The following is a 115,343-nucleotide window of genomic DNA, read 5'->3' as shown; positions in this document are numbered from 1 at the left end:
GCTGCGCTATCAGACCGATCCATGAGCCATTATGGGTTGCACTCTTTGCCTCTGCTGCGCATGCCGCGCCAGAGTTGGATTGGGGTACACCGTAGTGGGCGCAAAGAAATAACGACGCCGCATCATAGCAATTTTTTTCCTCCGCGACTCTCAAAGATTTTTGTCACGCTCTGTGCTAAAACGGACGGTGCGGACCCGTAAAAACCCAATTCCGTGAGCTTAGACATAAATAATGGTGATCGCCGAGCCCATTTTCGCGGCAAGGTTATATCGGAGTTAAGTAAATGAAAAAAAGCTGGATATTTTTATTCGGTTTGGTTTGCGCAACCGTGGGAAGCGCACAGGCGGAGCAAGTGGGTTCCGTTGATACGGTGTTTAAATTGTTGGGGCCGGACCACAAAATCGTGGTCGAAGCGTTCGACGATCCGGATGTTAAAAATGTAACTTGTTATATCAGCCGCGCCAAAACCGGCGGCATCAAAGGCGGGCTGGGCCTGGCGGAAGATACCGCCGACGCGGCCATTTCCTGCCAGCAGGTCGGGCCTATCGAGCTGAGTGACAAGATCAAAAACGGCAAGGCGGAAGGCGATGTGGTGTTCCAGAAACGCACGTCGCTGGTGTTCAAGAAGCTGCAGGTGGTGCGCTTCTACGACGCCAAACGCAATTCGCTGATCTACCTGAGCTACTCCGACAAGGTGATCGACGGCTCGCCGAAGAATGCGCTGAGCGCGGTGCCGATCATGCCGTGGGCTGAGGCAAAATAAAAAAACGGGGTTCAGCATGCTGAACCCCGTTTTCATGACGGCAGGCTGGAATTACTCTTCCAGATCGCCGCAGAAGCGGTAGCCTTCGCCGTGGATGGTGGCGATGATTTCCGGCGTGTCCGGCGTCGATTCGAAGTGCTTGCGAATGCGACGGATGGTGACGTCCACGGTGCGGTCATGCGGTTTCAGCTCGCGGCCGGTCATCTTCTTCAGCAGTTCGCCGCGGGACTGGATCTTGCCCGGGTTTTCGCAGAAGTGCAGCATGGCGCGGAATTCGCTGCGCGGCAGCTTGTACTGTTCGCCGGCCGGGCTGATCAAAGAGCGGCTGTTGATGTCCAGCTCCCACCCGTTGAACTTGTAGCTCTCGACCAGGCGGCGCTCTTCGCCGAGGCTGCCCAGATTCATGGTGCGCGACAGCAGGTTGCGCGCGCGGATGGTCAGCTCACGCGGGTTGAACGGTTTGGTGATGTAATCGTCGGCGCCGATTTCCAGGCCGAGGATTTTATCCACCTCGTTATCGCGGCCGGTCAGGAACATCAAGGCGACGCTGGCCTGTTCACGCAGTTCGCGCGCCAACAGCAGGCCGTTTTTGCCTGGCAGATTGATGTCCATGATGACCAGATTGATATCATTTTCAGACAGGATATTGTGCATCTCTGCACCATCATTGGCTTCATGAACAATGTAGCCTTCCGCCTCGAAAATGCTCTTCAGGGTGTTACGAGTGACTAACTCGTCTTCGACAATCAGAATGTGCGGGGTCTGCATATTTGCTACCTAAAATTGCCAACAAAATAGAAAATAGGAAGTACAGAAGTCTCTGTTTTCTTAGAGGAGGGCAGAGATAGCGCCACGTTCCCTCTCAGCAAATGACTAAAGTACGTAAACTCGTTCTTGATGCACTTTCCATCTCATGTCAACAAGATCGCTAGCCTGGTGGGGATGCCGTTCCCTACAACCCCTTGGGTGCCAAAACGGCGCATATCCTAACCCCATTAACAGCAATATAACAGCGCGTGCCGAATTCATCACCCAACAAAACTACGCTTTGTTGACATATATCAAATTCAATTGTAGCACGTTAACAGATTTGTGAAAAACACTTACAGAAATGCCAGTTTAAGTCACAGAACCTCAAATTCTGTGAACGATTCAGCATTATCCGGCCCGATAGGATACAATTATTCGCTTATTGATCATTGCGTTGTTTTAACTCATTGATAAATAAATGCAGTAAAACATAAGCATGAATAATGACTATTACGACAGGTTTATTAGCTCAACGAGCCGTTTAATCTTGTTTGTTGCTATTAACGCGTTTATTGTTACGCAATTGTAAATACATGCGGGCGCTGCGCTATCGTCAAAAACGCAGGCCCGCCTTCGGTGGAAGAGTGATGCAGCTTCATATTGTTCTAGTGGCTCCGGCGCGGCCGGAAAACGTCGGCGCGGCGGCGCGCGCGATGAAAACCATGGGTTTCGCTTCGTTGCGCATCGTCGACAGCGAGGCGCATCTGCAGCCGGCGGCGCGCTGGGTGGCACATGGGGCCGGCGAGATCCTCGACGGCGTGCAAACGTTCGCCACGCTGGAACAGGCGCTGGCGGATGTGGATTTTACCGTCGCCACCACCGCCCGCAGTCGCGCGCGTTTTCACTACTACTGCACGCCGCCTGAGCTGCTGGAACAGCTGAGTGAGCGTAAGCAGTGGGTCGGCCAGGCCGCGCTGGTATTCGGCCGCGAGGATTCCGGCCTGACCAACGAAGAGCTGGCGCTGGCGGATTTGCTGACCGGCGTGCCGATGCAGGCGGATTATCCGTCGCTCAATCTGGGCCAGGCGGTGATGGTGTACTGCTACCAGTTGGCGAGCCTGATGGGCGTCAACGCCGCGCCGCAGGAGGCTGCGGCGCCTGAAGGGCAGCTCAAGGCGCTGCGCCACCGCGCAGATGCCTTGTTGAACGCATTGGAGGTCGGCGATGACCAAAAATTGCGCGACTGGCTGCACCAGCGCCTCGGTGCGTTGCCGCAGCGAGATACGGCGATGCTGCATACGCTGCTGCACGACATCGAAAAAAAACTCGCCAAGTGATAGCGGCTCCAGCAGGCGGTTACTCAGTGTGATCCACTATTAAACCGGCTTTAGGTTGTTTTTTTGTTCTGTCATTTTGCTTTTCACCTGTTGCATCGCGCATTACCGCCGCTGAACGGAAAATAAGCAAAAATAAGAAATCGTTTGACTTGGGATAGCGATTGCTTTAACCAATAGAGGGGACAGAGTATTTCATGAGACAGACAGACAACATGCGCAATATCAGCCTGACTACCACAATTATTACCACCACCGATACCACAGGTAACGGGGCGGGCTGACGCGCACAGGAAACACAGAAAAAAGCCCGCACCTAATCAGTGCGGGCTTTTTTTTCGGCTTAAATTCGGAGAGATCACAAATGCGAGTGCTGAAATTTGGCGGAACCTCGGTAGCGAATGCGGAACGTTTTCTGCGCGTCGCCGACATCATGGAGAGTAACGCGCGTCAGGGACAGGTAGCCACGGTCTTGTCCGCCCCCGCAAAGATCACCAACCATCTGGTGGCGATGATCGACAAAACGGTGGCGGGCCAGGACATTCTGCCGAATATGAGCGACGCCGAGCGGATCTTTGCCGACCTGCTGAGCGGGCTGGCGCAGGCGCTGCCGGGCTTTGAATACGATCGTTTGAAAGGCGTGGTCGATCAGGAATTCGCGCAGCTCAAACAGGTGCTGCATGGCGTCTCGCTGCTGGGGCAGTGCCCGGACAGCGTGAACGCGGCGATCATCTGCCGTGGCGAAAAGCTCTCCATCGCCATCATGGAAGGGGTGTTCCGCGCCAAAGGCTATCCGGTCACGGTGATTAACCCGGTGGAGAAACTGCTGGCGCAGGGCCACTACCTGGAGTCCACCGTGGACATCGCCGAGTCTACGCTGCGCATCGCCGCCGCGGCGATCCCGGCCGATCACATCGTGCTGATGGCCGGTTTCACCGCCGGTAATGATAAGGGCGAGCTGGTGGTGCTGGGCCGCAACGGCTCCGACTATTCCGCCGCGGTGCTGGCCGCCTGCCTGCGCGCCGACTGTTGCGAGATCTGGACCGACGTCGACGGCGTTTATACCTGCGATCCGCGCACCGTGCCGGACGCCAGGTTACTGAAATCGATGTCGTACCAGGAAGCGATGGAGCTTTCCTATTTCGGCGCCAAAGTGTTACACCCCCGCACCATCACTCCGATTGCCCAGTTCCAAATCCCTTGCCTGATTAAAAACACCTCCAACCCGCAGGCCCCCGGCACGCTGATCGGCAAAGACAGCACCGATGCCGATATGCCGGTGAAGGGCATCACCAACCTGAACAACATGGCGATGATCAACGTCTCCGGCCCGGGCATGAAAGGCATGGTCGGCATGGCCGCACGGGTCTTCGCCGTGATGTCGCGCGCCGGCATTTCGGTGGTGCTGATCACCCAATCCTCTTCCGAATACAGCATCAGCTTCTGCGTGCCGCAGGGTGAACTGCAGCGCGCTCGTCGCGCGCTGGAAGAGGAGTTCTATCTGGAGCTGAAAGACGGCGTGCTGGATCCGCTGGACGTGATGGAACGCCTGGCGATCATCTCGGTGGTTGGCGACGGCATGCGCACCCTGCGCGGCATTTCCGCACGCTTCTTCTCCGCGCTGGCGCGCGCCAACATCAATATCGTTGCCATCGCCCAAGGGTCTTCCGAACGTTCCATTTCGGTGGTGGTCAGCAATGATTCCGCCACCACCGGCGTGCGCGTCAGCCACCAGATGCTGTTCAACACCGATCAGGTGATCGAAGTGTTCGTCATCGGCGTCGGCGGCGTCGGCGGGGCGCTGATCGAGCAGATCTATCGCCAGCAGCCGTGGCTGAAGCAAAAACATATCGATCTGCGGGTGTGCGGCATCGCCAACTCGCGCGTGATGCTGACCAATGTGCACGGCATCGCGCTGGACAGCTGGCGCGACGCGCTGGCCGGCGCGCAGGAGCCGTTCAATCTCGGCCGCCTGATCCGGCTGGTGAAGGAATATCACCTGCTGAACCCGGTGATCGTCGACTGTACCTCCAGCCAGGCGGTGGCCGATCAGTACGTGGACTTCCTGGCGGACGGCTTCCATGTGGTGACGCCGAACAAAAAGGCCAACACCTCGTCGATGAACTATTATCAGCAGCTGCGCGCGGCCGCCGCCGGTTCGCACCGCAAGTTCCTGTACGACACCAACGTCGGCGCCGGTCTGCCGGTGATTGAGAACCTGCAAAACCTGCTGAACGCCGGCGATGAGCTGGTACGTTTCTCCGGCATCCTGTCCGGCTCGCTGTCCTTTATCTTCGGCAAGCTGGACGAAGGGTTGTCGCTGTCGGCGGCGACCCTGCAGGCCCGGGCCAACGGCTACACCGAGCCGGATCCGCGCGACGATCTGTCCGGGATGGATGTGGCGCGTAAGCTGCTGATCCTGGCGCGCGAGGCCGGTTATAAACTGGAACTGAGCGATATCGAGGTCGAGCCGGTGCTGCCGCCGTCCTTCGACGCGTCGGGCGACGTGGACACCTTCCTGGCGCGGTTGCCGGAGCTGGATAAAGAGTTCGCGCGCAACGTGGCTAACGCCGCCGAGCAAGGCAAGGTGCTGCGCTATGTCGGCCTGATCGACGAAGGGCGCTGCAAGGTGCGCATTGAGGCGGTGGACGGCAACGATCCGTTGTATAAAGTGAAGAACGGCGAGAACGCGCTGGCCTTCTACAGCCGCTACTATCAGCCGTTGCCGCTGGTGCTGCGCGGCTACGGCGCCGGTAACGATGTGACTGCAGCGGGCGTATTCGCCGATCTGCTGCGCACACTGTCATGGAAGTTGGGAGTTTAATATGGTTAAGGTGTATGCACCGGCCTCGATCGGCAACGTCAGCGTCGGTTTCGACGTGCTGGGCGCGGCGGTTTCGCCGATCGACGGCACGCTGCTGGGCGACTGTGTCAGCGTCGAAGCCGCCGAGACGTTCAGTTTGCAGAATGCCGGGCGCTTCGTCAGCAAGCTGCCGGCCGAGCCGAAAGAGAACATCGTTTATCAATGCTGGGAGCGCTTCTGCCAGGAGATCGGCCGCGAAGTGCCGGTGGCGATGCGTTTGGAAAAGAACATGCCGATCGGATCGGGGCTGGGTTCCAGCGCCTGTTCGGTGGTCGCCGGGCTGATGGCGATGAACGAATTCTGCGATCGTCCGTTGGATAAGACGACGCTGCTCAGCCTGATGGGCGAGCTGGAAGGGCGCATTTCCGGCAGCGTGCATTATGACAACGTGGCGCCTTGCTATTTGGGCGGCCTGCAGCTGATGCTGGAAGAAGAAGGCATTATCAGCCAGGAGGTGCCGTGCTTTGACGATTGGCTGTGGGTTATGGCCTATCCGGGCATCAAAGTGTCCACCGCCGAAGCGCGCGCCATTTTACCCGCGCAATACCGTCGTCAGGATTGCATCAGCCATGGCCGCTATCTGGCCGGCTTTATTCACGCCTGCCATACCCGGCAGCCGCAGCTGGCCGCCAAATTGATGCAGGACGTGATCGCCGAACCGTACCGCACCCGGCTGCTGCCGGGCTTCGCCGAAGCGCGCAAGGCGGCGCAGGAGATCGGCGCGTTGGCCTGCGGCATCTCCGGCTCTGGCCCGACGCTGTTCGCCGTCTGCAACGACGGCGCCACCGCGCAACGCATGGCCGCCTGGCTGCAACAACACTATCTGCAAAACGACGAAGGTTTTGTTCATATTTGCCGTCTGGATACCGCAGGCGCTCGACTACTGGGATAACGCATGAAACTGTACAACCTTAAGGATCACAACGAGCAGGTCAGCTTCGCGCAGGCGATCAAACAAGGCCTGGGCAAGCAACAGGGGCTGTTCTTCCCGTTGGAGCTGCCGGAGTTCGAACTGACCGAAATCGACCACCTGCTGGAGCAGGATTTTGTCACCCGCAGCAGCCGCATTCTGTCGGCCTTTATCGGCGAAGAGGTGCCGGAAGCGGCGCTGAAGAAACGCGTGCAGGCCGCCTTTGAGTTCCCGGCGCCGGTGGCGAAAGTGACCGATGACGTCTCCTGCCTGGAGCTGTTCCACGGCCCGACGCTGGCGTTCAAAGACTTCGGCGGCCGCTTTATGGCGCAGATGCTGGCGGAAGTGGCCGGCGAGCAGCCGGTGACCATTCTGACCGCCACCTCAGGCGACACCGGCGCCGCCGTGGCGCACGCCTTCTACGGCCTGAAAAACGTGCGGGTGGTGATCCTGTATCCGCAGGGCAAAATCAGCCCGCTGCAGGAAAAGCTGTTCTGCACCCTGGGCGGCAACATTCACACCGTGGCGATCGACGGCGACTTCGATGCTTGTCAGGCGCTGGTGAAGCAGGCGTTCGACGATCAGGAATTGAAAGACGCGCTGCACCTGAACTCGGCCAACTCGATTAACATCAGCCGTTTACTGGCGCAGATTTGCTACTACTTCGAAGCGGTGGCGCAGCTGCCGCAGGAAGCGCGCAATCAACTGGTGATTTCGGTGCCGAGCGGCAACTTCGGCGATCTGACCGCCGGGCTGCTGGCCAAATCGCTGGGCCTGCCGGTAAAGCGCTTCATCGCCGCCACCAACGCCAACGACACCGTGCCGCGCTTCCTGACCAGCGGCCAGTGGCAGCCGCACGCTACGGTCGCGACGCTGTCCAACGCCATGGACGTCAGCCAGCCGAACAACTGGCCGCGCGTGGAAGAGCTGTTCCGTCGCAAGGTCTGGCAGTTGAAGGAGCTGGGTCACGCGGCGGTCAGCGACGAGACCACCAAAGACACGATGCGTGAGCTGGCCGAGCTGGGCTATATCTCCGAACCGCACGCGGCCATCGCCTACCGTGCGCTGCGTGACCAATTGCAGGAAGGGGAGTTCGGCCTGTTCCTCGGCACCGCGCATCCGGCCAAGTTTAAAGAGAGTGTGGAAGCGATACTCGGCCAGGAGCTGCCGTTGCCGAAAGCGCTGGCGCTGCGGGCTGAGCTGCCGCTGCTGTCGCACACGCTGCCGGCCAACTTCGGCGAGCTGCGCAAGTTCCTGATGGGGCTGCCGGCCTGAAGTTCGGCAGGGTAAAATGCGAAAAGCCGTCTTGCGACGGCTTTTTTTTATGCCTGCTCCGGGCGTTTGAACACCAGTTCATTGCCTTGCGAGGCGGCTTCGTCGAAGGCGTAGCCTTCCAGGTTGAAGTCCGCCAGCTGCTCGCTGCGCGTCAGGCGGTTTTTGATGATAAAGCGGCTCATCAACCCGCGCGCTTTCTTGGCGTAGAAGCTGATGACCTTGAACTTGCCGTTCTTCTCGTCGAGGAACACCGGTTTGATCAGCGAGCCGTGCAGCTTGGCCGGCTTCACCGCTTTGAAATACTCGTCTGACGCCAGGTTGACCACCACGTCGTCGCCCTGTTGCTCCAGCGCTTCGTTGAGCTTTTTGGTGATCTGATCGCCCCAGAAGCTGTACAGATCTTTGCCCTTCGGGTTTTCCAGCTTGATGCCCATCTCCAGCCGGTACGGCATCATCAGATCGAGCGGGCGCAGTACGCCATACAGGCCGGACAGCATGCGCAGATGCTGCTGGGCGAAGTCGAAATCGGCTTCGTTGAAGTCCTGCGCCTGCAGGCCGGTGTAGACGTCGCCCTTGAACGCCAGCAGCGCCTGACGGGCGTTGTCCGGGGTAAATGTCGGTTGCCATTCGCTAAAGCGCGCGGCATTCAGCCCGGCCAGCTTGTCGCTGATGCTCATCAGGCTGGCGATTTGCGCCGGCGTCAGCTCGCGGCAAATGTTGATAAGCTGCTTAGACTTACTCAGCAGTTCGGGCTGCGTGAAGCGTTTTGTCGCCAGCGGGCTGTCGTAATCGAGCGTTTTTGCAGGTGAAATAATAACGAGCATGGCCAGATCCTGTTTATCCAAGTGCGCATACTGTAGCAAAAAGCGCGGGAAAAAGGGGCTATCGGTCCAATAGGCGGGGCGCGCATCGCACGCGCCCCGGAATTCTCAGCGCGGTGGCTGCTTGCCGTCCCACACGCCCGGCTCCAGCTGCGATTTCAGCTCCGGATAACGGTTGGCGTCGAAGGTCGGCAGCTTGCCCAGGCGGCGCTGGCGATGGTAGTCGTCGGCCAGCTTCAGCGCGACCCGCGACAGCAGCAAGATAGCCGTCAGGTTGGTGATCGCCATCAGCGCCATGGAGGTATCCGCCATTTTCCACACCAGCGGCAGCTCCGCCAGCGCGCCGAACATCACCATGCCCAGCGCCACGCAGCGGAAAATCAACAGGCCGCCTGGGTGGTTGTGCTCGAGGAACACCAGGTTGCTCTCGGCATAGGCGTAGTTGGCGATGATCGACGTAAAGGCGAAGAAGAAGATGGCGATGGCGACGAACGGAGTCCCCCAGCTGCCGACGGCGGTCGACAGCGCGCGCTGGGTCAGATCGATGCCGCTGATGCTGTCGGTCGGCTGATCGAGAATGCCGGAAGAGAGGATGATCGCCGCGGTGGCGCTGCAGATGACGATGGTGTCGATAAATACCCCGAGCATCTGCACGTAGCCCTGTGAAGCGGGATGCGGCGGATAAGGCGAGGCGGACGCCGCCGCGTTGGGCGCCGATCCCATGCCGGCTTCATTGGAGAACAGGCCGCGCTGCACGCCCTGGGTCATCGCCTGGGAGATACCGTAACCGACGGCGCCGGCCGCGGCTTCCTGCAGACCAAAGGCGCTTTTGAAGATCAGCGTCAGGATCGCCGGCATGTGCTCGATGTTATGGCCAATCACCCAGAGAGCCAGCAGCAGGTAGGCGCCGGCCATCAGCGGCACCACCAGCTCGGCCACTTTGGCGATGGAGCGGATGCCGCCGAAGATCACCACGCCGCTCAGCAGCACCAGGCCAATACCGACGTGCAGCGGCTGTAAATGGAAGGCGACGGCGGAGGCCTGCGCGATGGAGTTGGCCTGTACGGCGTTGAACACCAGGCCGAAAGCGATGATCAGGAAAATGGAGAACAGCACGCCCATCCAGCGCATGCCGAGTCCCTTTTCCATGTAATAGGCCGGGCCGCCGCGGTAGTTGCCGTTGTCGTCTTTGGTTTTGTAGAGCTGAGCCAGCGAGCTTTCCACAAATGACGTGGCCATGCCGATAAACGCCACCACCCACATCCAGAAGATGGCGCCGGGGCCGCCGGCGGTGAGGGCAATGGCGACGCCGGTCAGGTTGCCGGTGCCGACGCGCGCCGCCAGCGTGGTACACAGCGCCTGGAAAGAGGAGATGCCGGCGCTGTCGCTTTTATTGCTGTTTTTCAACACCGAGAACATGTGGCTAAAGTGGCGGAGCTGGATAAAACGGGTGCGCAGCGTGAAGTAAATGCCGGTGCCGAGCAGCAGATAAATCAGCACCGACCCCCACAAAATGTTGTTTATAAAATTCATCAGGTCCGTCAAGGGATCCCTCCTCCTTATCGAAATGTCATGCGCACCTGGCAGCATCCACCGCAGGTGAGAAATATTGGCCTATTTTTTACAAGAGCTTAGCTGGAATCGGTCCGGTGTCAGGCGATTGAGATTTTTCGCAGATTGGCGGACGAATTGCATCAATTTTTTCGAATTTAACATAATTTATTCGGGCGATAGCACGTTATTGCCTTTCCATCCGCTCGGTAATGGCGAAAGATATCGGCGTAAACGGTTGCTCGCCCAAGGATAAAACAGATGCTTGCGCGCCGCGGTTTTCCAGCCTTGCACCGGGCTTGGCGCATGTTATTATCAGGGCAGGGCATGGTTGAACAATGCCAAAAGTTCATGCACAAACGATGAGATAATGCCAACATGACCGACAAATTAACTTCCCTGCGCCAGCTGACTACAGTGGTTGCAGATACGGGTGATATCGCGGCAATGAAGCTGTATCAACCGCAGGACGCCACAACCAACCCTTCGCTGATCCTCAATGCAGCCCAAATTCCTGAATACCGCAAACTGATTGACGAAGCCATCGCCTGGGCGCGCGGCCAGAGCAGCGATCGCGAGCAGCAGATCGCCGACGCCGCCGACAAGCTGGCGGTCAACATCGGTCTGGAGATCCTCAAACTGGTTCCGGGCCGCATCTCCACCGAGGTTGACGCGCGTCTGTCTTACGACACCGTCGCCAGCGTGGCCAAGGCCAAGCGCCTGATCAAGCTGTACAACGAAGCCGGCATCAGCAACGATCGCATTCTGATCAAACTGGCCTCGACCTGGCAGGGCATCCGCGCGGCGGAGCAGCTGGAGAAAGAAGGCATCAACTGTAACCTGACGCTGCTGTTCTCCTTCGCTCAGGCTCGCGCCTGCGCCGAAGCCGGCGTTTACCTGATTTCGCCGTTCGTCGGCCGTATCCTCGATTGGTACAAAGCCAACGGCGACAAGAAAGAGTTCGCGCCGCACGAAGATCCGGGCGTGATCTCCGTGACCGAGATTTACCAGTACTACAAACAACACGGTTACAACACCGTGGTGATGGGCGCCAGCTTCCGCAACGTCGGCGAAATCATCGAGCTGGCCGGCTGCGACCGCCTGACCATCGCCCCTGCGCTGCTGAAAGAGCTGGCGGAGAGCGAAGGCGCGCTGGAGCGCAAACTGTCTTATACCGGTGAAGTGAAGGCGCGTCCTGCCGCACTGACCGAACCTGAATTCTACTGGCAGCACAACCAGGATCCGATGGCGGTCGAGAAACTGACCGACGGCATCCGCAAGTTCGCCGTAGACCAGGGCAAACTGGAAAAAATGATCGCCGACCTGCTGTAATTCCCGCAGATCGCGCAGTAAAAAGGTGGCTCAGGCCACCTTTTTTTATGCCCGACGCTCCCGCCGGCGGGGGAAGCCCTTATACTCTCGGCAATGACAACAGAACGGGAGACGAACCCGTTCGGACCCCATCAGGCTGTAGAGGTTACGCATGGATATTTTACGTATTGGTTTGGTTTCCGTTTCTGACCGCGCTTCCGGCGGCGTATACCAGGATAAAGGCATTCCGGCGCTGGAGGAGTGGCTGGCCGGCGCGCTGGCGACGCCGTTCAAGCTGGAAACCCGGCTGATCCCCGATGAGCAGACGCAAATTGAGCAAACGCTGTGTGAGCTGGTGGACGAAATGGGCTGCCATCTGGTGCTGACCACCGGCGGCACCGGGCCGGCGCGTCGCGACGTCACCCCCGACGCCACGCTGGCGATAGCCGATCGCGTGATGCCCGGTTTCGGCGAGCAAATGCGTCAGATCAGCCTACACTATGTGCCAACGGCAATTCTTTCTCGCCAGGTGGGGGCGATCCGCAAGCAGGCGCTGATCATCAATCTGCCCGGCCAGCCAAAGTCGATCAAGGAAACGCTGGAAGGGGTGAAGGACGAGCAGGGCAATGCGGTGGTGCACGGCATCTTCGCCAGCGTGCCTTATTGCATTCAGCTGCTCGACGGGCCTTATGTCGAAACGCATGCCGCAGTGGTAGCAGCATTTCGGCCAAAGAGCGCGCGTCGCGAGATAAACCTCTAAATTTCAGCAATCTGCGAGATCGGCTTCAGCCCGTTTGGTGTGAAAATAATTTGCCGCTATAGTAAGGATTCTTTTACAGAAAGCCTGCGGCTTTTATTTTTACAGCCTTTACCGACGGTGCCCTATGCCTCACGACACTAATCGCCGGCTGAACCGGCAAGACTACAAAACGCTGACGTTGGCCGCGTTGGGCGGCGCGTTGGAGTTTTACGACTTCATTATCTTCGTATTCTTCGCCGCCGTGGTCGGCGACCTGTTCTTCCCGGCGGACATGCCGGAATGGCTGCGGCTGGTGCAAACCTTCGGCATTTTCGCCGCCGGCTATCTGGCCCGCCCGCTGGGCGGCATCGTGATGGCGCACTTCGGCGATCTGGTCGGCCGCAAAAAGATGTTTACCCTGAGCATTCTGCTGATGGCGTTGCCGACGCTGGCGATGGGCCTGCTGCCGACCTACGCCAGCATCGGCATCGCCGCGCCGCTGTTGCTGCTGCTGATGCGCGTGCTGCAGGGGGCGGCGATCGGCGGTGAGGTGCCGGGCGCCTGGGTCTTCGTCGCCGAACACGTGCCGCGCCGGCGCATCGGTTTCGCCTGCGGCACGCTGACCGCCGGGCTGACGGTGGGCATCCTGCTGGGATCGGTGGTGGCGACGGTGATCAACACCACGCTTAGCCCGCAGAGCATTGCCGGCGGCGGCTGGCGCATTCCATTCCTGCTGGGCGGCATGTTCGGCCTGGTGGCGATGTACCTGCGCCGCTGGCTGCAGGAAACGCCGATCTTCATCGAGATGCAGGCGCGCAAAGCGCTGGCCGAGGAGCTGCCGCTGAAATCGGTGGTGCTCAACCACAAACGGGAAGTGGCGGTGTCGATGCTGCTGACCTGGCTGCTCTCCGCCGGTATCGTGGTGGTGATCCTGATGACCCCGACCTATCTGCAAAAACAGTTCGGCATTGCGCCGGCCCTGACGCTGCAGGCCAACAGCATCGCCACCATCATGCTGATCGCCGGCTGCATCGTCGCCGGTTTGTCGGCCGATCGCTTCGGCGCCAGCAAAACGCTGGTGGTCGGCAGTTTGCTGCTGGCCGGCTGCAGCTGGCTGTTCTATCAGACGGTGGGCGTGCGCCCGGAAATGCTGTTCGCCTGCTATGCGCTGGTGGGTTTCAGCGTAGGCGTGGTGGGGGCCGTGCCGTACGTGATGGTGCGGGCTTTCCCGGCGGAAGTGCGGTTTACCGGCATCTCGTTCTCATATAACGTCTCGTACGCTATTTTTGGCGGTTTAACCCCTATTTTTGTGACGCTGATCATGAAATTAACCCCGTTAGCGCCCGCTTACTATGTGCTGGCGCTGTCGCTTATCGGGCTGCTGCTCGGTGTCTACCTGCATCGCGACCTGAACAGCGAAGCCGGCGAGCGGCGAGCCGGTTCCTATAGCTAAAAAAAAGCCCTGCATTGCAGGGCTTTTTCGTCAGGGGCGGGCGATTACGCCGTGACCGGCGATGCCGCGACGCGGGCCGAGGCCGGTTCGCCAATCGGCAGCACGGTGCGGCCGTATTGCTCGTTGAGCACTTCGGCCATCGCCAGGTAGATGGCGCTGGCGCCGCAGATGATGCCCTCATAACCGGCGAAGGTCAGCAGCGCGTGGTTGCCGGTGATGTTGCCGACGGCCAGCAGGGCGAACAGCAGCGTCAGGCTGGCGAACACGAACTGCAGCACGCGGTTGGCGCCGAGGGTGCCGAAGAACATGAACAGGGTGAAGACGCCCCACAGCGCCAGGTAGATGCCCAACACGTGCGCCTCGGTGGCTTCCGCCAGGCCCAAACGCGGCAGCAGCAGCAGGCCGACCAGGCTCAGCCAGAAGCTGCCGTAGGCGGTGAATGCGGTCATGCCGAAGGTGTTGCCCTTCTTGTACTCCAGCAGACCGGCCAGGATCTGGGCCAGGCCACCGAAGAAAATCCCCATGCTGATGATGGCGGAGTTCAGTGGGAAAAAGCCCGCGTTGTGCAGGTTCAGCAAGACGGTGGTCATCCCGAAGCCCATCAGGCCGAGAGGGCCGGGATTCGCCAACTTGTTGGTGTGCATAAGTCCTCTGCGATAACAGAAAATTAACGGAAACAGCGAAGTAAAATCATAAATGGTCTGAATGGCCAAAAAATCGAAGTTTTCCATCAGAGCGCGCGCATCATAATGATCCCCGCAGCCGGAAACAATGATCTGAATGACGATAAAAAAAGAAATTTTTTTTGCCTTGCCCCTTGATGCCGAGCTGGATGGCCCCATCTTATTTGCAACCGCAGCTGCTAACCGCGGGTCGCACTGAGATATCGGGCAGTTGAAAAGCAAAAAATCGCCCGCATATAGGTTAGCAACCTGACTGACTTATGAATTTTTTAGTGGAGACGTTTAGATGGGCAAAATTATTGGTATCGACCTGGGTACTACCAACTCTTGCGTAGCAATTATGGATGGTGCCAAGGCACGCGTGCTGGAAAACGCCGAGGGCGACCGCACCACTCCTTCTATTATCGCATATACCCAGGACGGTGAAACTCTGGTTGGCCAGCCGGCTAAGCGTCAGGCAGTGACCAACCCTGAAAACACCCTGTTCGCCATCAAGCGCCTGATCGGCCGCCGCTTCCAGGATGAAGAAGCGCAGCGCGACAAAGCGATCATGCCTTACAAAATCATCGAAGCCGACAACGGCGACGCCTGGCTGGAAGTGAAAGGCCAGAAAATGGCTCCGCCGCAGATCTCTGCGGAAGTGCTGAAGAAAATGAAGAAAACGGCGGAAGATTACCTGGGCGAACCGGTAACTGAAGCGGTTATCACCGTACCGGCTTACTTCAACGACGCCCAGCGTCAGGCGACTAAAGACGCCGGCCGCATCGCGGGTCTGGAAGTCAAGCGCATCATCAACGAACCGACCGCGGCGGCCCTGGCCTACGGCCTGGACAAAGAAGTCGGCAACCGCACCATCGCGGTTTATGATCTGGGCGGCGGTACTTTCGATATCTCCATCATCGAAATCGACGACGTTGACGGCGAAAAAACCTTCGAAGTGCTGGCGACCAACGGTGACACCCACCTGGGCGGCGAAGACTTCGACAGCCGTCTGATCAACTACCTGGTGGAAGAGTTCAAGAAAGATCAGGGCATCGATCTGCGCAACGATCCGCTGGCGATGCAGCGTCTGAAAGAAGCCGCCGAGAAAGCGAAGATCGAACTGTCTTCCGCTCAGCAGACCGACGTTAACCTGCCGTACATCACGGCAGATGCGACCGGTCCAAAACACATGAACATCAAGGTGACTCGCGCCAAACTCGAGTCGCTGGTTGAAGATTTGGTGGCGCGCTCCATCGAGCCGCTGAAAGTGGCGCTGAAAGACGCAGGCCTGTCGGTTTCCGACATCCAGGACGTGATCCTGGTGGGCGGCCAGACCCGTATGCCAATGGTGCAGAAGAAAGTCGCAGACTTCTTCGGCAAAGAGCCGCGTAAAGACGTGAACCCGGACGAAGCGGTTGCCGTGGGCGCTGCGGTACAGGGCGGCGTGTTGGCCGGTGATGTGAAAGACGTTCTGCTGCTGGACGTTACCCCGCTGTCGCTGGGTATCGAAACCATGGGCAGCGTGATGACGCCGCTGATCACCAAAAACACCACGATCCCGACCAAGCACAGCCAGGTGTTCTCTACTGCGGAAGACAACCAGTCTGCGGTCACCATCCACGTGCTGCAGGGTGAGCGTAAGCGCGCCAGCGATAACAAATCTCTGGGCCAGTTCAACCTGGACGGCATCCAGGCGGCACCGCGCGGCATGGCGCAGATCGAAGTCACCTTCGACATCGATGCCGACGGCATTCTGCACGTGTCTGCCAAAGACAAGAACACCGGTCGTGAGCAGAAGATCACCATCAAGGCGTCTTCTGGCCTGAACGAGGACGAAATCCAGAAAATGGTGCGCGACGCCGAGCTGAACGCTGAAGCTGACCGCAAGTTCGAAGAGCTGGTACAGACTCGCAACCAGGCGGATCACCTGATCCACGGCACGCGCAAACAGCTGGAAGAAGCGGGCGACAAACTGCCGGCGGAAGACAAAACGGCGATCGAAGCGGCGCTGAAAGATCTGGAAGCGGCGGTGAAAGGCGAAGACAAAGCCGAGATCGAAGCGAAGACCCAGGCGTTGGTGCAGGTTTCCGGCAAGCTGCTGGAAATGGCTCAGGCGCAGCAGGCTCAGCAGGGTGCTGACGCCGGCGCGGACAACGCGGCGCAGAAAGAAGACGACGTGGTTGACGCCGAGTTCGAAGAAGTTAAAGACAAAAAATAATCGCCCTTAAGCGGGCACGGGGCGGCCGAGATGCCGCTCCCGGAAACCAGCACGGGCGTCGAGGCAACTCTGCGCCCGTGCACGCATGTTAAGGGTAAGCGAAAGAATGGCGAAGAAAGACTATTACGAGATTCTCGGCGTCAGCAAGACGGCGGATGAACGTGAGATCAAAAAGGCGTACAAACGCCTGGCGATGAAATACCATCCTGACCGCAACCAGGAGCAAGACGCCGAAACCAAGTTTAAAGAAGTTAAAGAAGCTTACGAAGTCCTGACCGACGACCAGAAACGCGCGGCTTACGATCAGTACGGGCACGCGGCCTTTGAACAGGGCGGCATGGGCGGCGGCGGCTTTGGCGGCGGCGCCGACTTCAGCGATATCTTTGGCGACGTGTTTGGCGACATCTTTGGCGGAGGCCGCCGTCAGCGCGCCAGCCGCGGTTCCGATCTGCGCTATAACATGGAGCTGACCCTCGAGGAAGCGGTACGTGGCGTCACCAAAGAGATCCGCATCCCGACGCTGGAAGAGTGCGACGTCTGCCACGGCAGCGGCGCCAAGCCGGGCAGTTCGCCGGTCACCTGCCCAACCTGTCACGGTCAGGGCCAGGTGCAGATGCGTCAGGGCTTCTTCACCGTGCAGCAGGCGTGTCCGCATTGCCATGGCCGCGGTCAGATCATCAAAGATCCGTGCAACAAATGCCATGGCCACGGCCGGGTAGAAAAATCCAAAACGCTGTCGGTGAAAATTCCGGCCGGCGTGGATACCGGCGATCGCATCCGCCTGGCGGGTGAAGGCGAAGCCGGCGAGCACGGCGCACCGGCGGGCGATCTGTACGTTCAGGTGCAGGTGAAGGCGCACCCGATCTTCGAGCGTGAAGGCAACAACCTGTACTGCGAAGTGCCGATCAACTTTGCCATGGCGGCGCTGGGCGGCGAGATTGAAGTGCCGACGCTGGATGGCCGGGTGAAACTGAAGGTGCCTTCGGAGACCCAAACCGGCAAGCTGTTCCGCATGCGCGGCAAGGGCGTGAAATCGGTGCGCGGCGGCAGCCAGGGCGACCTGCTGTGTCGCGTGGTGGTGGAAACCCCGGTCAATCTGAACGACAAGCAGAAGCAGCTGTTGCGTGAGCTGGAAGAGAGCCTTGGCGGCCCGTCCGGCGACAAGAACAGCCCGCGTTCGAAGAGCTTCTTCGACGGGGTGAAAAAGTTCTTTGACGATCTGACTCGCTAACCTTCTGTTTCTGTTAGCTTATGCGCGAACCCCGGGCTTCTGTCCCGGGGTTTTTATTTGCGCGCCAAACCGCTAATCCCTTATATAAATGTGACTTATTCGTGCTTTTTATCGGTTTTTTCGAGCTGTTTAGCATTTATAAACTTATTTTTTCGAACTAAAACGCCCTCTATACTCACTTCATGACTGTGCTTCGCAGGGCGCTACGCCTTGCTCAGATTTGGAGAGACGTATTGTGACCAACATCATTCGTCAATTTTTACGTCAGGAAGCCGCGGGCGGCATCATCCTGATCGCGGCGGCGATCGTCGCTTTGATCATGGCCAACAGCCCGGCGCAGGGGATCTACCAGGCATTCCTTAACCTGCCGGTGATGGTGAAGGTAGCTTCGCTGGAGATCGCCAAGCCGCTGCTGCTGTGGATCAACGACGGGCTGATGGCCATCTTCTTCCTGGTGGTGGGGCTCGAGGTCAAGCGCGAGCTGATGCAAGGCTCACTGTCCGGGCGTGACAAGGCGGTGTTTCCGGCGATCGCCGCACTGGGCGGCATGCTGGCGCCGGCGCTGATTTACCTGTTGTTCAACGGCGCGGATGAAGTTACCCGCCAGGGTTGGGCGATCCCGGCCGCGACCGATATCGCCTTTGCGCTGGGCGTCATGGCCTTGCTGGGCAATCGCGTGCCGACCAGCCTGAAAGTGTTCCTGTTGGCGCTGGCGATCATCGACGACCTGGGCGTGATCATCATCATCGCGCTGTTCTACACCCACGAAGTGTCGATGATCGCGCTGGGGGTGGCGGCCGCGGCGACGGTGCTGCTGGCGGTGATGAACTGGCGCGGCGTGGGCAAAACCTCGTTGTACATGATGGTCGGCCTGGTGTTGTGGGTGGCGATCCTCAAGTCCGGGGTGCACGCGACGCTGGCCGGGGTGATCGTCGGCTTTATGATCCCGCTGAACGTGAAGAAGGGGCCATCGCCGTCGGAAACGCTGGAGCATGAGCTGCACCCGTGGGTGGCGTTCATGATCCTGCCGCTGTTCGCTTTCGCCAACGCCGGGGTCTCTCTGCAGGGCGTATCGCTGGAGGGATTGACCTCGCTGCTGCCGGTTGGGATTGCGGCCGGTCTGTTTATCGGCAAGCCGCTGGGGATTTTCCTCTTCAGCCTGCTGGCGGTGAAAATGGGCATTGCCCGCTTGCCTGAGGGGATCGGCTTCAAACAGGTGTTTGCCGTTTCGGTGCTCTGTGGTATTGGTTTCACCATGTCGATTTTCATCGCCTCGCTGGCGTTCGGCGAGGCCGATGCGGCGCTCAGCACCTATTCCCGTCTGGGGATCCTGTTGGGCTCCACCGCCGCGGCGGTGGCGGGGTACGGATTACTGCGTCTGGCGTTGCCGCGCGTGCGTTAATCCTGCCGGTGCCCGGCAGGGGCGCACAATAAAATGGCTGGTCGGAGCTGTGCGGTATAAAATATGTGCAGCTTCGGCCGTTCTTCGTTGGGACTAATGGGGCTATACGTTGTCTGAAGCAGGGAAAGGAAGTTTGTCGCTCGTCACGGCACACCGTTTGCCGCTGCGAAACGTTGTTAAGGAGAGCCGCTCGTGAGGATGTCGCATATCAACTTTAATCACCTTTACTATTTCTGGCAGGTCTGCAAGGCCGGTTCCGTGGTCGGTGCCGCTGAAGCGTTGTTTCTGACGCCGCAGACCATCACCGGCCAGATCAAAGCGCTGGAAGAGCGGTTGGACGGCAAGCTGTTCAAGCGCCAGGGGCGCGGGTTGGTGCCTTCGGAGCTGGGGCAGCTGGTGTTCCGCTATGCCGACAAGATGTTCATGCTCAGCCAGGAAATGCTGGATATCGTCAACTACCGCAAAGAGTCCAACCTGTTGTTCGACGTCGGCGTGGCGGATGCGCTGTCGAAGCGGCTGGTCAGCCAGGTATTGGAAACGGCGGTGGTGGTGGACAACGAGCAGATCCACCTGCGTTGTTTTGAATCGACGCACGAGATGCTGCTGGAGCAGCTCAGCCAGCACAAGCTGGATATGATCCTGTCGGATTGCCCGGTGGACTCCAGCCAGCAGGAAGGGCTGTTCTCGCTGAAGCTGGGCGAGTGCGGCATCAGCTTCTTCTGCCGCCAGCCGGCGCCGGAGTTGCCGTTCCCGGCCTGCCTGGAGCAGCGTAAGTTGCTGATCCCCGGCCGCCGCTCGATGCTGGGGCGCAAGCTGCTTAACTGGTTCAATACGCAGGGCATTCAGGTGGAGATCCTGGGCGAGTTCGACGATGCGGCGCTGATGAAGGCCTTCGGCATGTACCACAACGCGATTTTCGTGGCGCCGACGCTGTATGCGCAGGATACCTACAACGATGACAACGTGGTGGAGATTGGGCGCATCGACAGCGTGCAGGAGGAGTATTACATTATCTTCGCCGAGCGCATGATCCAGCATCCGGCGGTGCAACGCGTGTGCAACAAAGACTTCTCGGCGCTGTTTTCCTGTTAGCGTTTCACTGAACGCAGGGCGTAAAAAAACCGGCCTGAGCCGGTTTTTTTATCAAGCAGATAACGAAATGCTTATTGCATTGCGTTGATGCGTGCAGTCAGGTTTGACTTATGACGCGCTGCTTTGTTTTTGTGGATCAGGCCTTTAGCTGCCTGACGGTCCACCAGTGGCTGCATTACCAGGAATGCATTTTGTGCTGCTTCTTTGTCGCCAGCTGCGATAGCTGCGTCTACCTTCTTGATGAAGGTACGCACCATTGAGCGACGGCTTGCGTTATGCTTGCGGCGTTTCTCAGACTGTACGGCGCGTTTCTTAGCTGATTTGATATTAGCCAAGGTCCAACTCCCAAATATATTCTATTGAGGACAATTCAAAGGCCGAGGAATATGCCCTTTTAGCCTTCGTTTGTCAATGGATTTGTGCAAATAAGCGCCGTTTGTACAGGCGGCACTCGCTACGTTGTGATGGCGCAGGATTTTACCAGCTTCGCTCTTGGGAATACAGTGTTTCGCGAGAAAATTCGCCAATGATTTGCCGCGGCGGGCGCAAGCCGTTGGCCGCGGTCGAGAATCGGCCCGGCGGCGCGGGATAAACTGCGGTGAAGCCGTTTCACGCGCAGATTATCTCCGGTATGGTATGTCTATTACATAAAGGCACCAATCGCGGGTTAACCTTACCGGCTGTACAAGGTATAATCCGCCGATTTCCACTGTTTTGAGCCAGCTATGGAGCTAATTCGCGGCATTCACAATATCCGGGCGCGCCACCATGGTTGCGTGCTCACCATCGGCAACTTTGACGGCGTACACCGCGGTCATCAGGCGCTGCTGGAGCAGTTGAAGCAACAAGGGCAACGCCTCGGGCTGCCGGTGATGGTCATGATCTTTGAGCCGCAGCCGCTGGAGATGTTCGCCGCAGACAAGGCGCCGGCCCGTTTGACGCGCCTGCGCGACAAGGCCAACTATCTGGCGCAGGCGGGCGTTGATTACCTGCTGTGCGTCAAGTTCGATCCGCGTTTTGCCGCCAACACCGCGCAGGCGTTCGTCGCCGAGCTGCTGGTGGAGAAGCTCGGCGTCAAATTCCTGATGGTGGGGGATGATTTTCGCTTTGGCGCCGGGCGTCAGGGCGATTTTCCGCTATTGCAGCAGGCCGGAAAAGAGTACGGCTTCGACGTGGTCAGCACCCCGACCTTCCGCGAAGGCGACCGGCGCATCAGCAGTACGGCGATCCGCACTGCGCTGAGCGAGGACGATCTGCCGCTGGCGGAGACCCTGTTGGGCCACCCGTACAGCATCTCCGGGCGCGTGGTGCACGGCGATGAGCTGGGCCGCACCATCGGCTTCCCGACCGCCAACCTGCCGCTCAAGCGCCTGGTGGCGCCGGTGAAAGGGGTGTATGCGGTGGAGGTGTACGGCCTGGGGCCGCAGCCGCTGCCGGGCGTGGCCAACATCGGCACGCGCCCGACCGTCGCCGGCGTGCGCCAGCAGCTGGAAGTGCATCTGCTGGATGTCACAATGGATCTTTACGGGCGCCATATTGAGGTGGTGCTCCGCGCAAAATTGCGCAATGAACAACGGTTTGCTTCGCTCGATGCCCTGAAGCAGCAAATCGCCAATGATGTGGTGACGGCCCGGAAGTTCTTCGGGTTAAAAACACTGGTTTAATCGTTTACCCTAAACAATTCGAGTTGCATCGCGGCGGCAACCGCGCGAACCCCGATGAGCTTGCACAGGCAAGTGATTCGGGTGAGAAAGGGCGGCCGACAAAGATGCAGCTTGAAGTGTGACGGGTAAATAGCCGAAAACGGAAACGAGAATCTCATGAGTGACTACAAGAATACCCTGAACTTGCCGGAAACAGGGTTCCCGATGCGCGGCGATCTCGCCAAGCGCGAGCCTGGCATGCTGCAACGTTGGTATGAACAGGATCTGTACGGGATTATTCGTACTGCCAAAAAGGGCAAAAAAACCTTCATTTTGCATGACGGCCCTCCGTATGCGAACGGCAGCATTCACATTGGTCACTCGGTTAACAAGATTCTCAAAGACATTATCATCAAGTCGAAAGGGATGGCCGGCTTCGACTCGCCTTATGTGCCGGGTTGGGATTGCCACGGCCTGCCTATCGAACTGAAGGTTGAGCAGCTGTACGGCAAACCGGGCGAGAAGCTGACGGCGGCCGAGTTCCGCCAGAAGTGCCGCGAATACGCGGCCGAGCAGGTTGAAGGCCAGAAGAAGGACTTCATCCGCCTGGGCGTGCTGGGCGACTGGGAGCGTCCATACCTGACCATGGACTTCAAAACCGAAGCCAACATCATCCGCGCGCTGGGCAAGATCATCAGCAACGGCCACCTGCTGAAAGGCGCCAAGCCGGTTCACTGGTGCACCGACTGCGGCTCGTCGCTGGCGGAAGCGGAAGTGGAGTATTACGACAAGACTTCGCCGTCGATCGACGTGTCCTTCCATGCGGCCGACGCGGCTGCCGTGGCGGCCAAGTTCGGCGTGAGCCACTTCAACGGCGCCATTTCGCTGGTTATCTGGACCACCACGCCGTGGACCTTGCCGGCTAACCGCGCGATCTCTCTGCACCCGGACTTCACCTATCAACTGGTGCAGGTTGACGGCCAGTGCCTGATCCTGGCGGCCGAACTGGTGGAAAGCGTGATGAAACGCGCCGGCATCACCGAGTGGACGGTGCTGGGCAGCTGCAAAGGCGCCGATCTGGAGCTGCTGCGCTTCAAACACCCGTTCATGGACTTCGACGTGCCGGCAATCCTCGGCGAGCATGTGACCCTGGACGCCGGTACCGGTGCGGTGCACACAGCGCCGGGTCACGGCCCGGACGACTTCGTGATCGGCCAGAAATACGGCCTGGAAGTGGCCAACCCGGTAGGGCCGAACGGCTGCTACCTGACCGGCACCTACCCGCTGCTGGACGGCAAGTTCGTCTTCAAGGCCAACGATCTGATCGTCGATCTGCTGCGCGAGAAAGGCGCGCTGCTGCACGTCGAGAAGTTCCTGCACAGCTATCCGTGCTGCTGGCGCCACAAGACGCCAATCATCTTCCGCGCCACGCCGCAATGGTTCATCAGCATGGATCAGAAAGGCCTGCGTCAGCAGTCTCTGGAAGAGATCAAGGGCGTGCAGTGGATCCCGGATTGGGGCCAAGCGCGCATCGAAATGATGGTGGCCAACCGCCCGGACTGGTGCATCTCGCGTCAGCGTACCTGGGGCGTGCCGATGTCGCTGTTCGTGCACAAAGAGACCGAGCAGCTGCACCCGCGCACCGTTGAGCTGATGGAAGAAGTGGCCAAGCGCGTTGAGCAAGACGGCATTCAGGCCTGGTGGGATCTGGACGCGGCCGACATACTCGGCGCGGAAGCCGCTGACTACGTGAAAGTGCCGGATACGCTGGACGTGTGGTTCGATTCCGGTTCTACCCACGCCTCCGTTGTCGACGTGCGTCCTGAATTCAACGGCCACGGCGCCGACATGTATCTGGAAGGCTCCGACCAACACCGCGGCTGGTTCATGTCATCGCTGATGATTTCCACCGCGATGAAGGGCAAGGCGCCGTACAAGGAAGTGCTGACCCACGGCTTCACCGTCGACGGCCAGGGCCGCAAGATGTCCAAGTCGATCGGCAACACCGTCAGCCCGCAGGACGTGATGAACAAGCTGGGCGGCGACATTCTGCGTCTGTGGGTGGCGTCGACCGATTACACCGGCGAGATCGCGGTGTCCGACGAGATCCTCAAGCGTTCCGCCGACTCTTACCGCCGCATCCGCAACACCGCGCGCTTCCTGCTGGCCAACCTGAACGGGTTCGAGCCAAGCACCGATTGCGTGGCGCCGGAAGACATGGTGGTGCTGGATCGCTGGGCGGTCGGCCGCGCGCTGGCGGCGCAGCAGGATATCGAGCAGGCTTATGCCAACTATGATTTCCACGAAGTGGTGCAGCGCCTGATGCAGTTCTGTTCGGTCGAGATGGGCTCCTTCTACCTGGATATCATCAAGGATCGTCAGTACACCGCCAAGAGCGACAGCGTCGCCCGCCGCAGCTGCCAGACCGCGCTGTATCACATCGTCGAAGCGCTGGTGCGCTGGATGGCGCCGATCATGTCGTTCACCGCAGACGAGATCTGGGGCTTCATGCCGGGCAAACGCGCGCAGTACGTGTTCACCGAAGAGTGGTACGACGGCCTGTTCGGGCTGGCGGAAGGCGAGCCGATGAACGACGCTTTCTGGGCTGAGCTGCTGAAAGTGCGCGGCGAAGTGAACAAGGTGCTGGAGCAGGCGCGTGCGGACAAACGCCTCGGCGGTTCGCTGGAAGCGGCGGTGACGCTGTATGCCGACAGCGAGTTGGCGGCGCGTCTGAACAGCCTGCAGGATGAGCTGCGCTTTGTGCTGCTGACCTCTGCGGCAAGCGTTGCGCCATTGGCGGAGGCGCCGGCCGACGCGCAGGCCTCCGAGCTGCTGAAAGGGCTGAAGATCGCCTTCAGCACGGCGCCAGGTGAGAAGTGCCCGCGCTGCTGGCATTACACCACCGATATCGGCCTGGTGGCGGAGCATGCAGACATCTGCGGCCGCTGTGTGAGCAACGTCGCCGGTGACGGCGAGAAGCGTAACTTTGCCTGAGAACTTGCGCCTGATGAGTAAACCAATTTGTTCGACCGGCCTGCGTTGGCTGTGGGTTGTAGTGGCGGTGCTGGCGCTGGATTTCGGCAGCAAACAGTGGATCCTCGCTAACTTTACGCTGGGCCAGTCCCAGCCGTTGATCCCGTCGTTCAACCTGTTTTACGCGCGCAACTACGGCGCCGCGTTCAGCTTCCTGGCCGATCATGGCGGTTGGCAACGCTGGTTCTTCGCCGGCATCGCCATCGCCATCGTCGCGGTGCTGCTGGTGATGATGTACCGCAGCGCGGCGCAGCAGAAGCTGAACAACATCGCCTACGCCTTTATCATCGGCGGGGCGTTGGGCAACCTGTTCGATCGCCTGTGGCACGGTTTCGTGGTCGATTTCATCGACTTTTACGTCGGTGACTGGCACTACCCGACCTTCAATCTGGCGGACAGCTTTATCTGCGTGGGCGCGGCGATGATCGTGCTGGAAGGTTTCCTGTCGCCGGCGAACAAAGGCGCAAAGAGCAAAGGTGAGTAATATGACGGCTCAGGTTATCAGTGACAGCGCGGTGCTGGTTCACTTTACGCTGAAACTGGAAGACGGTTCGACCGCCGAATCCACCCGCAGCAGCGGCAAACCGGCGCTGTTCCGCCTGGGTGACGGCAGCCTGTCGGCGCCGCTGGAAGAGCAGCTGCTCGGCCTGCGCGCGGGCGACAAGCGCGCCTTTACCCTGCAGCCGGAAGCGGCGTTCGGCGCGGAGAACCCGGATCTGGTCCAGTTCTTCTCGCGCCGCGACTTCGCGGAAACCGGCGTGCCGGACGTGGGCACCATCATGCTGTTTACCGCGATTGACGGCAGCGAAATGCCGGGCGTGGTGCGCGCGGTGGCGGAAGATTCGATCACCGTCGATTTCAACCATCCGCTGGCGGGCCATCCGGTGACCTTCGACATCGAAGTGCTGGAGATCGATCCGCAGCAGGAGGAGACGCATGCAAATATTGCTGGCTAACCCGCGCGGCTTCTGCGCCGGGGTTGATCGTGCGATCAGCATCGTGGAACGCGCGCTGGAGCTGTATGGCGCGCCGATCTACGTACGGCATGAAGTGGTGCACAACCGCTACGTGGTCGACAGCCTGCGTGAGCGTGGCGCCGTGTTTATCGAAGAGATCGCCGAAGTGCCGGACGGCTCTATCCTGATCTTCTCGGCGCACGGCGTGTCTCAAGCCGTGCGCGCCGAAGCCAAGGCGCGCGATCTGACCATGCTGTTCGACGCCACCTGTCCGCTGGTGACCAAGGTGCATATGGAAGTGGCGCGCGCCAGCCGCCGCGGCACCGAAGCGATTCTGATCGGCCATGCCGGGCACCCGGAGGTGGAAGGCACCATGGGCCAGTACAGCAACCCGCAGGGCGGCATGTACCTGGTCGAATCGCCGGAAGACGTGTGGAAGCTGCAGGTGAAAGACGAAAACAACCTGTGCTTCATGACGCAGACCACGCTGTCGGTTGATGATACCTCGGACGTGATCGATGCGCTGCGTCAGCGCTTCCCGAGCATTATCGGTCCGCGCAAGGATGACATTTGCTACGCCACCACCAACCGTCAGGAAGCGGTGCGTAACCTGGCCGGCGATGCGGACGTGGTGCTGGTGGTGGGGTCGAAGAACTCTTCCAACTCTAACCGTCTGGCCGAACTGGCGCAGCGCGTGGGCAAACCGGCTTATCTGATCGATTCGGCGGCGGATATTCAGGAAAGTTGGCTGAGCGAAGCGCGCAACATCGGCGTCACCGCCGGCGCTTCGGCGCCGGACGTGCTGGTGCAGGAGGTGATCTCTCGCCTGAAAGCGCTGGGCGGTGTCGACGTGCATGAAATCAGCGGGCGTGAAGAGAACATCGTGTTCGAAGTGCCGAAAGAGCTGCGCGTGGACGTCCGGCAGATTGACTGAGGTGCGTGAGCGAATGACAACGGGGAGCTTAGGCTTCCCGTTTTTTTTGGAATGCCAACGGCATTAAAAATAAAATGCTGAGCATATTCAAATTTTCTGCTAACTAAAGCCAAATTTATTCTGAGTATTTGAAATAGCGGTGGCGTCATTAATTATATAGGCTGAATAAAGTCATTAAATAGAATATCATTAGGCTGCAATCTAAATAGGGCCTGGTGTCGTCAACGTGATTACAATAATTACAATAGTGGTCTTGCAGATGTTTCTTATTTTATTCTTGTCGAATCTGTTCTAGGTCGTTTAATCCTTTCTCCTTTAAATAGAGCTTCATATGCTCCAGCAATCGCCGGACTTTTAATGGCTGGATCTCCCGTCGCGGCATAATGGCATAGCAATTAATTTCCGGTAATCGCCAGTCGGGCAATATTTCAATCAGCTCGCCGCTGCGCAACTCTCGCTCGACGTTGGCGAAGAAATTGCGAATGATGCCTTTGCCGGTCAGCGCCAGCTCCTTCATCGCCATGCCGCTGTTGGTGAACAGTCGCCCGGTCATGCGCATGCGGTGCTCGCCGCCGTCGCGATGGATCAGGCGAACAAACTGCGGATTGCCGAGCGGCGTAAAGGTGACCCAGTGATGTTGCGTCAGCGCCTGTGGCGAATCCGGCACCCCGTAGTTCGCCAGGTAGGCCGGGGAGGCGCACAGCACTTCGCGGCAGCGCGCCAGCCGCGTGGAGACGTAGCTGGAGTCAGCCAGCGCGCCGCCGCGTATCGCCAGATCGATGCGTTGCGCGATGAGGTCTATTCTCTCATCGTGGATTTCCAACCGCAGCGTGATGCGCGGGTGTTCGTCGAGGAAGCTCTGCAGCGCCGGCACCAGATAATGGGTGGCGAATTCGGTCGAGGTGGCGACGCGCAGTTCACCGACCAGCTCGCCGCGCAGCGCGGCGATCCGCTGTTGCCCGCGCTCGGCGGCGTGGATCATCAGCAGACAATCTTCATAAAAGCACAATCCGGCTTCGGTCAGGCTCAATGAGCGCGTCGATCGCAACAGTAATTGAATACCCAGATGTTCCTCCAGCTGGCGAATATGCTGGCTGACGGCCGATGTCGTCATGCCCAATTCTTTTGCCGCCATGCTGAATGCGCCACAATCGACCACTTTTGAGAAAATGGCCATGCGTTTTAAAATATTGCTCATAGTTTGTTAAGCACAACTTAACCTAGATTGTGAGTTATACGGGCTAATAATATAGCACCATCTTTCCTATATTGCCTGAAGCATATAAACGCCGGGCTGATTATTATTTTGCATGCGCTTTATCTCTTTTTGATAAATCTTATTGCGCTTGCCAATAATACACCCGCGCCACATCGCAACAGGAGCTCATTGTGGATAGCGCACAGAAAAAAGAAGAGATAGCATTAAAAATCCTACGTGAATTATTGCAATATCGACGTCGCCTCATCGCCGACGATGCTTCTCTGGCTGAAGAGGAGCGGCAGGTCACTCAGGTGCAATTGCCGCGCATTCGGGCATTCATTGAAAACGACCAGCGCATCGAATTCGTGCTGCCGGCTTTTCCGACCAAGTCACCCAACGCCAATAAAGTGATAGGCGCGGTGCCGGACATGGCGGAGCGGCTGTCGCTGATCTTCCTCAACTCGCTGTGCCAGCGCATTCAACTCTATTACCCGCCGGGCGCGCATATCGTTATCTGTTCCGACGGCCACGTGTTCGGCGATCTGATCCGCGTCAGCGACGAAGCGATCAACCATTATCAACGAGAGATTGAAAACCTGCTGCATGAAGTGGGCGCAACTCACCTGAGCGTGTTCAACCTTGGCGATGTCAAAGGCCTGGCGGAGCATACCGATGACTACGATCTGCTGCGCCGGCTGTTGGTGGACGGTTATGCCGAATCGGAAGAGGCGATCAAGCGCCAGCTGATGCAGGACGAGCAGGGATTAATGCTGTATCGCGCCATCACGCGCTTCTTGTATGAAGACAGCCTCCTGCCGGGCTACAGCGGTTCCAACGCCGCGCTGCAAAAAGACGCCAAACGGCGCGCCTGCGGCGTTATCCAGCGCAGCTGGGCCTGGGGCAACCTGCTGGCCCAGCATTTCCCGGCGGCGATCCGCCTGTCGATTCACCCGCAGCCGGCCGACAGCCTGAAGATAGGCATCCACATGATGCCGACCAAAGACGACTGGCTGACGCCGTGGCATGGCGTGGCGGCCAACGTGAACGGCCAGTTCGTGCTGATGAAGCGTAAAGACGCGCAGAGCCTGGACGGCGAGTTGGTTGAGATCCGCGGCACGCCGAGCCATTACCTGATCGAACAACCGCAGATGGCCTGAGGCCGCTGCATGCTTTTGCGCCCGAAATCCTGACGGGCGCCTTTTTGACGGCACGTTGCCGTGTGAGCAGCACATTCGATGCAAGGAGAATCACCATGAACAACCAACCACTTAATTGCCACATTCAACCGAACACCCCGTTCGGCGCGATCCTGACGCCGCAGCATCCGGGGCAAAAGGTCAGCGAGCTGCCGGTGGCGGCGCTGCGAGCGCTGGCGCAGGAGCACCACTTGCTGGTGCTGCGCGGATTCGACTCCGGTTTCAGCGAGCCGGAAGTCCTGACTCGCTATGCCGAACAGTGGGGCGAGATCATGATGTGGCCGTTCGGTGCGGTGCTGGACGTGAAGGAACATCCGGACGCCAAGGATCATATCTTCGACAGCAGCTACGTCCCGCTGCATTGGGATGGCATGTATAAGCCGACCATCCCCGAGTTCCAGTTATTCCACTGCGTGGCGGCGCCGTCGCCGGACGAAGGCGGATGTACCACCTTCGTCGACACCACGCGCTTGCTGGCCAATGCGGACGAAGCGTTGCTGGAGCAGTGGCTGTCGGTGTCTATCACCTACCGCATCAAGCAGGTGGTGCATTACGGCGGCGAAGTCTGTTCGCCGCTGGTGGTGCAGCACCCGAACGGCAGAGGATTGATCATGCGCTACAATGAACCGCCGACGGAGGGAAAAAAATTCCTCAACCAGCATGCGCTGGAATATCACGGCGTGCCGGCGCAGCAGCAGGAACAGTTCCACCGTACTCTGCAGCAGCACCTGTACGATCCGCGTCACTATTATGCCCACCAGTGGCAACAGGGTGACGTGGTGGTCGCGGACAACTTCTCGCTGCTGCACGGTCGCGAGGGCTTTACCGCCCGTTCCGCGCGTCATTTGCAGCGCGTGCATATTCAAAGCAATCCGGTGTGCGCCAATCTGGCGCTGAAGCCGGCCAACGCAGAAGCTTAAAAGGAGCATTATGGCAAGGATACTGATGGCGGCGGTCGCCACTCCGGGGCACGTCTACCCGATGTTAGCCATCGCTCGCCACCTGATCGCCCAAGGGCATCAGGTGCGGGTGATGACCGGCGCGCTGTTCCGCGAACGCGCCGAAGCGGCTGGGGCGAGCTTCGTGCCGTTCGACGCGCAGGTGGACTTCGACTATCGCCACCTGGAGGCGCATTTCCCCGAGCGCGCCGCGCTGCCGCCGGGCAATGCGCAGATGGCGCTGGCGCTGAAAGATTTCTTCGCCGCGCCGATCCCACTGTTGGATCGTCAGCTGCGTGCGGCCATCGCCGCCGAAAAGACCGATCTGCTGATGGTGGAGAACTGCTTCTACGGCGTGCTGCCGCTGCTGCAGTCCGCCGAACGGCCGCCGGTCTTCGGGATCGGCGTCACGCCGCTGTCGTATTCTTCGCGCGACGCCATTTTCTATGGCCCGCGCATCCCGCCGGCGCTGCTGCCGCGGGCGCTGACCCGCGAGCAATTGGTGGATGAAGCGACGCGGGTGTTGCTTGATGAGGTGCAGCAAAGCTTTGATGCCGCGCTGGTGCAAGCGGGCGGGCGGCCGCTGAATCGCCCGTTTACCGATGCGTTGATCGGCGGCTGCGAGCGTTTCCTGCAGTTGGCCACCACGGCGCTGGAATATGAGCGCGACGACCTGCCGAGCGGCGTGCGCTTCGTCGGGCCGCTGCGCAGCGGTGGTCAACCGGCCGCGGAAGAGGCGCTGTGGGAGGAGGACGATCGTCGGCCGCTGGTGATCGTGTCTCAGGGCACGTTGGCCAATGTCGATCTGCATCAGCTGATCGTGCCGACGCTGCAGGCATTGGCGCATCTGCCGGTGCGGGTGTTGGCTACTACCGGCGGGCGGGCGACCGAAGGGCTGATGGACGCGTTGCCGGACAACGCCCGAGTGCGGGCGTTCATCTCCTTCGAACACTGGTTGCCGCAGGCGGCGCTGCTGATCACCAACGGCGGTTACGGCTCGATCAACTATGCGCTGGATAGCGGTGTGCCGCTGATTGTCGCCGGCACCGGTGAGGACAAGCTGGAGGCGGCCGCGCGCGTGGTGGCCGCCGGTTGCGGCATCAGCCTGCATACCAGCACGCCAAGCGCGGAACAAATACTGGCGGCAGCGACGCGCATTCTGCAACAGCCGAGCTATCGCCGGCGCGCGGCGCTGGTGCAGGAGGACTATGCTCGCCACGATGCGCTGACGGCGATAGCCAACGAAGTGGCCGCCATTACCGCTTGACCCCGCCGCACTCCGTTCCTCAGGCGCCGTTTTCGGCGCCTTTTTTCTGCATTTTTTTGCAATGAAAACTGCATGATTATGTACAATCGTCGCAGGCCGCCAAATCGGTTGAATGTTAATCTCACGACAGCGCCGCTGATGAAAGAAGCGCAATATCATAATTTTCTAATTATGAAATGAATCCTCTGGCGGCGCCGCAGCGGGGCAGTTACCCTGAATCGATAGGTTAATGGGATACGCGTTACATCAAGAAGAGAGCAAGCATGAAAGATTCACAAATCCGCATTGCGATTGCGGGCGCCGGCGGCCGGATGGGCCGTCAATTGATCCAGGCGGTGCAGCAGGCGGAAGGCGTGGTGTTGGGGGCGGCGCTGTCACGACCGGGATCGAGCCTGGTCGGCGTTGATGCCGGCGAGCTGGCGGGCATCGGCGCGCTGGGCGTCAAGGTGAGTGACAGTCTGGATAAAGTGGCGAGCGAGTTCGATATTTTGATCGACTTCACCCGCCCTGAAAGCACCCTGGGCTACCTGGAATTTTGCGTGGCGCACCACAAGGCGATGGTGATCGGCACCACCGGCTTCGATGACGCCGGCAAACAGGCGATCCGCGCTGCGGCGCAGCACATCGGCATCGTGTTCGCCGCCAACTTCAGCGTCGGCGTCAACCTGGTGCTGAAACTGCTGGAGAAGGCCGCGCAGGTGATGGGCGACTACACCGACATCGAAATCGTTGAGGCGCACCACCGCCACAAAGTGGATGCGCCGTCGGGCACGGCGTTGGCCATGGGCGAAGCGATCGCCGGCGCGCTGGGGCGCGATCTGAAAAACTGTGCGGTCTATGCGCGCGAAGGCCATACCGGCGAACGCGATCCGAAAAGCATCGGCTTTGCCACCATTCGCGCCGGCGACATCGTCGGCGAGCACACCGCGATGTTCGCCGACATCGGTGAACGGGTGGAAATCACCCACAAGGCCTCCAGCCGCATGACTTTCGCCAGCGGCGCGGTGCGCGCGGCTTCCTGGCTTCGGAGTCGGGATAAAGGTCTGTTTGATATGCGTGACGTGCTGAGTTTGGACCGGATATAACTAAACTGAATACCATCGTGATGTGGTTGTGTTGATCATAATACTATGATAATAGGGCAATAATTTTATTGTCCTTTTTTTTAACATGATAAATATCGTTTTGATGTTGTTTCCTTGTCAAGGCTGGTATTTGTTTATGTTTACCTTGCTAATTATCTGCTTTTTTTCCACCGTCGGCTTTTTTAGTGTCTTTTTTGGTCCATTCCGACGCCGTTTTCCGTCATTCCTCCCCGCAACCGTTTTCCAGCCCCGGTTTTCTGTGTTTTTATGGCAGCTCAAGCCGCTTGGGCGTCGAGAACTGCAAAAATAAAACAAAAAATGGCGGTTTGGGTAGACAAGCGGAACACTCATCATTAAAATGCGCCCAATTTGCCAAAAATTGGCCTCGCGGACGGTTTTTGCATTGATTTAGATCGCGATATCTGAATTAATATGCAAATATTGTGATTGATTATTCCTCGGAGGATGTTTTGATAAAGTCAGCGCTATTGGTTCTGGAAGACGGAACCCAATTCCACGGTCGGGCCATCGGGGCAGAGGGAACGGCAGTGGGGGAAGTGGTCTTCAATACGTCGATGACCGGTTATCAAGAAATCCTCACTGATCCTTCCTATTCCCGCCAGATCGTTACTCTTACTTATCCTCATATCGGCAATGTCGGCACCAATGCTTCCGACGAAGAATCCTCCGCAGTACACGCCCAAGGCCTCGTCATTCGTGACCTCCCGCTGATCGCCAGCAACTACCGCAGTGAAGAAAGCCTGTCCGACTACCTCAAGCGTCACAACATCGTGGCGATCGCCGATATCGATACCCGTAAGTTGACTCGCCTGCTGCGCGAAAAAGGCGCCCAGAACGGCTGCATCGTCGCCGCCGATTCGCCGGATGCCGCGCTGGCTCTGGCCAAGGCGCAAGGTTTCCCGGGGTTGAAGGGCATGGATTTGGCGAAAGAGGTCACCACTCAAGAGGCCTACAGCTGGCAGCAAGGCAGCTGGACGCTTGAAGGCGACCTGCCGGAAGCCAAAACCGCCGCGGAACTGCCGTTCCACGTGGTGGCTTACGACTACGGCGCCAAGCGCAACATCCTGCGCATGCTGGTGGATCGCGGTTGCCGCCTGACCGTGGTGCCGGCGCAGACCCCGGCCGACGAGGTGCTGAAAATGAATCCGGACGGCATCTTCCTGTCCAACGGCCCGGGCGACCCGGAGCCGTGCGCCTACGCCATCGCCGCCATCAAGCAGTTCCTGGAAACCGACATTCCGGTGTTCGGCATCTGTCTGGGTCACCAGCTGCTGGCGCTGGCCAGCGGGGCGAAAACCATGAAGATGAAGCTCGGCCACCACGGCGGCAACCACCCGGTGAAGGATCTGGACAACAACACGGTGATGATCACCGCGCAGAACCACGGCTTCGCCGTCGATGAAAACGACCTGCCGGCGAATCTGCGCGTGACGCACAAATCGCTGTTCGACCACACGGTGCAGGGCATTCACCGCACCGACAAGGCGGCGTTCAGCTTCCAGGGGCACCCGGAAGCCAGCCCAGGCCCGCACGACGCCGCGCCGCTGTTCGATCACTTTATCGAACTGATTGAGACTTACCGTTCTAACGCCAAATAATCAGGAGCAGTAAAAAATGCCAAAACGTACAGACATAAAAAGCATCCTGATCCTCGGCGCTGGCCCGATTGTTATCGGCCAGGCGTGTGAGTTCGACTACTCGGGCGCCCAGGCGTGTAAAGCGCTGCGCGAAGAGGGTTACCGCGTCATTCTGGTCAACTCCAACCCGGCGACCATCATGACCGACCCGGAAATGGCCGATGCGACCTACATTGAGCCGATCCACTGGGAAGTGGTGCGCAAGATCATCGAAAAAGAGCGTCCGGATGCGGTTCTGCCGACCATGGGCGGCCAGACGGCGCTGAACTGCGCGCTGGAGCTGGAGCGTCAGGGCGTGCTGGCCGAGTTCGGCGTCACCATGATCGGCGCAACTGCCGATGCCATCGACAAGGCCGAAGACCGCCGCCGTTTCGACGTGGCGATGAAGAAAATCGGTTTGGATACCGCGCGTTCCGGCATCGCGCACACCATGGAAGAAGCGCTGGCGGTAGCCGCTGACGTCGGCTTCCCGTGCATCATCCGTCCTTCCTTTACCATGGGCGGCACCGGCGGCGGCATCGCCTACAACCGCGAAGAGTTCGAAGAGATCTGCGAACGCGGTCTGGACCTGTCGCCGACCAACGAGCTGCTGATCGACGAATCGCTGATCGGTTGGAAAGAATACGAGATGGAAGTGGTGCGTGATAAGAACGACAACTGCATCATCGTTTGCTCCATCGAAAACTTCGACGCCATGGGCATCCACACCGGCGACTCGATCACCGTTGCGCCGGCCCAGACCCTGACCGATAAGGAATACCAAATCATGCGCAACGCCTCGATGGCGGTGCTGCGTGAGATCGGCGTTGAAACCGGCGGCTCCAACGTGCAGTTCTCGGTTAACCCGAAAACCGGCCGCCTGATCGTCATCGAGATGAACCCGCGCGTATCGCGCTCTTCGGCGCTGGCGTCGAAAGCCACCGGCTTCCCGATCGCCAAGATCGCCGCCAAACTGGCGGTGGGCTATACCCTTGATGAGCTGATGAACGACATCACCGGCGGCCGCACCCCGGCGTCGTTCGAGCCGTCCATCGACTACGTCGTGACCAAGATCCCGCGCTTCAACTTCGAGAAGTTCGCCGGCGCCAACGATCGCCTGACTACCCAGATGAAGTCGGTCGGCGAAGTGATGGCCATCGGCCGCACTCAGCAAGAGTCGCTGCAGAAAGCGCTGCGCGGTCTGGAAGTGGGCGCCACCGGTTTCGATCCGAAAGTGAGCCTGGACGATCCGGAAGCGCTGACCAAAATCCGCCGCGAGCTGAAAGACGCCGGTTCCGACCGCATCTGGTACATCGCCGACGCCTTCCGCGCCGGTCTGTCGGTCGACGGCGTCTTCAACCTGACCAACGTCGATCGCTGGTTCCTGGTGCAGATTGAAGAGCTGGTGCGCCTGGAAGAGCAGGTGGCAGAAGCGGGCATCAACGGCCTGGACAAAGACTTCCTGCGCACGTTGAAGCGCAAGGGCTTCGCCGATGCGCGTCTGGCCAAGCTGGCCGGCGTCGCCGAGAGCGAAATTCGCAAGCTGCGCCACAGCCACGGCCTGCATCCGGTGTACAAGCGCGTGGATACCTGCGCGGCGGAATTCGCTACCGACACCGCCTACATGTACTCCACCTATGAAGAAGAGTGCGAGTCCAACCCGACCAACGACCGGCCGAAAGTGATGGTGCTGGGCGGCGGGCCGAACCGTATCGGCCAGGGCATCGAGTTCGACTACTGCTGCGTGCACGCTTCGCTGGCGCTGCGTGAAGACGGTTACGAGACCATCATGGTCAACTGCAACCCGGAAACCGTCTCCACCGACTACGACACCTCGGACCGCCTGTACTTTGAGCCGGTGACCCTGGAAGACGTGCTGGAAATCGTGCGCATCGAGAAACCGAAAGGCGTTATCGTGCAGTACGGCGGCCAGACCCCGCTGAAGCTGGCGCGCGAGCTGGAAGCCGCAGGCGTGCCGATCATCGGCACCAGCCCGGACGCCATCGACCGTGCCGAAGACCGCGAACGCTTCCAGCAGGCGGTCAACCGCCTGGGCCTGAAGCAGCCGGCCAACGCCACCGTCACCGCCATCGAGCAGGCGGTCGAGAAGGCGGCGGGCATCGGTTATCCGCTGGTGGTGCGTCCTTCCTACGTGCTGGGCGGCCGGGCGATGGAAATCGTCTATGACGAAACCGACCTGCGCCGCTACTTCCAGACCGCGGTCAGCGTGTCCAACGATGCGCCGGTGTTGCTGGATCGCTTCCTGGACGATGCGGTGGAAGTGGACGTCGATGCTATCTGCGACGGCGAGCGCGTGCTGATTGGCGGCATCATGGAGCACATCGAGCAGGCGGGCGTGCACTCCGGCGACTCCGCGTGTTCGCTGCCGGCGTACACCCTGAGCCAGGAAATTCAGGACGTGATGCGTCGCCAGGTGGAAAAACTGGCGTTCGAGCTGCAGGTGCGCGGCCTGATGAACGTGCAGTTCGCGGTGAAGGACAACGAAGTTTACCTGATTGAAGTTAACCCGCGCGCCGCGCGTACCGTGCCGTTCGTCTCCAAAGCGACCGGCGTGCCGCTGGCCAAAGTGGCCGCGCGCGTGATGGCGGGCAAAACGCTGGTTGAACAGGGCGTGACCGAAGAGATCATCCCGCCGTACTACTCGGTGAAAGAAGTGGTGCTGCCGTTCAACAAATTCCCGGGCGTCGACCCGATTTTGGGGCCGGAAATGCGCTCTACCGGGGAAGTGATGGGCGTGGGCCGCACCTTCGCGGAAGCTTTCTCCAAAGCGATGCTGGGCAGCAACTCGGGCATGAAGAAACAGGGCCGCGCGCTGCTGTCGGTGCGCGAAGGCGACAAGGCTCGCGTGGTCGATTTGGCCGCCAGCCTGCTGAAGCAGGGCTTTGAGCTGGACGCGACCCACGGCACCGCGGTGGTGCTGGGCGAAGCGGGCATCAACCCGCGCCTGGTCAACAAGGTGCACGAAGGGCGTCCGCACATTCAGGACCGTATCAAGAACGGCGAGTACACCTACATCGTCAACACCACGGCAGGCCGTCAGGCGATTGAGGACTCCAAGCTGATTCGCCGCAGCGCCCTGCAGTACAAGGTGCACTACGACACCACGCTGAACGGCGGCTTCGCCACCGCGATGGCGCTGAAAGCGGATCCGACCGAGCAGGTGACATCGGTGCAGGAAATGCACGCGCGTATTGGTAAGTAACCGCGCGAGAACGCTACGCCAGGGCGCTGCAGATGCAGCGCCCTTTTTTATTCAGTGAATTTGTAGGCTGGCGTTAAAAATTTCCGCTATCAATCAGTGGGCAAACTGTCACTCTATGTGATTGGTATATGCTTGGTGTATTGGCAAGGAACGAAGGAACGACGATAACAATGATTCTGATAATTTATGCTCACCCGTATCCCCGGCATTCGCACGCCAATCACCGCCTGCTGCAGGCGGTGAGGGATCTTCCCGAGGTGGAGGTGCGCTCGCTGTATGAGCTGTACCCCGATTTCAATATCGATATCAACGCCGAGCAACAGGCGCTGGAGCGCGCCGACATGGTGGTGCTGCAGCATCCGATGCAGTGGTACAGCTTCCCGCCGCTGTTGAAGCTGTGGATCGACAAAGTGCTGGAGCACGGCTGGGCCTATGGCCACGACGGCAACGCGCTGGTGGGCAAAGACTGCCTGTGGGCGGTGACCAGCGGCGGTGACGAGCACCATTTCGAACTGGGCGATTTTCCCAACTTCGCCGCGCTGGCGCAGCCGCTGCAGGCCACGGCGATCTATTGCGGCATGAACTGGCAGCCGTACTTCGCCCTGCACAACACCTTTACCTGCAACGAACCGGCGCTGATCGCCGCCGGCGAAGCCTACCGGCAGCGGTTGGTCGACTACCTGATGGAACATGCCGAAGCGGAAACCCGGGAGGCCAGCCATGGATAACCACCACATGATGATCGAGGGGCTGATCTATCTCGGTTCCGCCGCGCTGTTCGTGCCGATTGCGGTGCGCCTGGGGCTGGGTTCGGTGCTCGGTTACCTGATCGCCGGCTGCATTATCGGCCCCTGGGGGCTGAAGCTGGTGTCGGATGCCGAGTCTATCCTGACCTTCGCCGAGATCGGCGTGGTGCTGATGCTGTTTATCATCGGCCTGGAGCTGGATCCCAAACGGCTGTGGACGCTGCGCGCCTCGGTGTTCGGCGGCGGCAGTATTCAGATGGTGGGCTGCGGCCTGGCGCTGAGCGCCTTCTGCTACTTCCTCGGCCTCAACTGGAAGGTGGCGCTGCTGATCGGTTTGACGCTGGCGCTCTCATCGACCGCCATCGCCATGCAGGCGATGAGCGAACGCAATTTGACGCCGTCGCCGATCGGCCGCAGCGCGTTTGCGGTGTTGCTGTTCCAGGATATCGCGGCGATCCCGCTGGTGGCGATGATCCCGCTGCTGGCCAGCAGCGGCGCCACCACGACGCTGGGCGCTTTCGTACTGTCGGCGGCCAAAGTGGTGGGCGCGTTGACGATGGTGGTGCTGCTTGGCCGCTACGTCACCCGCCCGCTGCTGCACTTCGTCGCCCGTTCGGGCATGCGCGAGGTGTTCAGCGCCGTGGCGCTATTCCTGGTGTTCGGCTTTGGCATCCTGCTGGAGATGGCCGGGTTGTCGATGGCGATGGGGGCGTTCCTCGCCGGGGTGCTGTTGGCGAGCTCGGAATACCGCCACGCGCTGGAGAGCGATATTCAGCCGTTCAAAGGGTTGCTGCTGGGGCTGTTTTTCATCGGCGTCGGCATGTCAATCGACTTCGGCACGCTGTTCCATCATCCGTTGCTGATCGCCTCGTTGCTGCTGGGCTTTATGCTGATCAAGGCGGCGTTGCTGTGGCTGGTCGGCCCGCTGCTCGGGGTGCCGAAGCGCCAGCGCGGCCTGTTCGCCATTCTGCTGGGGCAGGGCAGTGAGTTCGCCTTCGTGATCTTCAGCGCCGCGCAGCTGGCCGGCGTCTTGCCGGTTGAATGGGCCAAGTCGCTGACGCTGGCGGTGGCGCTGTCGATGGCGGCCACCCCGCTGCTGTTGGTGATCGCCGCGCAGCTGGAAAAAAATGCGCCGAAAGAGGATCGCCCGGCTGACGTCATTGATGACGAGAACGCCAGCGTGATCATCGCCGGCTTCGGCCGTTTCGGCCAGATCGCCGGTCGTTTACTGTTGGCCAACGGCGTGCACACCGTGGTATTGGATCACGATCCGGACCATATCGAAACGCTGCGTAAATTCGACACCAAGGTGTTCTACGGCGACGCCACGCGCGCCGATCTGCTGGAGGCGGCCGGCGCCGCTCACGCCAAGGTGCTGATCAACGCCATCGACGATGTGGAGGACAGCCTGGCGTTAACCGAGCTGGCCAGGCAGCACTTCCCGCATCTGAAAGTGGTGGCGCGGGCGCGCGACGTCGATCATTGGTATCAGTTGCGGCAGTTGGGGGTGGAAAAACCGGAGCGCGAAACCTTCGAAAGCTCGCTGCGCGTCGGCCGTGAAACGCTGGAGCTGCTGGGGCTGGACGCCTATGAGGCGCGCGAGAAAGCGGACACTTTCCGCCGCTATAACCTGAAGATGCTGGAAGATACGCTGGATAATTACCAGGATACTGAATTCCGTATCGCCAGCCTGCAGCGGGCCAAGGAGATGCTCAGCGCGGCCATCGAGCAGGATCAGAATCGGCTGGCGCGGGTGCAGCAGACCGGCTGGCGCGGCAGTATCGACGGCAAGGCGCCGGAAGACGAAGTGGTGGAAGCCAAAGGATAAGGGGAGGGGCGCCGTGATGGCGCCCCTTTTTTGCTTAGCTCAGCGCGACCTTGATGCCTAAGGCGATCAACATGCCGCCCAGCAATTTGTCGACGATCTTCTGCGTCTTTTCCAGCCCGCGGCGCACCGGCCCGCTCTGGATCAAAAACACCAGCAGCGGCCACCAGATGACCGACAGGCCGAGAATAATCCCCGCGTACCACAGCTTGTCACCCAGACCGGAATCGATCTGCAACACCTGGGTGAAGACCGCCAGGAAGAACAGGGTGGCTTTCGGGTTCAGCAGGTTGCACAGGTAGCCTTGCGCAAAGGCGCTCTTCAGGCTGACCTGTTGCTGCGGCAGATTGCTGACGTTCATTTTGCCGCCGCCGCGCGACAGCAGCGCCTGGATGCCGATCCACACCAGATAGACCGCCCCGGCGTATTTCAGCAGGTTGAACAGCCACGGCGTGGTGGTGATCACCACCGCCAGCCCGGCGACGCAGTAGGACATGTGGGTGGCGACGCCGCAGATCACGCCGAAGGCGGTCATCATGGCGGCCAGACGCGGGTACCGGGCGGCGTTTTTGATCACCAGGAAAAAATCCGGGCCGGGGGAAAGCATGCCGAGGGCGGCAATGCCGGCGACGAACAGGGAAGTTTCAAGCATGGGAGGCGTCTCGCGCAAAAGGCAGCATGTTGGCGATAATAACGCCGCTTCCTCTGATGCGCATCAACCCAATGAGGTATTGTTAGGCTCTATGATAATAATTCATCTATCGCCAGCGACGGAGCAACATGCAGCAGACTACCGCCACAGACAGGCCGGAACCGCACCGGCAACAGCGTGAAATCACCCGCTTGTGCATTCAATGCGCGCTGCTGCTGTTGCAGCACGGCGCCGAGAGCACGGTGGTGGAGCAGTTGTCCACCCGCCTGGGGTTGGCGCTGGGGATGGACAGCGTGGAAAGTTCAATCTCCGCCAATGCGGTGGTGTTGACCACCCTCAGCCACGGCGCCTGCCTGACCACGACCCGCAAGAATGTCGATCGCGGCATCAATATGCAGGTGGTGACGGAAGTGCAGCATATCGTGATCCTCGCCGAGCATCACCTGGCGGATACGCACGACGTGGCGCGGCGCTTCGAAAAGATCCGGCCGCTGCGCTATCCGCGCTGGCTGGTGGTGCTGATGGTGGGGTTGTCCTGCGGGTGTTTCAGCATGCTCAACGGCGGCGGCGGTGACGCCTTCCTGGTGACTTTTATCGCCAGCGGCGCGGCGATGCTGGTGCGCCAGATCCTCACCGCCCGCCATATGAATCCGCTGATCAATTTTTGCCTGACGGCGTTTGTCGCTACGTCGATATCCGGGCTGCTGCTGCGCCTGCCGGTGTTTAAAGAGACCTCGAGCGTGGCGATGGCCGCCAGCGTGCTGCTGCTGGTGCCGGGCTTCCCGCTGATCAACGCGGTGGCCGACATGTTCAAGGGGCACGTCAACACCGGGCTGGCGCGCTGGGCGATGGCCAGCCTGTTGACGCTGGCGACCTGTATCGGCGTGGTGATGGCGATGTCGCTGTGGGATCTGCGGGGGTGGTCATGAGTCTGCTGTGGGCATTGTTGCAGGAGATGCTGTTGGCGGCGGTGCCGGCGCTGGGCTTCGCCATGGTGTTCAACGTGCCGCTGCGCGCGCTGCGCTATTGCGCGTTGCTCGGGGCAATCGGGCGCGGCTCGCGCATGCTGATGATGCACGTGGGCATGAACATTGAGTGGGCGTCGCTGCTGGCGGCGATCCTGATCGGCATCATCGGTATCTATTGGTCGCGCTGGCTGTTGGCGCATCCGAAGGTGTTCACCGTGGCGGCGGTGATCCCGATGTTCCCCGGCATTTCCGCCTATACCGCGATGATAACTGTGGTGGAGATCTCGCATCTGGGCTACAGCGAGGCTTTGATGGAGACCATGATCACCAACTTCCTCAAGGCCAGTTTCATCGTCGGCGCGTTGTCGATCGGCCTGTCGTTACCGGGTCTGTGGTTGTACCGCAAACGCCCCGGCGTGTGAAATTCCCCGGCAAAAGAACGTTGGTTATTAGATATGCTGATAAGAGCTATCTTATATATTCATCTTGCTTGATTAGCCTATCGACGGCACTCAGGCCTTTACGTATAGTGTCACCAATTTTGCTGCCTACACAGGGTTAAACAATGATTATCAGCCTGATCGCTGCCTTGGCGGCGGATCGCGTTATTGGCATGGAAAACGCCATGCCGTGGCACCTGCCGGCGGACCTTGCGTGGTTTAAACGCAACACGTTGAATAAGCCGGTTATTATGGGCCGCAAGACCTTCGAGTCCATCGGCCGCCCGCTGCCGGGCCGTCACAATATCGTTTTGAGCAGCCGCCCGGGCAATGCCGCCGGGGTGACCTGGGTGACCTCGCTGGATGAGGCGCTGGCCGCCGCGGGTGAGGTGGAAGAAGTAATGGTGATCGGCGGTGGGCGCATCTATACCCAGTTGCTGCCGCGCGCCGATCGCCTGTACCTGACACACATCGACGCCGAAGTCGGCGGCGATACTCACTTCCCGGATTACGAGCCGGACGAGTGGGAAACCACGTTCAGCGAATTCCACGACGCCGACGATCTGAACTCGCACAGCTACTGCTTCGAAATCCTGCAGCGCCGCTGATCTCAGCGCGTTAGCCAGTCATCCCCGGGGGCGCAAGCAATTGCGCCCCCGGTCTTTTTGCGCCGGTCATTCGTAACCTTTCCGTCACATTACCTGATTAGTATGAAGCCCAACTCCGAGCGCCACGGCAACTCTGGTGAATCTTGACCGCGGCGCCATAACTAAAAAGGTAACCACGTTATGACCAAGCAAATTGAGCAATTAGACGCCGACCGCCTGATCGATCCCACTCGCCGCAAGCTGCTGCTTGGCAGCGCCGGCGCCGTCGGCCTGGCCGGTTTTCTCGGCGGCGGCATCTGGTCGGTCTCCACCGAGGCGTTAGCCGAGGATCTGCCGCCGAACACGCTGCTGGGCTTCCGGGGCATCGCCGCGTCTACCGCCGATGAAGTGACGATAGCGCCAGGCTACCGCGCCGAGGTGCTGATCTCCTGGGGCGAGCCGCTGGTGGACGGCGCGCCGGCCTTCGATCCGCAGGGCAACAACAGCGCCGCCGATCAGGAAAAACAGTTTGGCGACAACAACGATGGCATGAGCTTCTTCCCTATCGATGACAATCACGGCGTGATGGCCATCAATAACGAATACGTTAACGAGCAGTACCTGTTCGCCCACGGCGGCGCCAAGGCCACCAGCCTGGAAGAGGTGCGCAAATCGCAGGCGGCGCACGGCGTCTCCATTGTCGCGGTCAAGCGGGTCGGCGACGGCCAGCGCTGGGAGGTGGAGCGCCCGTCGCGCTATAACCGCCGCATCACCGCCAACAGCGAGATGCAATTCAGCGGCCCGGCCGCCGGACATCCGCTGTTGCAGACCGCCGCCGATCCGAGCGGCCGCAAGGTGCTGGGCACCTTCGGCAACTGCGCCAACGGCAAGACGCCGTGGGGCACCTACCTGACCTGCGAGGAAAACTTCGACACCTATTTCGGCACCCGTCAGGCCGATTATCGCACCACGCCGGAACAGAAGCGCTACACGCTGAAGGTCAGCGAACCGGAACGCAACTGGCCGGACTATGACGAGCGTTTTGATGTGGCGAAGAATCCCAACGAATTCAACCGCCACGGCTGGATTGTCGAGATCGATCCGTTGAATCCGACCTCGACGCCCATCAAGCACACCGCGCTCGGCCGTTTCAAACATGAAAACGCGGCGGTGACCGTGGCCAAAGACGGCCGTCTGGTAGTGTATATGGGCGACGACGAGCGCGGCGAACATATCTATAAGTACGTCTCCAAAGGCGTGGTCGACGCCGCCAATCCGGCCAACAATCGCACGCTGCTGGACGAGGGGACGCTGTACGTGGCGCAGTTCGACGGCGATGAAGCCGGCACGCCGCTGAAGGGCAAAGGGCGCTGGATTGCGCTTGAGTTCGGCAAGAACGGCCTGACGCCGGAGAACGGTTTCCGCGATGAGGCCGAAGTGCTGATCTTCGCCCGCAAGGCGGCGCAGCAGGTCGGCGCCACCAAAATGGATCGCCCGGAGTGGATCGCGGTGAACCCGCATGACGGGCGCGCGTACTGCACGCTGACTAACAACAGCAAGCGCGGCGAGGAAGGGATGCCGTTGAACGCCGCCAACCCGCGACCGAACAATATCTACGGCCAAATCATTCGCTGGGACGAGGGCGGCGACGCCACCGCCGACGTCTTCGCCTGGGACATCTATGCGCTGTGCGGCAACCCGATTGCCCACCCCGAAGGCGTCAACCGCGGCACGCCGAACATCACGGCGGAAAACACCTTCAACAGCCCGGACGGGCTGGGTTTCGATCGCGCCGGCCGTCTGTGGATCCTCACCGACGGCAAGTACAGCAACAAGGGCGATTACGTCGGGCAGGGAAACAACCAGATGCTGGTGGGCGATCCGGTCAGCGGCGAGATCCGCCGTTTCATGGTGGGGCCGAAGTCCTGCGAACTGACCGGCATCACCTTCACCCCGGACTACAAGACGATGTTCGTCAACGTACAGCATCCCGGAGAAGAAGGCGATTCGCACTTCCCGAACAACAGCCCGCGCCCGCGTTCATCGGTGTTGATGATCACGCGTGAAGATGGCGGAGTGATTGGGGCGTAAGGCGGCAATACAGAACAAAGGCGGCCACCGGGCCGCCTTTATCGTTTCAGGATGCGGCTAATCTGCCGGCGTGGTCAGGCGCTTCGCCGCGATTGGCGGGCTGCGTGAAGTAACGGCGGTCTTCCCAGCGCAGCATCGTCAGATCGCCGCCCCAGCAGCAGCCGGTATCCAGCCCGATCACGCCCTCCGGCGTGCCCTTGCCTTCCAGCGAGGCCCAGTGGCCGAAGATGATGGTGTATTCCGGGTCCACCAGGCGCGGCAGCTCGAACCACGGTTTCAGCGGCGCCGGCGCGCTGCCCGGCGCATCTTTGCAGATCATGTCGAGCTGGCCGTTGGGGAAGCAGTAGCGCATGCGCGTCAGCGCATTGGTGCTGAAACGCAGACGCGCCAGGCCGCTCAGCTCCGGCGCCCAGTTGTTCGGCATGTCGCCGTACATGGCGTCGAGGAACAGCGGATAGCTGTCGCTGCTCAATACCGCCTCCACTTCGCGCGCGCACATTTTCGCGGTGTCGATGTCCCACTGCGGGGTGATGCCGGCGTGGGCCATCACCAGTTTTTGCTCATCATCCACCTGCAGCACCGGTTGGCGGCGCAGCCAGTTGATCAGCTCGTCGGCGTCCGGCGCTTCCAGCAGCGGCGTGATGCGATCTTTGGGTTTGTTGCGGCTGATGCCGGCGTAAACCGCCAGCAGGTGCAGATCGTGGTTGCCCAGCACCATGCGCACCGCCGGGCCGAGCGAGCGCACATAGCGCAGCACGTCCAGCGAGGCGGGGCCGCGCGCCACCAGATCGCCGGTCAGCCACAGTTGATCGCGCTCGGGATCGAACGCAACCTGAGCCAGCAGCGACTTCAGTTCATCGAAACAGCCGTGAACGTCGCCGATAAGGTATGTCGACATAATTAATGGATCAGCGTTGGAATGGCTAAGCGGAACACGGGAATAGCGGTGCGGAACGGCTGACCCTGATGGTCAACCATTTCGTAATGGCCTTCCATGGTGCCCAGCGGTGTTTCCAGAATGGCGCCGCTGGTGTACTGAAACTCTCCACCGGGCGGAATGACGGGCTGTTCGCCGATCACGCCTTCGCCCTGGACTTCGGTTTGGCGGCCGTTGCTGTTGGTGATCAGCCAGTAACGGCCCAGCAGTTGCACGTTGGTCCGCCCCAGATTGCGGATGGTAATGGTATAGGCGAAGACGTAACGCTCTTCTTCAGGGATCGACTGTGATTCCACATAGATGCTCTGAACCTGAATACACACGCGGGGCGAATCAATCATGACAACAACTCCTTATTGCTGCGGCGCCGGATTGGCTGACAGCCAGTTCGCCAGCTTGCAGTACTGCGCCACAGAAATATTCTCTGCTCTGAGCGAAGGATCGACGCCCAGCTCCGTCAGCTGCTCCGGCGTGAACAGATCGCCCAGGCTATTGCGGATGGTTTTCCGCCGCTGGTTGAACGCCTGCGTGGTGATGCGGCTCAGCATGCGCACGTCGCCCACCGGGTTCGGCAGCTCGGTGTGCGGGACCAGGCGCACCACGGCGGAATCGACCTTCGGCGGCGGCGCGAACGCGGTCGGCGGCACTTCCAGCACCGGGATGACGTTGCAGTAGTACTGCGCCATCACGGTTAAACGCCCGTAGGCCTTGCTGTTAGGGCCGGCCACCAGACGGTTGACCACCTCTTTCTGCAACATAAAGTGCATGTCGCGGATTGCCTGAGTATAGCTGAAAAGGTGGAACATCAGCGGCGTCGAAATATTGTACGGCAGGTTACCAAATACGCGCAGCGGTTGGCCAGCCTCCTCGGCCAGTTCGGCGAAATTCACCGTCATGGCGTCCTGCTGGCGGATGGTCAGCTTGTCTTTGAGCTGCGGGTGATTCTCCAGCCGAGTGGCCAGATCGCGGTCCAGTTCGATCACCGTCATGCGGTCCATGCGTGCGCCGACCGGCTCGGTCAGGGCGCCGAGGCCGGGGCCGATCTCGACCACCGCTTCGCCCGGCTGCGGGTGAATGGCGGAGACAATGCTATCGATGACAAACTGATCGGTTAAAAAGTTTTGTCCAAAGCGTTTGCGGGCAAAGTGCCCTTGGTGGACTCTGTTATTCATTACAATTAATTATCATTTTAATGGCGAGATTCAGGGCCGTTTGGAAACTGCCGACATCGGCGGTGCCGGTGCCGGCCAGTTCCAGAGCGGTACCGTGGTCGACCGAGGTGCGTATGAAAGGCAAACCGAGGGTGATATTCACCGCGCGGCCGAACCCTTGGTATTTTAGCACCGGCAGCCCCTGATCGTGATACATCGCCAGCACCGCATCGGCATCTTGCAGATATTTGGGCTGGAACAGGGTGTCCGCCGGCAGCGGGCCGACAAGATGGATACCGTCAGCGCGCAGCGCGTCGAGCGCCGGGATGATGGTGTCTATCTCTTCGCGCCCCATATGGCCGCCTTCCCCGGCGTGGGGATTCAGACCGCAGACGTAAATGTGCGGCTGGGCGATGCCAAATTTGGTTTTCAGATCGTGGTCGAGGATGCGAATGACTTCGAACAGGCTCTGCTGCGTGATGGCGCCCGGTACCGCCAGCAGCGGCAGGTGGGTGGTCGCCAGCGCCACGCGCAGCTCTTCGGTCGCGAGCATCATCACCACGCGATCGCAGCGGCTGCGATCGGCAAAGAATTCGGTATGGCCGATAAACGGCACGCCGGCGTCGTTGATCACGCCCTTGTTCACCGGGCCGGTGATCAAGGCGGCAAACTCGCCGTTCAGGCAACCGTCGCAGGCGCGTGCCAGGGTTTCCACCACGTAGGCGCTGTTGCCGACGTTCAGTTCACCGGCGGTAACCGGCTGAGCGAGCGGCACCGGCAGCACGGTCAGCGTGCCGGCGCGTTGCGCCTCGGCCGGCTGCTGCGGCTGGTAGTCGCGCAGCGTCAGCGGCAGGTCCAAACGCTTGGCGCGTTCAAGCAACAGGGCCGGATCGGCGCACACCACCAGCTCAACAGGCCAATCCTGTTGCGCCAGGGCGGCTACCAAATCCGGCCCCACCCCGGCGGGTTCGCCGGGGGTAATGACGACGCGTTTATTGCTGTGCATCGCTGCCATCGAGGATCTTCACGTAAGCCTGGGCGCGCTGTTCCTGCATCCAGGTCTGCGCCTCTTCGGCGAACTTACGGTTGAACAGCATGCGGTAAGCGCGATCTTTCTGCGCGGCGTCGGTCTTATCCACCTGACGGGTATCCAGCAGCTGAATCAGGTGCCAACCGAAGGAAGAGTGCACCGGCGCGCTGATCTCACCTTTGCTCAGCTTCAGCAACGCATCGCGGAAGGCGGGATCGTAGATGTCCGGAGAAGCCCAGCCCAGATCGCCGCCCTGCATGGCGGAACCCGGATCCTGCGACAGCTGTTTGGCTTCGTCGGCGAATTTGGCGCGGCCGCTCTTGATCGCTTCCGCGACGGATTGCAGTTTGGCGCGCGCCTGGTCGTCGGTCAGCACCACCGAAGGTTTCAGCAGGATGTGACGGGCGTGCACTTCGGTGACCGACACCGACTGGCTGGCGCCGCGGATGTCGTTGACTTTCAGGATGTGGAAGCCGACGCCGGAACGGATTGGGCCGACGACGTCACCTTTCTTGGCGCTGACCAGGCGTTCAGCGAACAGGGTCGGGATCTCTTGCAGCTTGCCCCAGCCCATGTTGCCGCCTTTCAGCGCCTGAGAGTCGGCGGAGTAAGTGATCGCCAGCTTGCCGAAGTCGGCGCCGCTGTTGATCTCGCCCACCAGGCGTTTGGCCAGCTCTTCGGCTTTGTCGACCTGCTGCTGCGACGGGTTCTCCGGCAGCGGGATCAGGATGTGGCTGATGTTCATTTCGGTGTCGCTGCCGTTCTGCGCGCCCACCTGTTTGGCCAGCGCGTCCACTTCCTGCGGCAGGATGGTGACGCGGCGGCGCACTTCGTTGTTGCGCACTTCGGAGATCAGCATCTCTTTGCGGATCTGCGCGCGGTAGGTGTTGTAGTTCAGCCCTTCGTACGACAGGCGGCTGCGCAGCTGATCGACGCTCATGCGGTTCTGCGCGGCGATGTTGGCGATCGCTTTGTCCAGATCGGCGTCGGAGACGGTGATGCCCATTTTCTTGGCCATCTGCAGCTGGATGTTATCCATGATCAGGCGTTCGATGATCTGATGGCGCAGCGTCTTGTCGTCCGGCAGTTGCTGACCAGCCTGCTGGGCGTTGAGCTTCACCGACTGCAACAGTCCGTTGACGTCGCTTTCGAGTACCACGCCGTTATCCACGACGGCGGCGACTTTATCCACTTCTTGGGGTGCTGCGAACGCGGCATTGGCGCAAACCACCAATCCGAGAATAAGCGTTCTCCAGTTCTTCATACATTTCCCATTATGTAATCCGCAAATGCGGGTGAAAGTTCTCGTTTTCAAAGTGTTGCAAAGCGTCAGAATGCGCGCTGATACGGCAGAATGCCGGAGCGCAGCATTTCTGCGGAGCCGAGACTATGATCGCTGCTCAGGCCGCGCAGTTCGACGTTGAACGAAACTCTGTTGTCGTAAACGCTGGTATTGTTGCTGTTGTTCCAGTCGGTGATCTTGCGCTCATAGCCCAGCGTCACCGCCCAGCAGCAGGTGTTGTACTTCAGCCCCACCAGCTGATCGGCGGATTGTTTGGCGCGGGTGTCGTAGTAGTACGCCCCGACCACCGCCCAACGATCGGCGATCGGCCAGCTGCCGGTGATGCCCACCTGCGAGATGCCGTCCTGGAAGGCCGGAACCGTTTTGGTGTTCAACGCCGTCTGGATATATTCCGGCGTGGCGTAACGGTAGTTCAGCTGCACTACGCGCTCGGCATCCTGGCGGTATTCCACCACGCCGTTGCCCAGCGAGACGCTGTTCAGGCGGGTGTCGTACTGCAGGCCGCCGCGCAGGCCCCAACGATCGTCGATTTTCCAATAGGTATCGCCGGCCCAGGCCACGCTGCCGGTATCGTCGTTGTTGTCGTACCCGGTTACCCGATCGCCGGTGCGCGAACGGCTGAAGTAGTAGATTTGACCCACGGAAGCGTTAAAACGTTCAACCAGCGCGTCATCATAAATTCGGGTGGTCAAACCGGTAGACACGCGGTTCTGCGAAGCGATGCGATCCAGGCCGCTGTAGGTGCGATCGCGGAACAGGCCGGAGTAGTCGGTCTGCAGCAGCGTGGTGTCGTAGGTGTAGATGTTGCTCTGGTCGCGGTACGGCACGTACAGGTACTGCACGCGCGGCTCCAGCGTCTGGGTGGCGCCTTCGGCCCAGATCATCGGCCGCTCGAACACCAGCTTGCCGTCGACTTTGAACTGCGGCAGTACGCGGTTGACCGAATCATCGAGCTCCGGCGCGGCAGCGTTTTTGCGGCTCTGGTAGTTGGCGGCGAAACCGTCAGGAATATCCTGCTGGTAATGGGTCGCCATCACCTTGGCTTCGGTGTTCAGGCTGGCCCAGCCGTTGGTGAGCGGCAGACTCAGCGTCGGTTCCATATGCAGACGGGTGGCGTCCGGGCTGTATGGGTTGACGCTGGTGAACTTGGCCGCCTGGCCGTAAATATGGAAGTCGAACGGACCGAGGTCGTTCTTGTAGTAGTTCAGATCCAGCTGCGGCTGGACTTTATACGAGTCCGACTGTGAGCGATCGGTATCGTCGTAAATCTGGAACTGCTTGGAGCTCAGCGTGGCGTTCCAGTTCTCGTTGGCGTAGCCGAGGCTGAATTTCTGCGTGGCGTAGCCGTCGGTGGTGGAGCCGTATTTGGAGTCCAGATCGGTGAAGTACTTGGAATCGCTGACCTTGGTATAATCGACGTTGAAGCGCCACACCTGATCCATAACGCCGTTGTGGTTCCAGTAGAACAGCCAGCGTTTGTTGTCGTCATGATCTTTGCCGTATTCCTTGTCGTCCGGCAACCAGTCGAACTCCATCAGGCCGAGGCCCGGCTGCACCAGATAACGGAACTCGGTCTGCCACTGCAGGCCGCGCTTGGACATATAGTGCGGGGTGATGGTGGCGTCGTAGTTCGGCGCGATGTTCCAGTAATACGGCAACATGAACTCGAAGCCGTTGTTGCTGCCGTACTTGGCGTTCGGGATCAGGAAGCCGGAACGGCGCTTGTCGCCGACCGGCAGCTGCAAGTACGGGCTGTAGAACACCGGCACGCCGCCGATGCGGAAGCGGGCGTTCCATATTTCCGCCACCTGCTCTTCGCGATCGTGGATCACTTCGGAACCGACCACGCTCCAGCTGTCGTCTCCCGGCAGACAGGAGGTAAAGGTGCCGTTTTCCAGGATGGTGTAACGGTTGGCGCCGCGCATTTTCATCTTGTCGGCGTCGCCGCGTCCCTGACGGCCTACCATCTGGTAGTCGCCTTCATAGACGTCGGTATCTTTGGTATTCAGGTTCGACCAGGCCTTCGGGCCTTTCAGTTTGATCTGATTGTCGCTGTAGTGCACGTCGCCGGTGGCGGTGACGGTACGCACCGGTTCCGTCTGGCCGGGGTTTTGCGTCTGATTCAGCTCAACTTCTTTGGCGGTCAGGGTGCTGTTGCCCTGCTCGATATGCACGTTGCCGCTGAACAGAGCGCTTTTCGGGTAGTCGGCGCGCGAGTCATCGGCATTGATGGTCACCGGCTGGCTGTTCGGATCGCCGCTGACCAAAGGCTTGTCGTAAACAGGAACGCCAAGCATGCATTGCTCGGCCAGATCAGCCAGCGCATGCTGACTGTAGAGTGCCGTCCAAATCATCGTGGCCAGCAGTGTTGGGAAACTTTTTTTCATACGCGGTTTTGGTGTTCCGTCATCAGAGGCGTCGTGTCCGGCAAACGGTCAGAGACTATATTACTCATCTGCGTTGCGCTAGTGCTAAATCCAGCCGTTTACTTGCGTCGTCGTTAGGCGCAAAGATAAATGACAGGTATGATAATCCAAATTCTAGGAAAAATCGCCTGCGCCCTTTCCTGAAACGGAGGAGAGCGGGCGGCTTTCGGCATGATAATTGAGGAGTATATGCAGTATTGGGGAAAACTGCTCGGCGTCATCGTCGCCATCTGGTCTGGCGCGGGATTCTGGGGTGTAGTTCTGGGGCTGATTATCGGTCATATGATCGATACGGCGCGCAGCAACAAGCGCAGCCGGGGGTTTTTCACCGACCAGCAAACGCGGCAAACGCTGTTTTTCCGCACCACTTTTCAGGTTATGGGCCACCTGACCAAATCCAAAGGACGCGTCACCGAGGCGGATATCCAGATCGCCAGCCTGTTCATGGATCGCCTGCAGCTGCATGGCGAAGCCCGCACTGCGGCGCAGCAGGCGTTCCGCGAGGGCAAACAGAGCCAGTTCCCGCTGCGTGAGACGCTGCAGCAGTTCCGCAGCATCTGTTTCGGCCGCTTCGATCTGATTCGGATGTTTCTGGAAATTCAGATTCAGGCGGCGTTCGCCGACGGCTCGCTGCACCCGAACGAACGTCAGGTGCTGTATGTCATCGCCGAAGAGCTGGGCATTTCGCGCGCGCAGTTCGATCAGTTCCTCAGCATGATGGAGGGCGGGCGTCAGTTCGGCGGTGGTCAGCAGGGCGGGTATTCGCAGGGCGGCTATCAGCAGGCTCAGCGCGGCCCGACGCTCGACGATGCGTGCAAGGTGCTCGGCGTGCGCAGCAGCGACGATGCCGCCACCATCAAACGCGCCTACCGCAAGCTGATGAGCGAACATCATCCGGATAAGCTGGTGGCGAAAGGCTTGCCGCCGGAGATGATGGAAATGGCCAAGCAGAAAGCGCAGGAGATCCAGGCGGCGTACGACCTGATCAAACGCGAGAAAGGTTTTAAATAACGATACCCGTCATACTTCGAGCTGCAGGTGTGTTGGCTGCCCGCGCTTACCCCGGTCACGTACTTTTTGTACGCTCCCGGGGCTGCGCTTAGTTGCCGCCTTCCTGCAACTCGAATTATTTAGGGTATCTCAGGGTGATGAGCTCAGAAATCCGGCTCGGCGCGAAAGTGCATCGGCGTCTGGAAGGCGGGGTGGGTGATGCGCAGCTCTTGCGCATGCAGCTGCAGCCGCGGCGCCATCGCTTTGGCTTCCGGCGGGGCGTAGAAACCGTCGCCGAGGATCGGGTGTCCCAGCGCCAGCATGTGCACCCGCAGCTGATGCGAGCGGCCGGTGATCGGCGTCAGCTTCACGCGGGTGCTGCCGTCGGCGTCGCGCGACAGCACCAGATATTCCGTCTGCGCCGCTTTGCCGGTGTCAAAACACACCTTTTGCAGCGGCCGGTTCGGCCAGTCGCAGATCAGCGGCAAATCCACCAACCCTTCGTCATGCGCCATATGCCCCCAAACGCGGGCGATATAGGATTTCTTCGGCTCGCGTTCGCGGAACTGACGCTTCAGCTCACGCTCGGCGGCCTTGTTGAGCGCCACCACGATCACCCCGCTGGTGGCCATATCCAGCCGGTGCACCGATTCGGCGGCCGGATGATCGGCCTGAATGCGGGTCATCAGGCTGTCTTTGTTTTCCGGCGCGCGGCCGGGCACCGACAGCAAGCCGCTGGGCTTGTTGACCACCATGATGTGTTCATCCTGATACAGGATGTGCAGCGGGTCCTGCGGGGGATTGTAGGGTTCCATCTTGGCTCCGCGAAAAGGGCCGAACGGGGAGGCAACCACCTCCCCGCGTCGCGCCGGTTACTGGTGGGTGACCACCACCAGACGAATGGCGTCGAGACGCCAGCCGGCTTCATTGAGGTTGGCCAGCACCTGACGGCGGTTGAACTCCAGCGTCTCGACTTCGTCGTCGCGGATGTTCGGGTTGACCGCCTTCAGCGCTTCCAGACGCGCCAGCTCGGCGCTCAGCTTGTCGTCCGCCTCTTGCTTCGCCTGTTCGATAAGCGTGCGTGCCTGCGCTTCCACCAGGCTTTCCGCCTGCTGCAGCATGGCGTGCACGTCTTGCTGCACGGCGTTGACCAGCTTGCTGGAGGTGTGGCGGTTGACCGCGTTCAACTGGCGGTTGAAGCTTTCGAACTCGACCTGCGCCGCCAGGTTGGTGCCCTTGCGGTCCATCAGCATGCGGATCGGCGTCGGCGGCAGGAAGCGGGTCAGCTGCAGGTGCTTCGGCGCCTGGGCTTCCACCACGTACACCAGCTCAACCAGCAAGGTGCCGACCGGCAACGCTTTGTTTTTCAACAGGGACACCGCACAACTGCCGGTATCGCCGGACAGGATAAGATCCAGACCGTTGCGGATGATCGGGTGTTCCCAGCTGACGAACTGCGCGTCTTCGCGCGACAGCGCCTGATCGCGATCGAAGGTGACGGTGCAGCCGTCCTGCGGCAGGCCCGGGAAGTCCGGCACCAGCATATGGTCGGACGGCGTGAGCACGATCAGGTTGTCGCTGCGATCTTCCTGATTGATGCCGACGATGTCGAACAGGTTGAGCGCGAAGCCCACCAGGTTAACGTCGTTATCTTGCTCGGCGATGGCGGCGGCCAGCGCCTGGGCTTTGTCGCCGCCGTTGGAGTGCATCTCCAGCAGGCGGTCGCGGCCTTGTTCCAGCTGCGCTTTCAACTGGTCATGCTGTTGGCGGCAGGCGTGGATGAATTCGTCCAGGCCCTCCTGCTCGGTCGGTGCGGCCAGATAGCCGATCAACTGCTCGTAGCAGCTGTCGTAGATGGTGCGGCCGGTCGGGCAGGTGTGTTCGAAGGCGTCGAGCCCTTCGTGGAACCAGCGGCCCAGCACCGCCTGTGCGGTGTGCTCCAGGTAAGGCACCATGATTTGGATATCGTGCATCTGGCCGATACGGTCCAGACGGCCGATGCGCTGTTCCAGCAGATCCGGGTTGAACGGCAGATCGAACATCACCAGTTGGCTGGCGAACTGGAAGTTGCGGCCTTCGGAGCCGATCTCGGAACACAGCAGCACCTGCGCGCCTTCCTCTTCGGAGGCGAAGTAGGCGGCGGCGCGGTCGCGCTCGATGATCGACAGCCCTTCGTGGAACACCGCGGCGCGGATCGCTTCACGCTCGCGCAGCACCTGCTCCAGCTGCAGCGCGGTATCGGCTTTGGCGCAGATCACCAGCACTTTTTCGTTGCGGTTGGCCAGCAGGTAATCCAGCAACCATTCGACGCGCGGGTCGAAGTTCCACCAGGTGGCGTTTTCGCCTTCGAATTCCTGGTAGATCTGCTCCGGATACAGCATGTCGCGCGCGCGCGCTTCGACGGATTTCTTGGCGCCCATGATGCCGGACACTTTGATCGCGGTCTGATACTGGGTTGGCAACGGCAGCTTGATCTGGTGCAGGTTGCGGTGCGGGAAGCCCTTCACGCCGTTGCGGGTGTTGCGGAACAGCACGCGGCTGGTGCCGTGGCGATCCATCAGCATGGCCACCAGCTCCTGGCGCGCCTGCTCGGCGTTGTCGCCTTCGCTGTTGGCCGCTTTGAGCAGCGGTTCGATGTCCTGCTCGTCGATCAGCTCGCCCAGCAGGTTCAGCTTGTCGTCGGCCAGGCGTTCACCGCTCAGCAGCAGGGTGACGGCGTCGGCCACTGGACGGTATTTCTGCTGTTCGGCGACGAACTCGCCGTAGTCGTGGAAACGGTTCGGATCGAGCAGGCGCAGGCGCGCAAAGTGGCTCTGTTGGCCCAGCTGTTCCGGGGTGGCGGTCAGCAGCAGCACGCCGGGGATATGCTCGGCCAGCTGTTCGATCACCTGATATTCGCGGCTCGGCGCTTCTTCACTCCAGGCCAGGTGGTGCGCTTCATCGACCACCAGCAGATCCCACTGGGCGTCCGCCAGCTCTTCCAGGCGCTGCTTGTTGCGGCGCACGAAGTCCAGCGAGCAGATCACCAGCTGTTCGGTCTCGAACGGGTTGCTGCTGTCGAGCTTGGCTTCGGCGTAGCGGCTGTCGTCGAACAGCGAGAAGTAGAGGTTGAAGCGGCGCATCATCTCCACCAGCCACTGGTGCTGCAGCGTTTCCGGCACCACGATCAGCACGCGCTCGGCGCGGCCCGCCAGCAGTTGCTGGTGGATGATCATGCCGGCTTCGATGGTTTTGCCGAGGCCGACTTCGTCCGCTAACAGAACGCGCGGCGCATGGCGCTGGCCGACTTCATGAGCGATGTGCAGCTGGTGCGGGATCAGGCTGGCGCGCATGCCGCGCAGGCCGGCGAACGGCAGGCGATACTGCTCGCTCTGGTATTTGCGGGCGCGAAAACGCAGCGCGAAACGGTCCATGCGGTCGATTTGGCCGGCGAACAGGCGATCCTGCGGCTTGCTGAAGGTCAGTTTGCTGTCCAGCAGCACTTCGCGCATCGCCACGCCGCTTTCCTGGGTGTCCAGGCGGGTGCCGATATAGGTCAACAGACCGTTTTCCTCTTTCACCTCTTCCACCTGCAGCTGCCATCCCTCGTGGCTGCTGACGGTATCGCCCGGGTTGAACATCACGCGGGTGATCGGCGAATCGTTTCTGGCATAGAGGCGGTTTTCACCGGTGGCGGGGAAAAGCAGGGTAATCATGCGCGCATCCAGCGCCACGACGGTGCCCAGTCCTAATTCGCTTTCCGTGTCGCTGATCCAGCGTTGACCAAGAGTAAAAGGCATATATTGTCGGCTCGATTCTTTGTAAGTAAGTCTTGTTACCGGGCGGGAAGGGCCGCGGCACCTGTACTGAACATCGGTTAATCCCGGTTTGTTTTAAATTTGACGGGCAATAGCCGTTCACGCCATGCAGACGTCGCGAGACGGCAGGGCTAAGCGTGGTTCAGTTTTGGGAAGGGCGCTATGGTAATGGAAGGCGGCGCGTTCGTCACCTGCAAAACCGGATGATTTTTCTTAACCTGGCGCAATCTCAAAACAGCCCCATCTGCCCGGTGACCAGCGTGGTGAAGTCGTCGTGCAAGAAAGGGAGTATAGCGTCTGCCACCGGTTGCAGCTGACGTTCGAGGTAGTGCTGATAATCGATGGGCGAATGGCGGGTTTCCAGCGGTTCCGGCCCGGCGACGGTCATCACGTAGCTGATCCAGCCGCCGTTCTGATACTGCAGCGGCCGCCCCTGGCTGCGGTTGTAGTCGTCGGCGATGCGCGCGGCGCGGGCGTGCGGCGGCACGTTGCGCTGATAGTCGTCGAGCTTTCTGCGCAGCCGTTTGCGGTACACCAATTGATCGTCGAAGTCGCCGTTCAGGGTCTTGCCGACGTAGTCACGCACATAGTCCTGGTAGGGCTGTTGTTTGAAGATGCGCTGATAGAGCTGCTGCTGGAACTGCTGCGCCAGCGGCGTCCAGTCGGTGCGCACCGTTTCCAGGCCTTTGTACACCATCTCTTCCTGGCCGTCGGCGCGCGCGATCAGACCAGCGTAGCGTTTCTTGCTGCCCTGCTCGGCGCCGCGAATGGTCGGCATCAGGAAGCGGGAATAGTGGGTTTCGAACTCCAGCTCCAACGCGTTCTCCAGCCCGAACTGCTGCTGCAGATGCTGTTGCCACCAGGCGTTGACCCGTTGCACCAGCGCCCGGCCGATCTGCGCCGCCTGTTGCTCGTCATGCGGCTGTTTCAGCCAGACGAAGGTGGAGTCGGTGTCGCCGTAAATCACCTGATAGCCTTCGGCTTCGATCAGCTCGCGGGTTTGGCGCATGATCTCGTGGCCGCGCAGGGTGATCGACGACGCCAGCCGCGGATCGAAGAAGCGGCAGCCGCTCGATCCCAGCACGCCATACAGCGCGTTCATGATGATCTTCAGCGCCTGTGACAGGGGCTTGTTGTGCTGGCGTTTGGCGGCCTCGCGCCCTTGCCAGATCTGCTCGACGATCGCCGGCAGGCAGTGTTTGCTGCGCGAGAAGCGGGCGTTGCGAAAGCCGGGCACCGAGTTGGCGTCGTTTGGGTGGCGCATGCCTTCCACCAACCCGACCGGATCGATCAAGAAGGTGCGGATGATCGACGGGTACAGACTTTTATAGTCCAGCACCAGCACCGAGTCGTACAGGCCGGGCCGGGAATCCATCACAAAGCCGCCGGGGCTGTGTTCCTCCGGCTGTTCGCCGAGGTTGGGGGCGACAAAGCCCAGGCGATGCATGCGCGGCATATAGAGGTGGCTGAAGGCCGCCACCGATCCGCCGCTGCGATCGGCCGCCAGCCCGGTGACGGTGGCGCGCTCCAGCAGGAAGTTGAGCAGGTCGGCCTTGGCGAAAATCCGCGTCACCAGCTCGCAGTCTTTCAGGTTGTAGCGGGCCAGCGCCGGCTTGTCTTCGGCGAAGCGCCGGTCGATCTCCGCCATGCGCTGATAAGGGTTGTCGATCGCCTTGCCTTCGCCCAGCAGTTCCTGCGAAACGTATTCCAGGCTGAAGGAGGGAAAATTCCAGGTGGCGGATTTCAGCGCCTCGATGCCGTCGATGATCAGGCGGCCGGCGGCGGCGGCGAAAAAGTGATTCTGCTTGAAACCATGCTCGCGCCATTCCAGCAGGTTGCCGCCGCGCCCCAGCCGCAGCGGGATTTGGTAGCGCTCGGCGTGCTTTTGCAGCACCCGCAGATCGAACTGCACCAGGTTCCAGCCGATGATGGCGTCGGGATCGTGACGCTCCAGCCACGCGTTCAGTCGTTCCAGCAGTTGAGGGCGGCTGGCGCAATATTCCAGATCGAAATCCAGCGGCTCATCGCCGCCGTTGGCCGGCCCCAGCATGTAGACCTGCCGCTGGCCGCAGCCTTCCAGCGCGATGGAGTAAAGCTCGCCGTGGGCGGTGGTTTCGATATCCAGCGACACCAGTTTTAGCGTTGGGCGGTACTCCGGCGCCGGCTTCATTTGGCCGCTGAGCAACGGCCCATTGCCGTCGCCCAGGCCGTTGAACCATACCGGCGCGGTAATGAAGCGTTCCATCAGGTAGCGCTCGGGCGGGCGAATGTCGGCCTCGTAGACCGCAACGCCGCCTTCCCGCAGCAGTTTTTCCAGCTTGATGAGCTGACGGTGCTGGCGGCAGTACAGCCCCAGCATCGGCCGGTGATGAAAATCCGTTAGCGCCAGCGGTTTCAGTTCGATTTGCCGCTCTTCTCGCAGCAGCAGTTCCGCGCGCTGCCTTTGTTCGGCGGGGATAAACGCCACCGAGGTTTGCGGCGGCAGACGCAGCTGGCGCGGGCCCGCGTCGGTCGCCAGCCAAAATTCGACCTCGGTGCCGGCGGGCGTGTCGCGCCAGTGGCGAGTGAGCAGGAACCCCTGTTGCAGTGCTGTCATAACCCCTTCGTTTTTCGCCGGGCGGCGTGTGCGACGTTCAGCGTGATGTCGGTTTTGGCGCTAATATAGATAAATTATAGTATGGGTTTTTATACAGTGATTGTCCATTGCCGCGCGGCGTTGCCAAATACGCATACAATTCATCGATTGACTCGCCAGCGGCGGCGCTGGAAAATCCTCGGCCCCGTTTGGCCCGAATAATCCACAGAGGTGTAATGGAAGCCTATTTACAAGATTTGATCACCCAGTCACTGGCTTTCACTCTGATGGTCGTTCTGCTGGTCGCTTTTCTGGAGTCGTTGGCGCTGGTGGGGCTGCTGTTGCCTGGCACGGTGATGATGGCCAGCATCGGCGCGCTGATCGGCAGCGGCAAGGTGGATTTTTACTACGCCTGGGCGGCGGGCATCGTCGGCTGCCTGCTCGGCGATTGGATCTCCTATTTCGTCGGTCGCGCCTTTAAGGGGCCTTTGCACCGCTGGTCGTTCCTGAAGAAGAACAAAGCGCTGCTCGACAAAACCGAACATGCCTTGCACCAGCACAGCATGGCGACCATTTTGATCGGCCGCTTCGTTGGCCCGACGCGCCCGCTGGTGCCGATGGTGGCCGGCATGCTCGATTTGCCGCCGTACAAGTTTGCGTTGCCGAACATCATCGGTTGCCTGACCTGGCCGCCGGTCTATTTCTTCCCCGGCATTCTGGCGGGGGTGGCGATCGATATCCCCGCCGACGCCAACAGCGCGACGTTCAAGTGGCTGTTGCTCGCGGCGGCGCTGCTGGTCTGGCTGGCGGTGTGGCTGAGCTGGCGCTGGTGGCGCGAGGGCAAGCGCAACGCCGATCGGCTGAGCCGTTGGCTGACGCCGCTGCGGCTGCGCGTGGTGTGCGGATTGAGTTGGCTGGCGGCGTTGGCGGTCGGCTATTTGCTGAGCCAACAGCCGCTGATGCCGGTGTACCGGCATCTGTTGTGGCAGGTGCTGTCCGGGCAATGATTGCGGGGGCATTAGCCCCCGTTCGCCTTACTGGAAGAACGCTTCCAGCTGTTCAAATACCCGCACGTCTTCGCTGTGGCGCTTCACCCGCAGCACGTCTTCCAGCTTTTCCACCTGGCTTATCATTTGTTCCAGCCGCTGATCGTCGGCGACCAATAGCCAAATGCGGCTCTGTTGGCCGTCTTTCAACGGCAGACACAGAATGCCTTCGACGTTGAACGCGCGGCGGGCGAACAGCCCGCAAACGTGCGACATCACGCCGGGATGGTTGCGCACCGCCAGCTCCAGGATCACCTGTGGTTTATCTTGTGGTTGCAGCATGGCTTATTCTCCAATCATGTCGATGTTGGCGGCGCCCGGCGGCACCATCGGGAACACTTTTTCGTTGATATCGATCAGCGCGTGGATCAGGCAGGGACCCGGGCGCTGGATCGCCTCAGCCAGTGCCGCCTGAGGATCTTCCGCGGCGTTCAGATCGCAGGTATCCAGCCCGAATCCGGCGGCGATTTTCAGGAAGTCGGTACGCTTCGGATAGGCGGCGGCGAAGATGCGCTGTTGGTAGAACAGGGTTTGCTGTTGGTGCACCAGCCCCAGCGCCTGGTTGTTCATCAAAATGATTTTCACGTCCAGATCGTGCTCGACCGCGGTGGCCATTTCCTGAATGTTCATCATCAGGCTGCCGTCGCCGGAGAAGCACAGCACTTTACGTTCGGGCTCCGCCAACGCCGCGCCGATCGCCGCCGGCAGACCGAAGCCCATGGTGCCCAGGCCGCCCGACGTCAGCCACTGGCGCGGCCGGCTCAGCGGATAGGCCTGCGCTACCCACATCTGATGCTGACCCACGTCGGTGGTGATGATGGCGCTGTCGTCCACGCAGCGCGCGGCGGCCAGCACCAGGCCGTAATGGCTCAGCGGATCGTCGGCGTTCGGCATGTTGAACGGGAATTCGCGCTTCAGATCGTTGACGGTGTTCAGCCACGCGCTGCGCGGCTGCGTGTCGATCTGCGGCAGCAGCTGTTGCAGCACCTGGCCGACGTCGGCATGGATCGCCACGTTGGCCTGTTTGACCTTGCCCAGCTCGGCGCGGTCGATATCCACATGAATGATGGCGGCGTTAGGGCAGAACTGCTCGGTTTTGCCGATCGCCCGATCGTCGAAGCGCGCGCCCAGCACGATCAGCAGATCGGCCTCCTGCAGAATGAAGTTGGTGCTGCGCGCGGCGTGCATGCCCAGCATGCCCAGCGACAGCGGGTGTTCCACCGGCATCGCGCCCAGCGCCATCAGCGTCATGGTGGTGGGCAGACCGGCGCGCTCGGCCAGTTCCAGCGCCTGCCGGTGAGCGTCGGCGCAGATGATGCCGCCGCCCAGGTAGAGGATGGGGCGTTTCGCCTGATTGATCATCGCGGCAGCCTGCGAAACCAGCGCCGGATCGAAGCTCGGGGCGGCGTCCGGCACGGCGATTGGCGGCAACTCTTCCAGGGTGATGGTGGCGGTCTGCACGTCTTTCGGCACATCGATCCAGACCGGGCCGGGGCGGCCGGACTCGGCGATGCGGAACGCGTCGCCAATCACCTGCGGCAGCTCGCGGATATCGCGCACCAGATGGTTGTGCTTGGTGATCGGGATGGAAATGCCGTAGGTGTCCACTTCCTGGAAGGCGTCGGTGCCGATCATCGAGGAAGGCACCTGCCCGGTGATGCACACCAGCGGAATGGAGTCGAGCTTGGCGTCGGCGATGGCGGTGACCAGGTTGGTGGCGCCCGGCCCGCTGGAGGCGATGCACACCGCCGCTTTGCCGTTGGCGCGCGCCATGCCTTGCGCCATAAAGCCCGCGCCCTGTTCGTGGCGCGCCAGCACGTGGTGAATGCGGGTGCTTTGGCTCAGCGCGTCATACAGCGGCAGCGCGGCGCCGCCAGGGATGCCGGCGACGGTGGTGATGCCCTGACGCTCCAGCAGATGAACGATCAATTGTGCGCCGGTGAAGCGGGTACTCGGTTGAGGCGTGCCCGAAGTTGCCATGTTCCTGTCCTTTCTCAAGGCCGGTGAGCTTTTCTGGGCAGGGTGCTAAAACAAGAAACCCCGCCCGGTTTGCGCCGGCGGGGTTTGGGAATCGATGCGTTGATTCGGACCCTACGGCGCATTGCCGACGACCACCACCACACGCACGACGACCACCGCGGCTGGTAGCGCGGTAACTAGTAGGGTCGAAGTCAGCGAGGATGCGATCACAGGGAACCTTATCATCAGTAAAAAAAGTCAGGTTTTTATAAAAACACAGGCGCAAAATTCGCACAACAGGTTTATTGGCGCAGCATAAAAAACGCGCGTCAGATCACGCTTTACCCGAAATGCCCAGCACGCGCGCTTCCGGTGCGCTGCCGTCCAGCAGGGCCTGCGTCGGGCCGTCGTAGTAGATGCGGCCGTCGACCACCAGCAGCGTGCGCGGCGCGATGCGCGCGGCGTCGTCGAGGTTGTGCGACACCATCAGCAGCGTCAGGTCGCGCTGTTCGCACACCGTCTGCAGCAGCTGCAGCATCTCGTTGCGCAGCGCCGGATCGAGCGCCGAGAAGGGTTCGTCGAGCAGCAGGATCGGCCGCCGGCGAATCAAACAGCGCGCCAGCGCGGCGCGCTGACGCTGACCGCCGGAAAGCTGCGCCGGCAGGCGATCCAGGTGTTCTTCCAGGCCGACCTGACGGGCGATGTGTTCTCGCTGTTGACGTTGCTGCGCAGTCAAGCGCAGACCGGGATCCAACCCCAACCCGATGTTCTGCGCCACCGTCAGGTGCGCGAACAGGTTGTTTTCCTGAAACAGCATCGACACTGGCCGTTTGGCCGGCGGCGTGGCGGTGTGGTCTTCGCCGTTCAGCAGCAGCCGGCCGCTGGCCGCCGGTAGAAAACCGGCGATCAGGCTCAGCAGGGTGCTTTTACCGGCGCCGCTGGGGCCGAGCACCGCGACGCGCTCGCCCGGCTGGATGCGCAAATCAAAGCGCATCGGCAGGTGTTCATACAGATAGGTCAGTTTTTCAAGCGTCAGCATGGCGGCCCGGTAAGCGTTCAATCAGGGTAAACAGCAGGAAGCACAGCAGCAGCAACAGCAGCGCGGTCACCGCCCCGTCCTGGCTGCGGTAGGCGCCAATCTGCTGATACAGGTAAAAAGGCAGGGTACGGAAATGCTCGTTGCCAAACAAGGCGACCACGCCGAAATCGCCGATCGACAGCACGCAGGCGAAGGCCAGCGCCTGCGCCAGCGGGCGGCGCAGGGCGCGCAGTTCAATCAGCCGCAGCCGTCGCCAGCCGCGGATATCCAGCGACAGGCACAGCGGGTTGTAACGTTCGGCGAGGTCGCGCATCGGGTTCTCCAACACCTTCAGCGCATAGGGCACCGCCATCAGCGCATTGGTGAGGATCACCAGCGCATAGGGCGACTGCGGCAACCCGATCGTATCGTTCAGCAGCAGGAAGAACCCGGTGGCCAGCACGATGCCCGGCATCGCCAGGATCACCATGCCGCTCAGCTCCAGCGCTTGGCCGCCGCGCAGCTGCTGCCGCAGTTTCAGCTCGCGGCTGCTCCACAGCAGCATCATCGTGAGCGCCACGCACAGCGCTCCGGCGCCAAGGGCGATGCGCAGCGACGTGAACAGCGCCTGCCACAGCACCGGCTGGCGCAGCACGCTGACGATAGCCTGATTGGCGCCGTCGGCGATCACCGCCAGCAGAGGCGGCAGCAGCAGCAACAGCGCGGCGGCGATCAGCAGAAAATCGCTGATGCGCCGCCACAGGCTGTCTTCCGGGTTGCGCCAGCGCTGGGCGTGGGTATGCCCTACCGGCAATGCCTGGCTCAGGCGTTGGCTGATCAGCACCAGCCCCAGACAACAGCCCAGTTGGATCAGCGCCAGCAGGGCGGCGCGGCCCAGATCGTAGTCGTAACTCAGCGCCTGGTAGATCGCCAGCTCGATGGTGGTGGCCTGCGGCCCGCCGCCCAGTGACAGCACGGTGGCGAAGCTGGCGAAGCACAGCATGAAGATCAGCGCGCCGCTCGGCAGGATTTGGCGGCGCAGCGCCGGCCATTCGACGAAGCGGAACTGCTGCCAGCCGTTCATGCCCAGCTGGGCAGCCAGCTGGCGCTGTTCCACCGGAATATTCTCCAGCGCTTGCAACAACAGGCGGGTAGCCAGCGGCAGGTTAAAGAACAGGTGCGCCAGCAGAATGCCCTGCAGCCCGTAGGGCGAGAAATCATACTCGACGCCCAGCCAGCCGCACAGCGTCGCCAGCCAGCCCTGGCGCCCATAGACGCTGAGCAGGCCGAACACCGCCACCAGCACCGGCAGCACCAGCGTCATGGCGCACAGTCGCAGCAGCAACTGCCGGCCGGGGAAACGACGCCGGTAGAGCGCGCGCGCCAGCAGAATGGCGGGCAGCACCGAAATCAGCGCCGACAGCAGCGCCTGCAGGAAAGTGAAGCGCACCACGTGCCACAGGTAGCTGTCCTGCCACAGGTCGCGCCAGTCGCTGTCCGGCGCGTGACGCCACAGCGAGCCCATCGCCAGCGCGGCGACCAGCAGGATCATGCCGGCGGCCAGCAGCCCCGGCCAGAGCCAGCGGGGGATCAGCGGCTGACGGCGGTTTGCCATGCCCGGATCCAGCCGCCGCGTTGTGTGGCCACCTCTTCGGCGCTGTATTGCAGCGCGGTATGCGGCACGTTCATCTGTTCAAAGCCGACGGGCAGCGGGGTGTTGATCACCGGGTACATCCAGTTGCCGGTCGGGATGGTGTTCTGGAACGCCGGCGTCACCATGAACTGCATGAAACGCTCCGCCAGCTCAGGCTGTTTGGCGGCCTTCAGTTTGCCGGCCACTTCCACCTGCAGGTAGTGGCCTTCGCTGAACGTGGCGGCGGCGTAGCGGTCTTTTTTCTCGGCGATCAGATGATAGGCGGGGGAGGTGGTGTAGCTGAGCACCAGATCGCCTTCGCCTTTCAGGAACAGGCCGTAGGCTTCGCTCCAGCCTTTGGTGACGGTCACGGTCTTTTTCGCCAGCTGCTGCCAGGCGGCCGGCGCCTTGTCGCCATACACTTTTTGCATCCACAGCAGCAGGCCGAGGCCCGGCGTGCTGGTGCGCGGATCTTCGTAGATCACCTTCCAGTCACGATCGCTGCTGACCAGCTCCTGCAGGCTTTTCGGCGGGTTCTTCAGTTTTTCCTTGTCGTAGACGAAGGCGAAATACCCGTAGTCGTAAGGCACGAAGGTCGCGTCCTGCCATCCGCCCGGCACCGTCAGTTTGGCGGTGTCCACGCCGCTCGGCGCGAACAGGCCGGTTTGCTGCGCCGCCTGCAGCAGGTTGTTGTCCAGCCCCAGCACCACGTCGGCGGCGCTGTTCTTGCCTTCCATGCGCAGGCGGTTCAGCAGTGAGACGCCGTCTTCCAGCGCCACGAACTTCAGCTCACAGTCGCACTCGGCTTCGAAGGCTTTTTTCACCGCCGGGCCTGGGCCCCAGTCGGCGGCGAAGGAATCGTAGGTGTAAACCGTCAGCGTCGGCTTGGCGAACACCGGCGCGGCGCACAGCAGCAATAAGCAGGGCAGATATTTTTTGACCACGTTGCACTCCTGAAAAATAAGGGGGCAAGGGCATCTGAGGGGGCGAGGCGGCGTCGCCGGTTCGCTGGGCTCAAATCCCTCCGCCGGTATTGACCGGATCAGGTTCGACGGGTGTGCTCTCAGCGGAAAATCGGGCTTATCACGCGGCCCGACTCTCCGCACCCCGTTGAGACGGCGCTATTGTAAAGATTAACCGACCCGGGCGAAAGGCGCTTATGCCTCCGGCGGGGCAAACCAGGCTGACTTGAAGTCGAACCAGCCGAGGGTGTTCATTCGCACGCCGCGCATGCTGCGCTGGCCGTGCAACTGCAGCCAGTGGTGGAACAGCGGATGCAGTTGGTGATTGCTGACCAGGCGCTGGCAGAACTCCGCCAGCGGCAGACGGTTGGCGCGCCACAGCGCCGCATCCTGCGCCAGGTCCTCGCTCATGCAATGCTGCATCAGCGGCAGCTCGTACAGCGTGGCGAACAGCGAAAACTCCAGCGGCAGATAGAAGTTGGCGCTGCCGAGCCATAGATCGCTGCGCGCGTCGCCCTGGTGCCAGGTCGCGTAATCCACGCTTTGCACGATCAGGCGGATGCCGTGCTGCGCCAGCAGCGGCTCGATCGCCTGGCGGATGGCGTGGAACTCCGAATGCTCATTGAAGTGAGTCAGCGTCAGTTCGGTCAGCCCCGCCGGTTTGGGCTGCTGCGCCAGCGCGCGGTTGTGGTGCCAGCGCGGCAGCAGGCCGTACGCCGGCGACCAATAGCGCTGGTAGAGCGGCCCGGCGTGGCTCAGCAGCGAAATGGGGTTGATCAATTCGCACAGCCAGCTGCGCATGGCGGGATCGGCCGCCAAGGGAGAGCGCTGATCGAACAGCAGGAAGTAGCAGCCTTCTTCCAGCCGGCTTTCCAGCTCGCTGTTGCCGGTTTCATCGCCCTGCAGCTGTACGCCGGAGTGCACCAGTTCTTCGGAGAACTCCGGCAGCACCCAGATGTTGACCTCATCGATCAGCGCCCGGTAGCCGAAATAGTCATCGAAGGCGTGGATCTTCATCTGGCTGGGAAGGTTGCGCACCACGCGGTAGGGGCCGGTGCCGATCGGATGGCGGGTGAAGTCCGGCAGATCGCGCCATTCGCGCGGCAGGATCATGGCGTGCACGCTGCCCAGCAGCCAGGGTAACCAGTGGTCGGGGCTGCGCAGATGCACGTCGACAACGAACGGCGTCGGCGAGGTGACGCTTTCGATATGCGAGAACAGCGGTTGCGAGGTCAGACGCGAAAGCGAGCTGATGACGTCCGCCATCTCCAGCTCGCGGCCATGATGAAAATGGATCGCCGGGCGCAGGTAAAACCGCCAGTGCAGCGGCGTCAGCGCCTGCCAATGGTGGGACAGATCGGATTCGAGTTCCCCGTTTTCCTCATTTATGCGCGTCAGGCCGTTGAAGATCTGACGCGCCAAATGGGTCTCGGAACGCCGCAGCGCCGAGCCGGGCAGCAGGTTGTACAACTGCCGATAGTAGAGCACCCGCAGGATATGTTTCCCCTGACGGAAGCTGCGCCCCAGCTGCGACAGCAGCATTTGGCGCACCACGTTTTTGTCGCCCACCAGCTGCACCAACTGATCGATGCGATCCTGCTCCAGCAGCTCCTCGGCCCGCTGTTGCTGCAGCGCCAGGCCGGTGTAATGAAAGGTTAGCCGCGAACGCTTGCCGCGTCCCGACTCCGCCTGCCAGGTGAGCCAGCCCTCCCGCTGCATGGCGCTCAACAGGGAGCGCACGTGGCGCCGCGAGCAGCTCAGCGCCTCCGCCAGTGCCTGCAGCGTGGTGTCGGTGGTTTCACCGTGGCAGCGCTGCCACAGACGGATGAACTGCTGCTGCAATCTGGACGTGGACATAAAAGAGGAACACTCCTGTCTCAACTCGTCAATTTTTCTTTCCCTATATTACGCCGATAATTTTCATCAATGAAAGGGGAGGGCGTAATCATGAAAGCTTTCTTATCCAAATCGTTCTATCAGCGCTATTTCAGCGCGGTGCGTCGGCAGCACGCCGACTGGCTGAACGTGGTGCCCGAGCAGGCGCGGCTGGCAATATTGGCGCACCTGACGCAATGGGATATCAAAGAGATGAGCGACAAGCAGTATCGCGAGCACCTGTAAGGCGCTGCGGCATAAAAGTTTCTGAGTAATGGTGCTGTTTCACCAGCCAGTGGGTCGCCCCACTGGTTTTTTTATTTGCGGTTAGGGCGATGGACTTGCATTTTCCTCGCCGTGGCCTAAGGTTTTTGCTTCTGCTTTGGGATCAGGGAAGAGGATATGGAACGCCTGAGACGGTTATCACTGCGCATCAACCCCATCTTTGCCGCCTTCCTGCTGATCGCTTTTCTCTCCGGCATCGCCGGCGCGCTGCTGACGCCGACGCTCAGCCTGTTTCTGACCACCGAAGTTAAGGTGCGGCCGCTGTGGGTCGGGTTGTTTTACACCGCCAACGCGGTGGCCGGCATCGTCGTCAGCTTCCTGCTGGCCAAACGTTCCGACACCCGCGGCGATCGGCGCAGGCTGATCCTGCTGTGCTGCCTGATGGCGGTCGGCAACTGCCTGCTGTTCGCTTTCAACCGCGACTACCTGACGCTGATCACCGCCGGGGTGTTGATGTCCGCCGTTGCCAACACCGCCATGCCGCAGATCTTCGCGCTGGCGCGGGAATACGCCGACAGCGAGGCGCGTGAAGTGGTGATGTTCAGTTCGGTGATGCGCGCCCAGCTTTCGCTGGCGTGGGTTATCGGCCCGCCGCTGTCGTTTGCGCTGGCGCTGAATTACGGCTTTACCGTGATGTTCCTGATCGCCGCCGCCACCTTCGCCATCTGCGTGCTGCTGGTCGGGTTCATGCTGCCTTCGGTGCCGCGCGCGGCGGACGGCGACGGGCTGCGGGACGGTGCTTCCGCGCCGATTGCGCCCGCCAGCGCCTGGCGCAATCGCGACGTGCGTCTGCTGTTTATCGCCTCGATGCTGATGTGGACCTGCAACACCATGTATATCATCGACATGCCGCTGTATATTACCGCCGATCTCGGCCTGCCTGAGGGGCTGGCCGGGGTGCTGATGGGCACCGCTGCCGGGCTGGAGATCCCGGCGATGCTGCTGGCCGGTTACTACGTCAAACGTTTCGGCAAGCGCAACATGATGCTGCTGGCGGTGGCGGCGGGCGTGCTGTTTTACCTCGGGCTGACTGTGCTGGCGACCAAGCCGACCCTGATCGCGTTGCAGCTGCTCAACGCGGTGTTTATCGGCATCGTCGCCGGTATCGGCATGCTCTATTTTCAAGATTTGATGCCGGGCCGACCGGGCGCCGCCACCACGCTGTTCACCAACAGCATCTCGACCGGGGTGATCCTGGCCGGGGTGCTGCAGGGCGCGCTGGTGGAGAACCTCGGTCATGGTTCGGTGTATTGGATGGCGGCGCTGCTGGCGCTGGCGGCGCTCTGGATGAGCGCCAAAGTGCGTGAAGTGTGAGGTCAAACGACGGCATTCTTGATGCAAGTCATTGAGAAGGCTGAAGCGGACGCCCAAGCTGAAGGCATATGGAGCGCGATCGTTGCGTCCACGCCCGTCTCGCTATTGAGATGCCGCCTTGTTGTTTAGAACAGTGGGAACGTTATGGATAAACTCACACCGCTCAAACCGCTTCCTTCCCTGTGCGCCCTTGCCGCCACGCTGATCATCTGGTTCCTCATTCCCGTGCCGGAGGGCGTTGCGCCCAACGCCTGGCAGCTGCTGGCGCTGTTTATCGGCACCATCATCGCCATCATCGGCAAGGCGATGCCGATCGGCGCGGTCTCGGTGATTGCCATCGCCCTGGTGGCGGTGACCGGCGTCACCAACCCCGGCAAGCCGGGCGCCGCGCTGGACGACGCGCTCAGCGGTTTTTCCAACCAGCTGATCTGGCTGATCGGCTTTTCTATCATGATCTCCCTCAGCCTGAACAAAACCGGGCTGGGCGCGCGCATCGGCTACTACTTTATCTCGCTGTTCGGTAAAAAAACGCTCGGCATCGCCTATGCATTGACGTTGGCGGAAACCACCCTGGCGCCGGTGACGCCGAGCAACACCGCGCGCGGCGGCGGCATCATTCACCCGATCATGAAATCGATCGCCGACAGCTTTGGTTCCAAACCTGAGCTCAATACCTCCGGCAAGATCGGCCGCTATCTGTCGCTGGTGAACTACAACATTAACCCGGTCACCTCGGCGATGTTTATCACCGCCACGGCGCCTAACCCGCTGATTGTCAGCCTGATCGCCAAAGGCACCCACGGCAGCTTCGAACTGTCCTGGTCGATGTGGGCGATTGCCGCCCTGGTGCCGGGGCTGTGTTCGCTGATCGTGATGCCGCTGGTCATTTATCTGCTGTACCCGCCGGAGGTGAAAAGTACCCCGGACGCGCCGCGTTTTGCCTGCGAAAAGCTGCAGGCGCTGGGGCCGGTGACGCTGCCGGAGAAAATTACTCTCGCGGTGTTCGCGCTGCTGTTGGTGCTGTGGGCCGGCATTCCGGCGATGATTTTCGGCCCGGCGCTGGCGGTCAATCCTACCACCGCGGCGCTGATCGGCCTGGCGGTGCTGCTGGCTACCGGGGTGTTGAGCTGGGAGGATGTGCTGAAGCATAAAGGGGCCTGGGATACCGTCGTGTGGTTCTCGGCGCTGGTGATGATGGCCAGTTTCCTCGGCAAGCTGGGGCTGATCGGCTGGCTGTCGCAGACCGTCGGCAACGGCATCGACCATATGGGCATGAGCTGGGTGGGCGGCACGATCTTGCTGACCATCATTTATCTGTATTCTCACTATTTCTTCGCCAGCACCACTGCGCACGTAACGGCGATGTTCGCCGCCTTCTTCGCTGCCGGCATCGCGCTCGGCGCGCCGCCGGCGCTGCTGGGCCTGATCCTGGCGTTCTCTTCTTCGCTGATGATGTCGCTGACGCATTACGGGACCGGCACCGCGCCGATCATCTTTGGCTCCGGCTATGTGACGTTGGGGGAGTGGTGGAAAGCGGGATGGGTGATGAGCGTGGTTAACCTGCTGATCTGGATAGTGATCGGCGGCGCATGGTGGAAGCTGCTGGGCTACTGGTGAGGAAAAAATTCACCCGCCGGGCGGCGGGTGAAGGGGATTAATTCAGAAACGCCGGTTGCTGCGCTTCGTAGCGGGAGATGTCCGCTTCATGCTGCAGCGTCAGGCCGATGCTGTCCAGCCCGTTGATCATGCAGTGGCGGCGGAAGCTGTCTATTTCGAACGGATAGCTTTTGCCACCGGCGTTGACCGTCTGGTTCTCCAGATCCACCACGAACTCCGTACCCTCGTTGGCGTCAACCAGTTTGAACAGCTCATCCACCTGCTGCTCGCTCAGCGTGACCGGCAACAGCTGGTTGTTAAACGAGTTGCCGTAGAAGATATCGGCGAAGCTCGGCGCGATCACCACTTTGAAACCGTAGTCGGTCAGCGCCCAAGGGGCGTGTTCGCGCGAGGAGCCGCAGCCGAAGTTCTCCCGCGCCAACAGGATGCTGGCGCCTTTATAGCGCGGTTTGTTCAGCACGAACTCCGGGTTGGGTTGCTGGCCGGCATCGTCGAGGAAGCGCCAGTCGTTGAACAGGTGCTGGCCGAAACCGGTACGGGTCACCTTCTGTAAAAACTGCTTGGGAATAATGGCGTCGGTGTCGACGTTGGCCGCATCCAAAGGCACCACTAAGCCGGTATGTTGAGTAAATTTAGCCACGTTAGCCCCTTAGTGAATATCACGGATGTCAGCGAAGTGACCGGCGACGGCGGCCGCGGCGGCCATTGCCGGGCTGACCAGGTGGGTGCGCCCACCGCGGCCCTGGCGCCCTTCGAAGTTACGGTTGCTGGTGGACGCGCAGCGCTCGCCCGGATTCAGACGGTCGTTGTTCATCGCCAGGCACATCGAGCAACCCGGCAAGCGCCATTCGAAACCGGCTTCAATAAAGATTTTGTCCAACCCTTCAGCTTCCGCCTGGGCCTTCACCGGGCCGGAGCCCGGCACCACGATGGCCTGCACGCCGTTGGCGACCTTGCGCCCCTTGGCGATCGCCGCCGCCGCGCGCAGATCTTCGATGCGCGAGTTGGTGCAGGAACCGATGAACACTTTGTCGATCGGTACTTCGGTCAATTTGATGCCCGGCTTCAAATCCATGTAGGCCAGCGCTTTCTCGGCGGAGGCGCGTTCAACCGGATCGTTAAACGATTCCGGCGCCGGGATCGCCTGATTGACGGCGATCACCTGGCCAGGGTTGGTGCCCCAGGTGACCTGCGGCGCGATCTCTTCGGCGCGCAGCGTCACCACGGTATCGAACTGGGCGTCGGCGTCGGACTTCAGCGTGCGCCAGTAAGCGACCGCCTGCTCCCAGTTTTCACCGGTCGGCGCGAACTGACGCCCCTTCAGGTAGGCGAAGGTGGTGTCGTCCGGCGCGACCAACCCGGCTTTGGCGCCCATTTCGATCGCCATGTTGCACAGGGTCATGCGGCCTTCCATGCTCAATGCCTCGATCGCCTTGCCGCAGAACTCCACCACGTGGCCGGTGCCGCCGGCGCTGCCGGTTTTGCCGATCACCGCCAGCACGATGTCTTTGGCGGTAATGCCCTCGGCGGCATCGCCGGTGACCTCAATCTTCATGGTTTTGGCCCGGCCCTGCTTCAGGGTCTGGGTCGCCAGCACGTGCTCCACTTCGGAGGTGCCGATGCCGAACGCCAGCGAGCCGAAGGCGCCGTGGGTCGCGGTGTGTGAATCGCCGCAGACGATGGTCATGCCCGGCAGCGTCATGCCTTGCTCCGGCCCGATCACGTGCACGATGCCCTGGAACGGGTGGTTCAGGTCATACAGCGAAACGCCGAATTCCGCGCAGTTCTTGATCAGCTCCTGCATCTGGATGCGCGCCATCTCGCCGCTGGCGTTGATGTCTTTGGTCTGGGTCGACACGTTGTGATCCATGGTGGCGAAGGTTTTGCCGGGCTGGCGCACCTTGCGGCCCATGGCGCGCAGGCCGTCGAACGCCTGCGGCGACGTGACTTCGTGCACCAGGTGACGGTCGATATACAGCAGCGGCGTCTCGTTCGGCGCTTCGTGCACCACGTGGGCGTCATACAATTTCTGGTATAAGGTCTTGGCCATGTTATGCCCCCTGAGCTACAAAGCGAGCGATGATGTCGCCCATTTCATCGGTGCTGACGGCTTTGCCGTCACCGGCCAGATCGGCGGTGCGGTAGCCCTGTTCCAACGCCTGGTTGATGGCGCGCTCCACGGCGTCGGCCGCTTCATCGGCGCCCAGGCTGTAACGCAGCAGCAGGGTGGCGGACAGGATCTGCGCAATCGGGTTGGCGATGCCTTTGCCGGCGATATCCGGCGCGGAACCGCCCGCAGGTTCGTACAGGCCGAAGCCTTGCTCGTTCAGGCTGGCGGACGGCAGCATGCCCATCGAGCCGGTAATCATCGCGCACTCGTCGGACAGGATGTCGCCGAACAGGTTGGAACACAGCAGCACGTCGAACTGGGACGGATCCTTGATCAGCTGCATGGTGGCGTTGTCGATATACATGTGCGACAGCGACACGTCCGGGTAATCCCTGGCGACCTGATTGACCACTTCACGCCACAAGATGGAGCTTTGCAGCACGTTGGCCTTGTCGATCGACGTCACCTTGTTACGGCGCTTGCGGGCGGATTCGAAGGCGATGCGCGCGATGCGTTCAATCTCGAAACGGTGATACACCTCGGTATCGAAAGCGCGCTCCTGCATGCCCTGGCCTTCGCGGCCCTTTGGCTGGCCGAAGTAGATGCCGCCGGTCAGTTCGCGCACGCACAGAATGTCGAAGCCGCGGGCGGCGATATCGGCGCGCAGCGGGCAGAATGCCTCCAGCCCTTGATACAGGCGTGCCGGGCGCAGGTTGCTGAACAGCTTGAAGTGCTTGCGCAGCGGCAACAGCGCGCCGCGTTCCGGCTGCTCGGCCGGCGGCAGGTGTTCCCATTTCGGGCCGCCTACCGATCCGAACAGGATGGCGTCGGCCTGCTCGCAGCCGGCGACGGTCGCCGGCGGCAGCGGGCTGCCGTGGCGATCGATGGCGATGCCGCCGACGTCGTACTCGGCGGTGGTGATGCGAATGTCAAAGCGTTGACGCACCGCGTCCAACACTTTGCGTGCCTGAGCCATTACTTCCGGGCCGATGCCGTCTCCGGGCAAGACGGCAATGTGATAAGTCTTCGTCATGTTCACACCGTTTCCTGATTATTTTGATGTTTGTTTTGCTGCAGGCGCTGCTTTTCTTTTTCTACCTGCTGTGAGCGCCAAATATTGTTCAACACGTGCACCATCGCCTTGGCGGAGGATTCGACGATGTCGGTCGCCAGACCTACGCCGTGGAAGCGGCGGCCGTTGTATGAGACCACGATATCCACCTGGCCCAGCGCGTCGCGGCCATGGCCCTTGGCGGTCAGCTGGTATTTCACCAGCTCGATCGGGTAGTCGGTGATGCGGTTGATTGCCTGATAAACCGCATCGACCGGGCCATTGCCGGTGGCGGCCTCGGCTTTCTCTTCGCCGCCGCAGATCAGTTTCACCGAGGCGGTAGCCATGATGCTGCTGCCGGACTGCACGCTGAAGTAGCCCAGGCTGAAGTGCTCCGGCTCTTCCTGCTGTTTATTGATGAAGGCCAGCGCCTCCAGGTCATAGTCGAACACCTGGCCCTTTTTGTCGGCCAGCTTCAGGAAGGCGGCGTACAGGGTATCCAGGTTGTAGTCCTGCTCCTGGTAGCCCATCTCTTCCATGCGGTGTTTCACCGCCGCACGGCCGGAGCGGGAAGTCAGGTTCAACTGCACGTCCTTCAGGCCGATCGACTGCGGGGTCATGATTTCGTAGTTTTCGCGGTTCTTCAGCACGCCGTCCTGGTGAATGCCGGAGGAGTGGGCGAAGGCGTTGGAGCCGACGATCGCCTTGTTGGCCGGGATCGGCATGTTGCACAGCTGGCTGACGATCTGGCTGGTGCGGAAAATTTCCTGATGATTGATGTTGGTGTGCACGTTCATGATGTCCTGGCGCACTTTAATCGCCATGATCACCTCTTCCAGCGAACAGTTGCCGGCGCGTTCACCGATGCCGTTCAGGGTGCCTTCCACCTGACGGGCGCCGGCCTGTACCGCGGCGATGGAGTTGCCGACCGCCATGCCCAAATCGTCGTGGCAGTGCACGGAGATGATGGCTTTGTCGATGTTCGGCACGCGGTCATACAAGGTGGTGATGATGCCGCCGAACTGGTTCGGCGTGGTGTAGCCGACGGTGTCCGGAATATTGATGGTGGTGGCGCCGGCGTTGATGGCGGCTTCGACCACGCGGCACAGGTTGTCGATCGGCGTGCGGCCGGCGTCTTCGCAGGAGAATTCCACGTCGTCGGTATAGTTACGGGCGCGTTTGACCGAGCGCACCGCCATCTCCAACACTTCGTCGAACGAGCGCTTCAGCTTCGATTCGATGTGCAGGGTGGAGGTGGCCAGGAACACGTGGATGCGGAACGCTTCAGCGACGCGCAACGCTTCGGCGGCCACGTCGATGTCTTTGTCCACGCAGCGGGCCAGGCCGCAGACACGACTGTTCTTGATCTGGCGAGCGATGGTTTGCACCGATTCGAAATCGCCCGGCGAAGAGACCGGGAAGCCGACTTCCATCACGTCAACGCCCATTCTTTCCAGCGCCAGCGCAATCTGAATCTTCTCTTTTACGCTCAGGCTGGCCTGCAATGCCTGTTCGCCATCACGCAGCGTGGTATCGAAAATAATGACTTGTTGGCTCATCGGTGCATTCCTTATCGTGTTGATTTCACGCTAAGCGGGCAAAAAAAAACCCGCGCAGTAGCGCGGGTTTCTTATGGGTGATCGGCTGAGTCAGCTCCGAACTTTGTCCACAGGCATACCGCGCAAACAAGATGCGTTGAGTAGTAGGCCTAGTAGACGGTGAGTACGGATCATAATGGTTCAGCTTCTCTTAAATTGGGTGTCTGCCTAATTTGATACGTGATTGGCCTGGCGATGTCAACACCTGATTGAATGCGGGGACAATGCACCGGCTATGCGTCCAAACAGAGGATCATTCGGTAAAAATGCAGCGCTATAGAGAAAAAATGGGAGCAGTTTGCGTGCTGCTTAGCATAAACGAATCGAATATATACTGCGCTAATTGCTTCTGGATTTTGTTGGGTTAAGATTTGTGATGAAAAAATAAGGAGGATTAATCACGGGAGGAAACAAAATAACATTTTTAATGCGAATGATTTAAATTGAATTTATATGATTAATTGATTGCTTTAGTCATAATATAACAAAATAATGCGATTTTACACAAAGCGATTGATGTTTTTAGATGGTTTGATTGCTTATGATGTGTTTTTATAGTTTGTCTCATACAGTGGGGTTACGTTGTTTAATTGTATTAATCATTGTTAATACCTAATTATTAGTACCACCCAGGTGGCATTCTTCCTGCTGACGGTAGAAGTGACTGATATGCATTCCATATACGACTTAAATCGTGTCGATAACACGAGGTTTTTTATCGGCTGATGACGGTAATGGCAGGATTTGTCGTGCAAAGATAAGACAATGCGGCGTTTCATTGTTTGTCGAGCATAAGGATTAGATTATCTACACAGGATTTAGTGGAGTGAAATATGGCTGAATATGATTCAGAAATCGCCATGGTCAAAGAGCCGGCGGACATCCATTTGCGCAGCGTCGATCTTAATTTGCTGACGGTGTTTGACGCCGTGATGCAAATGCAAAATATTACGCGAGCCGCTAATTCGTTAGGGATGTCGCAGCCGGCGGTGAGCAACGCGGTAGCGCGTCTGAAGGTGATGTTCAACGACGAGCTGTTCGTGCGCTGCGGGCGCGGGATCCAGCCCACCATGCGGGCCAGGCAGCTGTTCGGGCCGGTGCGGCAAGCGCTGCAGCTGGTGCAAAATGAGTTGCCGGGATCTGAGTTTGAGCCGCTGACCAGCACGCGAGCGTTCTCCCTGTCGCTGTGCAGCCCGCTCGATTTGCGTCTGGGCGCCGGGATAATCAATCACGTCAAACAGATAGCGCCGCAGCTTAACCTGCAAATAAAGTCATACATTAACAATAATATTGAACATCAATTGCGTTATCAGGACGTCGAATTTGTCATCGGCTACAGCCGTTTCGAGTCGGCGGAGTTTCGCAGCCTGGCGATGTTCGACGACGAATTAGTGCTGGCGGTTGCGCAGGCGCACCCGCGAATAGGGGAGGAGGTGACGCCGGAGCACATGTTGGCCGAACAGCACGCGGCGGTTTCCCTGGAAAGTTTTGGATCGTTCAGTAAACCTTTCTATTTAGAGGAGCCGATGCTGCGCGCCGTGACACAACAGTGCACGGACCTCTACAGCGTGTTGAATATGGTGTCGCAAACGGAAATGGTGGCGATTGCGCCCGCCTGGTTGGTGCGGCAACAGACGGAGGCGTTGAAAATAAAGGCGGTTCCTTTGTGCGCCAATCACAATAAAGCGACCTGCTATCTTTCCTGGCATGAATCCTCCGAACGGGATAAAGGGCACCAGTGGATGAAGTCCGTCCTGATTGAGGCGGGTAACCCAAAGTAAAGTGATAAAAAATGGGGATATATAAAGATAATATTCAACTGAGCGTTTTTTTCTCATGATAAAAACTAAGAACTATCTGGGTTTTTATTAAGATGTTTCTTGGTTTTGCGGCGATTAAATAACTTATTTTCAGGGTGAGTTGGTTCGTTTACCAAAAATAATTAATATAAATTAATATTCTGATTTTTACTTTACGACTGGTATTTTTAACTAACTCGATGCGGCGGCCCGGATGGGCCGCGTTTTATTGCCGCCAGCAAACCTTTTCCTTCCCGTTCTGTCCAACCCATGAAAGCGCGAAAGCCGGCCTGAGTTTTGGCTCACACTTCTACGCTGAAATCGCTTTTCCCCCTGCCTGAGAGTAGGTAGACTGCGCGGAAAAAAGTAAACACGTGTAAGCTGAGATGAGGGCCGTAAGGCGTCGTTCAGGCTTAACTGTATGATTCATTTCAGGCTTAGAGCACTATGATCACTAATCTGCTGCAATACCATTTGATCCATCGTATACAGCATCAAATCACCCACCGAGCCGATCGCACAGCTTTTCGCCAATGGTCGCCCAACGGCGAGTTTCAACTGACCTGGGAAGAGGCCGCCGTTCGCATCGATCGCATTGCCGCCGGGCTGTTGGCCCTGGGGGCCGAAGTGCAAGAGCGCATCGGCATTTTCGCCAATAACGGCATGGCCTGGTCGCTGGCCGATCTCGCGATTCTCCACCTGCGCGGCGTCAGCGTGCCGCTCTATTCCACCAATACGCCGGCGCAGGCGGCCTTCGTCATCAACGACGCCGACATTCGCATACTGTTCGTCGGCGAACAGGCGCAGTTGGACGCGGCCATCGCGCTGCGCGGCGTTTGCCCACAGCTGCGCCATATTATCGTGTTTGACCAAGATGCCGACCTGCGCGGCTGCGAGATAGCGCGACACCTGAGCGCCTTCGAGCATGCCGCCGATCCGACGGCTTTTATCGCTCAACGTCGGCAGCGCATTGAAGAGTGCGACCTGCAGGACCTCTTCACCCTGATCTATACCTCGGGCACCACCGGCGAGCCCAAAGGGGTGATGCTGGATTACCGCAACCTGGCGGCGCAGCTCTACCTGCATGATGAGAGACTGACGGTCGGCGAAGAGGATGTGTCGCTCAGTTTCCTGCCGCTGTCGCATGTGTTCGAGCGTGCCTGGAGCTTCTTTGTCATGCATTCCGGCGCGCAGAACGTCTTCCTGCCGAACACCGACTGGGTGCGGGAAGCGATGGGGCAGGTTCGCCCGACGCTGATGTGCGCGGTACCGCGTTTCTACGAGAAGATTTTCAGCGCGGTGCATGAAAAAGTGGCGCGCGCGCCTTGGCTGCGCCGCGCGCTGTTCCACTGGGCGATCGTCTGCGGGGAGCGCAAGTTCCTTCAGGAGCGGGCCGGCAAACCGTTGGGTAAACTGTTCGAACTCTCTCATCGCTGGGCCGACAAGCTGGTATTGAGCAAGCTGCGCGGCATCCTCGGCGGCCGGGTGCGCTTCCTGCCGGCGGCGGGCGCCAAGCTGGATGACAATGTGATCCTGTTTTTCCAGGCGATGGGCGTCAATATCAAGTACGGCTATGGCATGACCGAAACCTGTGCGACCGTGTCCTGCTGGGAAGAAGGGCATTTCCGCTTCGGCTCTATCGGCAAACCGCTGCCGGAGGTCGAGGTGCGCATCGGTGAAGAAAATGAAATCCAGGTGCGCGGGCCGATCGTGATGCGCGGCTATTTCAACAAACCGTTGGAAACCGCCGCGACCTTTACCGCAGACGGCTGGCTGAAAACCGGCGATGCCGGGGCGATCGATGAAGAGGGCAATCTGTTCATCACCGAGCGCCTTAAGGATTTGATGAAAACCTCCGGCGGCAAATACATCGCGCCGCAGATGCTGGAAGGCACGCTGGCGCAGGACCGCTTTATCGAGCAGGTGGCGATCATCGCCGATGCGCGCAAGTTCGTTTCCGCGCTGATCGTGCCGTGCTTTGAGTCGCTGGAAGAGTACGCGAAGTCAGTCAACCTGAAGTATCAGGATCGCCTGGAGCTGCTGCGCAACGGTGAAATCCTCGAGATGTTCGAAAAGCGTCTGCGCGAGATGCAAAAGGAGCTGGCGCGCTTCGAGCAGGTGAAGAAGTTCACGCTGCTGCCGGCGGCCTTTTCCATGGAGCTGGGGGAGCTGACGCCAACGCTGAAGCTGCGCCGCAAAGTGATCCTGCAGCGCTATCAGCGTGAAATCGACTCCATGTATCAGGAACAGGGCTGAGGCCGCCGCCGGACCGCGCGTTCGGCGAAAAAAACGGCATATTCTTCGCCTGATTTAGTTCTGTAATTTTCCCTCTGTTCGAAACAATGCCTAGCCTGACGCCCCTGGGGCTAGCGCATTGTTTTTATAAAGTCGCGATCTCCAGCCGCTTGGCAATAACCCCGCCGTCGTTAAGCCATTTTGCCGTTTGCCTGCCCCATATTCTGACGTTATGTTAATTCGATAGCGACAACCCATAAAAATTTAGGGGCATTGCCCCGCAGCAGGCGCTACGTTCCGGCGCCAGAGAAGAATAAGCAAGCCTGGAGGCAAACCCATGGAGATGTTGTCAGGAGCCGAGATGGTCGTCCGATCGTTGATCGATCAGGGCGTTAAACATGTATTCGGCTACCCCGGCGGGGCGGTGCTCGATATCTACGACGCCCTGCATACGGTCGGAGGGATCGATCATATTCTGGTGCGCCACGAGCAAGGTGCGGTGCACATGGCCGACGGTTACGCGCGCGCCACCGGCGAAGTGGGCGTGGTGCTGGTGACCTCCGGCCCCGGCGCCACCAACGCCATTACCGGTATCGCTACCGCTTATATGGACTCGATCCCGATGGTCGTCCTGTCGGGGCAGGTGCCCAGCTCGCTGATCGGCTACGACGCCTTCCAGGAGTGCGATATGGTGGGGATTTCTCGGCCGGTGGTGAAACACAGCTTCCTGGTGAAACGCACCGAAGACATCCCGGCGGTGTTGAAGAAGGCCTTTTACCTGGCCTCCAGCGGCCGCCCCGGCCCGGTGGTGATCGATCTGCCGAAAGACATCGTCGGCCCGGCGGTGCGGATGCCTTATGCCTATCCGCAGGACGTGAGCATGCGTTCTTACAACCCGACGGTGCAGGGCCACCGCGGGCAAATCAAACGCGCGCTGCAAACCATTCTGGCGGCCAAAAAGCCGGTGATGTACGTCGGCGGCGGCGCGATCAACGCTGGCTGCGAAGCCGAACTGTTGGCGTTGGCGGAGCAGTTGAACCTGCCGGTGACCAGCAGCCTGATGGGGTTGGGGGCCTTCCCCGGTACCCACCGCCAGAGCGTTGGCATGCTCGGCATGCACGGCACCTATGAAGCCAATAAAACCATGCACCATGCCGACGTGATCTTCGCCGTCGGCGTGCGTTTCGACGATCGTACGACCAACAATCTGGCCAAATACTGTCCGGATGCCACCGTGCTGCACATCGATATCGATCCGACCTCGATCTCCAAAACGGTGGACGCCGATATCCCGATCGTCGGCGATGCCAAGCAGGTGTTGGTGCAGATGCTGGAGCTGCTGGCGCAGGACGAGAAAGCGCAGGATCACGATGCGCTGCGCGATTGGTGGCAGTCTATCGAGCAGTGGCGCGCCCGCGACTGCCTGGGCTACGACAAAAACAGCGGCACCATCAAGCCGCAGGCGGTGATTGAAACCCTGCATCGCCTGACCAAAGGCGACGCCTATGTGACCTCGGACGTCGGCCAGCACCAAATGTTCGCCGCGCTCTATTATCCGTTCGACAAACCGCGCCGTTGGATCAACTCCGGCGGCCTCGGCACCATGGGCTTCGGCCTGCCGGCGGCATTGGGCGTCAAGCTGGCGCTGCCGGAGGAAACCGTGGTGTGCGTGACCGGCGACGGCAGCATTCAGATGAATATTCAGGAGCTGTCCACCGCGCTGCAATATAACCTGCCGGTGGTGGTGGTGAACCTCAACAACCGCTATCTGGGCATGGTCAAGCAGTGGCAGGACATGATTTATTCCGGCCGTCATTCGCAGTCTTACATGGATTCACTGCCGGACTTCGTCAAGCTGGCCGAGGCTTACGGCCATGTCGGCATCGCCATCCGCACGCCGGATGAGCTGGAAAGCAAGCTGGCGCAGGCGCTGGCGGAAAAAGAGCGGCTGGTGTTCGTCGACGTGACCGTCGATGAAACCGAACATGTCTACCCGATGCAGATCCGCGGCGGAAGCATGGACGAAATGTGGCTTAGCAAAACGGAGAGGACCTGATCATGCGCCGTATTTTATCTGTCTTGCTGGAAAACGAATCCGGCGCCCTGTCGCGCGTGGTGGGGTTGTTCTCCCAGCGCGGTTACAACATCGAGAGCCTGACGGTGGCGCCGACCGACGATCCGACGCTGTCGCGCATGACTATCCAGACCGTCGGCGATGAGAAAGTGCTGGAGCAGATTGAGAAGCAGTTGCACAAGCTGGTGGACGTGTTGCGCGTCAGCGAGCTGGTGCAGGGCGCTCACGTTGAACGCGAGATCATGCTGGTGAAGCTGCAGGCCAGCGGCTACGGCCGTGAAGAGGTGAAACGCTGCGCCGATATTTTCCGCGGCCAGATCGTCGATGTGACGGCGACGCTGTATACGGTGCAGCTGGCCGGCACCAGCGACAAGTTGGACGCCTTCCTGAGCGCGGTGCGTGAAGTGGCGGAGATTGTGGAAGTGGCGCGTTCCGGCGTGGTCGGCGTGTCGCGCGGCGACAAAATCATGCGCTGAGCGCGGTCTGGCGGCGAATAATCGGGGGCGCGGCGTGGCTGCGCCCTTTGTTTTTCGGCCTTTTTTGCCCGATTGCCGGCACCTTTCGGCAAAAGCGGTTGCTAGGTAGTGTTTTCTGCTGTTAGATCGCAGAGGCTGGATTGAATAACCGCACGGGATGCCATGGTTAATCCGAGCACAGCCTTCACTTCTATTTTCAGCGTCATTAAGGGGTTAATGTGAAACTGGATGAAATCGCGCGTCTCGCGGGCGTTTCGCGCACGACGGCCAGTTATGTCATCAACGGCAAGGCGAAGCAGTATCGTGTCAGCGATAAAACCGTCGAGAAAGTGATGGCCGTGGTCAGGGAGCATAACTATCACCCGAATGCCGTCGCGGCGGGGCTGCGCGCCGGGCGCACCCGTTCTATCGGCCTGGTGATCCCGGATCTGGAAAATACCAGCTATACCCGCATCGCCAACTACCTGGAGCGCCAGGCGCGCCAGCGGGGTTACCAATTGCTGATCGCCTGTTCCGAAGATCAGCCGGACAACGAAATGCGCTGCATTGAGCACCTGCTGCAGCGTCAGGTGGACGCCATCATCGTCTCCACCGCCTTGCCGCCGGAGCATCCTTTCTATCAACGCTGGGCCAACGATCCGCTGCCGATCATCGCGCTGGACCGCGCGCTGGATCGCGAGCATTTCATCAGCGTTGTGGGCGCCGATCAGGAAGACGCTTTTGCGTTGGCGCAGGAGCTGCGCACCTTCCCGGCGGAGTCGGTGCTGTACCTGGGCGCCTTGCCGGAGCTTTCGGTCAGCTTCCTGCGTGAGCAGGGCTTCCGTCAGGCCTGGCAAGAGGATCCCCGCCACGTCGATTACCTGTACGCCAACAGCTACGAACGCGAAGCCGCCGGCGCGCTGTTTGCCGAATGGTTGAAAACGCACCCGATGCCGCAGGCGCTGTTTACCACGTCGTTCTCTTTATTGCAGGGCGTGATGGACGTGACGCTGAAGCAACGCGGCCGCTTGCCGACCGATCTGGCGATCGCCACCTTCGGCGATCATGAACTGTTGGATTTCCTTGAGTGCCCGGTATTGGCGGTAGCGCAGCGCCATCGCGACGTGGCCGAGCGCGTGCTGGAACTGGTGCTGGCCAGCCTGGACGAACCGCGTAAACCCAAGCCGGGGCTGACGCGCATTCGCCGCAATCTGTTCCGCCGCGGCAGTCTGAGCCGCAAGTAGTTTGCCTGACAGGGGCCCGCGTTGGCGGGCTCCTTTAGACGTAACCTGCCACCCGAAACAGCCGTCGGCAGTATTCCAGGAAGTAACCATACACCACGCCCATCGCCATGGAGACCAGCGCATTGCTGGTTACCGCCGCCAGCATTTGTTGGCCGTCGGCGCCCACGCTCCATAAAATTGCAGCATAAACCGGCGACTGGAAGCTGACATAAGCCAGCAGATCGGCGAGATTGCGCAGTAGGAACTGGCCGTGCGGGCAACGACGCGCCGTGCGGATAAACAGATCGCGATAGCGGCCATAAGGCCAGGCGATCAGAATGTTGACCGGGATCGACAACAGGCGTGAAGAGAGGGATTGCTGGAAGCTCATGCCGGAGATCAACACTTCAATCGCCATACCGGCGATAAAGCAGTACACCACCAGTGCAAACGTATCGGCAGCGGCGCTGCGCCAGTGTGCGGCGGGCGAAAGCATGTATCTCCCCTTTTGTGTTAATGTACTGTTAATTTTATAATTCGTGGTTGTTAACTCTGGTTTTTTGCTTTTTATATAGTTTACTGATCTGGTTTGTGTTTTTTAACTAGGTTTATATTTTTATTTTTAACATTTGTTCGGTTTTTGTCCCGCAGGGCCGGGGCGCAGGAAGGGATGGAGAGATTAAAATCGGTGTTTTTAAATAAACCTATTAAAAACATGCTGTTGCGATTTTTTGTGTCCGCGGGGGGATTTTTCCGGCAAAAATTGTGGAAATAAAGGTGTAAGAAAATGAAACCATAATTGTAAACAGGTGTTTTGGGAATAATCTTACCAAATTGATTTAAATCGAAATTACTTCTGCTCGTAATATCCGAGCCATTTATTTTCGCCGTGCTCTCATCATGGCGGTGCAAATTGAAGTAAAATAGCGCGCAGTTTCACGGTGAATAACGATTGAGCGTTATTAACTCAAGGAGTTATAGCCTTATTCTGCGGTCGACTCGTCAGGCGCCGAGCCTTGGCGCGCGCGGGGCGGCAGCGGTTACAGCCCTGAGATTGCCGAGCTGAAAAATGAGACATGGCTTGCAGAAGGAAGTAATGAGTTAATTAATCGCCAGTTCGTCAGGTTTTTAATCAGATTCTTTCCGCCTAGAAAATTCTCTCCGTTTATCATGGTGTTAATTTTTAATCGTCGAATAATCAGAGTTTCTTTCGCGAGTCAGCTCCCAAAATGACCAGAGAAATATTGCCAAAGCGCTGGCGCTCTGGCTTGACAAGGTTTTCATACCCTCCGTAAACTCCATTGTGTGGGAATTTGTGGGGTAAAGTGGTGAAAACGGTCACTAAGGGGTAGCTCAGGAATGTTCCGTGGAGCGACGATGGTCAACCTCGACAGCAAAGGGCGGCTCGCCGTACCTACCCGATATCGGGAATTGCTCAACGAGGAATCGCAAGGCCAAATGGTCTGTACCATTGACCTCCATCAGCCCTGCCTGCTGCTTTATCCTTTGCCCGAATGGGAAATTATTGAACAAAAATTATCACGTCTGTCGAGCATGAATCCCGCCGAGCGCCGCGTTCAGCGCCTACTGTTGGGACATGCCAGTGAGTGTCAGATGGATAGTGCCGGTCGTTTGCTGTTAGCCAGTACGCTGCGGCAACACGCCGGGCTCACGAAAGAAGTGATGCTGGTCGGTCAGTTCAACAAGTTTGAACTGTGGGATGAACAGACCTGGTATCAACAAGTCAAGGATGATATTGACGCTGAACAGTCGACTCAGGAACCGTTGTCTGAGCGGCTACAGGACTTGTCGCTATAAGCATGTTGGAAAACTATAAACACACCACCGTCCTGCTGGACGAAGCCGTCAACGGCCTCAATATCCGCAGCAACGGCATATATATCGACGGTACTTTTGGTCGCGGTGGCCATTCTCGTCTGATTCTGTCCCAACTGGGGCCGGAAGGGCGCTTGCTGGCAATTGACCGTGACCCTCAGGCGATTGCAGCCGCCAAATCTATTGAAGATCCTCGTTTTACCATCGTACACGGCCCATTTTCCGAGTTGTCGCACTATGTGCGGGAGCGCGAGCTGGTGGGCAAGATCGACGGCGTTCTGCTCGATCTGGGCGTTTCCTCGCCGCAGCTTGACGACGCGGAGCGCGGGTTCTCCTTTATGCGCGACGGTCCGCTGGACATGCGCATGGATCCGTCCACCGGCCTGTCTGCCGCAGAGTGGCTGATGAAGGCCGAAGCGGACGACATCGCCTGGGTGCTGAAAACCTTCGGCGAAGAGCGTTTCGCCAAGCGCATCGCGCGCGCCATCGTCGAAAGAAACCGCGTGGAGCCGATGACGCGCACCAAAGAGCTGGCGGATCTGATCGCCGATGCCAGCCCGTTCCGTGAAAAGCACAAGCATCCGGCGACGCGCAGCTTCCAGGCGATCCGCATTTATATCAACAGCGAGCTGGAAGAGATCGAGCGTGCGCTCGACGGCGCGCTGGAAGTGCTGGCCCCGCAGGGCCGTTTGTCGATCATCAGCTTCCATTCGCTGGAAGACCGCATCGTCAAACGCTTTATGCGACACCACAGCCGTGGCGCCCAGGTGCCGGCGGGCATTCCGTTGACCGAGGAGCAACTGCGCGGCATGGGCGGGCGAACGCTGAAAGCGCTGGGCAAAATGATGCCGTCGGAAGCGGAAGTGGCGGACAACCCGCGTGCGCGCAGCTCGGTGCTGCGCATTGCTGAGAGGATGCCCGCGTGATTGGCAACGAACGTCACGGCCTGGTCGGGGTGATTGGCGGCGATCTGCTGCGCAACGCCAAGATCCCCATGATTTTACTGATTGCGTCACTGGTCTCCGCGATTTTCGTGGTGACCACCGCGCACCGCACCCGCCTGCTGACCGCCGAACGCGAGCAGCTGGTTCTGGAGCGCGATGCGCTGGATATCGAGTGGCGCAACCTGATTTTAGAAGAGAACGCCCTCGGCGATCACAGCCGGGTTGAACGTATCGCGACAGAAAAACTGCAGATGCAACACGTTGATCCATCGCAGGAAAATATCATCGTTAAACAATGAATGGTTTAACCGGAATAATGACACGGAGTAGAAAGGAAACGCATGAAAGCAGCGCGCCCCGGTAAGTTGAGACGCCAGGAAGATCAGGCCAGCTTTGTCAGCTGGCGTTTTGCGTTGCTGTGCGGCTGCATTTTGCTGGCGATGGTTGGCCTGATGCTGCGCGTCGCGTACCTGCAGGTCATCAACCCCGATCGTCTGGTGAAAGAAGGCGACATGCGTTCGCTGCGCGTGCAGGAAGTGCCGACCGCGCGCGGCATGATCAGCGATCGCGCCGGCCGCCCGTTGGCGGTCAGCGTGCCGGTGAATGCGGTGTGGGCCGATCCGAAAGAGCTGAACGAACGCGGCGGCATCACGCTGGACAGCCGTTGGAAAGCGCTTTCCGATGCGCTCAACATCCCGCTGGACCAGCTTTCCAACCGCATCAACGCCAACCCGAAAGGGCGCTTCGTTTATCTGGCGCGCCAGGTTAACCCGGCGATCGGCGACTACATCCACAAACTCAAGCTGCCGGGGATCTACCTGCGGCAGGAGTCGCGCCGTTACTACCCGGCGGGGCAGGTGACGTCGCACATCATCGGCGTGACCAACATCGACGGGCAAGGCATCGAAGGCGTCGAGAAGAGCTTCGATCGCTGGCTGACCGGGCAACCGGGCGAGAGAACGGTGCGCAAGGATCGCTTCGGCCGAGTGATTGAAGATATCTCCTCCGTCGATAGCCAGGCGGCGCATAACCTGGTGCTGAGCGTCGATGAGCGCCTGCAGGCGCTGGTGTATCGCGAGCTGAACAACGCCGTGGCGTTCAACAAGGCCGAATCGGGCACTGCGGTGCTGATCGACGTGAACACTGGCGAAGTGCTGGCGATGGCCAACAGCCCGTCTTATAACCCGAACAACATGGCCGGTACGCCGAAAGAAACCATGCGTAACCGCGCTATCACCGATATTTTTGAACCCGGTTCAACCGTGAAGCCAATGGTGGTGATGACCGCGCTGCAAAACGGCGTGGTGAGAGAAAACAGCGTGCTGAACACCATCCCGTACCGCATTCAGGGCCACGAGATCAAAGACGTGGCGCGGTACTCGGAGCTGTCATTGACCGGGATCTTGCAGAAGTCGAGTAACGTCGGTGTTTCAAAGCTGGCGTTAGCGATGCCGTCCTCAGCGTTAGTAGATACTTACTCTCGTTTTGGGCTGGGAAAAGCGACCAATTTGGGGCTGGTCGGAGAAAGCAGTGGCATATACCCAAAAAAACAACGGTGGTCTGACATAGAGAGGGCCACCTTCTCTTTCGGCTACGGGCTGATGGTAACTCCGTTACAGTTGGCGCGAGTCTATGCAACGATCGGCAGTCTGGGCGTGTATCGCCCATTGTCGATCACCAAGGTTGACCCTCCGGTCGCCGGCGAACGCGTTTTCCCTGAACCTCTGGTGCGCACCGTGGTGCACATGATGGAAAGCGTGGCCTTGCCGGGCGGCGGCGGCGTGAAAGCCGCCATCAAGGGATACCGTATCGCCATCAAAACCGGTACCGCGAAAAAAGTGGGCCCGGACGGCAAATACGTCAACCGATACATCGCTTATACCGCCGGCGTCGCGCCGGCAAGTAACCCCCGTTTTGCCCTGGTGGTCGTCATCAACGACCCGCAGGGTGGGAAATACTATGGTGGCGCAATCTCCGCGCCGGTGTTCGGCGCCATCATGGGCGGCGTATTGCGCACCATGAACGTCGAGCCTGACGCGTTGCCCACCGGTGACAAAAGCGAATTAGTGATTAACAAGAAAGAGGGTTCAGGTGGCAGATCGTAATTTGCGCGACTTACTCGCCCCGTGGGTGCCGACGGCGCCCGGGCGCGCGCTGCGGGAAATGACATTAGACAGCCGTGTGGCGGCTGCCGGGGATCTGTTTGTCGCCGTGGTCGGCCATCAAACGGATGGACGCCGCTATATTCCGCAGGCCATTGCGCAGGGCGTCGCCGCCGTGATCGCCGAAGCTGAGGGTCAGGCCGAAGACGGCGCCATCGTTGAGATGCACGGCGTGCCGGTGATCTACCTGAGCCAACTGAACCAGCGCCTTTCCGCGCTGGCCGGGCGTTTTTACCATCAGCCGGGCGAGCGTCTGCGCCTGGTCGGCGTGACCGGCACCAACGGCAAAACCACCACCACGCAGTTGTTGGCGCAGTGGAGCCAACTGCTGGGCGAAACCAGCGCGGTGATGGGCACCGTCGGCAACGGTCTGCTGGGCCAGGTCTGCCCGACCGAGAATACCACCGGTTCTGCGGTGGATGTTCAACACGTATTAAACGACTTGGCGGAACAGGGCGCGACCTTCGCCGCGATGGAAGTCTCATCCCACGGTTTGGTGCAACACCGGGTGGCGGCGCTGCCGTTCGCTGCCGCGGTCTTCACCAACCTGAGCCGCGATCACCTGGATTACCACGGTGACATGGCCAATTACGAAGCGGCCAAATGGTCGCTGTTCGCCGCCCACAATGTGGGGCAGGCGATCATCAACGCCGACGATGAAGTCGGCCAGCGCTGGCTGAGCAAGCTGCCGGATGCGGTGGCGGTGACGATGCAGGGCAACCTGCAGCCGGGCTGTCACGGCCGCTGGCTGAAAACCACGGCGGTCGATTATCACGACAACGGCGCCACGGTTCGGTTCAGCTCCAGCTGGGGCGACGGCGAGATCGAAAGCCGCCTGATGGGCGCTTTCAACGTCAGCAATCTGCTGTTGGCATTGGCGACGCTGCTGTCGCTGGGCTACCCGCTGGAGGCGCTGGTGGAAACCGGCAACCGTCTGCAGCCGGTCTGCGGCCGCATGGAAGTGTTTAACGCGCCGGGCAAACCGACGGTCGTGGTGGATTACGCCCACACGCCGGATGCGCTGGAGAAAGCGCTGGAAGCGGCGCGCCTGCACTGCCAGGGGCAGCTGTGGTGCGTCTTCGGCTGCGGCGGCGATCGCGACAAGGGCAAGCGTCCGCTGATGGGCGGCATCGCCGAGCAGTTCGCCGATCGCGTGGTGATCACCGATGACAACCCGCGTACCGAAGAGCCGCGCGCGATTATCAACGATATCCTGACCGGATTGCTGGATGCCGGGCAGGCGCTGGTGATCCACGGCCGCGCCGAAGCGGTGACCAGCGCCATCATGCAGGCGCAGGAGCAGGATGTGGTGTTGGTGGCGGGCAAAGGCCACGAAGATTATCAGCTGGTGGGCAACCGCCGCCTGGATTACTCCGACCGCACGACGGTCGCCCGACTGCTGGGGGTGCTGGCATGATCCCTGTCTCTCTTCAGACACTGGCTGAGGTATTGAGCGCTGAACCGATCGGCGCCGATTGCCAAATTGTCGAGGTGACGACAGACACCCGCAAGGTGACCGCCGGTTGCCTGTTTGTGGCGCTGAAAGGCGAGCGTTTCGACGCTCACGACTTCGCGGCGGATGCCGTAGCCGCAGGCGCCGGGGCGTTGCTGGTCAGTAAGCGCTTATTGGTGGACGTGCCGCAGCTGGTGGTGAAAGACACCCGTCTGGCGCTGGGGCAGCTTGGCGCCTGGGTGCGTCAGCAGGTGCCGGCGCGCGTGGTGGCGCTGACCGGCTCCTCGGGCAAGACATCGGTGAAAGAAATGACCGCCGCCATTCTGCGTGAATGCGGCGAAGTGCTGTATACCGCCGGCAACTTCAATAACGACATCGGCGTGCCGTTGACGCTGTTGCGTCTGGAGCCGCAGCATGATTTTGCCGTGATAGAGCTGGGCGCTAACCACATTGGCGAAATTGCTTACACCACCGCATTAACGCGTCCGCAGACCGCTTTGGTGAACAACCTGGCGGCGGCGCACCTGGAAGGCTTCGGCTCGCTGGCCGGCGTCGCCCAGGCGAAAGGTGAAATCTTTACCGGCCTGCCGGCCGACGGCGTGGCGATCATCAACGCCGATAACAACGACTGGCCGCACTGGCAGAGCATGCTGGGCGGCAAAACCGTCTGGCGCTTCTCGCCGCAGGCGGCCGAAGGCGTGGACTTCTTCGCGGACGATGTGCGGGTGAACGGCGCAGGCACGCAGTTTACGCTGCACAGCCCGTTCGGCACCGCCGAGATCGCGCTGCCGCTGCCGGGGCGCCACAACGTGGCCAACGCGCTGGCGGCCACGGCGCTGGCGATGTCGGTGGGCGCCACCCTCGAAGCGGTGCGTCAGGGGTTGAAACAATTGCAGGCGGTGCCGGGGCGTTTGTTCCCGGTGGCGCTGGCCGAAGGCAAGCTGCTGCTGGACGACAGCTACAACGCCAACGTCGGGTCGATGACCGCGGCGGCGCAGGTGCTGGCGGAGATGCCGGGCTACCGCGTGATGGTGGTCGGCGATATGGCCGAGCTGGGCGCAGAAGCGGAAGAGTGCCACCGTCAGGTGGGTGAAGCCGCCCGCCAGGCCGGGGTCGATAAAGTGATCAGCGTCGGCGGGTTGAGCCGCGTGCTGAGCGAGGCTTCCGGCAACGGCGAACATTATCAGGACAAGACAGCAGTGATCGCGCGCGTGGCGGAATTACTGTCGGAACATGCGGTCATCACCGTGTTAATCAAAGGTTCACGTAGTGCCGCAATGGAGCAGGTAGTACGCGCGTTACAGGAGAAAGCACCATGTTAGTTTGGCTGGCCGAGCATTTGGTCAAGTATTACTCAGGCTTCAACGTCTTTTCTTATCTGACGTTCCGAGCCATTGTCAGCCTGCTGACCGCGCTGTTCCTGTCGCTGTGGATGGGCCCGCGGGTGATCAAGCGTCTGCAAGAAATGTCCTTCGGCCAGGTGGTGCGTAACGACGGCCCCGAGTCGCACTTCAGCAAGCGCGGCACGCCGACCATGGGCGGCATCATGATCCTGACCTCCATCACCATTTCGGTGCTGATGTGGGCCTACCCGTCCAACCCGTATGTCTGGTGCGTGCTGTTTGTGCTGGTGGGTTACGGCATCGTCGGTTTCGTCGATGACTACCGCAAGGTGGTGCGTAAGGACACCAAAGGGCTGATCGCCCGCTGGAAGTATTTCTGGCAGTCGGTGATTGCGCTGATTGTCGCATTCGCCATGTACGCCGTAGGAAAAGACACGCCAGCCACTGAGCTGGTTGTGCCGTTCTTTAAGGACGTGATGCCGCAGTTGGGCTTGCTGTACATCCTGCTGGCCTATTTCGTCATCGTCGGCACCAGCAACGCGGTCAACCTGACCGACGGTCTGGACGGCCTGGCGATTATGCCGACGGTATTCGTGGCGGCCGGTTTCGCGCTGGTAGCCTGGGCGACCGGTAACATGAACTTCGCCAACTACCTGCATATTCCGTATCTGCGTCATGCCGGTGAGTTGGTGATCGTCTGCACCGCCATCGTCGGCGCCGGCCTCGGCTTCCTGTGGTTCAACACCTACCCGGCTCAGGTGTTTATGGGCGACGTCGGTTCGCTGGCGCTGGGCGGCGCGCTGGGCACCATCGCGGTGCTGCTGCGCCAGGAGTTTTTGTTGGTGATCATGGGCGGCGTGTTCGTGGTAGAGACGCTGTCGGTGATCCTGCAGGTGGGATCGTTCAAGCTGCGCGGACAACGCATTTTCCGCATGGCGCCGATTCACCACCACTATGAATTGAAAGGCTGGCCGGAGCCGCGCGTGATCGTGCGCTTCTGGATCATTTCGCTGATGCTGGTGCTGATTGGCCTGGCAACGCTGAAGGTGCGTTAATCATGGCAGACTATCAGGGTAGAAAAGTCGTCATCATCGGGTTGGGCCTCACCGGCCTGTCCTGTGTCGATTTCTTCATGGCGCGCGGCGTGACGCCGCGCGTGATGGATACCCGTATCGCGCCGCCAGGGTTGGACAAACTGCCTGAAAGCGTGGAGCGCCATCTGGGCGATTTGAACCAGGACTGGCTGCTGGCGGCGGATCTGATCGTCGCCAGCCCGGGCGTCGCGCTGGCGACCCCGGCATTGAGCGCCGCGGCTGACGCCGGCGTGGAAATCGTCGGCGACGTCGAACTGTTCTGCCGCGAGGCGCAGGCGCCGATCGTGGCGATTACCGGCTCCAACGGCAAGAGCACCGTCACCACCCTGGTGGGCGAGATGGCGAAAGCCGCCGGTTGGGCGGTGGGCGTGGGCGGCAATATCGGCCTGCCGGCGCTGAGCCTGTTGCGCCAGGAATGTCAGCTTTATGTGCTGGAGCTGTCCAGCTTCCAGCTGGAAACGACGCATAGCCTGCGGGCGGCGGCGGCGACCATCCTGAACGTGACCGAAGATCATATGGATCGCTATCCGTTCGGCCTGCAGCAGTATCGCGGCGCCAAGCTGCGCGTGTATGAAAACGCCGCGGTGTGCGTGGTGAACGCGGACGATGCGCTGACCATGCCGGTGCGCGGCGCCGACGAACGCTGCGTTAGCTTCGGGGCGGACGTGGGCGACTATCACCTGAACCGTCAGCAGGGCGAAACCTGGCTGCGGGTGCGCGGTGAGAAGGTGCTGAACACGCGCGAGATGAAGCTGACCGGCCGCCACAACTACACCAACGCCCTGGCGGCGCTGGCGTTGGCGGATGCGGTCAATATCCCGCGTGCCTCCAGCCTGAAGGCGTTGACCACCTTCACCGGCCTGGCGCACCGCTTCCAGCTGGCCTGGGAGAACAACGGCGTGCGTTGGATCAACGATTCCAAAGCCACCAACGTCGGTAGCACCGAAGCGGCACTGAACGGCCTGCAGGTGGACGGCACGCTGCATCTGCTGCTGGGCGGCGACGGCAAGTCCGCCGATTTCTCGCCGCTGGCGCGCTATCTGCAGGGCGACAACGTGCGGCTGTATTGCTTTGGCCGCGACGGCGCCCAGCTGGCGCAGCTGCGGCCGGAAGTGGCGACGCTGACCGAGACCATGGAGCAGGCGATGCGCACCATCGCCGGCCGCGTACAGCCCGGCGATATGGTGCTGTTGTCGCCGGCCTGCGCCAGTCTCGATCAGTTCCGTAATTTTGAAGTGCGCGGCGATGAGTTCGCCCGCCTGGCGCAGGAGCTTGGCGGATGAAACTACGCTTGCCGAACTTCGGGCTGACAGAACGGCTGAAAGACTGGGTGACCGGCGCGCGCGACAACGACGCGGTCAACATGGTGCTGTACGATCGCACCCTGCTGTGGCTGACCTTCGGGTTGGCGATCATCGGCTTCGTGATGGTGACCTCGGCGTCGATGCCGATCGGCCAACGCCTGGCGGACGATCCGTTCCTGTTCGCCAAACGCGATGCGCTGTACCTCGGCCTGGCGTTCGGCCTGTCGCTGGTGACGCTGCGCATCCCGATGGAAGTTTGGCAGCGCTACAGCAACGTGATGCTGCTGATGTCGATCGTGATGCTGCTGATCGTCCTGGTGGTGGGGAGCTCGGTGAACGGGGCCTCGCGCTGGATCGCGCTCGGCCCGCTGCGTATTCAGCCGGCGGAGCTGTCCAAGCTGTCGCTGTTCTGCTACCTGGCGAGCTATCTGGTGCGCAAGGTGGAAGAGGTGCGCAGCAACTTCTGGGGCTTCTGTAAGCCGATGGGCGTCATGGTGGTGCTGGCGGTGCTGCTGCTGGCGCAGCCGGATCTCGGCACCGTGGTGGTGCTGTTCATCACCACGCTGGCGATGCTGTTCCTGGCCGGCGCGAAAATGTGGCAGTTCCTGGCGATCATCGGCTCCGGCGTGTTCGCCGTGGTGCTGCTGATTATCGCGGAACCGTACCGTATGCGCCGCGTGACCTCGTTCTGGAACCCGTGGGCCGACCCGTTCGGCAGCGGCTACCAGTTGACCCAGTCGCTGATGGCATTCGGCCGCGGCGAGTTCTGGGGGCAGGGGCTCGGCAACTCGGTGCAGAAACTGGAGTATTTGCCGGAAGCGCACACCGACTTCATCTTCTCCATTTTGGGTGAAGAACTGGGCTATATCGGTGTGGTTTTAGCCCTGTTAATGGTATTCTTCGTCGCTTTTCGCGCGATGTCCATCGGGCGCCGCGCGCTGGAGATCGACCAACGCTTCTCCGGCTTCCTGGCCTGCGCGATCGGCGTGTGGTTCAGCTTCCAGGCGCTGGTTAACGTCGGCGCCGCCGCGGGCATGCTGCCGACCAAAGGTCTGACGCTGCCGCTGATCAGTTACGGCGGCTCGAGCTTGCTGATTATGTCGACGGCGATCGTGCTGTTGCTGCGAATTGATTATGAAACGCGCCTGACCAAGGCTCAGGCGTTTGTGAAGAGGTAAGGGATGAGCGGGAAACCTAAGCGTTTAATGGTGATGGCAGGCGGTACCGGCGGGCACGTGTTCCCGGGGCTGGCGGTCGCGCATCATCTGATGGCGCAGGGCTGGCAGGTGCGCTGGCTCGGAACCGCAGACCGAATGGAAGCCGATCTGGTGCCGAAGCACGGGATCGAGATTGATTTTATCCGCATCTCCGGCCTGCGCGGCAAGGGCCTGAAGGCCCAGTTGACGGCGCCGCTGCGGATCTGGCAGGCGGTGCGGCAGGCGAAAGCCATCATGCGCAGTTATCAGCCGGATGTGGTGCTGGGGATGGGCGGTTACGTTTCCGGCCCCGGCGGCCTGGCGGCCTGGCAGTGCGGCATCCCGGTGGTGCTGCACGAGCAGAACGGCATCGCCGGCTTGACCAACCGCTGGCTGGCGCGCATCGCCGCCAAAGTGATGCAGGCCTTCCCCGGCGCGTTCCCGAACGCCGAGGTGGTGGGCAACCCGGTGCGCACCGACGTGTTGGCGCTGCCGTTGCCGGCGGAGCGGTTGCAAGGGCGCGAAGGCCCGATCCGCGTGCTGGTGATTGGCGGAAGTCAGGGCGCCCGCGTGCTGAATCAGACAGTTCCTGAAGTCGCGGCGCGTTTGGGCGATAGAATTACGCTCTGGCATCAGGTTGGCAAGGGCGCGCTGGAAACGGTGTTGCGCGACTACGAGAGGGTAGGGCAGACGCAGCACAAGGTGACCGAGTTCATCGACGACATGGCCGCCGCCTATGCCTGGGCCGACGTGGTGGTCTGCCGCTCCGGCGCGTTGACCGTCAGCGAAATCGCGGCGGCGGGGCTGCCGGCGATTTTCGTGCCGTTCATGCACAAGGATCGTCAACAGTACTGGAACGCACGCCCGCTGGAAGAAGCCGGCGCGGCGAAGATTATCGAACAGCCGCAGTTCAACGCCGATGTGGTGGCCGAACTGCTGGCGAGCTGGGATCGCAAGACGCTGCTGGTCATGGCCGAGAAAGCGCGCGCGGTCGCCATTCCGGACGCCACCGAGCGCGTGGCGGCGGAGCTGGTGCGGCTCGCCAAGTAACGAGTGCAGGGGTTCGGCGCGCCGAACCTGAATAAAAGCAATGTGATGTAGGGCCGGGGTACCGGATCCGGATTAGAGAGAGTGATGAATACACAACAACTGGCGAAACTACGTACTATCGTGCCCGAGATGCGTCGCGTCCGGCACATTCACTTTGTCGGCATCGGTGGCGCCGGCATGGGTGGTATCGCCGAAGTGTTGGCAAACGAAGGGTATCAGATCAGCGGCTCCGACCTGGCGCCGAATCCGGTGACCCAGCAGTTGAGCGCGCTCGGGGCGACGATTTATTTCAATCACCGTCCGGAAAACGTGCTGGATGCGAGCGTGGTGGTGGTGTCTACCGCCATCTCCGCCGACAACCCGGAGATCGTCGCCGCCCGTGAAGCGCGCATCCCGGTGATCCGCCGCGCTGAAATGCTGGCGGAGCTGATGCGTTTTCGCCACGGCATCGCTATCGCCGGCACGCACGGCAAAACCACCACCACGGCGATGGTCTCGAGCATTTACGCCGAAGCCCGTCTGGACCCGACCTTCGTCAACGGCGGGCTGGTGAAGGCGGCGGGGACCCACGCACGACTGGGGTCCAGCCGTTATCTGATCGCGGAAGCGGATGAGAGCGATGCGTCGTTCCTGCATCTGCAGCCGATGGTGGCCGTGGTCACCAACATCGAAGCCGACCATATGGACACCTACCAGGGCGACTTCGAGAACCTGAAGCAGACGTTTATCAATTTCTTGCACAACCTGCCGTTCTACGGTCGCGCGGTAATGTGCATCGACGATCCGGTGGTGCGTGAGCTGCTGCCGCGCGTGGGTCGTCATATCACCACCTACGGCTTCAGTGAAGATGCCGATGTGCGCATCGAAGACTACCGGCAGATTGGGCCGCAGGGGCACTTTACCCTGAGCCGTCAGGACAAACCGTTGCTGACGGTGACGCTGAACGCGCCGGGCCGCCACAATGCGTTGAACGCAGCGGCGGCGGTGGCGGTAGCGACCGAAGAAGGCATCGACGACGAAGATATCCTGCGCGCGCTGGCGGGCTTCCAGGGCACCGGGCGCCGCTTCGATTTCCTCGGAGAGTTTCCGCTGGAGCCGGTCAACGGCAAAGCGGGCAGCGCGATGCTGGTGGACGATTACGGCCACCATCCGACCGAAGTGGACGCCACGTTGAAAGCGGCGCGCGCCGGTTGGCCGGACAAGCGTCTGGTGATGATCTTCCAGCCGCACCGCTACACGCGTACCCGCGATCTGTACGACGATTTCGCCAACGTGCTGTCGCAGGTGGATGTGCTGCTGATGCTCGACGTGTACGCCGCCGGCGAAGCGCCGATCCCGGGCGCGGACAGCCGCTCGCTGTGCCGCACCATCCGCAGCCGCGGCAAGCTGGATCCGATCCTGGTTTCCGATGCCGATACCGTGCCGGAAACGCTGGCGCAGCTGTTGCAGGATGAAGACCTGGTGCTGGTGCAAGGCGCCGGCAACGTGGGCAAAATCGCCCGTAAACTGGCCGAGCTGAAACTGCAGCCGCCGAAGAAAGAGGAGGAGCACCATGGCTGATAAAGTTGCAGTTCTGCTGGGCGGCACCTCCGCTGAACGTGACGTTTCTCTGCAGTCCGGCGCCGCGGTGCTGGCCGGGTTGCGCGAAGCCGGTATCGATGCGCACGGCGTCGATACCCGCGATTTCCCGGTGACCCAGCTGAAAGAGCAGGGGTTCACCAAAGTGTTTATCGCGCTGCACGGCCGCGGCGGCGAGGACGGCACCCTGCAGGGGCTGCTGGAGTTTCTCGAGTTGCCTTATACCGGCAGCGGCGTGATGGCCTCGGCGCTGACCATGGACAAATGGCGCACCAAGATGGTGTGGCAATCGATGGGCTTGCCGGTGGCGCCTTACGTGGCGCTGAATCGCCAGCTGTATCTCGGCGCCGAAAAAGCGGCGCTGCTGGCGCGCGTGGCGGATCTCGGTCTGCCGGTGATCGTCAAGCCGAGCCGTGAAGGCTCCAGCGTTGGCATGAGCAAGGTCACCGAAAGCGCGGCGTTGGCAGCGGCGTTGGAAGAAGCCTTCCGCCATGACGACGATGTGCTGGTGGAGAAGTGGTTGAGCGGCCCGGAATACACCGTGGCGATGCTGGGCGACCAGGTGCTGCCGTCTATTCGTATCCAGCCGGCCGGCGTGTTTTACGACTATCAGGCCAAGTACATTTCGGACGACACGCAGTACTTCTGCCCGAGCGGTTTGAGCGCCGAGCAGGAAGCCGAGATGGCGGCGTTGGCGCTGCGCGCCTACCGCGGTCTGGACTGCAGCGGCTGGGGCCGCGTCGATGTGATGCAAGACAGCGATGGCAGCTTCTATCTGCTTGAGGTGAATACCTCTCCGGGCATGACCAGTCATAGCCTGGTGCCGATGGCGGCGCGCCAGTTTGGATTAAGCTTCTCGCAGCTAGTGGCGAGAATTTTGGAATTGGCCGACTGATATGTCGCAAGCTGCCCTGAATGCGCGCGATCGCGAGGTGGATAACGGCCCGCGTCGCAGCAATGGAACCCAGTTGGCGGGAATGATTTTCCTGCTGATGGTGTTGGGAACGGTCGTGTGGAGCGGTTGGGCGGTGCTTGGCTGGATGAAAGACGCCAGTCGCCTGCCGCTCTCAAGGCTGGTGGTGACCGGCGAACGCCATTACACCACCAACGATGATATTCGTCAGGCGATCCTGGCGCTGGGCGCGCCCGGCACCTTTATGACGCAGGATGTGGACGTTATCCAGCAGCAGATCGAACGTCTGCCGTGGATCAAGCAGGCCAGCGTGCGCAAACAATGGCCGGATGAGCTGAAGATCCATCTGGTGGAGTATGTCCCGGTGGCGCGCTGGAACGATTTGCACATGGTGGACGCCGAGGGCAAAGCGTTCAGCGTGCCGGCGGAGCGGGCGGGCAAGCAGAAGTTGCCGCTGCTCTACGGGCCGGAAGGGAGCGAGCAGGATGTGCTGGAAGGCTATCGGGCGATGAGCGCCACGTTGGCGGCCAGCAAATATACGCTGAAAATGGCGGCGATGACCGCGCGCCATTCCTGGCAGCTGGCGCTGGACAACGATGTCCGGCTTGAGCTGGGGCGCGATGACCGCAACGGGCGTTTGCAGCGGTTTATCGAGCTTTACCCGGTATTGCAGCAGCAGGGCCAGGCGGAGAGCAAGCGTGTCAGCTATGTCGATCTGCGCTACGAGTCCGGCGCTTCGGTAGGGTGGGCTCCGGTGTTGGTCGATCCGCAGGCGCTTGGCGGTCAGCAAAACAGTAATCAGCAACAGAATCAGGCACAGGCAAAACAACAATGATCAAGTCGACGGACAGAAAACTGGTAGTTGGACTGGAGATCGGTACTGCAAAAGTCTCCGCGTTGGTAGGGGAAGTTCTGCCCGATGGCATGGTCAACATTATCGGGGTGGGCAGCTGCCCGTCTCGCGGCATGGATAAGGGCGGCGTAAACGACCTGGAGTCGGTGGTGAAGTGCGTACAGCGCGCCATCGATCAGGCCGAGCTGATGGCGGACTGCCAGATCTCGTCGGTGTACCTGGCGCTGTCGGGCAAACACATCAGCTGCCAGAACGAAATCGGCATGGTGCCTATCTCGGAAGAGGAAGTGACGCAGGACGACGTGGAGAACGTGGTGCACACCGCCAAATCGGTGCGCGTGCGCGACGAACACCGCATCCTGCACGTGATTCCTCAGGAATACGCCATCGATTATCAGGAAGGCATCAAAAACCCGGTTGGGCTGTCCGGCGTGCGCATGCAGGCCAAGGTGCATCTGATTACCTGCCATAACGATATGGCGAAGAACATCGTCAAGGCCGTGGAACGTTGCGGCCTGAAAGTTGACCAACTTATTTTCGCCGGTCTGGCCGCGAGCTACGCGGTGCTGACCGAAGATGAACGCGAACTCGGCGTTTGCGTGGTGGATATCGGCGGCGGCACCATGGATATGGCGGTGTACACCGGCGGTGCGCTGCGCCACACCAAAGTGATCCCTTACGCCGGGAACGTGGTCACCAGCGATATCGCTTACGCCTTCGGCACGCCGCCGACCGACGCGGAAGCGATTAAAGTTCGACACGGTTGTGCGCTTGGGTCGATTGTTAGCAAGGATGAGAATGTAGAGGTGCCTAGCGTCGGGGGACGTCCTCCGCGCAGTCTGCAAAGACAGACGCTGGCTGAAGTCATTGAGCCACGCTACACCGAACTGTTGAATCTGGTTAACGATGAAATTTTGCAATTGCAGGAGCAACTGCGTCAGCAAGGGGTGAAGCATCATCTGGCGGCCGGTATCGTGCTGACCGGTGGCGCCGCCCAGATTGATGGCCTGGCAGCCTGTGCGCAACGGGTGTTCCACACCCAGGTACGCATCGGCCAACCCTTGAACATCACGGGTCTGACGGATTATGCGCAGGAGCCTTACTACTCGACGGCGGTAGGTCTGCTGCACTATGGAAAAGAGTCTCACCTGAGCGGTGAGACAGAAGTAGAAAAACGCGCCTCGGTGGGCAATTGGTTTAAACGCATCAATAGCTGGCTGAGAAAAGAGTTTTAATGTTTCAACAAAGAGATCATGCTGAGTAATCTTTTTATGATCTCGCAGCGACAGGCACAAAACGGAGAGAAACTATGTTTGAACCAATGGAACTAACCAATGACGCGGTGATTAAAGTCATCGGCGTCGGCGGCGGCGGTGGCAACGCCGTTGAACACATGGTGCGCGAGCGCATCGAAGGTGTTGAATTCTTCGCTGTGAACACGGACGCCCAGGCGCTCCGCAAAACGGCGGTTGGCCAAACCATCCAGATTGGTAGCGGTATTACCAAAGGTCTGGGTGCGGGCGCGAACCCGGAAGTGGGTCGCAATTCAGCGGAAGAAGACCGCGAAGCCCTGCGCGCAGCGCTGGACGGCGCAGACATGGTCTTCATCGCAGCCGGCATGGGCGGCGGTACCGGTACCGGTGCGGCGCCAGTGGTGGCTGAAGTGGCTAAAGATTTGGGTATTCTGACCGTGGCCGTGGTGACCAAGCCTTTCAACTTCGAAGGCAAAAAGCGCATGGCATTCGCGGAGCAGGGTATCGCTGAGCTGTCCAAACACGTGGACTCACTGATCACCATCCCGAACGACAAGCTGTTGAAAGTTCTGGGTCGCGGCATCTCCCTGCTGGACGCGTTCGGCGCGGCCAACGACGTGCTGAAAGGCGCGGTGCAGGGTATCGCCGAGCTGATCACCCGTCCGGGCCTGATGAACGTCGACTTCGCCGACGTGCGCACCGTGATGTCCGAAATGGGCTACGCGATGATGGGTTCTGGCGTGGCTTGCGGTGAAGACCGCGCCGAAGAAGCGGCCGAAATGGCGATCTCCAGCCCACTGCTGGAAGACATCGACCTGTCCGGCGCGCGCGGCGTACTGGTCAACATCACCGCCGGCTTCGACCTGCGTCTGGATGAGTTCGAAACCGTGGGTAACACCATCCGTGCGTTCGCTTCCGACAACGCCACCGTGGTTATCGGTACCTCGCTGGATCCGGAAATGAACGACGAACTGCGCGTAACCGTGGTTGCAACCGGTATCGGTATGGACAAGCGTCCTGAAATCACCCTGGTGACCAATAAGCAGGCCAGCCAGCCGGTGATGGATCACCGTTATCAGCAGCACGGCATGTCGCCTCTGCCGCAGGAAGTGAAACCTGCCGCGAAGGTGGTCAACGACCAAGCTGCGCAGCCGAATAAAGAGCCCGACTATCTAGATATTCCAGCCTTCCTGCGTAAACAGGCAGACTAAGAATATCCTGAGAATTTGGAATCTCCGCTCTTTGTGCTAAACTGTCCCGCCAGCCATGCTGTATGCTTGGCTGGTAGGATGGATAACATTGCGAGATAAAACGATGATCAAACAAAGGACATTAAAACGTATTGTTCAGGCGACTGGCGTCGGTTTGCATACCGGCAAGAAAGTCACGCTGACAATGCGCCCAGCGCCGGCTAATACCGGGGTCATCTATCGTCGCACTGACTTGAATCCACCGGTTGATTTTCCGGCTGATGCAAAATCCGTGCGTGATACCATGCTCTGTACTTGCCTGGTGAATGAGCATGACGTGCGTATTTCGACCGTTGAGCATCTTAACGCCGCGCTGGCTGGGCTGGGCATCGACAACATCGTCATCGAAGTCGACGCCGCTGAAATCCCAATCATGGACGGCAGCGCCAGTCCGTTCGTGTTCTTGCTGCTGGATGCCGGCATCGAAGAACTGAACTCGGCGAAGAAATTCCTGCGTCTGAAAGAGACCGTACGCGTTGAAGATGGCGACAAGTGGGCCGAGCTGTCCCCGCATAACGGGTTCCGCCTGGACTTCACCATCGACTTCAACCACCCGGCCATCGACGCCAGCTCTCAGCGCTATCGTCTTGATTTCTCGGCTGAGTCGTTCGTGCGTCAAATCAGCCGCGCGCGCACCTTCGGGTTCATGCGTGATATCGAATACCTGCAGTCCCGTGGCCTGGCCTTGGGCGGCAGCTTCGACTGCGCCATCGTGGTAGATGACTACCGCGTGCTGAACGAAGACGGTCTGCGTTTCGAAGACGAATTCGTACGTCACAAAATGCTGGACGCCATCGGCGACCTGTTCATGTGCGGCCACAACATCATTGGCGCGTTCACCGCGTTCAAGTCTGGCCACGCGCTGAACAACAAACTGCTGCAGGCCGTGCTGGCCAAGCAGGAAGCGTGGGAATACGTGACCTTCCAGGACGAAGCCGAAATGCCATTGGCATTCAAGGCACCGTCTACCGTATTGGCGTAAGGTCTGCATTCCTCGCCTGCGAATAACGGCAGGCGCATCCCCTGAGAGCCTGATAATTCAGGCTCACGATGGTGTGGTGTCGGCTGTCCGGTATTTTGCAGTCCGTGTCGCTGATTACTTATCACGACTGGTTGTGTTGGTACCCTCTCCGGCCAATGCAGCCAGCCGTTCCAATATCTTGCGCAGTTTCTCTGGGCTACGGCTCGCTAATCCCCTCAGCTCTTCCGCACTCTCCAGACTCAAATGCCGCATCGGCACGGGTTTTTCCGGCGCTTTTTCGGCGTTTTGCACCTGGTTGCTGCCTTTCGCCATCAAGGCCGGATTAATCCTGATGTCGATCGACGACAATGATGGTAGAATTTGCGCTCGTAGTGCAGACAGCAAAGCGGGTTGTTCGTAGCGCAAGCGCATCATCCAACTGGCATTTGCCGTTTCGAGCACTAAAATACCCTGTCGGAAATTCGCGACGCGGCACCAGGGATGCAGGGGAGCGGGCAACAGGCCCTTCACTGCACGGTTAAGCTTGAGCAGCGCCACCGCGCGTTGCTGGACGTTATGCAGCGGCCCTTTGCTGCCGGCAGACGCGTCGTCGAACAGGACATCTAATAATTGTGGACGGCTATCGCGCATAATGGGCTCCGGCGGATTATAAACTCGTGATCGGTATTCTAAATCGTTGGCGACAATTTGGCAGACGTTATTTCTGGCCCCATCTCCTGTTAGGGATGGTTGCGGCCACGCTTGGCGCGCCTTCCAATTTGTCCGGCGCACCCGATCAGGCCGCATTGCCGAGCACATCGTCCAGCCTTAACCGGCAAAATTCGGCCAACGGCACCTTCAACAGCCTGGCCCTGCTGCAGGACGCGCATCGCCGTCCTACCTTCAGCGTAGATTATTGGCAGCAACATGCGCTGCGCACCGTCATTCGTCACCTCTCTTTCGCGCTGGCGCCGCAGGCGGTTTATGCGCGTGTGCAGGAGAGCGAAGCCGAAGCGGAACCCCCTTTGCAGGTAGCGCAACTGGCGCTGCTTTCTACTCTCAACGCGCTGCTGACGCACGAGCCGAAGCCGCCGACCATCATTCGCCACACCCACCTTGAGGTGCTGCCAACGCTGGCGCGGCACCAGACCGGCCTGTGGGTGGCGCAGGTGCAGGGCATTCGCGCCGGGCCCGTCGCCCTCGTCTGATCTCGCCCTTTGGGCACAAAAACCATAAATAATAGCAAGTTGACTGCCGCGCTCGGCGGTCATGACAGAGATATCAAACATCATGTTAGTGAAATTATTAACCAAAGTTTTTGGCAGCCGTAACGATCGTACCCTGCGCCGCATGCGCAAAGTGGTTGAGCAAATCAACCGCATGGAACCGGACATGGAAAAGCTGTCCGATGACGAGTTGAAAGCGAAAACCAACGAATTCCGCGCGCGCCTGGAGAAGGGCGAATCGCTGGAAAGCCTGATCCCGGAAGCCTTCGCCGTGGTGCGTGAGGCGAGCAAGCGCGTGTTCGGCATGCGTCACTTCGACGTGCAGCTGCTGGGCGGCATGGTACTGAACGACCGCTGCATCGCCGAGATGCGCACCGGTGAAGGTAAAACCCTGACCGCGACGCTGCCGGCTTATCTGAACGCCCTGAGCGGCCGCGGCGTGCACGTCGTGACCGTCAACGACTATCTGGCGCAGCGCGACGCCGAAAACAACCGTCCGCTGTTCGAGTTCCTCGGTCTTAGCATCGGCATCAACCTGCCGGGCATGCCGGCGCCGGCCAAGCGCGAAGCTTACGCCGCCGACATCACCTACGGCACCAACAATGAGTACGGCTTCGACTACCTGCGCGACAACATGGCGTTCAGCCCGGAAGAGCGCGTGCAGCGCAAACTGCACTATGCGCTGGTGGATGAGGTGGACTCCATCCTGATCGATGAAGCGCGTACGCCGCTGATCATCTCCGGCCCGGCAGAAGACAGCTCCGAGATGTACATCAAGGTCAACAAGCTGATCCCTAAACTGATCCGCCAGGAAAAAGAAGACTCCGACACCTTCAAAGGTGAAGGGCACTTCTCGGTGGACGAGAAGGCGCGTCAGGTACACCTGACCGAACGCGGCCTGATCCTGATTGAAGAGATGCTGGTGGAAGCCGGCATCATGGATGAAGGCGAATCGCTATACTCGCCGACCAACATCATGCTGATGCACCACGTTACCGCCGCGCTGCGCGCTCACGTGCTGTTCACCCGCGACGTGGACTACATCGTGAAAGACGGCGAAGTGATCATCGTCGATGAGCACACCGGCCGTACCATGCAGGGCCGCCGCTGGTCCGACGGTCTGCACCAGGCGGTGGAAGCCAAAGAAGGCGTGGAGATCCAGAACGAGAACCAGACGCTGGCTTCTATCACCTTCCAGAACTACTTCCGTCTGTATGAGAAGCTGGCCGGGATGACCGGTACCGCCGATACCGAAGCCTTCGAATTCAGCTCGATCTACAAGCTGGACACGATCGTGGTGCCAACCAACCGTCCGATGATCCGTAAGGATATGCCGGATCTGGTGTACATGACCGAGAAAGAGAAGATCGGCGCCATCATTGAAGACATCCGCGAGCGTACCGCCAAAGGCCAGCCGGTGCTGGTGGGGACCATCTCAATCGAGAAATCCGAAGTGGTGTCCCGAGAGCTGACCAAAGCGGGCATCGACCACAAGGTGTTGAACGCCAAATTCCACGCCATGGAAGCGGACATCGTCGCCCAGGCCGGCCAGAGCGGTGCGGTGACCATCGCCACCAACATGGCGGGCCGTGGTACCGATATCGTGCTGGGCGGCAGCTGGCAGGCCGAAGTGGCGCTGCTGGAAGAACCGACCGAAGAGCAGATCGAAGCTATCAAAGCCGCCTGGAAAGAGCGCCACGACGCGGTGCTGGCGGCGGGCGGCCTGCATATCATCGGCACCGAGCGCCATGAATCGCGCCGTATCGATAACCAGCTGCGCGGCCGTTCCGGTCGTCAGGGCGACGCCGGTTCATCCCGCTTCTACCTGTCGATGGAAGATGCCCTGATGCGTATCTTCGCCTCGGATCGCGTGTCCGGCATGATGCGTAAACTGGGCATGAAAGAAGGCGAAGCGATTGAGCACCCGTGGGTGACCAAGGCGATCGCCAACGCGCAGCGCAAAGTGGAAAGCCGCAACTTCGATATCCGTAAGCAACTGCTGGAATACGACGACGTCGCCAACGATCAGCGCCGCGCCATCTACAGCCAGCGTAACGAATTGCTGGACGTGTCCGACGTGAGCGAAACCATCGCCAGCATCCGCGAGGACGTGTTCAAGAGCACCATCGACAACTACATCACGCCGCAGTCGCTGGAAGAAGAGTGGGATATTCAGGGGCTGGAAGAGCGCCTGAAGAACGACTTCGATCTGGAGATGCCGATCGCCCAGTGGCTGGACAAAGAGCCGGAGCTGCACGAAGAGACGCTGCGCGAACGTATTCTGGAGAACGCCAAAGAGCAGTACCTGCGTAAGGAAGAAGTGGTCGGCAGCGAAATGATGCGCAACTTCGAGAAGGGCGTGATGCTGCAGACGCTGGATTCCCTGTGGAAAGAGCACCTGGCGGCGATGGACTACCTGCGTCAGGGCATCCACCTGCGCGGCTATGCGCAGAAGGATCCGAAGCAGGAGTACAAGCGCGAATCTTTCAACATGTTCGCCACCATGCTGGAATCGCTGAAATATGAAGTGATCAGTGTGCTGAGCAAGGTACAGGTGCGGATGCCGGAAGAGGTGGAAGCGCTGGAACAGCAGCGCCGTGAAGAGGCCGAGCGTCTGGCGCAGCAGCAACAGCTGAGCCACCACGACGAGAACGCGCTGGTGACCGAAGATCCGAACGCGCCGGCGACCGCCGAGCGCAAAGTGGGCCGCAACGATCCTTGCCCATGCGGTTCCGGCAAGAAATACAAGCAGTGCCACGGCCGCCTGCAGTAATGCCGGCCGCGGTTGACCGATAATACCCGGGGGTTCAGCTTGCTGAGCCCCTGTTTTTTGGCACCCATCAGGAGGGTGAGATGAAACATCTGAATATCGCCGTGGGCATCATCCGCAATGCTCAACGGGAGATCTTTATTACGCGCCGCGCCGCTGACGCGCACATGGCCGGATTTTGGGAGTTTCCCGGCGGCAAGATCGAACCGGGTGAGACGCCGGAACAGGCGCTGAGCCGTGAGCTGCGTGAAGAGACCGGTATCGAAGCCGATCGGGCCGAACTGCTGGAGGTGGTGGAACATCGCTTCAGCGATCGCATCGTGACGCTGAATTTTTATCTGGTGGAGCATTGGACGGGCGAGCCGTTTGGCCGTGAGGGGCAGCCGATGCGCTGGGTAAAACAGGCGGAGCTGCGTGAAGACGAGTTCCCGGAAGCCAACGCCGGCATTATCCAACTGCTGGTGGCGCAGGCTGGTGCCGCGCAATAACACTATCGGCCTGGCGTGCGCCAGGCCTTCAATCGGCGATTAGCGGTCGTCGAGTTCGCTCCAGTCCTCACTTTCCGACAGATCGCTGTTGCTCGGAATGCGCTTCTCTTCATCGGCCCACTCGCCAAGATCGATCAGCTGGCAGCGCTTGCTGCAAAACGGCCGGAACGGGCTGACTTCGCCCCAAACCACGCCGGTGCCACAGGTTGGGCATTTCACTACGGTCGTCATAACGGTTCCTTACGCCTTCTGGCGGTGCTGAGAAGGCTTGCTTTCATGAGTTCAACAACAGGCCAGTTCGAACGTCAGGCGTTCAGGCACCATGCCATGTTCGCTGTCCAAAGGCAGGAAACGAATGGCATAACGCGTCTTGTGGCCGGAAATTTGCGGATAAAGCTGCGGCGCCAGATGAAGGCGCAGGCGCAGCAGGTCCGCCCCTTCGGCGTTGTCCTGGAAAAAGCCGTTCAGACTGATTTGATTGCGGAACGGCCCCGACTGACGGATCAGATCCAGCACCATGATCAGCGCCTGGTTCAGCGGATCCAGCGACTGCAGCCAAGCGGCGACGTCGGCATCGCGATCCTGCTGCGGCGCATGCATCCACATGTGCAGGGTCGGCAAATCGAAGCTGCAGCAGCCGCCGGGAATGTTCAGACGCTGGCGCACCAGGCCGATCAGCCGGTCTTCACGCAGTGCCTGACCGAGGCGCGGTGCCGCCATCAGCGCCGATGAACGCGATTTCAACTGGCCGCGCAACTGCTCGATCAGCGCCATATCCACGCCCGGCACATCGGCCCAGGCCAACAGTTTTTGCTGCTGACGCTCCAGCTCTTTGAGCAGTTCGGTGCGTACCTCGCCGCGCTCGAGTACGTCCAGCAAATCGGAGACGGTGCGGAAAAAGGTAAGGGCGATGGCGGTTTCGCTCAGGGCGCGCTGGCCGTGCAGCTGTTGCAGTAAAAACTCGATGCGCAGCCAGGTACGCATTTTTTCGTTCAGCGGGTGTTCAAAGAGAACGGTTGGGGAAACATCACTCATGCAGTTTAATCCTGTTGGGGCGCTGTTGCCGCCAGTTCAAGGTAGCGACGATGCAGTGCGGCGACCCGTGGCTCTATCCCCTGAGCGGCGCCGCTGTTGTCAATAATGTCATCCGCCACGGCGAGGCGCTGCTGGCGCGTGGCCTGGGCGGCGAGAATGCTCTGCGCTTGCTCGCGGCTGATGCCGTCGCGCGCGATGGTGCGAGCCAACTGGGTTTCGGTGTCGACGTCGATCACCAGCACCCGGTCGGCGCGATCCTGCAGGCCGTTTTCCACCAGCAGCGGCACGACCCACAGCGCGTACGGGCTGGCCGCCTGCGCCAGTTGGCGTTGGGTCTCGCGGTGTATCAGCGGATGCAGCAGTTGGTTCAGCCAGGTTTTATCATCGGGGCGGCTGAAGATGCGCTGACGCAGCGCAGCGCGGTTGAGCGCGCCGTCCGGCAGCAACATTTCATTACCAAATCGCTCGGCGATCGCGGCCAGAGCAGGGGTGCCCGGCTCAACGACCTGACGGGCGATCACGTCGGCATCGACAATGGCTGCGCCGTGGCGCGCAAAGGCGTTCGCAACGGTCGTTTTGCCGCTGCCTATGCCCCCGGTCAACGCAACAATGTAGGCCATGGTGTTAGGTGCATCCGATGTTCATAAAAAAATAATAGACGAATCATAAAGCGATCGCGCAGAAGTGCAAGTCGGCAGGCGGCGCTTGCGCCTCGGCCCCGTTTGGACGGCGAGAAAAAGCGCAGCGGCACGGCAGAAATGAGCGGGCAATCACACTGCGATTATGCAGGTAAATTTGTCGGATTGTAGCGTAAATAAAGGCGAATTCGCAGTCTTGTTCGGCGATTATTAGCGCGTATTATAACGTCACTGGAACTGGCATTAATCTCGCCGTCATCTTTCCGCGCCACGGGAAAGCGGTCGGGCAGAGGTTCGAATATCCTCCTTGCGATCCGTCGCCATTAACCAGGAAATCATAAGTCATGCGTATTGAAGAAGATTTGAAGTTAGGCTTTAAAGACGTGTTGATCCGCCCTAAGCGTTCCACGTTGAAAAGCCGTTCCGAGGTTGAACTGGAACGTCAGTTTACCTTCAAGCATTCAGGTTGCAGCTGGTCCGGCGTGCCGATTATCGCCGCCAACATGGACACGGTGGGCACCTTCCGCATGGCTGAGGCCCTGGCTTCTTTCGACGTTCTCACCGCCGTACACAAACATTACAGCGTCGAGCAATGGGCTGACTTCGTGCAGCGCATGCCGGAATCGGTGCTGCGCCACGTGATGGTGTCCACCGGCACCTCAGAAGCCGACTTCGCCAAAATGCAGCAGATCCTGGCCCTGTCTCCGGCGCTGAAATTCATCTGTATCGACGTGGCCAACGGCTACTCTGAACACTTCGTCGCCTTCCTGCAGAAAGCGCGCGAAGCCTGCCCGAATCACGTCATCTGCGCCGGCAACGTAGTGACCGGCGAGATGGTGGAGGAGCTTATCCTCTCCGGCGCCGACATCGTTAAAGTCGGCATCGGGCCGGGATCGGTATGCACCACCCGCGTGAAGACCGGCGTGGGCTATCCGCAGCTGTCGGCAGTGATCGAATGCGCCGATGCGGCCCACGGGCTGGGCGGCCAAATCGTCAGCGACGGCGGCTGCTCGGTGCCGGGCGATGTCGCCAAAGCCTTCGGCGGCGGCGCGGACTTCGTGATGCTGGGCGGTATGCTGGCCGGCCACGACGAGTGCGAAGGCACCGTGGTGGAAGAGAACGGCGAGAAATTCATGCTGTTCTACGGCATGAGCTCCGAGTCAGCGATGAAGCGCCACGTCGGCGGCGTGGCGGAGTATCGCGCGGCCGAAGGCAAAACCGTCAAGCTGCCGCTGCGAGGCGAGGTGGAGTTCACCGTGCGTGATATCCTCGGCGGCCTGCGTTCCGCCTGCACCTACGTCGGCGCCGAGCGTTTGAAAGAGCTGACCAAGCGCACCACCTTTATCCGCGTGGCGGAGCAGGAAAACCGCGTCTTCGGCAGCAAATAAGCCGCACCTTGCATTCGGGCGCAGCGCACCGCGGCGCCCGCTATCCTTTTACCCTTATCCCAACACGCTGCCCAGTTGAAAGATAGGCAGATACATGGCGATCACCAAAGCGCCGACAATCCCACCTACTACCAGCATCAGCAGCGGCTCCAGCGTTTGCGCCAGCGTATCGGCCAGCTCGTGCGTCTGCCGTTCATACCACTGCGCCAATTTATCCAGCAAGGCGTCCAGTGAACCGGACTCTTCGCCCACCCGCACCAGCTGCCGGCACAGCGGCGGAAACAGCGGTTGCAGGCCCAGGGCATGATGAAAGGCTTCGCCTTCGGCGATCTGCCGTTGCACCTGCTCCAGCGCCTGTTTGTACAGCAGATGGTCAGCCGCCAACGCCGCCGCGTTCAACCCTTCCACCAGCGTCAGCCCGGCGCGTTGGGTCATGGTCAGGATGCGAAATGTTTGGCTCAGCGCGCCGCCGCTCACCAGCCGGGCGATCAGCGGCAGGCGCAGCAAGAGAGCCTGTTCACGTCTGCGCCACGGCGGGCGCGGGTGCAGCCAGCGGCCATAGCCGAACAGCGACGCGCCCAGCAGCAGCGCCAGATAGGGGCCGGTGGCGATCAACTGCGCAGACAATGCCAGCAACCCTTGGGTAAACCAGGGCAGCGGCGCATCGAACGATTGATAAACCTTGGCGAATTCCGGCAGCACCATCACCAGCATCAACACGCTGACCATCAGCGCCACCGCGCAGATGAAGAGGGGATAACGCAGCGCTTTGGTCACCTTGCGGCGCAGCAGCAACTGGGCCTCCTGTTGTTGCGCCAGCTGCAGGCAGCAGCGATCGAGGTTGCCGGTCAGTTCACCGATGGCGATCAGCTGGCGATAGATCAGGGGAAAAATCCCCGGTTGTTCGGCGAGGGTTTCGGAAAGCGGTTGCCCTTCGCGCACCTGGTCGGCCAGCTGGCGCAACAGGCAGCGCCAGGCTGCCGAAGGATGCTCTGCTGCCAGCAACTGCAGCGCATTGACCAGCGGCAACCCCGCCTGCAGCAGAGTGGCGAGCTGGCGGGTGAAGTGGATTAACGGTTCTCCACGCCATTGGCCGGGCGTAACGCGTTTGCCGTGCCCGATTCGGTACGGTTGCAGGCCTTGTTCGATCAGCAACCGGCTCACCTGCCGTTTTTCCTCGCTCATCAGTTCGCCGCGGCGTAAGGCGCCCTGTGCGTCGAAAGCCTGCCAAAGAAACAGCCGGCGCGCTTTCATGGCGCGGCTATGCCAGGCTGGACGACGTCGATCACGCGGTACAGTTCTTCCAGCGAGGTCGTGCCTTCGGCGGCCAGCGCCAGGCCCGCTTGCAGCAGCGAAAGCTGCCCCTGTTCGCGGGCGATATCCGCCAGCAGACTGGGAGCGGATATCGCCAGCAATGCCGCCTGTATTTCCGGCGTAATGGCCAACAGTTCATACACGCCGATGCGCCCATAGTAACCGCCGAAGCAATGCTCGCAGCCATCGGCGCGCCAGACAGTGAGCGGTTCCGGCCAGATCGCGCTGGGAAAATGCGTCGGCTGGCTGTGCGGATAGCGGCAGTGGCGGCACAGTCTGCGCACCAACCGCTGCGCGACGATCAGCTTCAGACAGCCGGCGAGCAGGTAGCCGGGGATCCCCATGTGCATCAGCCGCGTCAGGGTTTCGCCGGTAGAGTTGGTATGCAGCGTCGACAGCACCAGGTGGCCGGTTTGCGCGGCCTTGACCGCGATCTCGGCGGTTTCCGCATCGCGGATCTCGCCGATCATGATGACGTCTGGATCCTGGCGCAGCAGGGCGCGCAGCACCCGGGCGAAGCTCAGCTCGGTTTTGGCGTTGATCTGGGTCTGATTAACGCCGAACAGCGGGATCTCGACCGGATCCTCGACGCTGCACAGGTTGCTCTGCGCATCGTTCAACTGGCGCAGACCGCTGTACAGCGTCACCGTTTTGCCGCTGCCGGTCGGGCCGGTCACCAGGATCAACCCTTGCGGGCAGGCCAGCGCCGTCGCGTAGCGCGCCAGATCCGCCCGGCTCATGCCTAACTGATCCAGCGGCAGTTCTTGTTGCTCGCCCTGCTGCACGCGCAGCACCACCTTTTCGCCGTGCAGCGTCGGCAGAGTGGCGATACGCATGGCATAGCGCGCGCTGTCCAGCGTCAGGCTGAGCTGCCCGTCCTGAGGCTGACGGCGCTCGGCGATATCCAACTGGCCGAGGATCTTCAGCCGGGCGACGAGGCGCGCGGCCAGCTGCGGCGGCGGTGAGGCGAGGGTTTGCAGCACGCCGTCGATGCGCAGACGAATGCGAAAATGCTGCCGAAAAGGCTCGAAGTGGATGTCCGAGGCGCGGCGCTGGATGGCCAGGCGCAGCGTCTGGTTGATGAATTGCACCACCGGCGCATCGCCGTCGTCGGGGTAGGCGATGTCGGTTGTGTCCTCTTCGGCCGCCAGCGGCGCCGAGAGCGGTTCGTGGCGCTGGTTAAGCGCCAGCTCCAACCTGGCCGCCGGCCATTGTTCCAGATGGATGCGTTTGCCGGTGGCGAAACGCAGCGCCGCCAGCAGCCCCTGCGGCGCTTCTTCGCTGAGCGCGACCGTCAGGGTGGTCGGGTCCTCGCTCAACGCCAGCGCCTGATAGCGCCGACACAGGGTGTGAACCTCTTCGCTGATTTGCGCGTTCATCGCCGTTACTCCGCCGCGTCGTCGAAGCGGAAGACTTCCCGGCACACCTCAACCAGCGTCGCGTTTTCGCTGCTGCACAGCCGGGTCCAGCGGGTCAGCCCATCGGCGTTCGACTTGGGGGTTAACGCCACCGCCAGCTCCTGCAGCGTTTGGGTGCCGGTCAGCGTGATTACGCCTTTAACGACTTTCACCCCGCTGACGTAACGCGACGCGCCGCCGGTGGGAATGCCTTTGCTGCCTGCTTCACAGCCGGCGGGCGCGCCTTCATCCAGTACGCACAGCTCGACCGCCAGCTTATACGGCGCCATGGTTTGCAGCATGTCGGTCATCGCCGCTTTCTGGATGTAGCGCTGGTAGGCGGGAATGCCGATGGCGCTGAGGATGGCGATGATGGCGATCACCACCATCAGTTCGATCAGGCTAAAGCCGCGTTGCGTTTCCATGCGTTGTTTCCTCCATAAGGGTGTGGAAGACAACGGTAGCGGTTTGCGCGGGGGAACGGCGAGCGGGTTTTACGCGTTTCTCGGCGTACTTCCATCAGTATTGATGTCGTTTGCAGCGGAGGAAAAAACGGTGCGAGGGGCTTCGCAAATCTGCGTTAACGCCCCCGGCGGCGGCCGGGGGCGAGGGGATCATTTGAAGCGCATCGACAGATCGAGCGCGGTCACATGTTTGGTCAGCGCGCCGACCGAAATGTAATCCACGCCGGTCTCGGCGAAGGTGCGCAGCGTCTCGCTGGTGACGTTGCCGGACACCTCCAGCTGGGCGCGGCCCTGGGTTTGGGCGACCGCCTGACGCATCATCTCGACGCTGAAGTTGTCCAGCATGATGATGTCGGCGCCGGCGTCCAGCGCCTGCTGCAGCTCATCGAGCGACTCGACTTCCACTTCCACCGGCACGTCGGCGTGCAGCCAGAAGGCTTTTTCCACCGCGTTTTTGATCGAGCCGGAGGCGATGATGTGGTTTTCCTTGATCAGGAAGGCATCGGACAGCCCCAGCCGGTGGTTGCTGCCGCCCCCGCACAGCACGGCGTATTTCAGCGCGGTGCGCAGGCCGGGCAAGGTCTTGCGGGTATCGAGCAGGCGAGTCTGGGTGCCTTCCAGCAGAGCCACGTAGCGGCTGACCTCGGTCGCCACGCCGGAGAGCATCTGCACGAAGTTCAGCGCGGTGCGCTCGCCGGTCAACAGCACCCGCGCAGGGCCGCGCAGCCGGCAAAGCGGTTGGTTCGGTATCAGACGGTCGCCGTCTGCCACCAGCCACTCCACCTGCACCTGGTTGCCCAACTGAATAAAGACTTCGTTCAGCCAGCGGCGGCCGCAGAACACGCCGGCTTCGCGGGTAATGACGGTGGCTTCGGCCTGCTTGTCCGCCGGTAACAATTGCGCGGTAATATCGCGCCCGGCGTCAACTTCACCTCCCAGGTCTTCGCGCAGCGCCTGGGCGACGGAATAGGGAATATCACTTTCAATACGTTCAAGAAGCTCGGTGCGGCGACGGTCGGCACTGTAGCGGCGTGTCGGCATGGAAAACTCCGAAATGGACGGTTAGTTCGTAGGGGAACATGCTACTCTGTTGCAGGAATAAGTACCACCGCAGAGAGGTGTCTGATGCAGTTGGAAAATGGCTGGATTGTCGGGGTGACGCGAGTGGTTTCGCCGCACTGCGATCGGCGCCCGGATGACGAGCCGCCCTCGCTGCTGGTCATCCATAACATCAGCCTGCCGCCCGGCGAATTCGGTGGCCCCTATATCGACCAGCTGTTCACCGGCACGCTCGATCCCGCGCAGCACCCTTATTTCGCCGAGATCCATCAGCTGCGAGTGTCTGCGCACTGTCTGATCCGCCGCGACGGGGAGATCGTGCAGTATGTGCCCTTCGACCAGCGCGCGTGGCACGCGGGCGTTTCTCTGTATCAGGGGCGCGAACGGTGCAACGATTTCTCCATCGGCATCGAGCTGGAAGGCACCGACCAGTTAGCCTACACCGAGGCGCAATATCGCACGCTGCAGGCGGTCACCGCGCTGCTGGCCGAACACTATCCGCCGTTGGCGGCGCATATCGCCGGGCATTGCGATATCGCCCCCGGCCGCAAAACCGATCCCGGGCCGGCGTTCGATTGGGATCGCTATCTGGCATCTCTGGAACAACGCGGCGCGCCCGCCGACGCTATGCTTGAGACAAGAAAAAGGGAGAGGAATCGCTAATGACGCTGTTTACGCTGTTGCTGGTTTTGGCCTGGGAGCGCCTGTTCAAGCTGGGGGAACACTGGCAGCTGGATCATCGCCTCGAAGTGGTATTTCAGCGGCTGCATCGGGTTTCGCTGGCGCAGACGCTGGCGATGACCGCCGCCTGGATGGTGATCGTCTGGGGCGTTCTGTGGTTGTCGCACGGGTTATTCTTCGGCGTGGTGACGCTGCTGCTGTGGATCGTCATCGATCTGCTGTGCGTCGGCGCCGGCATCAAGCGCAAACACTATCGCGCCTACCTGAAAGCGGCGCGGCAGGGGGATACCCATGCCAGCGATCAGATGGCGGAAGAGCTGGCGTTGATCCACGGTTTGCCGGTGGACTGCAGTGAAGAGCTGCGCCTGCGCGAGCTGCAAAACGCGCTGCTGTGGATCAACTTCCGTTATTACCTGGCGCCGCTGTTCT

98 protein-coding genes, 1 pseudogene, 1 riboswitch and 1 other annotated feature (1 of these 101 running past the window's edge) are annotated in these 115,343 nt (G+C 60.5%); of the genes and pseudogenes, 63 read left to right on the top strand and 36 right to left on the bottom strand.

The genetic code is table 11. The annotated features are described in order from the left end of the window. The first annotated feature begins 284 nt into the window (after positions 1-284). Positions 285-764: a protein CreA gene (creA, locus tag HWW83_RS19205; protein ID WP_033641809.1), complete on the top strand. Its 480-nt coding sequence runs from the start codon at positions 285-287 to the stop codon at positions 762-764. Between the two features lie 51 nt (positions 765-815). Here creA and arcA read toward each other — a convergent pair whose 3' ends face one another. Continuing rightward, positions 816-1,532 (bottom strand): two-component system response regulator ArcA, encoded by a 717-nt coding sequence (gene arcA / locus HWW83_RS19200; protein ID WP_004933003.1) that lies wholly within the window; start codon positions 1,530-1,532, stop codon positions 816-818. 629 nt (positions 1,533-2,161) lie between these two features. On the opposite strand from arcA, the gene HWW83_RS19195 reads away from it, so the two are divergent. The 5 genes from HWW83_RS19195 to thrC all read left to right on the top strand — a co-directional run bounded on the left by HWW83_RS19195 (position 2,162) and on the right by thrC (position 7,896). Next, on the top strand, positions 2,162-2,851 hold the full coding sequence (locus tag HWW83_RS19195; protein WP_176589479.1) for a tRNA/rRNA methyltransferase: 690 nt from the start codon (positions 2,162-2,164) through the stop codon (positions 2,849-2,851). Positions 2,852-3,045: 194 nt separating this feature from the next. Beyond that, positions 3,046-3,132 (top strand): thr operon leader peptide, encoded by an 87-nt coding sequence (gene thrL / locus HWW83_RS19190; RefSeq protein ID WP_071845095.1) that lies wholly within the window; start codon positions 3,046-3,048, stop codon positions 3,130-3,132. Continuing rightward, positions 3,071-3,188 (top strand) — a sequence feature (Thr leader region). It overlaps the preceding gene by 62 nt. A gap of 24 nt (positions 3,189-3,212) precedes the next feature. After that, complete coding sequence (gene thrA / locus HWW83_RS19185) at positions 3,213-5,672, top strand: bifunctional aspartate kinase/homoserine dehydrogenase I (protein WP_033641811.1); 2,460 nt, start codon at positions 3,213-3,215, stop codon at positions 5,670-5,672. 1 nt (position 5,673) lies between these two features. Next, positions 5,674-6,603, top strand: coding sequence for a homoserine kinase (gene thrB, locus HWW83_RS19180; RefSeq protein WP_042783664.1), 930 nt, complete (start codon positions 5,674-5,676; stop codon positions 6,601-6,603). Between the two features lie 3 nt (positions 6,604-6,606). Next, positions 6,607-7,896, top strand: coding sequence for a threonine synthase (gene thrC / locus HWW83_RS19175; RefSeq protein WP_033641812.1), 1,290 nt, complete (start codon positions 6,607-6,609; stop codon positions 7,894-7,896). 47 nt (positions 7,897-7,943) lie between these two features. On the opposite strand, the gene yaaA is transcribed toward thrC, so the two are convergent. Together yaaA and HWW83_RS19165 are read right to left on the bottom strand one after the other, a co-directional pair. After that, positions 7,944-8,720, bottom strand: coding sequence for a peroxide stress protein YaaA (gene yaaA / locus HWW83_RS19170; RefSeq protein ID WP_047575391.1), 777 nt, complete (start codon positions 8,718-8,720; stop codon positions 7,944-7,946). 105 nt (positions 8,721-8,825) lie between these two features. Next, on the bottom strand, positions 8,826-10,262 hold the full coding sequence (locus HWW83_RS19165; protein WP_089194274.1) for an alanine/glycine:cation symporter family protein: 1,437 nt from the start codon (positions 10,260-10,262) through the stop codon (positions 8,826-8,828). A gap of 384 nt (positions 10,263-10,646) precedes the next feature. On the opposite strand from HWW83_RS19165, the gene tal reads away from it, so the two are divergent. The 3 genes from tal to HWW83_RS19150 all read left to right on the top strand — a co-directional run bounded on the left by tal (position 10,647) and on the right by HWW83_RS19150 (position 13,771). Then, a complete protein-coding gene (gene tal / locus HWW83_RS19160) occupies positions 10,647-11,600 on the top strand; it encodes a transaldolase (protein ID WP_004932982.1) in 954 nt (317 codons plus the stop codon). 151 nt (positions 11,601-11,751) lie between these two features. Next, positions 11,752-12,339: a molybdopterin adenylyltransferase gene (gene mog, locus HWW83_RS19155; protein ID WP_015376607.1), complete on the top strand. Its 588-nt coding sequence runs from the start codon at positions 11,752-11,754 to the stop codon at positions 12,337-12,339. A gap of 124 nt (positions 12,340-12,463) precedes the next feature. Then, positions 12,464-13,771, top strand: a complete 1,308-nt coding sequence (locus HWW83_RS19150; protein ID WP_033641814.1) for an MFS transporter — start codon at positions 12,464-12,466, stop codon at positions 13,769-13,771. 44 nt (positions 13,772-13,815) lie between these two features. Here the strand turns inward: HWW83_RS19150 and satP are convergent, their stop codons facing one another. Continuing rightward, complete coding sequence (gene satP, locus HWW83_RS19145) at positions 13,816-14,415, bottom strand: acetate uptake transporter (RefSeq protein ID WP_033644189.1); 600 nt, start codon at positions 14,413-14,415, stop codon at positions 13,816-13,818. 325 nt (positions 14,416-14,740) lie between these two features. Between satP and dnaK the strand changes: the two genes are divergently transcribed. From dnaK to nhaR, 4 genes are all read left to right on the top strand, one after another. Continuing rightward, positions 14,741-16,654: a molecular chaperone DnaK gene (dnaK, locus tag HWW83_RS19140; protein ID WP_033641815.1), complete on the top strand. Its 1,914-nt coding sequence runs from the start codon at positions 14,741-14,743 to the stop codon at positions 16,652-16,654. Between the two features lie 106 nt (positions 16,655-16,760). Then, positions 16,761-17,885, top strand: coding sequence for a molecular chaperone DnaJ (gene dnaJ / locus HWW83_RS19135; RefSeq protein ID WP_004932969.1), 1,125 nt, complete (start codon positions 16,761-16,763; stop codon positions 17,883-17,885). 235 nt (positions 17,886-18,120) lie between these two features. Next, positions 18,121-19,287, top strand: coding sequence for a Na+/H+ antiporter NhaA (gene nhaA / locus HWW83_RS19130; protein ID WP_033651695.1), 1,167 nt, complete (start codon positions 18,121-18,123; stop codon positions 19,285-19,287). A 192-nt stretch (positions 19,288-19,479) separates the two neighbouring features. Beyond that, complete coding sequence (gene nhaR / locus HWW83_RS19125) at positions 19,480-20,379, top strand: transcriptional activator NhaR (protein WP_004932962.1); 900 nt, start codon at positions 19,480-19,482, stop codon at positions 20,377-20,379. A gap of 71 nt (positions 20,380-20,450) precedes the next feature. On the opposite strand, the gene rpsT is transcribed toward nhaR, so the two are convergent. Continuing rightward, positions 20,451-20,714 carry a 30S ribosomal protein S20 gene (gene rpsT, locus HWW83_RS19120; RefSeq protein WP_004932960.1) on the bottom strand — a complete coding sequence of 88 codons (264 nt, stop codon included), beginning with the start codon at positions 20,712-20,714 and terminating at the stop codon, positions 20,451-20,453. Between the two features lie 390 nt (positions 20,715-21,104). On the opposite strand from rpsT, the gene ribF reads away from it, so the two are divergent. The 5 genes from ribF to ispH all read left to right on the top strand — a co-directional run bounded on the left by ribF (position 21,105) and on the right by ispH (position 26,945). After that, positions 21,105-22,043 carry a bifunctional riboflavin kinase/FAD synthetase gene (gene ribF, locus HWW83_RS19110; RefSeq protein WP_033641817.1) on the top strand — a complete coding sequence of 313 codons (939 nt, stop codon included), beginning with the start codon at positions 21,105-21,107 and terminating at the stop codon, positions 22,041-22,043. Positions 22,044-22,199: 156 nt separating this feature from the next. Further along, entirely contained in the window at positions 22,200-25,016 is a 2,817-nt protein-coding gene (ileS, locus tag HWW83_RS19105; protein WP_096242803.1) for an isoleucine--tRNA ligase, read from the top strand. Positions 25,017-25,029: 13 nt separating this feature from the next. Further along, positions 25,030-25,539, top strand: coding sequence for a signal peptidase II (gene lspA / locus HWW83_RS19100; RefSeq protein ID WP_025301524.1), 510 nt, complete (start codon positions 25,030-25,032; stop codon positions 25,537-25,539). A gap of 1 nt (position 25,540) precedes the next feature. Beyond that, the gene (gene fkpB, locus HWW83_RS19095) at positions 25,541-26,011 is read left to right on the top strand and encodes an FKBP-type peptidyl-prolyl cis-trans isomerase (RefSeq protein WP_016929135.1); all 471 of its coding nucleotides are present in this window, start codon (positions 25,541-25,543) and stop codon (positions 26,009-26,011) included. Then, the gene (gene ispH / locus HWW83_RS19090) at positions 25,992-26,945 is read left to right on the top strand and encodes a 4-hydroxy-3-methylbut-2-enyl diphosphate reductase (protein WP_033641819.1); all 954 of its coding nucleotides are present in this window, start codon (positions 25,992-25,994) and stop codon (positions 26,943-26,945) included. Before fkpB ends, ispH begins: the two co-directional genes overlap by 20 nt. Before the next feature lie 271 nt (positions 26,946-27,216). Here ispH and HWW83_RS19085 read toward each other — a convergent pair whose 3' ends face one another. Then, positions 27,217-28,122, bottom strand: coding sequence for a LysR family transcriptional regulator (locus HWW83_RS19085; protein ID WP_223525040.1), 906 nt, complete (start codon positions 28,120-28,122; stop codon positions 27,217-27,219). Between the two features lie 212 nt (positions 28,123-28,334). Here HWW83_RS19085 and pvcA point away from each other — a divergent pair, with 212 nt between their 5' ends. The 8 genes from pvcA to kefC all read left to right on the top strand — a co-directional run bounded on the left by pvcA (position 28,335) and on the right by kefC (position 40,066). Beyond that, the gene (gene pvcA / locus HWW83_RS19080; RefSeq protein WP_033641821.1) at positions 28,335-29,303 is read left to right on the top strand and encodes an L-tyrosine isonitrile synthase; all 969 of its coding nucleotides are present in this window, start codon (positions 28,335-28,337) and stop codon (positions 29,301-29,303) included. A 95-nt stretch (positions 29,304-29,398) separates the two neighbouring features. Continuing rightward, positions 29,399-30,262 carry a TauD/TfdA dioxygenase family protein gene (locus HWW83_RS19075; protein WP_033651693.1) on the top strand — a complete coding sequence of 288 codons (864 nt, stop codon included), beginning with the start codon at positions 29,399-29,401 and terminating at the stop codon, positions 30,260-30,262. A gap of 25 nt (positions 30,263-30,287) precedes the next feature. Further along, positions 30,288-31,547: a glycosyltransferase gene (locus HWW83_RS19070; protein ID WP_176589485.1), complete on the top strand. Its 1,260-nt coding sequence runs from the start codon at positions 30,288-30,290 to the stop codon at positions 31,545-31,547. Between the two features lie 263 nt (positions 31,548-31,810). After that, positions 31,811-32,632 carry a 4-hydroxy-tetrahydrodipicolinate reductase gene (gene dapB / locus HWW83_RS19065; protein WP_142001902.1) on the top strand — a complete coding sequence of 274 codons (822 nt, stop codon included), beginning with the start codon at positions 31,811-31,813 and terminating at the stop codon, positions 32,630-32,632. Between the two features lie 470 nt (positions 32,633-33,102). After that, positions 33,103-34,251 (top strand): glutamine-hydrolyzing carbamoyl-phosphate synthase small subunit, encoded by a 1,149-nt coding sequence (gene carA / locus HWW83_RS19060; protein ID WP_072022495.1) that lies wholly within the window; start codon positions 33,103-33,105, stop codon positions 34,249-34,251. 16 nt (positions 34,252-34,267) lie between these two features. Further along, on the top strand, positions 34,268-37,492 hold the full coding sequence (carB, locus tag HWW83_RS19055) for a carbamoyl-phosphate synthase large subunit (protein WP_025301533.1): 3,225 nt from the start codon (positions 34,268-34,270) through the stop codon (positions 37,490-37,492). Between the two features lie 170 nt (positions 37,493-37,662). Then, on the top strand, positions 37,663-38,220 hold the full coding sequence (gene kefF, locus HWW83_RS19050) for a glutathione-regulated potassium-efflux system oxidoreductase KefF (RefSeq protein ID WP_033641826.1): 558 nt from the start codon (positions 37,663-37,665) through the stop codon (positions 38,218-38,220). Further along, positions 38,213-40,066 (top strand): glutathione-regulated potassium-efflux system protein KefC, encoded by a 1,854-nt coding sequence (gene kefC, locus HWW83_RS19045; RefSeq protein ID WP_033641827.1) that lies wholly within the window; start codon positions 38,213-38,215, stop codon positions 40,064-40,066. The genes kefF and kefC overlap by 8 nt, the downstream gene beginning before the upstream one ends. Before the next feature lie 34 nt (positions 40,067-40,100). Here the strand turns inward: kefC and HWW83_RS19040 are convergent, their stop codons facing one another. Further along, positions 40,101-40,715, bottom strand: coding sequence for a LysE family translocator (locus HWW83_RS19040; RefSeq protein ID WP_015376619.1), 615 nt, complete (start codon positions 40,713-40,715; stop codon positions 40,101-40,103). Positions 40,716-40,843: 128 nt separating this feature from the next. Here HWW83_RS19040 and HWW83_RS19035 point away from each other — a divergent pair, with 128 nt between their 5' ends. The 4 genes from HWW83_RS19035 (at position 40,844) to HWW83_RS19020 (ending at position 44,801) form a co-directional block, all read left to right on the top strand. Further along, the gene (locus HWW83_RS19035) at positions 40,844-41,644 is read left to right on the top strand and encodes a threonine/serine exporter family protein (protein WP_033641829.1); all 801 of its coding nucleotides are present in this window, start codon (positions 40,844-40,846) and stop codon (positions 41,642-41,644) included. Further along, positions 41,641-42,105: a threonine/serine exporter gene (locus HWW83_RS19030; protein WP_033651687.1), complete on the top strand. Its 465-nt coding sequence runs from the start codon at positions 41,641-41,643 to the stop codon at positions 42,103-42,105. Before HWW83_RS19035 ends, HWW83_RS19030 begins: the two co-directional genes overlap by 4 nt. A 143-nt stretch (positions 42,106-42,248) precedes the next feature. After that, a complete protein-coding gene (folA, locus tag HWW83_RS19025) occupies positions 42,249-42,731 on the top strand; it encodes a type 3 dihydrofolate reductase (protein WP_033637073.1) in 483 nt (160 codons plus the stop codon). Between the two features lie 180 nt (positions 42,732-42,911). Continuing rightward, entirely contained in the window at positions 42,912-44,801 is a 1,890-nt protein-coding gene (locus HWW83_RS19020; protein WP_033651686.1) for a PhoX family protein, read from the top strand. 46 nt (positions 44,802-44,847) lie between these two features. On the opposite strand, the gene apaH is transcribed toward HWW83_RS19020, so the two are convergent. From apaH to lptD, 6 genes are all read right to left on the bottom strand, one after another. Continuing rightward, positions 44,848-45,699 carry a bis(5'-nucleosyl)-tetraphosphatase (symmetrical) ApaH gene (apaH, locus tag HWW83_RS19015; RefSeq protein ID WP_033641832.1) on the bottom strand — a complete coding sequence of 284 codons (852 nt, stop codon included), beginning with the start codon at positions 45,697-45,699 and terminating at the stop codon, positions 44,848-44,850. Positions 45,700-45,701: 2 nt separating this feature from the next. Continuing rightward, a complete protein-coding gene (gene apaG / locus HWW83_RS19010; RefSeq protein WP_015376624.1) occupies positions 45,702-46,079 on the bottom strand; it encodes a Co2+/Mg2+ efflux facilitator ApaG/CorD in 378 nt (125 codons plus the stop codon). Between the two features lie 12 nt (positions 46,080-46,091). After that, positions 46,092-46,910 (bottom strand): 16S rRNA (adenine(1518)-N(6)/adenine(1519)-N(6))-dimethyltransferase RsmA, encoded by an 819-nt coding sequence (rsmA, locus tag HWW83_RS19005; RefSeq protein ID WP_033641833.1) that lies wholly within the window; start codon positions 46,908-46,910, stop codon positions 46,092-46,094. Then, positions 46,903-47,895, bottom strand: a complete 993-nt coding sequence (gene pdxA / locus HWW83_RS19000) for a 4-hydroxythreonine-4-phosphate dehydrogenase PdxA (protein ID WP_033644190.1) — start codon at positions 47,893-47,895, stop codon at positions 46,903-46,905. Before pdxA ends, rsmA begins: the two co-directional genes overlap by 8 nt. Further along, positions 47,882-49,183, bottom strand: coding sequence for a peptidylprolyl isomerase SurA (surA, locus tag HWW83_RS18995; protein ID WP_033641834.1), 1,302 nt, complete (start codon positions 49,181-49,183; stop codon positions 47,882-47,884). Before surA ends, pdxA begins: the two co-directional genes overlap by 14 nt. A 65-nt stretch (positions 49,184-49,248) precedes the next feature. Beyond that, entirely contained in the window at positions 49,249-51,609 is a 2,361-nt protein-coding gene (gene lptD, locus HWW83_RS18990; RefSeq protein ID WP_021505352.1) for an LPS assembly protein LptD, read from the bottom strand. Between the two features lie 228 nt (positions 51,610-51,837). Here lptD and djlA point away from each other — a divergent pair, with 228 nt between their 5' ends. Next, positions 51,838-52,659 (top strand): co-chaperone DjlA, encoded by an 822-nt coding sequence (gene djlA, locus HWW83_RS18985; RefSeq protein ID WP_025301546.1) that lies wholly within the window; start codon positions 51,838-51,840, stop codon positions 52,657-52,659. A 143-nt stretch (positions 52,660-52,802) separates the two neighbouring features. Here djlA and rluA read toward each other — a convergent pair whose 3' ends face one another. The 3 genes from rluA to HWW83_RS18970 form a co-directional block, all read right to left on the bottom strand. Further along, positions 52,803-53,453 carry a bifunctional tRNA pseudouridine(32) synthase/23S rRNA pseudouridine(746) synthase RluA gene (rluA, locus tag HWW83_RS18980; protein WP_033641835.1) on the bottom strand — a complete coding sequence of 217 codons (651 nt, stop codon included), beginning with the start codon at positions 53,451-53,453 and terminating at the stop codon, positions 52,803-52,805. 57 nt (positions 53,454-53,510) lie between these two features. After that, positions 53,511-56,417: an RNA polymerase-associated protein RapA gene (gene rapA / locus HWW83_RS18975; RefSeq protein ID WP_047025192.1), complete on the bottom strand. Its 2,907-nt coding sequence runs from the start codon at positions 56,415-56,417 to the stop codon at positions 53,511-53,513. Between the two features lie 247 nt (positions 56,418-56,664). Continuing rightward, positions 56,665-59,031 carry a DNA polymerase II gene (locus tag HWW83_RS18970; protein ID WP_176589478.1) on the bottom strand — a complete coding sequence of 789 codons (2,367 nt, stop codon included), beginning with the start codon at positions 59,029-59,031 and terminating at the stop codon, positions 56,665-56,667. A gap of 215 nt (positions 59,032-59,246) precedes the next feature. Between HWW83_RS18970 and HWW83_RS18965 the strand changes: the two genes are divergently transcribed. Then, the gene (locus tag HWW83_RS18965) at positions 59,247-60,017 is read left to right on the top strand and encodes a DedA family protein (RefSeq protein ID WP_046688224.1); all 771 of its coding nucleotides are present in this window, start codon (positions 59,247-59,249) and stop codon (positions 60,015-60,017) included. Between the two features lie 27 nt (positions 60,018-60,044). Here the strand turns inward: HWW83_RS18965 and ilvN (HWW83_RS18960) are convergent, their stop codons facing one another. From ilvN (HWW83_RS18960) to sgrR, 7 genes are all read right to left on the bottom strand, one after another. Further along, positions 60,045-60,338, bottom strand: coding sequence for an acetolactate synthase small subunit (gene ilvN / locus HWW83_RS18960; protein ID WP_033641839.1), 294 nt, complete (start codon positions 60,336-60,338; stop codon positions 60,045-60,047). A 3-nt stretch (positions 60,339-60,341) separates the two neighbouring features. Next, the gene (ilvB, locus tag HWW83_RS18955; RefSeq protein ID WP_042783677.1) at positions 60,342-62,036 is read right to left on the bottom strand and encodes an acetolactate synthase large subunit; all 1,695 of its coding nucleotides are present in this window, start codon (positions 62,034-62,036) and stop codon (positions 60,342-60,344) included. Between the two features lie 111 nt (positions 62,037-62,147). Beyond that, on the bottom strand, positions 62,148-62,261 hold the full coding sequence (ivbL, locus tag HWW83_RS18950; RefSeq protein ID WP_154747116.1) for an ilvB operon leader peptide IvbL: 114 nt from the start codon (positions 62,259-62,261) through the stop codon (positions 62,148-62,150). Positions 62,262-62,349: 88 nt separating this feature from the next. Then, positions 62,350-63,054, bottom strand: a complete 705-nt coding sequence (gene thiQ / locus HWW83_RS18945) for a thiamine ABC transporter ATP-binding protein ThiQ (protein WP_046688226.1) — start codon at positions 63,052-63,054, stop codon at positions 62,350-62,352. Next, positions 63,041-64,648: a thiamine/thiamine pyrophosphate ABC transporter permease ThiP gene (thiP, locus tag HWW83_RS18940; protein ID WP_033641842.1), complete on the bottom strand. Its 1,608-nt coding sequence runs from the start codon at positions 64,646-64,648 to the stop codon at positions 63,041-63,043. Before thiP ends, thiQ begins: the two co-directional genes overlap by 14 nt. Continuing rightward, entirely contained in the window at positions 64,624-65,610 is a 987-nt protein-coding gene (gene thiB, locus HWW83_RS18935; protein ID WP_042783680.1) for a thiamine ABC transporter substrate binding subunit, read from the bottom strand. Before thiB ends, thiP begins: the two co-directional genes overlap by 25 nt. A 57-nt stretch (positions 65,611-65,667) precedes the next feature. Beyond that, a riboswitch (TPP riboswitch) is annotated at positions 65,668-65,786 on the bottom strand. A gap of 37 nt (positions 65,787-65,823) precedes the next feature. After that, entirely contained in the window at positions 65,824-67,485 is a 1,662-nt protein-coding gene (gene sgrR, locus HWW83_RS18930) for an HTH-type transcriptional regulator SgrR (protein WP_033641844.1), read from the bottom strand. A 90-nt stretch (positions 67,486-67,575) separates the two neighbouring features. Between sgrR and sgrT the strand changes: the two genes are divergently transcribed. The 3 genes from sgrT (at position 67,576) to HWW83_RS18915 (ending at position 70,719) form a co-directional block, all read left to right on the top strand. Then, a complete protein-coding gene (sgrT, locus tag HWW83_RS18925) occupies positions 67,576-67,749 on the top strand; it encodes a glucose uptake inhibitor SgrT (protein ID WP_071845093.1) in 174 nt (57 codons plus the stop codon). Positions 67,750-67,905: 156 nt separating this feature from the next. Then, entirely contained in the window at positions 67,906-69,102 is a 1,197-nt protein-coding gene (locus HWW83_RS18920; RefSeq protein ID WP_033641845.1) for a sugar efflux transporter, read from the top strand. 144 nt (positions 69,103-69,246) lie between these two features. After that, positions 69,247-70,719 carry a DASS family sodium-coupled anion symporter gene (locus HWW83_RS18915; RefSeq protein ID WP_047572680.1) on the top strand — a complete coding sequence of 491 codons (1,473 nt, stop codon included), beginning with the start codon at positions 69,247-69,249 and terminating at the stop codon, positions 70,717-70,719. Positions 70,720-70,756: 37 nt separating this feature from the next. On the opposite strand, the gene leuD is transcribed toward HWW83_RS18915, so the two are convergent. Genes leuD through leuA form a run of 4 tightly spaced genes read right to left on the bottom strand, consistent with a single transcriptional unit; the run spans position 70,757 to position 75,439 of the window. After that, positions 70,757-71,359, bottom strand: coding sequence for a 3-isopropylmalate dehydratase small subunit (gene leuD / locus HWW83_RS18910; RefSeq protein WP_025159634.1), 603 nt, complete (start codon positions 71,357-71,359; stop codon positions 70,757-70,759). Between the two features lie 9 nt (positions 71,360-71,368). Then, a complete protein-coding gene (leuC, locus tag HWW83_RS18905) occupies positions 71,369-72,769 on the bottom strand; it encodes a 3-isopropylmalate dehydratase large subunit (protein WP_033651676.1) in 1,401 nt (466 codons plus the stop codon). Position 72,770: 1 nt separating this feature from the next. Continuing rightward, entirely contained in the window at positions 72,771-73,862 is a 1,092-nt protein-coding gene (gene leuB / locus HWW83_RS18900; protein WP_176589477.1) for a 3-isopropylmalate dehydrogenase, read from the bottom strand. 2 nt (positions 73,863-73,864) lie between these two features. Then, on the bottom strand, positions 73,865-75,439 hold the full coding sequence (gene leuA, locus HWW83_RS18895) for a 2-isopropylmalate synthase (RefSeq protein WP_004932820.1): 1,575 nt from the start codon (positions 75,437-75,439) through the stop codon (positions 73,865-73,867). Positions 75,440-76,311: 872 nt separating this feature from the next. On the opposite strand from leuA, the gene leuO reads away from it, so the two are divergent. The 5 genes from leuO (at position 76,312) to cra (ending at position 83,285) form a co-directional block, all read left to right on the top strand. After that, positions 76,312-77,259, top strand: coding sequence for a transcriptional regulator LeuO (gene leuO, locus HWW83_RS18885; RefSeq protein ID WP_033641849.1), 948 nt, complete (start codon positions 76,312-76,314; stop codon positions 77,257-77,259). Positions 77,260-77,724: 465 nt separating this feature from the next. After that, a complete protein-coding gene (locus HWW83_RS18880) occupies positions 77,725-79,533 on the top strand; it encodes an AMP-dependent synthetase/ligase (protein WP_047025199.1) in 1,809 nt (602 codons plus the stop codon). A gap of 316 nt (positions 79,534-79,849) precedes the next feature. Then, positions 79,850-81,568 (top strand): acetolactate synthase 3 large subunit, encoded by a 1,719-nt coding sequence (gene ilvI / locus HWW83_RS18875; protein WP_028127857.1) that lies wholly within the window; start codon positions 79,850-79,852, stop codon positions 81,566-81,568. Between the two features lie 2 nt (positions 81,569-81,570). Then, positions 81,571-82,062 carry an acetolactate synthase small subunit gene (gene ilvN / locus HWW83_RS18870; RefSeq protein WP_004932806.1) on the top strand — a complete coding sequence of 164 codons (492 nt, stop codon included), beginning with the start codon at positions 81,571-81,573 and terminating at the stop codon, positions 82,060-82,062. A 218-nt stretch (positions 82,063-82,280) separates the two neighbouring features. Further along, positions 82,281-83,285 (top strand): catabolite repressor/activator, encoded by a 1,005-nt coding sequence (gene cra / locus HWW83_RS18865; protein WP_004932801.1) that lies wholly within the window; start codon positions 82,281-82,283, stop codon positions 83,283-83,285. A 34-nt stretch (positions 83,286-83,319) separates the two neighbouring features. Here the strand turns inward: cra and HWW83_RS18860 are convergent, their stop codons facing one another. Further along, the gene (locus HWW83_RS18860; protein ID WP_033651675.1) at positions 83,320-83,760 is read right to left on the bottom strand and encodes an L-alanine exporter AlaE; all 441 of its coding nucleotides are present in this window, start codon (positions 83,758-83,760) and stop codon (positions 83,320-83,322) included. Between the two features lie 863 nt (positions 83,761-84,623). Here HWW83_RS18860 and mraZ point away from each other — a divergent pair. The 16 genes from mraZ to lpxC all read left to right on the top strand — a co-directional run bounded on the left by mraZ (position 84,624) and on the right by lpxC (position 102,475). Then, positions 84,624-85,082: a division/cell wall cluster transcriptional repressor MraZ gene (gene mraZ, locus HWW83_RS18855; protein ID WP_004932796.1), complete on the top strand. Its 459-nt coding sequence runs from the start codon at positions 84,624-84,626 to the stop codon at positions 85,080-85,082. A gap of 2 nt (positions 85,083-85,084) precedes the next feature. Beyond that, the gene (gene rsmH, locus HWW83_RS18850) at positions 85,085-86,026 is read left to right on the top strand and encodes a 16S rRNA (cytosine(1402)-N(4))-methyltransferase RsmH (RefSeq protein WP_004932794.1); all 942 of its coding nucleotides are present in this window, start codon (positions 85,085-85,087) and stop codon (positions 86,024-86,026) included. Further along, positions 86,023-86,343: a cell division protein FtsL gene (gene ftsL / locus HWW83_RS18845; protein ID WP_033651674.1), complete on the top strand. Its 321-nt coding sequence runs from the start codon at positions 86,023-86,025 to the stop codon at positions 86,341-86,343. The genes rsmH and ftsL overlap by 4 nt, the downstream gene beginning before the upstream one ends. Before the next feature lie 42 nt (positions 86,344-86,385). Then, the gene (locus HWW83_RS18840; RefSeq protein WP_004932790.1) at positions 86,386-88,149 is read left to right on the top strand and encodes a peptidoglycan glycosyltransferase FtsI; all 1,764 of its coding nucleotides are present in this window, start codon (positions 86,386-86,388) and stop codon (positions 88,147-88,149) included. Next, on the top strand, positions 88,136-89,623 hold the full coding sequence (gene murE / locus HWW83_RS18835) for a UDP-N-acetylmuramoyl-L-alanyl-D-glutamate--2,6-diaminopimelate ligase (protein ID WP_033641853.1): 1,488 nt from the start codon (positions 88,136-88,138) through the stop codon (positions 89,621-89,623). The genes HWW83_RS18840 and murE overlap by 14 nt, the downstream gene beginning before the upstream one ends. After that, positions 89,620-90,981, top strand: coding sequence for a UDP-N-acetylmuramoyl-tripeptide--D-alanyl-D-alanine ligase (murF, locus tag HWW83_RS18830; RefSeq protein WP_033651672.1), 1,362 nt, complete (start codon positions 89,620-89,622; stop codon positions 90,979-90,981). Before murE ends, murF begins: the two co-directional genes overlap by 4 nt. After that, a complete protein-coding gene (mraY, locus tag HWW83_RS18825) occupies positions 90,975-92,057 on the top strand; it encodes a phospho-N-acetylmuramoyl-pentapeptide-transferase (RefSeq protein ID WP_004932782.1) in 1,083 nt (360 codons plus the stop codon). Before murF ends, mraY begins: the two co-directional genes overlap by 7 nt. 2 nt (positions 92,058-92,059) lie before the next feature. After that, positions 92,060-93,379 carry a UDP-N-acetylmuramoyl-L-alanine--D-glutamate ligase gene (gene murD, locus HWW83_RS18820; RefSeq protein ID WP_033651671.1) on the top strand — a complete coding sequence of 440 codons (1,320 nt, stop codon included), beginning with the start codon at positions 92,060-92,062 and terminating at the stop codon, positions 93,377-93,379. After that, a complete protein-coding gene (gene ftsW, locus HWW83_RS18815) occupies positions 93,376-94,578 on the top strand; it encodes a cell division protein FtsW (RefSeq protein ID WP_015376649.1) in 1,203 nt (400 codons plus the stop codon). The genes murD and ftsW overlap by 4 nt, the downstream gene beginning before the upstream one ends. Positions 94,579-94,581: 3 nt before the next feature. Next, positions 94,582-95,646, top strand: a complete 1,065-nt coding sequence (gene murG, locus HWW83_RS18810) for an undecaprenyldiphospho-muramoylpentapeptide beta-N-acetylglucosaminyltransferase (RefSeq protein ID WP_103101742.1) — start codon at positions 94,582-94,584, stop codon at positions 95,644-95,646. 84 nt (positions 95,647-95,730) lie between these two features. Next, a complete protein-coding gene (murC, locus tag HWW83_RS18805; protein ID WP_025301571.1) occupies positions 95,731-97,206 on the top strand; it encodes a UDP-N-acetylmuramate--L-alanine ligase in 1,476 nt (491 codons plus the stop codon). Next, positions 97,199-98,119, top strand: a complete 921-nt coding sequence (locus HWW83_RS18800) for a D-alanine--D-alanine ligase (RefSeq protein WP_033651670.1) — start codon at positions 97,199-97,201, stop codon at positions 98,117-98,119. Before murC ends, HWW83_RS18800 begins: the two co-directional genes overlap by 8 nt. Position 98,120: 1 nt before the next feature. Further along, entirely contained in the window at positions 98,121-98,972 is an 852-nt protein-coding gene (gene ftsQ / locus HWW83_RS18795; protein ID WP_004932761.1) for a cell division protein FtsQ, read from the top strand. Further along, the gene (gene ftsA / locus HWW83_RS18790) at positions 98,969-100,225 is read left to right on the top strand and encodes a cell division protein FtsA (RefSeq protein WP_004932758.1); all 1,257 of its coding nucleotides are present in this window, start codon (positions 98,969-98,971) and stop codon (positions 100,223-100,225) included. The genes ftsQ and ftsA overlap by 4 nt, the downstream gene beginning before the upstream one ends. A 74-nt stretch (positions 100,226-100,299) precedes the next feature. Further along, a complete protein-coding gene (gene ftsZ, locus HWW83_RS18785; protein WP_004932757.1) occupies positions 100,300-101,454 on the top strand; it encodes a cell division protein FtsZ in 1,155 nt (384 codons plus the stop codon). 103 nt (positions 101,455-101,557) lie between these two features. Next, entirely contained in the window at positions 101,558-102,475 is a 918-nt protein-coding gene (gene lpxC / locus HWW83_RS18780) for a UDP-3-O-acyl-N-acetylglucosamine deacetylase (protein ID WP_004932754.1), read from the top strand. 114 nt (positions 102,476-102,589) lie between these two features. Here the strand turns inward: lpxC and HWW83_RS18775 are convergent, their stop codons facing one another. Continuing rightward, a complete protein-coding gene (locus tag HWW83_RS18775) occupies positions 102,590-103,105 on the bottom strand; it encodes a DUF721 domain-containing protein (RefSeq protein ID WP_004932751.1) in 516 nt (171 codons plus the stop codon). A 26-nt stretch (positions 103,106-103,131) separates the two neighbouring features. Here HWW83_RS18775 and secM point away from each other — a divergent pair, with 26 nt between their 5' ends. The 3 genes from secM to mutT all read left to right on the top strand — a co-directional run bounded on the left by secM (position 103,132) and on the right by mutT (position 106,938). Further along, on the top strand, positions 103,132-103,662 hold the full coding sequence (secM, locus tag HWW83_RS18770; protein WP_033641856.1) for a secA translation cis-regulator SecM: 531 nt from the start codon (positions 103,132-103,134) through the stop codon (positions 103,660-103,662). A gap of 82 nt (positions 103,663-103,744) precedes the next feature. Further along, positions 103,745-106,453 (top strand): preprotein translocase subunit SecA, encoded by a 2,709-nt coding sequence (gene secA / locus HWW83_RS18765; RefSeq protein ID WP_042783690.1) that lies wholly within the window; start codon positions 103,745-103,747, stop codon positions 106,451-106,453. An 80-nt stretch (positions 106,454-106,533) separates the two neighbouring features. Then, positions 106,534-106,938 (top strand): 8-oxo-dGTP diphosphatase MutT, encoded by a 405-nt coding sequence (gene mutT / locus HWW83_RS18760; protein WP_103101740.1) that lies wholly within the window; start codon positions 106,534-106,536, stop codon positions 106,936-106,938. 39 nt (positions 106,939-106,977) lie between these two features. On the opposite strand, the gene yacG is transcribed toward mutT, so the two are convergent. Continuing rightward, entirely contained in the window at positions 106,978-107,169 is a 192-nt protein-coding gene (gene yacG / locus HWW83_RS18755) for a DNA gyrase inhibitor YacG (RefSeq protein ID WP_025301578.1), read from the bottom strand. 51 nt (positions 107,170-107,220) lie between these two features. Then, positions 107,221-107,961, bottom strand: a pseudogene (gene zapD, locus HWW83_RS18750) (cell division protein ZapD); the annotation flags it as partial. On the opposite strand from zapD, the gene HWW83_RS25865 reads away from it, so the two are divergent. Then, positions 107,849-108,079: a hypothetical protein gene (locus tag HWW83_RS25865; RefSeq protein ID WP_227414610.1), complete on the top strand. Its 231-nt coding sequence runs from the start codon at positions 107,849-107,851 to the stop codon at positions 108,077-108,079. The pseudogene zapD and the gene HWW83_RS25865 overlap by 113 nt on opposite strands. On the opposite strand, the gene coaE is transcribed toward HWW83_RS25865, so the two are convergent. Continuing rightward, positions 107,979-108,593 carry a dephospho-CoA kinase gene (coaE, locus tag HWW83_RS18745; RefSeq protein ID WP_047025205.1) on the bottom strand — a complete coding sequence of 205 codons (615 nt, stop codon included), beginning with the start codon at positions 108,591-108,593 and terminating at the stop codon, positions 107,979-107,981. The two genes, HWW83_RS25865 and coaE, sit on opposite strands and share 101 nt — an antisense overlap. 362 nt (positions 108,594-108,955) lie before the next feature. On the opposite strand from coaE, the gene HWW83_RS18740 reads away from it, so the two are divergent. Continuing rightward, positions 108,956-109,999 (top strand): GMP reductase, encoded by a 1,044-nt coding sequence (locus tag HWW83_RS18740; protein ID WP_015376656.1) that lies wholly within the window; start codon positions 108,956-108,958, stop codon positions 109,997-109,999. Between the two features lie 54 nt (positions 110,000-110,053). On the opposite strand, the gene hofC is transcribed toward HWW83_RS18740, so the two are convergent. The 4 genes from hofC to nadC form a co-directional block, all read right to left on the bottom strand. Further along, positions 110,054-111,253, bottom strand: a complete 1,200-nt coding sequence (gene hofC / locus HWW83_RS18735; protein WP_033641860.1) for a protein transport protein HofC — start codon at positions 111,251-111,253, stop codon at positions 110,054-110,056. Continuing rightward, complete coding sequence (gene gspE / locus HWW83_RS18730) at positions 111,250-112,692, bottom strand: type II secretion system protein GspE (RefSeq protein WP_122016516.1); 1,443 nt, start codon at positions 112,690-112,692, stop codon at positions 111,250-111,252. Before gspE ends, hofC begins: the two co-directional genes overlap by 4 nt. A 5-nt stretch (positions 112,693-112,697) precedes the next feature. After that, positions 112,698-113,135 carry a prepilin peptidase-dependent pilin gene (ppdD, locus tag HWW83_RS18725; protein WP_176589476.1) on the bottom strand — a complete coding sequence of 146 codons (438 nt, stop codon included), beginning with the start codon at positions 113,133-113,135 and terminating at the stop codon, positions 112,698-112,700. A gap of 189 nt (positions 113,136-113,324) precedes the next feature. Beyond that, on the bottom strand, positions 113,325-114,215 hold the full coding sequence (gene nadC / locus HWW83_RS18720; RefSeq protein ID WP_025301584.1) for a carboxylating nicotinate-nucleotide diphosphorylase: 891 nt from the start codon (positions 114,213-114,215) through the stop codon (positions 113,325-113,327). A gap of 84 nt (positions 114,216-114,299) precedes the next feature. Here nadC and ampD point away from each other — a divergent pair, with 84 nt between their 5' ends. Together ampD and ampE are read left to right on the top strand one after the other, a co-directional pair. Beyond that, positions 114,300-114,896: a 1,6-anhydro-N-acetylmuramyl-L-alanine amidase AmpD gene (gene ampD, locus HWW83_RS18715; protein WP_025301585.1), complete on the top strand. Its 597-nt coding sequence runs from the start codon at positions 114,300-114,302 to the stop codon at positions 114,894-114,896. Next, positions 114,896-115,343, top strand: partial view of a beta-lactamase regulator AmpE gene (ampE, locus tag HWW83_RS18710; RefSeq protein WP_033631795.1) — the 5' portion only. Its footprint extends 407 nt past the window's final position; the window shows 448 of its 855 coding nt (coding positions 1-448); its start codon is at positions 114,896-114,898; its stop codon lies beyond the right edge, outside the window. Before ampD ends, ampE begins: the two co-directional genes overlap by 1 nt.

Origin of the sequence: Serratia ureilytica, assembly GCF_013375155.1 — a bacterium.
Taxonomy (GTDB): Bacteria; Pseudomonadota; Gammaproteobacteria; order Enterobacterales; family Enterobacteriaceae; genus Serratia; species Serratia ureilytica.
This window is presented reverse-complemented; position numbering and strand designations above follow the sequence as displayed.

Coding starts and splice junctions, on each gene's coding strand:
- creA (WP_033641809.1), top strand. CDS start 285: ATGAAAAAAAGCTGGATATTTTTATTCGGTTTGGTTTGCGCAACCGTG.
- arcA (WP_004933003.1), bottom strand. CDS start 1,532: ATGCAGACCCCGCACATTCTGATTGTCGAAGACGAGTTAGTCACTCGT.
- HWW83_RS19195 (WP_176589479.1), top strand. CDS start 2,162: ATGCAGCTTCATATTGTTCTAGTGGCTCCGGCGCGGCCGGAAAACGTC.
- thrL (WP_071845095.1), top strand. CDS start 3,046: ATGAGACAGACAGACAACATGCGCAATATCAGCCTGACTACCACAATT.
- thrA (WP_033641811.1), top strand. CDS start 3,213: ATGCGAGTGCTGAAATTTGGCGGAACCTCGGTAGCGAATGCGGAACGT.
- thrB (WP_042783664.1), top strand. CDS start 5,674: ATGGTTAAGGTGTATGCACCGGCCTCGATCGGCAACGTCAGCGTCGGT.
- thrC (WP_033641812.1), top strand. CDS start 6,607: ATGAAACTGTACAACCTTAAGGATCACAACGAGCAGGTCAGCTTCGCG.
- yaaA (WP_047575391.1), bottom strand. CDS start 8,720: ATGCTCGTTATTATTTCACCTGCAAAAACGCTCGATTACGACAGCCCG.
- tal (WP_004932982.1), top strand. CDS start 10,647: ATGACCGACAAATTAACTTCCCTGCGCCAGCTGACTACAGTGGTTGCA.
- mog (WP_015376607.1), top strand. CDS start 11,752: ATGGATATTTTACGTATTGGTTTGGTTTCCGTTTCTGACCGCGCTTCC.
- HWW83_RS19150 (WP_033641814.1), top strand. CDS start 12,464: ATGCCTCACGACACTAATCGCCGGCTGAACCGGCAAGACTACAAAACG.
- satP (WP_033644189.1), bottom strand. CDS start 14,415: ATGCACACCAACAAGTTGGCGAATCCCGGCCCTCTCGGCCTGATGGGC.
- dnaK (WP_033641815.1), top strand. CDS start 14,741: ATGGGCAAAATTATTGGTATCGACCTGGGTACTACCAACTCTTGCGTA.
- dnaJ (WP_004932969.1), top strand. CDS start 16,761: ATGGCGAAGAAAGACTATTACGAGATTCTCGGCGTCAGCAAGACGGCG.
- ribF (WP_033641817.1), top strand. CDS start 21,105: ATGGAGCTAATTCGCGGCATTCACAATATCCGGGCGCGCCACCATGGT.
- ileS (WP_096242803.1), top strand. CDS start 22,200: ATGAGTGACTACAAGAATACCCTGAACTTGCCGGAAACAGGGTTCCCG.
- lspA (WP_025301524.1), top strand. CDS start 25,030: ATGAGTAAACCAATTTGTTCGACCGGCCTGCGTTGGCTGTGGGTTGTA.
- fkpB (WP_016929135.1), top strand. CDS start 25,541: ATGACGGCTCAGGTTATCAGTGACAGCGCGGTGCTGGTTCACTTTACG.
- ispH (WP_033641819.1), top strand. CDS start 25,992: ATGCAAATATTGCTGGCTAACCCGCGCGGCTTCTGCGCCGGGGTTGAT.
- HWW83_RS19085 (WP_223525040.1), bottom strand. CDS start 28,122: ATGGCCATTTTCTCAAAAGTGGTCGATTGTGGCGCATTCAGCATGGCG.
- HWW83_RS19075 (WP_033651693.1), top strand. CDS start 29,399: ATGAACAACCAACCACTTAATTGCCACATTCAACCGAACACCCCGTTC.
- HWW83_RS19070 (WP_176589485.1), top strand. CDS start 30,288: ATGGCGGCGGTCGCCACTCCGGGGCACGTCTACCCGATGTTAGCCATC.
- dapB (WP_142001902.1), top strand. CDS start 31,811: ATGAAAGATTCACAAATCCGCATTGCGATTGCGGGCGCCGGCGGCCGG.
- carB (WP_025301533.1), top strand. CDS start 34,268: ATGCCAAAACGTACAGACATAAAAAGCATCCTGATCCTCGGCGCTGGC.
- kefF (WP_033641826.1), top strand. CDS start 37,663: ATGATTCTGATAATTTATGCTCACCCGTATCCCCGGCATTCGCACGCC.
- kefC (WP_033641827.1), top strand. CDS start 38,213: ATGGATAACCACCACATGATGATCGAGGGGCTGATCTATCTCGGTTCC.
- HWW83_RS19040 (WP_015376619.1), bottom strand. CDS start 40,715: ATGCTTGAAACTTCCCTGTTCGTCGCCGGCATTGCCGCCCTCGGCATG.
- HWW83_RS19035 (WP_033641829.1), top strand. CDS start 40,844: ATGCAGCAGACTACCGCCACAGACAGGCCGGAACCGCACCGGCAACAG.
- HWW83_RS19030 (WP_033651687.1), top strand. CDS start 41,641: ATGAGTCTGCTGTGGGCATTGTTGCAGGAGATGCTGTTGGCGGCGGTG.
- folA (WP_033637073.1), top strand. CDS start 42,249: ATGATTATCAGCCTGATCGCTGCCTTGGCGGCGGATCGCGTTATTGGC.
- HWW83_RS19020 (WP_033651686.1), top strand. CDS start 42,912: ATGACCAAGCAAATTGAGCAATTAGACGCCGACCGCCTGATCGATCCC.
- apaH (WP_033641832.1), bottom strand. CDS start 45,699: ATGTCGACATACCTTATCGGCGACGTTCACGGCTGTTTCGATGAACTG.
- apaG (WP_015376624.1), bottom strand. CDS start 46,079: ATGATTGATTCGCCCCGCGTGTGTATTCAGGTTCAGAGCATCTATGTG.
- rsmA (WP_033641833.1), bottom strand. CDS start 46,910: ATGAATAACAGAGTCCACCAAGGGCACTTTGCCCGCAAACGCTTTGGA.
- pdxA (WP_033644190.1), bottom strand. CDS start 47,895: ATGCACAGCAATAAACGCGTCGTCATTACCCCCGGCGAACCCGCCGGG.
- surA (WP_033641834.1), bottom strand. CDS start 49,183: ATGAAGAACTGGAGAACGCTTATTCTCGGATTGGTGGTTTGCGCCAAT.
- lptD (WP_021505352.1), bottom strand. CDS start 51,609: ATGAAAAAAAGTTTCCCAACACTGCTGGCCACGATGATTTGGACGGCA.
- djlA (WP_025301546.1), top strand. CDS start 51,838: ATGCAGTATTGGGGAAAACTGCTCGGCGTCATCGTCGCCATCTGGTCT.
- rluA (WP_033641835.1), bottom strand. CDS start 53,453: ATGGAACCCTACAATCCCCCGCAGGACCCGCTGCACATCCTGTATCAG.
- rapA (WP_047025192.1), bottom strand. CDS start 56,417: ATGCCTTTTACTCTTGGTCAACGCTGGATCAGCGACACGGAAAGCGAA.
- HWW83_RS18970 (WP_176589478.1), bottom strand. CDS start 59,031: ATGACAGCACTGCAACAGGGGTTCCTGCTCACTCGCCACTGGCGCGAC.
- HWW83_RS18965 (WP_046688224.1), top strand. CDS start 59,247: ATGGAAGCCTATTTACAAGATTTGATCACCCAGTCACTGGCTTTCACT.
- ilvN (WP_033641839.1), bottom strand. CDS start 60,338: ATGCTGCAACCACAAGATAAACCACAGGTGATCCTGGAGCTGGCGGTG.
- ilvB (WP_042783677.1), bottom strand. CDS start 62,036: ATGGCAACTTCGGGCACGCCTCAACCGAGTACCCGCTTCACCGGCGCA.
- ivbL (WP_154747116.1), bottom strand. CDS start 62,261: ATGATAAGGTTCCCTGTGATCGCATCCTCGCTGACTTCGACCCTACTA.
- thiQ (WP_046688226.1), bottom strand. CDS start 63,054: ATGCTGACGCTTGAAAAACTGACCTATCTGTATGAACACCTGCCGATG.
- thiP (WP_033641842.1), bottom strand. CDS start 64,648: ATGGCAAACCGCCGTCAGCCGCTGATCCCCCGCTGGCTCTGGCCGGGG.
- sgrR (WP_033641844.1), bottom strand. CDS start 67,485: ATGTCCACGTCCAGATTGCAGCAGCAGTTCATCCGTCTGTGGCAGCGC.
- sgrT (WP_071845093.1), top strand. CDS start 67,576: ATGAAAGCTTTCTTATCCAAATCGTTCTATCAGCGCTATTTCAGCGCG.
- HWW83_RS18920 (WP_033641845.1), top strand. CDS start 67,906: ATGGAACGCCTGAGACGGTTATCACTGCGCATCAACCCCATCTTTGCC.
- HWW83_RS18915 (WP_047572680.1), top strand. CDS start 69,247: ATGGATAAACTCACACCGCTCAAACCGCTTCCTTCCCTGTGCGCCCTT.
- leuC (WP_033651676.1), bottom strand. CDS start 72,769: ATGGCCAAGACCTTATACCAGAAATTGTATGACGCCCACGTGGTGCAC.
- leuB (WP_176589477.1), bottom strand. CDS start 73,862: ATGACGAAGACTTATCACATTGCCGTCTTGCCCGGAGACGGCATCGGC.
- leuA (WP_004932820.1), bottom strand. CDS start 75,439: ATGAGCCAACAAGTCATTATTTTCGATACCACGCTGCGTGATGGCGAA.
- leuO (WP_033641849.1), top strand. CDS start 76,312: ATGGCTGAATATGATTCAGAAATCGCCATGGTCAAAGAGCCGGCGGAC.
- HWW83_RS18880 (WP_047025199.1), top strand. CDS start 77,725: ATGATCACTAATCTGCTGCAATACCATTTGATCCATCGTATACAGCAT.
- ilvI (WP_028127857.1), top strand. CDS start 79,850: ATGGAGATGTTGTCAGGAGCCGAGATGGTCGTCCGATCGTTGATCGAT.
- ilvN (WP_004932806.1), top strand. CDS start 81,571: ATGCGCCGTATTTTATCTGTCTTGCTGGAAAACGAATCCGGCGCCCTG.
- HWW83_RS18860 (WP_033651675.1), bottom strand. CDS start 83,760: ATGCTTTCGCCCGCCGCACACTGGCGCAGCGCCGCTGCCGATACGTTT.
- mraZ (WP_004932796.1), top strand. CDS start 84,624: ATGTTCCGTGGAGCGACGATGGTCAACCTCGACAGCAAAGGGCGGCTC.
- rsmH (WP_004932794.1), top strand. CDS start 85,085: ATGTTGGAAAACTATAAACACACCACCGTCCTGCTGGACGAAGCCGTC.
- HWW83_RS18840 (WP_004932790.1), top strand. CDS start 86,386: ATGAAAGCAGCGCGCCCCGGTAAGTTGAGACGCCAGGAAGATCAGGCC.
- murF (WP_033651672.1), top strand. CDS start 89,620: ATGATCCCTGTCTCTCTTCAGACACTGGCTGAGGTATTGAGCGCTGAA.
- mraY (WP_004932782.1), top strand. CDS start 90,975: ATGTTAGTTTGGCTGGCCGAGCATTTGGTCAAGTATTACTCAGGCTTC.
- murD (WP_033651671.1), top strand. CDS start 92,060: ATGGCAGACTATCAGGGTAGAAAAGTCGTCATCATCGGGTTGGGCCTC.
- ftsW (WP_015376649.1), top strand. CDS start 93,376: ATGAAACTACGCTTGCCGAACTTCGGGCTGACAGAACGGCTGAAAGAC.
- murG (WP_103101742.1), top strand. CDS start 94,582: ATGAGCGGGAAACCTAAGCGTTTAATGGTGATGGCAGGCGGTACCGGC.
- murC (WP_025301571.1), top strand. CDS start 95,731: ATGAATACACAACAACTGGCGAAACTACGTACTATCGTGCCCGAGATG.
- HWW83_RS18800 (WP_033651670.1), top strand. CDS start 97,199: ATGGCTGATAAAGTTGCAGTTCTGCTGGGCGGCACCTCCGCTGAACGT.
- ftsQ (WP_004932761.1), top strand. CDS start 98,121: ATGTCGCAAGCTGCCCTGAATGCGCGCGATCGCGAGGTGGATAACGGC.
- ftsA (WP_004932758.1), top strand. CDS start 98,969: ATGATCAAGTCGACGGACAGAAAACTGGTAGTTGGACTGGAGATCGGT.
- ftsZ (WP_004932757.1), top strand. CDS start 100,300: ATGTTTGAACCAATGGAACTAACCAATGACGCGGTGATTAAAGTCATC.
- lpxC (WP_004932754.1), top strand. CDS start 101,558: ATGATCAAACAAAGGACATTAAAACGTATTGTTCAGGCGACTGGCGTC.
- HWW83_RS18775 (WP_004932751.1), bottom strand. CDS start 103,105: ATGCGCGATAGCCGTCCACAATTATTAGATGTCCTGTTCGACGACGCG.
- secA (WP_042783690.1), top strand. CDS start 103,745: ATGTTAGTGAAATTATTAACCAAAGTTTTTGGCAGCCGTAACGATCGT.
- mutT (WP_103101740.1), top strand. CDS start 106,534: ATGAAACATCTGAATATCGCCGTGGGCATCATCCGCAATGCTCAACGG.
- yacG (WP_025301578.1), bottom strand. CDS start 107,169: ATGACGACCGTAGTGAAATGCCCAACCTGTGGCACCGGCGTGGTTTGG.
- HWW83_RS25865 (WP_227414610.1), top strand. CDS start 107,849: ATGGCGGTTTCGCTCAGGGCGCGCTGGCCGTGCAGCTGTTGCAGTAAA.
- coaE (WP_047025205.1), bottom strand. CDS start 108,593: ATGGCCTACATTGTTGCGTTGACCGGGGGCATAGGCAGCGGCAAAACG.
- HWW83_RS18740 (WP_015376656.1), top strand. CDS start 108,956: ATGCGTATTGAAGAAGATTTGAAGTTAGGCTTTAAAGACGTGTTGATC.
- hofC (WP_033641860.1), bottom strand. CDS start 111,253: ATGAAAGCGCGCCGGCTGTTTCTTTGGCAGGCTTTCGACGCACAGGGC.
- gspE (WP_122016516.1), bottom strand. CDS start 112,692: ATGAACGCGCAAATCAGCGAAGAGGTTCACACCCTGTGTCGGCGCTAT.
- ppdD (WP_176589476.1), bottom strand. CDS start 113,135: ATGGAAACGCAACGCGGCTTTAGCCTGATCGAACTGATGGTGGTGATC.
- nadC (WP_025301584.1), bottom strand. CDS start 114,215: ATGCCGACACGCCGCTACAGTGCCGACCGTCGCCGCACCGAGCTTCTT.
- ampD (WP_025301585.1), top strand. CDS start 114,300: ATGCAGTTGGAAAATGGCTGGATTGTCGGGGTGACGCGAGTGGTTTCG.